This is a genomic window from Algibacter pectinivorans (assembly GCF_900112595.1).
Taxonomy (GTDB): Bacteria; Bacteroidota; Bacteroidia; order Flavobacteriales; family Flavobacteriaceae; genus Algibacter_B; species Algibacter_B pectinivorans.
Map to the genome: position 1 here is coordinate 115,344 of NZ_FOMI01000004.1, position 115,343 is coordinate 230,686.

Annotated in this window: 93 protein-coding genes and 1 tRNA gene (2 of these 94 cut by a window edge); 64 read left to right on the top strand and 30 right to left on the bottom strand. The window is 33.8% G+C overall.

Going from position 1 to position 115,343, the window contains the following annotated elements:
- From BMY96_RS07675 to BMY96_RS07705, 7 genes are all read left to right on the top strand, one after another.
- Positions 1 to 210 carry the 3' portion of an antibiotic biosynthesis monooxygenase family protein gene (locus BMY96_RS07675; protein WP_092851065.1) on the top strand. Its footprint begins 72 nt before the window's first position, so 210 of the gene's 282 nt are visible here — the last part of the coding sequence; the start codon falls outside the window, past its left edge; its stop codon occupies positions 208 to 210.
- A gap of 36 nt (positions 211 to 246) precedes the next feature.
- Positions 247 to 609, top strand: coding sequence for a four helix bundle protein (locus BMY96_RS07680; protein WP_092851066.1), 363 nt, complete (start codon positions 247 to 249; stop codon positions 607 to 609).
- Positions 606 to 3,308: a methionine synthase gene (gene metH / locus BMY96_RS07685; protein WP_092851068.1), complete on the top strand. Its 2,703-nt coding sequence runs from the start codon at positions 606 to 608 to the stop codon at positions 3,306 to 3,308. The genes BMY96_RS07680 and metH overlap by 4 nt, the downstream gene beginning before the upstream one ends.
- 2 nt (positions 3,309 to 3,310) lie before the next feature.
- On the top strand, positions 3,311 to 3,544 hold the full coding sequence (locus BMY96_RS07690) for a hypothetical protein (protein ID WP_092851069.1): 234 nt from the start codon (positions 3,311 to 3,313) through the stop codon (positions 3,542 to 3,544).
- A 233-nt stretch (positions 3,545 to 3,777) separates the two neighbouring features.
- Complete coding sequence (metF, locus tag BMY96_RS07695; protein ID WP_092851070.1) at positions 3,778 to 4,734, top strand: methylenetetrahydrofolate reductase [NAD(P)H]; 957 nt, start codon at positions 3,778 to 3,780, stop codon at positions 4,732 to 4,734.
- 24 nt (positions 4,735 to 4,758) lie between these two features.
- On the top strand, positions 4,759 to 5,859 hold the full coding sequence (locus BMY96_RS07700) for an acyloxyacyl hydrolase (protein WP_092851072.1): 1,101 nt from the start codon (positions 4,759 to 4,761) through the stop codon (positions 5,857 to 5,859).
- On the top strand, positions 5,856 to 6,602 hold the full coding sequence (locus tag BMY96_RS07705; RefSeq protein WP_175473534.1) for a head GIN domain-containing protein: 747 nt from the start codon (positions 5,856 to 5,858) through the stop codon (positions 6,600 to 6,602). Before BMY96_RS07700 ends, BMY96_RS07705 begins: the two co-directional genes overlap by 4 nt.
- Here BMY96_RS07705 and BMY96_RS07710 read toward each other — a convergent pair.
- From BMY96_RS07710 to gldA, 3 genes are all read right to left on the bottom strand, one after another.
- Complete coding sequence (locus BMY96_RS07710; RefSeq protein ID WP_092851073.1) at positions 6,588 to 7,775, bottom strand: acetate/propionate family kinase; 1,188 nt, start codon at positions 7,773 to 7,775, stop codon at positions 6,588 to 6,590. The genes BMY96_RS07705 and BMY96_RS07710 overlap by 15 nt on opposite strands.
- 3 nt (positions 7,776 to 7,778) lie before the next feature.
- On the bottom strand, positions 7,779 to 9,869 hold the full coding sequence (gene pta, locus BMY96_RS07715; protein ID WP_092851075.1) for a phosphate acetyltransferase: 2,091 nt from the start codon (positions 9,867 to 9,869) through the stop codon (positions 7,779 to 7,781).
- Positions 9,870 to 10,067: 198 nt separating this feature from the next.
- Positions 10,068 to 10,964, bottom strand: a complete 897-nt coding sequence (gene gldA, locus BMY96_RS07720; protein WP_092851076.1) for a gliding motility-associated ABC transporter ATP-binding subunit GldA — start codon at positions 10,962 to 10,964, stop codon at positions 10,068 to 10,070.
- Between the two features lie 342 nt (positions 10,965 to 11,306).
- On the opposite strand from gldA, the gene BMY96_RS07725 reads away from it, so the two are divergent.
- The 4 genes from BMY96_RS07725 (at position 11,307) to BMY96_RS07740 (ending at position 15,511) form a co-directional block, all read left to right on the top strand.
- Entirely contained in the window at positions 11,307 to 12,134 is an 828-nt protein-coding gene (locus tag BMY96_RS07725) for a prephenate dehydratase (protein ID WP_092851077.1), read from the top strand.
- A complete protein-coding gene (locus BMY96_RS07730; RefSeq protein ID WP_092851079.1) occupies positions 12,131 to 13,276 on the top strand; it encodes a pyridoxal phosphate-dependent aminotransferase in 1,146 nt (381 codons plus the stop codon). Before BMY96_RS07725 ends, BMY96_RS07730 begins: the two co-directional genes overlap by 4 nt.
- Positions 13,277 to 13,404: 128 nt before the next feature.
- On the top strand, positions 13,405 to 14,256 hold the full coding sequence (locus BMY96_RS07735; protein ID WP_092851080.1) for a prephenate dehydrogenase: 852 nt from the start codon (positions 13,405 to 13,407) through the stop codon (positions 14,254 to 14,256).
- 172 nt (positions 14,257 to 14,428) lie between these two features.
- Entirely contained in the window at positions 14,429 to 15,511 is a 1,083-nt protein-coding gene (locus BMY96_RS07740; protein WP_092851082.1) for a bifunctional 3-deoxy-7-phosphoheptulonate synthase/chorismate mutase type II, read from the top strand.
- A 69-nt stretch (positions 15,512 to 15,580) separates the two neighbouring features.
- Here BMY96_RS07740 and BMY96_RS07745 read toward each other — a convergent pair whose 3' ends face one another.
- Positions 15,581 to 16,030, bottom strand: coding sequence for a hypothetical protein (locus BMY96_RS07745; protein WP_092851084.1), 450 nt, complete (start codon positions 16,028 to 16,030; stop codon positions 15,581 to 15,583).
- Positions 16,031 to 16,196: 166 nt separating this feature from the next.
- Between BMY96_RS07745 and rsgA the strand changes: the two genes are divergently transcribed.
- The 7 genes from rsgA to rlmN all read left to right on the top strand — a co-directional run bounded on the left by rsgA (position 16,197) and on the right by rlmN (position 22,835).
- Entirely contained in the window at positions 16,197 to 17,147 is a 951-nt protein-coding gene (rsgA, locus tag BMY96_RS07750; protein ID WP_092851085.1) for a ribosome small subunit-dependent GTPase A, read from the top strand.
- Positions 17,144 to 17,596 (top strand): D-aminoacyl-tRNA deacylase, encoded by a 453-nt coding sequence (gene dtd / locus BMY96_RS07755; RefSeq protein ID WP_092851086.1) that lies wholly within the window; start codon positions 17,144 to 17,146, stop codon positions 17,594 to 17,596. The genes rsgA and dtd overlap by 4 nt, the downstream gene beginning before the upstream one ends.
- The gene (locus tag BMY96_RS07760) at positions 17,596 to 18,132 is read left to right on the top strand and encodes a metal-dependent hydrolase (RefSeq protein WP_092851087.1); all 537 of its coding nucleotides are present in this window, start codon (positions 17,596 to 17,598) and stop codon (positions 18,130 to 18,132) included. The genes dtd and BMY96_RS07760 overlap by 1 nt, the downstream gene beginning before the upstream one ends.
- Before the next feature lie 457 nt (positions 18,133 to 18,589).
- Positions 18,590 to 18,916 carry a nucleotide pyrophosphohydrolase gene (locus BMY96_RS07765; RefSeq protein WP_092851089.1) on the top strand — a complete coding sequence of 109 codons (327 nt, stop codon included), beginning with the start codon at positions 18,590 to 18,592 and terminating at the stop codon, positions 18,914 to 18,916.
- A gap of 123 nt (positions 18,917 to 19,039) precedes the next feature.
- Entirely contained in the window at positions 19,040 to 20,263 is a 1,224-nt protein-coding gene (locus tag BMY96_RS07770; protein ID WP_092851090.1) for a 3-phosphoshikimate 1-carboxyvinyltransferase, read from the top strand.
- Between the two features lie 207 nt (positions 20,264 to 20,470).
- Positions 20,471 to 21,520 carry a tRNA preQ1(34) S-adenosylmethionine ribosyltransferase-isomerase QueA gene (gene queA, locus BMY96_RS07775; RefSeq protein WP_092851091.1) on the top strand — a complete coding sequence of 350 codons (1,050 nt, stop codon included), beginning with the start codon at positions 20,471 to 20,473 and terminating at the stop codon, positions 21,518 to 21,520.
- A gap of 274 nt (positions 21,521 to 21,794) precedes the next feature.
- On the top strand, positions 21,795 to 22,835 hold the full coding sequence (gene rlmN / locus BMY96_RS07780) for a dual-specificity RNA methyltransferase RlmN (RefSeq protein WP_092851302.1): 1,041 nt from the start codon (positions 21,795 to 21,797) through the stop codon (positions 22,833 to 22,835).
- 51 nt (positions 22,836 to 22,886) lie between these two features.
- Here the strand turns inward: rlmN and BMY96_RS07785 are convergent, their stop codons facing one another.
- Positions 22,887 to 23,696 carry a T9SS type A sorting domain-containing protein gene (locus BMY96_RS07785; RefSeq protein ID WP_092851092.1) on the bottom strand — a complete coding sequence of 270 codons (810 nt, stop codon included), beginning with the start codon at positions 23,694 to 23,696 and terminating at the stop codon, positions 22,887 to 22,889.
- 168 nt (positions 23,697 to 23,864) lie between these two features.
- Between BMY96_RS07785 and BMY96_RS07790 the strand changes: the two genes are divergently transcribed.
- Complete coding sequence (locus BMY96_RS07790; RefSeq protein WP_092851094.1) at positions 23,865 to 24,842, top strand: polyprenyl synthetase family protein; 978 nt, start codon at positions 23,865 to 23,867, stop codon at positions 24,840 to 24,842.
- A 1-nt stretch (position 24,843) separates the two neighbouring features.
- On the opposite strand, the gene BMY96_RS07795 is transcribed toward BMY96_RS07790, so the two are convergent.
- From BMY96_RS07795 to BMY96_RS07805, 3 genes are read right to left on the bottom strand one after another with little or no spacing between them, the layout of a single operon-like run.
- Positions 24,844 to 25,788 (bottom strand): transglutaminase family protein, encoded by a 945-nt coding sequence (locus tag BMY96_RS07795; protein WP_092851095.1) that lies wholly within the window; start codon positions 25,786 to 25,788, stop codon positions 24,844 to 24,846.
- Positions 25,789 to 25,800: 12 nt separating this feature from the next.
- A complete protein-coding gene (locus tag BMY96_RS07800) occupies positions 25,801 to 26,724 on the bottom strand; it encodes an alpha-E domain-containing protein (protein WP_092851096.1) in 924 nt (307 codons plus the stop codon).
- A 20-nt stretch (positions 26,725 to 26,744) separates the two neighbouring features.
- On the bottom strand, positions 26,745 to 28,187 hold the full coding sequence (locus BMY96_RS07805; RefSeq protein ID WP_092851304.1) for a circularly permuted type 2 ATP-grasp protein: 1,443 nt from the start codon (positions 28,185 to 28,187) through the stop codon (positions 26,745 to 26,747).
- Between the two features lie 390 nt (positions 28,188 to 28,577).
- On the opposite strand from BMY96_RS07805, the gene dnaG reads away from it, so the two are divergent.
- Positions 28,578 to 30,542 (top strand): DNA primase, encoded by a 1,965-nt coding sequence (gene dnaG / locus BMY96_RS07810; RefSeq protein ID WP_092851097.1) that lies wholly within the window; start codon positions 28,578 to 28,580, stop codon positions 30,540 to 30,542.
- Between the two features lie 4 nt (positions 30,543 to 30,546).
- Here dnaG and BMY96_RS07815 read toward each other — a convergent pair whose 3' ends face one another.
- Positions 30,547 to 31,179, bottom strand: a complete 633-nt coding sequence (locus BMY96_RS07815) for a response regulator (protein WP_092851099.1) — start codon at positions 31,177 to 31,179, stop codon at positions 30,547 to 30,549.
- Positions 31,180 to 31,279: 100 nt separating this feature from the next.
- Positions 31,280 to 32,068 carry an NAD(+) synthase gene (gene nadE / locus BMY96_RS07820; protein WP_092851101.1) on the bottom strand — a complete coding sequence of 263 codons (789 nt, stop codon included), beginning with the start codon at positions 32,066 to 32,068 and terminating at the stop codon, positions 31,280 to 31,282.
- 254 nt (positions 32,069 to 32,322) lie between these two features.
- Here nadE and gldB point away from each other — a divergent pair, with 254 nt between their 5' ends.
- Both gldB and gldC read left to right on the top strand, forming a co-directional pair.
- Positions 32,323 to 33,285, top strand: coding sequence for a gliding motility lipoprotein GldB (gene gldB, locus BMY96_RS07825; RefSeq protein WP_092851102.1), 963 nt, complete (start codon positions 32,323 to 32,325; stop codon positions 33,283 to 33,285).
- Positions 33,285 to 33,620 carry a gliding motility protein GldC gene (gene gldC, locus BMY96_RS07830; RefSeq protein ID WP_092851103.1) on the top strand — a complete coding sequence of 112 codons (336 nt, stop codon included), beginning with the start codon at positions 33,285 to 33,287 and terminating at the stop codon, positions 33,618 to 33,620. The genes gldB and gldC overlap by 1 nt, the downstream gene beginning before the upstream one ends.
- Positions 33,621 to 33,627: 7 nt before the next feature.
- Here the strand turns inward: gldC and BMY96_RS07835 are convergent, their stop codons facing one another.
- From BMY96_RS07835 to BMY96_RS07875, 9 genes are all read right to left on the bottom strand, one after another.
- Positions 33,628 to 34,104 (bottom strand): hypothetical protein, encoded by a 477-nt coding sequence (locus BMY96_RS07835; RefSeq protein ID WP_092851105.1) that lies wholly within the window; start codon positions 34,102 to 34,104, stop codon positions 33,628 to 33,630.
- 114 nt (positions 34,105 to 34,218) lie between these two features.
- Positions 34,219 to 34,845 carry a peptide deformylase gene (def, locus tag BMY96_RS07840; RefSeq protein ID WP_092851106.1) on the bottom strand — a complete coding sequence of 209 codons (627 nt, stop codon included), beginning with the start codon at positions 34,843 to 34,845 and terminating at the stop codon, positions 34,219 to 34,221.
- A gap of 64 nt (positions 34,846 to 34,909) precedes the next feature.
- Complete coding sequence (gene rodA / locus BMY96_RS07845; RefSeq protein WP_092851107.1) at positions 34,910 to 36,187, bottom strand: rod shape-determining protein RodA; 1,278 nt, start codon at positions 36,185 to 36,187, stop codon at positions 34,910 to 34,912.
- Positions 36,187 to 38,124 (bottom strand): penicillin-binding protein 2, encoded by a 1,938-nt coding sequence (mrdA, locus tag BMY96_RS07850; protein ID WP_092851109.1) that lies wholly within the window; start codon positions 38,122 to 38,124, stop codon positions 36,187 to 36,189. The genes rodA and mrdA overlap by 1 nt, the downstream gene beginning before the upstream one ends.
- A complete protein-coding gene (gene mreD / locus BMY96_RS07855; protein WP_092851110.1) occupies positions 38,121 to 38,627 on the bottom strand; it encodes a rod shape-determining protein MreD in 507 nt (168 codons plus the stop codon). The genes mrdA and mreD overlap by 4 nt, the downstream gene beginning before the upstream one ends.
- Entirely contained in the window at positions 38,628 to 39,440 is an 813-nt protein-coding gene (gene mreC, locus BMY96_RS07860) for a rod shape-determining protein MreC (RefSeq protein WP_092851111.1), read from the bottom strand.
- 21 nt (positions 39,441 to 39,461) lie between these two features.
- Positions 39,462 to 40,490 (bottom strand): rod shape-determining protein, encoded by a 1,029-nt coding sequence (locus tag BMY96_RS07865; protein ID WP_019388210.1) that lies wholly within the window; start codon positions 40,488 to 40,490, stop codon positions 39,462 to 39,464.
- A 326-nt stretch (positions 40,491 to 40,816) separates the two neighbouring features.
- On the bottom strand, positions 40,817 to 42,349 hold the full coding sequence (purH, locus tag BMY96_RS07870) for a bifunctional phosphoribosylaminoimidazolecarboxamide formyltransferase/IMP cyclohydrolase (RefSeq protein WP_092851113.1): 1,533 nt from the start codon (positions 42,347 to 42,349) through the stop codon (positions 40,817 to 40,819).
- Between the two features lie 252 nt (positions 42,350 to 42,601).
- Positions 42,602 to 43,060, bottom strand: a complete 459-nt coding sequence (locus tag BMY96_RS07875) for a GAF domain-containing protein (RefSeq protein WP_092851114.1) — start codon at positions 43,058 to 43,060, stop codon at positions 42,602 to 42,604.
- 69 nt (positions 43,061 to 43,129) lie between these two features.
- Here BMY96_RS07875 and xrtF point away from each other — a divergent pair, with 69 nt between their 5' ends.
- The 8 genes from xrtF (at position 43,130) to BMY96_RS07915 (ending at position 49,007) form a co-directional block, all read left to right on the top strand.
- On the top strand, positions 43,130 to 43,681 hold the full coding sequence (gene xrtF / locus BMY96_RS07880; protein WP_092851115.1) for an exosortase family protein XrtF: 552 nt from the start codon (positions 43,130 to 43,132) through the stop codon (positions 43,679 to 43,681).
- On the top strand, positions 43,674 to 44,102 hold the full coding sequence (locus BMY96_RS07885) for an exosortase F system-associated membrane protein (protein WP_092851116.1): 429 nt from the start codon (positions 43,674 to 43,676) through the stop codon (positions 44,100 to 44,102). The genes xrtF and BMY96_RS07885 overlap by 8 nt, the downstream gene beginning before the upstream one ends.
- Before the next feature lie 84 nt (positions 44,103 to 44,186).
- Complete coding sequence (locus tag BMY96_RS07890) at positions 44,187 to 44,588, top strand: HYC_CC_PP family protein (protein WP_092851118.1); 402 nt, start codon at positions 44,187 to 44,189, stop codon at positions 44,586 to 44,588.
- A 93-nt stretch (positions 44,589 to 44,681) separates the two neighbouring features.
- Positions 44,682 to 45,407: a heavy metal translocating P-type ATPase gene (locus BMY96_RS07895; RefSeq protein ID WP_092851119.1), complete on the top strand. Its 726-nt coding sequence runs from the start codon at positions 44,682 to 44,684 to the stop codon at positions 45,405 to 45,407.
- Between the two features lie 123 nt (positions 45,408 to 45,530).
- The gene (locus BMY96_RS07900) at positions 45,531 to 47,783 is read left to right on the top strand and encodes a TonB-dependent receptor (protein WP_092851120.1); all 2,253 of its coding nucleotides are present in this window, start codon (positions 45,531 to 45,533) and stop codon (positions 47,781 to 47,783) included.
- Between the two features lie 83 nt (positions 47,784 to 47,866).
- A complete protein-coding gene (locus BMY96_RS07905; RefSeq protein ID WP_092851122.1) occupies positions 47,867 to 48,262 on the top strand; it encodes a heavy-metal-associated domain-containing protein in 396 nt (131 codons plus the stop codon).
- A gap of 9 nt (positions 48,263 to 48,271) precedes the next feature.
- A complete protein-coding gene (locus BMY96_RS07910; protein WP_092851124.1) occupies positions 48,272 to 48,637 on the top strand; it encodes a DUF2200 domain-containing protein in 366 nt (121 codons plus the stop codon).
- A 19-nt stretch (positions 48,638 to 48,656) separates the two neighbouring features.
- The gene (locus tag BMY96_RS07915; RefSeq protein ID WP_092851125.1) at positions 48,657 to 49,007 is read left to right on the top strand and encodes a ribose-5-phosphate isomerase; all 351 of its coding nucleotides are present in this window, start codon (positions 48,657 to 48,659) and stop codon (positions 49,005 to 49,007) included.
- 95 nt (positions 49,008 to 49,102) lie between these two features.
- Here BMY96_RS07915 and groL read toward each other — a convergent pair whose 3' ends face one another.
- The 8 genes from groL to miaB all read right to left on the bottom strand — a co-directional run bounded on the left by groL (position 49,103) and on the right by miaB (position 56,432).
- Entirely contained in the window at positions 49,103 to 50,734 is a 1,632-nt protein-coding gene (gene groL / locus BMY96_RS07920; protein WP_092851126.1) for a chaperonin GroEL, read from the bottom strand.
- A 122-nt stretch (positions 50,735 to 50,856) separates the two neighbouring features.
- Complete coding sequence (locus BMY96_RS07925; protein WP_092851127.1) at positions 50,857 to 51,132, bottom strand: co-chaperone GroES; 276 nt, start codon at positions 51,130 to 51,132, stop codon at positions 50,857 to 50,859.
- Positions 51,133 to 51,273: 141 nt separating this feature from the next.
- Positions 51,274 to 51,630, bottom strand: coding sequence for a preprotein translocase subunit SecG (gene secG / locus BMY96_RS07930; RefSeq protein WP_092851129.1), 357 nt, complete (start codon positions 51,628 to 51,630; stop codon positions 51,274 to 51,276).
- Entirely contained in the window at positions 51,630 to 52,589 is a 960-nt protein-coding gene (locus BMY96_RS07935; RefSeq protein WP_092851130.1) for a DUF8458 domain-containing protein, read from the bottom strand. Before BMY96_RS07935 ends, secG begins: the two co-directional genes overlap by 1 nt.
- Positions 52,590 to 52,614: 25 nt before the next feature.
- Positions 52,615 to 53,121 (bottom strand): LPS assembly lipoprotein LptE, encoded by a 507-nt coding sequence (gene lptE / locus BMY96_RS07940; RefSeq protein WP_092851131.1) that lies wholly within the window; start codon positions 53,119 to 53,121, stop codon positions 52,615 to 52,617.
- A 74-nt stretch (positions 53,122 to 53,195) separates the two neighbouring features.
- Positions 53,196 to 54,467 carry a sigma-54 interaction domain-containing protein gene (locus BMY96_RS07945; RefSeq protein WP_092851132.1) on the bottom strand — a complete coding sequence of 424 codons (1,272 nt, stop codon included), beginning with the start codon at positions 54,465 to 54,467 and terminating at the stop codon, positions 53,196 to 53,198.
- Positions 54,468 to 54,499: 32 nt separating this feature from the next.
- Positions 54,500 to 54,976 (bottom strand): hypothetical protein, encoded by a 477-nt coding sequence (locus BMY96_RS07950; protein ID WP_092851134.1) that lies wholly within the window; start codon positions 54,974 to 54,976, stop codon positions 54,500 to 54,502.
- A 7-nt stretch (positions 54,977 to 54,983) separates the two neighbouring features.
- Positions 54,984 to 56,432 carry a tRNA (N6-isopentenyl adenosine(37)-C2)-methylthiotransferase MiaB gene (gene miaB / locus BMY96_RS07955; RefSeq protein WP_092851135.1) on the bottom strand — a complete coding sequence of 483 codons (1,449 nt, stop codon included), beginning with the start codon at positions 56,430 to 56,432 and terminating at the stop codon, positions 54,984 to 54,986.
- A gap of 330 nt (positions 56,433 to 56,762) precedes the next feature.
- On the opposite strand from miaB, the gene BMY96_RS07960 reads away from it, so the two are divergent.
- The 9 genes from BMY96_RS07960 to BMY96_RS08000 all read left to right on the top strand — a co-directional run bounded on the left by BMY96_RS07960 (position 56,763) and on the right by BMY96_RS08000 (position 68,709).
- The gene (locus tag BMY96_RS07960; protein WP_092851136.1) at positions 56,763 to 57,995 is read left to right on the top strand and encodes an LVIVD repeat-containing protein; all 1,233 of its coding nucleotides are present in this window, start codon (positions 56,763 to 56,765) and stop codon (positions 57,993 to 57,995) included.
- 110 nt (positions 57,996 to 58,105) lie between these two features.
- Entirely contained in the window at positions 58,106 to 58,891 is a 786-nt protein-coding gene (locus BMY96_RS07965; protein ID WP_092851137.1) for a hypothetical protein, read from the top strand.
- Between the two features lie 143 nt (positions 58,892 to 59,034).
- Positions 59,035 to 61,536, top strand: coding sequence for a type I DNA topoisomerase (topA, locus tag BMY96_RS07970; RefSeq protein ID WP_092851139.1), 2,502 nt, complete (start codon positions 59,035 to 59,037; stop codon positions 61,534 to 61,536).
- A 6-nt stretch (positions 61,537 to 61,542) separates the two neighbouring features.
- Positions 61,543 to 62,709, top strand: coding sequence for a formimidoylglutamase (locus BMY96_RS07975; RefSeq protein WP_092851140.1), 1,167 nt, complete (start codon positions 61,543 to 61,545; stop codon positions 62,707 to 62,709).
- Between the two features lie 164 nt (positions 62,710 to 62,873).
- Positions 62,874 to 64,238, top strand: a complete 1,365-nt coding sequence (gene porK / locus BMY96_RS07980; RefSeq protein ID WP_489884284.1) for a T9SS ring complex lipoprotein PorK/GldK — start codon at positions 62,874 to 62,876, stop codon at positions 64,236 to 64,238.
- A gap of 85 nt (positions 64,239 to 64,323) precedes the next feature.
- On the top strand, positions 64,324 to 64,965 hold the full coding sequence (gene porL / locus BMY96_RS07985; protein ID WP_092851141.1) for a type IX secretion system motor protein PorL/GldL: 642 nt from the start codon (positions 64,324 to 64,326) through the stop codon (positions 64,963 to 64,965).
- A 60-nt stretch (positions 64,966 to 65,025) separates the two neighbouring features.
- On the top strand, positions 65,026 to 66,588 hold the full coding sequence (porM, locus tag BMY96_RS07990) for a type IX secretion system motor protein PorM/GldM (protein ID WP_092851142.1): 1,563 nt from the start codon (positions 65,026 to 65,028) through the stop codon (positions 66,586 to 66,588).
- Positions 66,589 to 66,660: 72 nt separating this feature from the next.
- Complete coding sequence (gene porN / locus BMY96_RS07995) at positions 66,661 to 67,551, top strand: type IX secretion system ring subunit PorN/GldN (RefSeq protein WP_092851143.1); 891 nt, start codon at positions 66,661 to 66,663, stop codon at positions 67,549 to 67,551.
- A 57-nt stretch (positions 67,552 to 67,608) separates the two neighbouring features.
- Positions 67,609 to 68,709: an NAD(P)/FAD-dependent oxidoreductase gene (locus BMY96_RS08000; protein ID WP_349267200.1), complete on the top strand. Its 1,101-nt coding sequence runs from the start codon at positions 67,609 to 67,611 to the stop codon at positions 68,707 to 68,709.
- A gap of 111 nt (positions 68,710 to 68,820) precedes the next feature.
- On the opposite strand, the gene BMY96_RS08005 is transcribed toward BMY96_RS08000, so the two are convergent.
- Positions 68,821 to 69,204 carry a DUF983 domain-containing protein gene (locus tag BMY96_RS08005; RefSeq protein ID WP_092851145.1) on the bottom strand — a complete coding sequence of 128 codons (384 nt, stop codon included), beginning with the start codon at positions 69,202 to 69,204 and terminating at the stop codon, positions 68,821 to 68,823.
- A gap of 85 nt (positions 69,205 to 69,289) precedes the next feature.
- Between BMY96_RS08005 and BMY96_RS08010 the strand changes: the two genes are divergently transcribed.
- The 25 genes from BMY96_RS08010 to BMY96_RS08130 all read left to right on the top strand — a co-directional run bounded on the left by BMY96_RS08010 (position 69,290) and on the right by BMY96_RS08130 (position 108,976).
- Complete coding sequence (locus BMY96_RS08010; protein ID WP_092851147.1) at positions 69,290 to 71,200, top strand: ABC transporter ATP-binding protein; 1,911 nt, start codon at positions 69,290 to 69,292, stop codon at positions 71,198 to 71,200.
- A gap of 79 nt (positions 71,201 to 71,279) precedes the next feature.
- Positions 71,280 to 72,413 (top strand): efflux RND transporter periplasmic adaptor subunit, encoded by a 1,134-nt coding sequence (locus BMY96_RS08015; protein WP_092851149.1) that lies wholly within the window; start codon positions 71,280 to 71,282, stop codon positions 72,411 to 72,413.
- Positions 72,414 to 72,415: 2 nt separating this feature from the next.
- A complete protein-coding gene (locus BMY96_RS08020) occupies positions 72,416 to 75,613 on the top strand; it encodes an efflux RND transporter permease subunit (RefSeq protein ID WP_092851151.1) in 3,198 nt (1,065 codons plus the stop codon).
- Complete coding sequence (locus BMY96_RS08025) at positions 75,603 to 76,922, top strand: TolC family protein (RefSeq protein ID WP_092851153.1); 1,320 nt, start codon at positions 75,603 to 75,605, stop codon at positions 76,920 to 76,922. Before BMY96_RS08020 ends, BMY96_RS08025 begins: the two co-directional genes overlap by 11 nt.
- Before the next feature lie 188 nt (positions 76,923 to 77,110).
- A complete protein-coding gene (locus BMY96_RS08030; RefSeq protein WP_092851155.1) occupies positions 77,111 to 77,935 on the top strand; it encodes a Two component regulator three Y domain protein in 825 nt (274 codons plus the stop codon).
- Positions 77,936 to 78,002: 67 nt separating this feature from the next.
- Entirely contained in the window at positions 78,003 to 78,185 is a 183-nt protein-coding gene (locus tag BMY96_RS08035; RefSeq protein WP_092851157.1) for a CPXCG motif-containing cysteine-rich protein, read from the top strand.
- Between the two features lie 119 nt (positions 78,186 to 78,304).
- Positions 78,305 to 78,377 (top strand) — tRNA-Met (locus tag BMY96_RS08040).
- 751 nt (positions 78,378 to 79,128) lie between these two features.
- Entirely contained in the window at positions 79,129 to 81,042 is a 1,914-nt protein-coding gene (gene nagB / locus BMY96_RS08045; RefSeq protein WP_092851159.1) for a glucosamine-6-phosphate deaminase, read from the top strand.
- A 151-nt stretch (positions 81,043 to 81,193) separates the two neighbouring features.
- Positions 81,194 to 83,449, top strand: a complete 2,256-nt coding sequence (locus BMY96_RS08050) for a GH92 family glycosyl hydrolase (protein ID WP_092851161.1) — start codon at positions 81,194 to 81,196, stop codon at positions 83,447 to 83,449.
- Entirely contained in the window at positions 83,449 to 85,326 is a 1,878-nt protein-coding gene (locus tag BMY96_RS08055; protein WP_092851163.1) for a sodium:solute symporter family protein, read from the top strand. The genes BMY96_RS08050 and BMY96_RS08055 overlap by 1 nt, the downstream gene beginning before the upstream one ends.
- A gap of 9 nt (positions 85,327 to 85,335) precedes the next feature.
- Entirely contained in the window at positions 85,336 to 86,301 is a 966-nt protein-coding gene (locus tag BMY96_RS08060) for a glycoside hydrolase family 130 protein (protein WP_092851165.1), read from the top strand.
- A gap of 4 nt (positions 86,302 to 86,305) precedes the next feature.
- Positions 86,306 to 87,385, top strand: a complete 1,080-nt coding sequence (locus tag BMY96_RS08065; protein ID WP_092851166.1) for a carbohydrate-binding family 9-like protein — start codon at positions 86,306 to 86,308, stop codon at positions 87,383 to 87,385.
- 6 nt (positions 87,386 to 87,391) lie between these two features.
- Entirely contained in the window at positions 87,392 to 88,477 is a 1,086-nt protein-coding gene (locus BMY96_RS08070) for a family 10 glycosylhydrolase (RefSeq protein ID WP_092851167.1), read from the top strand.
- A gap of 10 nt (positions 88,478 to 88,487) precedes the next feature.
- Positions 88,488 to 90,764, top strand: coding sequence for a GH92 family glycosyl hydrolase (locus BMY96_RS08075; RefSeq protein WP_092851169.1), 2,277 nt, complete (start codon positions 88,488 to 88,490; stop codon positions 90,762 to 90,764).
- 2 nt (positions 90,765 to 90,766) lie between these two features.
- Positions 90,767 to 91,741, top strand: coding sequence for a glycosylasparaginase (locus BMY96_RS08080; RefSeq protein ID WP_092851170.1), 975 nt, complete (start codon positions 90,767 to 90,769; stop codon positions 91,739 to 91,741).
- Positions 91,742 to 92,031: 290 nt separating this feature from the next.
- Positions 92,032 to 93,003 (top strand): type I phosphomannose isomerase catalytic subunit, encoded by a 972-nt coding sequence (locus BMY96_RS08085; RefSeq protein ID WP_092851172.1) that lies wholly within the window; start codon positions 92,032 to 92,034, stop codon positions 93,001 to 93,003.
- Positions 93,004 to 93,014: 11 nt separating this feature from the next.
- Complete coding sequence (locus BMY96_RS08090; protein WP_092851173.1) at positions 93,015 to 95,357, top strand: GH92 family glycosyl hydrolase; 2,343 nt, start codon at positions 93,015 to 93,017, stop codon at positions 95,355 to 95,357.
- Positions 95,358 to 95,365: 8 nt separating this feature from the next.
- Positions 95,366 to 97,660 carry a GH92 family glycosyl hydrolase gene (locus BMY96_RS08095; RefSeq protein ID WP_092851175.1) on the top strand — a complete coding sequence of 765 codons (2,295 nt, stop codon included), beginning with the start codon at positions 95,366 to 95,368 and terminating at the stop codon, positions 97,658 to 97,660.
- Positions 97,661 to 97,939: 279 nt separating this feature from the next.
- A complete protein-coding gene (locus BMY96_RS08100) occupies positions 97,940 to 100,972 on the top strand; it encodes a SusC/RagA family TonB-linked outer membrane protein (RefSeq protein WP_175473535.1) in 3,033 nt (1,010 codons plus the stop codon).
- A 14-nt stretch (positions 100,973 to 100,986) separates the two neighbouring features.
- On the top strand, positions 100,987 to 102,507 hold the full coding sequence (locus tag BMY96_RS08105; RefSeq protein ID WP_092851177.1) for a SusD/RagB family nutrient-binding outer membrane lipoprotein: 1,521 nt from the start codon (positions 100,987 to 100,989) through the stop codon (positions 102,505 to 102,507).
- Between the two features lie 9 nt (positions 102,508 to 102,516).
- Positions 102,517 to 104,382 (top strand): LamG domain-containing protein, encoded by a 1,866-nt coding sequence (locus tag BMY96_RS08110; RefSeq protein ID WP_092851179.1) that lies wholly within the window; start codon positions 102,517 to 102,519, stop codon positions 104,380 to 104,382.
- Positions 104,383 to 104,847: 465 nt separating this feature from the next.
- On the top strand, positions 104,848 to 105,570 hold the full coding sequence (locus BMY96_RS08115; protein ID WP_349267201.1) for a sensor histidine kinase: 723 nt from the start codon (positions 104,848 to 104,850) through the stop codon (positions 105,568 to 105,570).
- Positions 105,567 to 106,280 carry a LytR/AlgR family response regulator transcription factor gene (locus BMY96_RS08120; protein ID WP_092851181.1) on the top strand — a complete coding sequence of 238 codons (714 nt, stop codon included), beginning with the start codon at positions 105,567 to 105,569 and terminating at the stop codon, positions 106,278 to 106,280. The genes BMY96_RS08115 and BMY96_RS08120 overlap by 4 nt, the downstream gene beginning before the upstream one ends.
- 277 nt (positions 106,281 to 106,557) lie before the next feature.
- On the top strand, positions 106,558 to 107,856 hold the full coding sequence (fucP, locus tag BMY96_RS08125; RefSeq protein WP_092851183.1) for an L-fucose:H+ symporter permease: 1,299 nt from the start codon (positions 106,558 to 106,560) through the stop codon (positions 107,854 to 107,856).
- A 40-nt stretch (positions 107,857 to 107,896) separates the two neighbouring features.
- A complete protein-coding gene (locus BMY96_RS08130) occupies positions 107,897 to 108,976 on the top strand; it encodes a peptide-N-glycosidase F-related protein (RefSeq protein ID WP_092851185.1) in 1,080 nt (359 codons plus the stop codon).
- Between the two features lie 848 nt (positions 108,977 to 109,824).
- Here BMY96_RS08130 and BMY96_RS08135 read toward each other — a convergent pair.
- Positions 109,825 to 113,433: a glycoside hydrolase family 38 N-terminal domain-containing protein gene (locus BMY96_RS08135; RefSeq protein WP_092851187.1), complete on the bottom strand. Its 3,609-nt coding sequence runs from the start codon at positions 113,431 to 113,433 to the stop codon at positions 109,825 to 109,827.
- An 18-nt stretch (positions 113,434 to 113,451) separates the two neighbouring features.
- A protein-coding gene (locus BMY96_RS08140) for a glycoside hydrolase family 38 N-terminal domain-containing protein (protein ID WP_092851189.1) crosses the window boundary here: on the bottom strand, positions 113,452 to 115,343 show its 3' portion. Its footprint extends 1,705 nt past the window's final position; the window shows 1,892 of its 3,597 coding nt (coding positions 1,706–3,597); the start codon falls outside the window, past its right edge; it ends in the stop codon at positions 113,452 to 113,454.

The window sequence follows — 115,343 nt, forward strand, 5'->3', positions numbered from 1 at the left end:
GCTGAAAAAATAATTTCTTCAATGAAAGGCTATATCTCGCACCAATTAAAAAAATGTATCGAGCAGGACGATAGATATATATTATTAGTAAACTGGGAAACCCTTGAAGATCATGAAATCGGGTTTAGAACATCCGATGCCTACCAACAATGGAAAGCATTATTACATCATTTTTATGAACCGTTTCCAACAGTAGAACATTATGTTTAGTTATTAGTAGTTCGTTATTAGTTAATTGTAAAAAAAATGAAATCATATATAGAACTTGATGTTTGGATTGAAGCTAGGAAGCTAGTTAGTCAAGTCTATCTAATAACTAATGATTTTCCAAAAGAAGAGGTGTATGGTATTACAAACCAAATTAGAAGGTGTTCGGTTTCAGTTCCATCTAATATAGCAGAGGGTTGCGGAAGACAAACACCCAAGGATATTATTCGTTTTTTGTATATCTCTAGAGGTTCTTTATATGAATTAGAAACTCAGTTATATCTTTCAAACGATTTGAAGTTTGTTTCAGAGGAAAAGTTAAATAATATATTATCTCAAATAGAAACTTGTAAAAAGTTGCTTAACGGATTTATCAATTATTACAAGAAATTAAAAGTATGAGTGAGCCTAATAACCAAAAACGAGTAACAGCACACCAAAGTAAATACATGAAATTGTCTGGTTTAGAACCTTTGGTTTTAAACGAAAACAGCAATTTTATAAATGTAGGTGAACGTACTAATGTTGCAGGGTCTAGAAAATTTCTTCGCTTAATTAAAGAAGAAAAATTTGATGAAGCTTTGGATATTGCACGTCATCAAGTAGATGGTGGTGCGCAAATAATCGATATTAATTTTGACGACGGATTAATTGATGGAAAAGAAGCCATGATTCGTTTTTTAAATTTAATTGCTGCCGAACCAGATATTTGTCGAGTGCCTATTATGATTGATAGTTCTAAATGGGAAATTATCGAAGCAGGCCTTAAAGTAGTACAAGGTAAATGTGTAGTAAATTCAATTTCTTTAAAAGAAGGCGAAGAAAAATTTATTTGGGAGGCCAAACAAATTAAACGCTACGGAGCTGCAGTAATTGTTATGGCTTTTGATGAAGTTGGACAAGCCGATAATTATGATAGACGTATAGAAATTGCGCAACGCTCGTACGATATTTTAGTAAATAAAGTTGGTTTCCCTTCTGAAGATATCATATTCGATTTAAATATTTTTCCTGTAGCAACAGGAATGGATGAGCACCGCAGAAATGCTATCGATTTTATTGAAGCTACGCGTTGGGTGCGTCAAAATCTAGAAAATGTTTCGGTTAGTGGAGGTGTAAGTAACGTGTCGTTTTCATTTAGAGGGAATAACGGTGTACGAGAAGCGATGCATTCTGTGTTTTTATACTATGCTATTCAAGCAGGTATGAACATGGGTATTGTAAATCCGGCTTTGCTAGAGGTTTATGATGATATTCCAAAGGATTTATTAGAGCATATTGAAGATGTTATTTTAGATAGAAGAGACGATGCTACAGAGCGTTTACTTGATTTTGCTGAAACCGTAAAAGGATCTAAAAAAGAAGCTGGAGCAGATTTATCATGGCGTGAAAATCCTTTGCAAGACCGTATTACTCATGCCTTAGTTAAAGGTATTGATGCTTTTATTATTGAAGATATTGAGCAAGCCAGACAAGAAGCAGAATCTCCAATCGAGGTCATTGAAGGTCATTTAATGATTGGTATGAATGTCGTTGGCGATTTGTTTGGTGCTGGAAAAATGTTTTTACCCCAGGTTGTAAAATCTGCTCGTGTAATGAAAAAAGCTGTTGGCTATTTAAACCCATTTATTGAGGCAGCAAAAACCGAAAAACAAGAGCCGGTTGGTAAAATATTAATGGCAACCGTTAAGGGCGATGTTCACGATATTGGTAAAAATATTGTAAGTGTTGTTTTAGCTTGTAATAATTACGAAATAGTGGATTTAGGGGTTATGGTACCACCCGAAAAAATTATTGAAACAGCTATTAAAGAACGTGTAGATGCTATTGGTTTGTCGGGTTTAATTACGCCATCGTTAGATGAAATGGTGTATTTGGCTAAAGAAATGCAACGTCAAAATTTTGAATTACCGTTACTTATTGGTGGTGCAACAACTTCAAAAGCACATACGGCAGTTAAAATAGATACCCAATATAACAATGCGGTAGTGCATGTAAATGATGCCTCTAGAGCAGTAACCGTTGTAGGCGATTTGTTAAACAAGAAAACATCGCATGCGTATGTTGCTAAAATGAAAGCAGATTATGATGAATTTAGAACCAAGTTTTTAAAACGCGGTAAAGAAAAATCATATATATCAATAGCAGAGGCAAGAAAAAGAAAATATAAAATAGATTGGGAAACTTCTGAAATTGTAAAGCCTAAGGAATTAGGTGTGCAGATTTTAAAGCAATTAAGCTTAAAAGAATTAGAACCGTTTATTGATTGGAGTCCGTTTTTTAGAAGTTGGGATTTACACGGTAAATTTCCAGATATTTTAACCGATGAAGTCGTAGGCGAACAAGCCACCATAATGTATAATGAAGCTCAGGTTTTAATTAAAGATATTATAGCGAAACAAGCGTTAAAACCAAAAGCTGTTTTTGGACTGTTTGAAGCAAACTCTATAAATGAAGATGACATTTTGGTAACTAAAAAAGGCCAAGACCCATTTGTGTTTAGAACTTTGCGTCAGCAATTAAAAAAGCGTGAAGGGATTCCTAATCACGCTTTAGCAGATTTTATTGCACCGCAAGACACGGGTAAAACCGATTATATAGGCGCATTTTGTGTTGGTATTTTTGGAGCCCAAGAATTAGCAGAAAGTTATAAAGCTAAGGAAGATGATTATAACGCCATAATGGTGCAAGCCATTGCCGATAGATTTGCAGAGGCTTTTGCTGAGTATTTACATAAGCAAATAAGAACCAAACATTGGGGTTATGCTGCCGATGAAGATTTAACGAATACCGATTTAATTAAAGAAAGTTATAAAGGTATTCGTCCAGCACCAGGATATCCAGCGTGTCCAGACCATTTAGAGAAGGAAACCATTTGGGAATTGCTAGAAGTTGAAAAACTAATAGGTGTAAAATTAACCGAGAGTTTAGCCATGTGGCCTGCAGCAGCAGTTTCGGGGTATTATTTTGGTAATCCGGAGGCTAAGTATTTTGGTTTAGGTAAAATTACCGACGACCAAGTAACAGATTATGCTACGCGAAAAGGAATAACAAAGGAGAAAGCTAGAAAGTGGTTGCACCCAACCTTAGCCGAAGAATAATTATGAAATTTATAGAATTAACTTTAGGAAGTTATGTGATATCTCATGGGTATGACAATAAGAATAAAGAAGTCTTGCAGCATGTAAATTCGGATACATTTTCGAAGAAACTTGTGGCTGTGTCTAGAATAAAATCGGTTAGCGAAAAATATATTTTAACAGATTATACCGATGGTAGATGGATTTATTGGGAGTATAAGGAAAGCTTTGATGAGGTAACAAAAATGCTAGGTTAGCCCGCGTTAGGGATTGCAGTGTAAAGCCCACAGCCCGACGTAGGAGGTGCGAGGACTTGCAACGTAAAGCCCGACCAATAGCGTTTCCTGCAAGGTTTAATAACCTTGTAGGTATGAAGCGAAGGGTAACGCCATAAAATAAAAAAGTAGCTTTAAGAATTCGTTTGTAAATTCGTGGCTAAGAAAATAGAATATTAACAATAAATAGATTCCTGCTTTCGCAGGAAATAGTAATGAAAGTAACAGACCATATAAAAAACGCTAACGGTAAAACTTTGTTTTCTTTTGAAGTGATACCGCCAAAAAAAGGAAAAAACATTCAGGATTTATACAATAATATAGATCCTTTAATGGAGTTTAAACCGCCATTTATTGATGTAACAACCTCTAGAGAGGAATATGTGTATATTGATAAAGGTAACGGACTTTTAGATAAGCGTATTACGCGAATGCGACCAGGAACGGTTGGTATTTGTGCGTCTATTATGCATAAGTATAAGGTGGATGCTATTCCGCATTTATTGTGTGGTGGTTTTACTAAAGAGGAAACAGAATATGTATTGGTAGATTGCCATTATTTAGGTTTGGATAATGTTATGGCGCTTCGTGGAGATTCCATGAAAGATGAGCCTTATTTTAAACCGGTTAAAGGTGGGAATGCCTATGCTAGCGAGTTGGTAGAGCAAATTGCGACTTTAAATAGAGGGCAATATTTACATGATGATGTTGTTGTAGAGCATAATTCTGATTTTTGTATTGGTGTTGCTGGCTACCCAGAAAAGCACATGGAAGCGCCATCGTTAGTTACAGACTTAAGACGTTTAAAAGCTAAGGTTGATGCTGGTGCAGATTACGTGGTTACGCAAATGTTTTTTGATAATAACAAGTATTTCGAGTTTGTTGATAAGGCAAGAGAAATGGGCATTAATGTGCCTATTATTCCGGGCATAAAACCTATTGCTGTAAAACGCCATTTACAAATTTTGCCGCAGGTTTTTAAAATTGATTTGCCTCAAGATTTAATTGATGCGGTTGAGGGTTGTAAGGATAACCAAGCAGTAAGACAGGTAGGTGTGGAGTTTGCCATACAGCAATCTAAAGAGTTGCGTGAAGCTGGTGTTCCTGTTTTACATTACTACTCTATGGGTAAAAGTGATAACGTAAAAGCCATTGCTCAAGCATTATTTTAATTATTGCTTTACTAGATATCCAATATGAAATTATTTTTTAGTTGTGTTTTAAGTTTTATTAGTGTTATTGGTTTTGCTCAGGATAAAACACACACATCGTATGTGGATGTGAATTATTTTCGAGGAAATATTGCGCTGCACAACAACGAAATTCTTCATTTAATTACGGGACATCCCGATGGTGTTATTTTAAGTTGGAATAAAAAAACGTACGGTTTTAAAGATTGGGAACAGCGTTTTAATTATCCGGATTATGGGGTGTCTTTTGCTTACCAAGACATGAAAAACCCTGTTTTAGGGAATAATTATTCGCTTTACGCACATTATAATTTTTACTTTTTTAAACGGCATTTAATGTTTCGTATTGGGCAAGGAATGGCACATAACACGAATCCGTACGATAGAGAAACCAATTTTAAAAATGTGGCATTTGGGTCTAAATTTGGCAGTAGTACTTACGTGATGTTAAACTATAAAAAGGAGCGTATTTTTGATAGGTTTGGGTTGCAAAGTGGATTTTCCTTAATTCATTACTCTAATGCTAATGTAAAATCGCCTAATAATGGTACAAATTCCATAACCTTTAATGTAGGTTTAACGTATAGTTTAGCAGATAAAGATTTAGAATATCAACATACTTTAGATAAACAAGCAGATCAGGCTTATTCTGAACCTATTAAATATAATGTGGTATTTAGAACGGGTATTAATGAAAGCGATATTTTTGGAAGCGGGCAATACGCTATGTATGTAGCATCTGCTTACACTGATAAACGGATTAATAAATCGAGTGCGGTGCAATTAGGAACCGATGTGTTTTTCTCTAACTTTTTAAAAGAGTTTATTTACTACAGAAGCGTTGCTTTTCCTGAAGATGGCCTTACAGGTAACGAAGACCATAAACGTGTTGGTATTTTTGCTGGTCATGAATTATTTATAAACAAAACATCACTTATTACGCAGTTGGGGTATTATGTGTATTATCCTTTCGATTTTGAAGGGCGTGTGTATACTAGACTTGGTTTAAAACGTTATTTCGCTAACAAATGGTTTGGTGTTATGTCGTTAAAATCTCATGGTGCAAAAGCTGAAGGTGTAGAATTTGGAATTGGTGTACGATTATGAAAAAGTTGATTTACATACTATTTTTAATTGTTGGTATTGCTTGCGATAGTGAAGATGCTGGTGATTGTTTTCAAAAAACTGGCGACATTATACAACAAGAGGTTACCGTTGCAAGTTTTACTAAACTTCTGGTAAACCGAGATGTTGAGCTAGTTATTAAACAAGATGCTACCCAAAGTGTTATTATTGAAACCGGAAAGAATTTATTAAATGATGTTACTGCCGAGGTTGTAGATGGCAGATTAACCTTAACCGATAATAATACTTGTAATTATGTTAGAGAATATGGTGTTACTAAAGTGTATGTTACGGCACCTAATATTACCGAAATAAGAAGCTCGACACAATTTGATATTCGTTCTGATGGGGTTTTAACGTATCCGGAGTTAACTATTTTATCTGAAGATTTTGGAGCTCCAGGTTCTTTTAATGTAGGCGATTTTAGGCTGCAAATTGATAACACGAGTTTTAGAGTGGTATTTAATAACTTATCGGTCGCTTATATTACCGGACAAACCGAGAATTTGAGTGTCACCTTTGCATCTGGAACGTCCCGTTTTGAAGGGCGTAATTTAGTGGCCCAAACAGTGAGTGTGAATAACAGAGGTTCCAACGATATGATTGTAAATCCACAGCAAGAAATTACTGGAACAATATCGGGTATTGGAGATGTTATTTCTGTAAATACACCTCCAATTATTAATGTAGAAGAAGTTTATAGAGGCCGATTAATTCTGGAATAAATTTACCGCCTGTTTTGCTATTTCTAACTCTTCGTTTGTTGGAATAACTAAAACTTTTACTTTGGAAGTGTCAGAGCATACAGCCGTTAATTTACTTGGGCGTATTTTATTTTTTTCAACATCTAAGTGGATGCCTAAATACTCCAAATCTGTACAGACCAGTTCGCGCATTTCTGGCGAGTTTTCGCCAATTCCAGCGGTAAACACAATGGCATCCAATCCGTTTAATATGGCGGTATAGCTTCCTATATATTTTTTAATGCGATACGCATTCATTTGTAAAGCCAGCTTACAGACTCTATTTCCTTTTTCAGCTTCCGCTTGAATATCTCTTAAATCACTATATCCAGTTAATCCTAACATGCCACTTTTTTTCTGTAAAAGGGTGTTAATTTCATCCAAACTATAATCTAATTTTTTTGCTAAATGAAAAATTACAGAAGGATCGATAGCGCCACTTCGTGTGCCCATAATTAAGCCATCTAGAGGCGTTAACCCCATAGAATGGTCAATACTTTTACCATCTTTTATTGCCGTAATGCTACAACCGTTTCCTAAATGTATGCTTATTATTTTAGAATGTTGTTTGCCTAAATAATCAATTGCATTTTCTGATACGTATTTATGACTTGTGCCATGAAACCCATATAAACGGATTTTGTATTGTTCTGAAAACTCATTAGGAATGGCATATTTGTAAACATGCTCGGGTATAGTTTGATGAAATGCGGTATCGAAAACGGCAACTTGCTTAGCCTTAGGGAATACAATTTCGGCAACTTCAATACCTTCAAAATTAGCAGGATTATGCAATGGCGCTAAACTAAAAAGGTCTTTTATTTTAGCTTTTACAGATGGCGTGATTTCGGTTGTTTTATTAAACGATGCACCACCTTGAACTACGCGATGGCCAACAATATCAATACCATCAGCCGATTTTATAATGCCCGTTTCTTTATGTAGTAATTGTTTAGATAGTAATTCTAAACCTACTTTATGGTTGGGTATAGCTTCAATAACCTGAATAGTATTGCCATTTGTTTTGAATATAAATTTTGCATCTTCAAACCCAATGCGCTCAATTAAGCCAGAACATAAAATAGTGGCTTCGGGCATGGCGAATAATTGAAATTTTAAGGAAGAACTTCCCGAATTTAAAACTAATACTTGCATATATTAAAAATCTTGAGCTTGAATGGCGGTTATAATTACGGTGCTATAAATATCGTCGGCAGTACAACCTCTACTTAAATCGTTTACAGGTTTGTTTAAACCTTGTAGCATTGGGCCAATAGCTAAAGCTCCTGTTTCTCGTTGTACCGCTTTGTAAGTGTTGTTACCTGTATTTAAATCTGGAAAAATTAAAACGCTTGCTTGTCCTGCAACTTCCGAGTCTGGTAATTTACTTTTACCAATACGCATATCTACTGCGGCATCGTATTGAATAGGCCCTTCAATTTTTAAGTCTGGAGCCTTTGCTTTTGCAATTTCTGTAGCTTTTCTAACGCGTTCTACATCTTCACCTTTACCAGAAGCACCAGATGAATACGACAACATTGCAACCTTAGGTTCTACGCCAAAATCTTTAGCAGTTTTGGCAGATGAAATGGCTATTTCGGCTAGTTGCTCTGCATTTGGGTTTGGGTTAATAGCACAATCTCCAAAAATGGAAACGCGGTCTTCTAAACACATAAAGAATACTGAAGAGACAATATTTACGCCGGGTTTAGTTTTTATAAATTGCAACGCAGGACGCAAGGTATGTGCTGTAGTATGAATGGCTCCCGAAACCATACCATCGGCATGTCCTTTATAAATCATCATGGTTGCAAAATACGACACATCGGACATGGCATCTCGAGCCATATCTAAGTTAACGTTTTTATGTTTTCTTAGCTCATAAAACGTATTTACATAGTCCTTAAAGTGCGGTGAGTTTTGAGGGAAAACAATATTAACGTCTTCTATGTTTAACGGTATATCGTAACGTATAAGGCGTTCGCGTATTTTATCTTCCTCGCCAATTAAAGTTAAATCGACCACACGAGCATCAATTAAACGGGCTGCTGCACGTAAAATACGTTCGTCGTAGCCTTCGGGTAAAACTATATGTTTTTTATCTTTTAATGCACGCTGCAGTAAATTGTACTGAAACATTCTTGGGGTGAAAATACCAGATTCAAAAGTAACTAAGTCCTCAGCTAATTTTTCTGTGGCTACATGTTTTTCAAAAGTAGCAATAGAAGTTTCAATTTTTTCGGTGTTTTCGGCATAAATTCTAGAACGTATTTTACCTATTGTATTGGTTACATAAAAGGTTCCCGCTTTAACGCTAATAATAGGCACAACACTAGATAATCCCTCAATTAATTTCAGAATAGGTTCTTCTGGAATTAAACCACCTGTTAAAATAATACCTGATATTTTTGGGTAATTTTTAGAGATGTTGGCTTGTAGCGCCCCTAAAATAATATCTGCTCTATCACCAGGTGTAATTACTAAGGAGTTTTCCTTTAAATGCGTTAGGTAGTTACGTAGCTGCATTGCTCCCACGCTAAAATTTTCGGCTTGGTTATTTATCATATCCTCACCAAAAAGAATGGTGCCATCAAGTTTTTTAGAAATTTCCTTAATGGTTGGGCTTGCTAAACTTTTAATTTTTGGGATAACCGTAATATCGGTTCCACTATTAATTCTAGCTTTTAAAAGCGATTTTAAAGTGCTAACATCGTTAGGGTTAATTTTATTGGTCATTAAAGACAGCACTTCAACTTCTCCTTTAAAGGTATCGTGAGCTAATTGTACATTATCTACGATTTCCGATAAAGATTTCCCATCACCTTGCGAAACAATGATGGCTGGTAATCCTAAGTTTTTAGATATAAGAAGGTTAATGTCTAATTCTAAACTCGAGTTTTCATGCGAAAAATCGGTGCCCTCAACCAAAACAAAATCAAAGTGGTCTTCTAGGTATTTATATTTTTTTATGATTTCGTCAATAACATCGCCCGATTTTCCTTTGTTGTATAAATCTAAAACCTGGCTTCTGGTGTAAGCAAAGGTTTTTTTATAATTAATATCAAGTTCAAAATAGGAAATCACAGTATTTATATGATTATCCATTTCACCGGCTTTTGTGTCTTCAATAATTGGTCTAAAGTATCCTACTTTGGCCGTTTTACCGAGTAGCATACGCATTAAACCAAGTACAACAACCGATTTGCCGCTATTGGGTTCGATAGTTGCTACATAAATTCCTTTGCTCATTGTATTAGTTTATGGTTTAAAAAATACTAGAATGCGCCTTGTAGGGCTCTAATATTTAAAATCATTTTATTTTTTAATATGGTCTTGCAACAAAAATAAAACTTGGATACCTTTTTAAAGATGATAATTATCATGTATTGGTTAACCAATTTTAAAAATAAAGTAGGAATATATTATTTATTTATGAAATAACAGGTGTTATACACTGGTTAATTCTCTAAATAAGGTTTCTAAACTGGTGTTTTTTTGATTAAGCTGAAGGATTTTTAACTCGTTGTCATGGGCAAAATCAAATACGTACGAGCGCATATCTTCTGAGGTTTTAAAAGTGATTTCGTAAACAAAATCATAGGTGTTTACCACTTTACTAACCTTTGGTAATTTTAGTAAAAAAGCGTCTTCAACACGGTAATCAAACTCTACAATAACCACTTGTTCCTTTTCGTCGCGTAGGTCTTTTAATTTTTTATCTGCTACTATTTCGCCTTTATTAATAATAATAACACGGTCGCACATGGCTTCAACCTCTTGCATTATATGTGTAGAAAGAAATACAGTTTTGGTGGTGCCTATAGATTTTATAAGGTTTCTAATATCTACTAATTGGTTTGGGTCTAAACCGGTTGTTGGTTCGTCTAAAATTAAAACTTCTGGATCGTGCAGTAAGGCATTAGCTAAACCTACTCGTTGCCGATACCCTTTAGATAGCTCTCCAATTTTTTTGTGAGCTTCTGGTGTTAGGCCAGTTAATTCAATGACTTCATCTATACGGTTTTTGCTAACACCATAAATATTTGCATTGAAGCTTAGATACTCCTTTATATACTGCTCTAAATATAAAGGGTTATGTTCTGGAAGGTATCCAACACTCTGTTGTACGGCTTTGGTGTTTGTTAGTATATCAAAACCATTTACCTTAACCGTCCCTCCGTTGGCATTAAGGTAGGTAGTTAAAATTTTCATCATGGTAGATTTACCTGCGCCATTAGGCCCTAAAAAACCAACTATTTCTGGTTTACCTACTTTAAAGGAAATGTTATTTAAAGCTTTTTGTTTTCCGTAAATTTTAGATATGTTATTAACCTCAATAGACATAATTAAATTAATTTGTTCAAAAATAAATGATTATATAATGTAAAGTGATATTTACTATAAAATCTTTAAAACTTTTCAGAAAAATTAAAAAAAGGTTTTAATGTATTTTGATTTCTTAAATAATTAATTACTTTAGCCACTCAATTATGACAATGACAACAGGTTATACATATTTTAGCAACTATTTCTATTTCTTTTTTAGCAAAAGAAACGAGACGCTGTATGTATAATTTATAGGTATAAATTAAAGTATGAGTCTCGATGAAAATCGAGACTTTTTTTTGTTTAACCTTTAATGCATTTAATAGTAATTTAAAGTAAAATAGTATTAAAAATTAAGTTTTGATAAACAAAGTAGCCATACAAGGTGTAATAGGATCTTTTCATCACATTGTGTCGCAGGAGTTTTTTAGTAACCCTGTAGATGTTATAGAGTGTATGACTTTTGATAGAGTTGTAGACGCTCTAATTACTAAAGAATGTGATGCTGCTATTATGGCTTTAGAGAATTCTATTGCGGGTTCTATAATTCCTAATTATGCATTAATTGATAAGTATGGTTTACATATTGTTGGGGAGCATTATTTGGATATACAGCATAATTTAATGGGGTTGCCAAATCAAAATATCGAAGATATTAAAGAAGTGTATTCGCACCCAATGGCCTTATTGCAATGTAAAGCGTTTTTTAAGCAATATCCGCATATTAAACTGGTTGAAGATAAAGATACTGCCGAGGTTGCACGACGTATACAAGAAAAAAATATACCAGGTATTGGTGCCATTGCTAGTGTTAAAGCAGCCGAAATTTTCGAGTTAGATATTTTAGCACATAGCATACAAACTATTAAACATAACGAAACGCGTTTTGTTATTGTAAAGCGTAAAAATGCTGAGGTATTAGAAAGTGAAATAAATAAAGCTTCGGTTAAGTTTGAAGCTAACCATAAAAGAGGGAGTCTTGCCACTATTTTAAATGTAATGAGCGATTGTAAGCTTAATTTAACAAAAATTCAATCTTTACCAATCGTGGAGACCCCATGGAAGTATGCATTTTTTGTAGATGTAACTTTCGAGAATTATTTAGACTTTAAAAAAGCAAAATCTGTAATAGATATTATGGGCGACGATTTTAAAGTGTTAGGAGAATATAAAAATGCCAAGATATGATTGAACCAGCTATAAGGTTACAAACGGTTGAAGAATATTACTTTTCTAAAAAATTAAGAGAAGTAAACTTGCTTATTGCAAACGGAAAACCGGTTATAAACCTAGGTATTGGGAGTCCAGATTTACAACCACCAAAAAAGGTGTTATCTGCTATTTCTGCAAGTTTTGAAAACCCAATAGCTCATAAATACCAGAGTTACCAGGGATTACCAGAACTAAGAGATGCCATATCGCGTTTTTATAAAGATCAGTTTTCGGTAAATATTAGTCCGAGTACAGAGGTTTTACCGTTAATGGGAAGTAAGGAAGGTATTATGCATATTTCTATGGCCTACTTAAATGAAGGCGATGAAGTTTTAATTCCTAATCCTGGATACCCAACCTACCAATCGGTTACAAAATTAGTAGGTGCTAAAGGTGTGCTTTACGAGTTGGATGAAGCTAATAACTGGATGCCAGATTTTAAAGCTTTAGAAAGCCAAGATTTAAGTAAAGTGAAGCTAATGTGGGTTAATTATCCGCATATGCCAACAGGAGCAAAACCTACTAATTATGTTTTTGAAGAGTTAGTAGCATTTGGTAAGCGTCATAATATTTTAATAGTTAATGATAATCCGTATAGTTTTATTTTAAACGATGCCCCTAAAAGTATTTTAAGTGTTGAAGGCGCAAAAGAGGTGTGTTTAGAGTTAAACTCTTTAAGTAAAACCTTTAATATGGCCGGATGGCGTGTAGGAATGGTTTTAGGATCTAGCGAGCATATTAGTAATATTTTAAAAGTAAAAAGTAATATGGATTCTGGTATGTTTTACGGCATACAAAAAGGGGCTATTGAGGCTTTAAAATGTTCTAGCATGTGGTTTGCTACTTTAAATAATGTGTATAAAGAACGCAGAAATTTAGTTTGGCAATTGGCCGATGCATTAAATTGTACTTACGATAGGGAGGCTACAGGACTTTTTGTTTGGGCAAAATTACCAGCGTATTTAAAGTCTGAAGAGTTTATTGATGTAGTACTAAAAGAGAACCATATTTTTATTACACCAGGCACTATTTTTGGAACCAAAGGCGAAGGTTATATTAGGTTTTCTTTATGCGCATCGACCGAAGTTTTAGAAGAAGCTATAGCGCGAGTTAAGTAGTATGCAGTAGCAATAACAGTTTACAGTTGTTGTGGACAAAAGTTAATAAGTAAAAAGAATATTAAAATAAAAAAGTAATTTACCCGTAACAGTTCTCTCTCCTTTGGAGAGGGTTAGGGAGAGGCTTTATGAAAAATATATACGCCATAGGAGTAGGTTTAATAGGAGGCAGTCTTGCTATTGATATTAAGAAGCATAATCCGGATGTGATTATTCATGGTATTAGTAGAAAAGATGCTACACTAGAAAAAGCCTTGGAACTCGGTTTAATTGATAAAAAAGCAACTTTAGACGATCTTGGAAATGCCGATTTGGTTATTGTATCTATTCCGGTAGATGCTACGGTAAAATTGCTACCAACCATTTTAGATAAAATATCGGATACTGGTTTAGTGGTTGATGCAGGTTCTACTAAAGAAGCGATTTGTAAAGTGGTTGAAAATCACCCAAAACGTCGTAACTTTTTAGCGATGCATCCTATTGCAGGAACAGAACACTCGGGACCTACAGCAGCTATTGAAGGTTTGTTTATTGGGAAAACAAATATTGTTTGTGAGGTTGAAAAAACAACATTTAAGCTACAGGAAAAAGCATTAAAGTTGTTTACAGATATTGGTATGCGCATTCGTTATATGAACCCTAAAGATCATGATAAACACATTGCTTATGTGTCGCATTTATCGCACATTAGTTCGTTTATGCTAGGTAAAACGGTAATTGATAAGGAACGTAATGAGCGCGATATTTTTGATATGGCAGGAAGTGGATTTGCATCTACGGTGCGTTTGGCTAAAAGTTCGCCCGAAATGTGGACACCTATTTTTAAGCAAAATAAAGCCAATGTGGTGGAAACTTTAGAGGAGTATATAAATAATTTAACGCATTTTAAGGAGTTAATGAAAAGTGATAACTTTGACGAGATTTTTAATGAAATGCAAAACACCAATCATATTAAAGATATTTTGAATGGTATTGTTTAATAGGAAGCCCCTCCTAACCTCTCCAAAGGGGAGGAACGCTTACTCTTATTAAAAGTTTGAGTAAATGTGCCCCTCCTTTGAAGGGATTAGGGGAGGCCTCCAAGTAAGAGAATAAAAGAGTACAAAATAAATAGTAAATGAAATAGCTTAAGCGGCTAAATATTAAGTAAAAATGGAAAACACAAAAAAAATGAGAACCTGGTTAGATGATTTAAATTTAGATCATCCGTTAGTAATTGCAGGTCCATGTAGCGCAGAAACAGAAGAGCAAGTATTAAAAATTGCTCACGAATTGAAAGATACAGATGTAAGCTATTTTAGAGCTGGGATTTGGAAACCAAGAACTAGACCTGGAATGTTTGAAGGTGTTGGTGCTTTAGGTTTGAAATGGTTACAAAAAGTTAAGGCCGAAACAGGAATGAAAGTGTGTACGGAGGTTGCTAATGCGGCTCATGTAAAATTAGCTTTAGAGCATGATATTGATTTATTATGGATTGGTGCACGTTCTACAGTGTCTCCTTTTATTATGCAAGAGATTGCTGATGCTTTAAAAGGTACTGATAAACCAGTACTAATTAAAAACCCAGTAAATCCAGATTTAGCTTTATGGTTAGGTGGTATAGAAAGAATTTATACGGCTGGTGTTAAAAATATTGGTGCGATACATAGAGGTTTTTCTACTTACGAAAAAACGAAATATAGAAATACTCCAGAATGGCAATTGGCTATCGAGTTTCAAAATAAATTCCCTGATATTCCATTAATTAACGACCCATCGCATATTACAGGAAAGAGAGATATGATTTTTGATGTTTCGCAAACGGCTTTAGATTTAAACTTTGATGGTTTAATGATTGAAACGCACTACGATCCTGAAAATGCTTGGAGTGATGCTGCACAACAGGTTACACCGTCTACCTTAGTTCAAATTATGAAAGATTTGAAAATTAGAAAAGAGTCTAATGCAGAAGCAGAATACAATAGTTCTTTAGAGAATTTAAGAGCTCAAATTGATGTTGTTGATAATCAAATTCTTGAATTATTAGGTAAAAGAATGAAAACTTCAGACAACATTGGTGCCCTTAAAAAGCAAAAAAACGTTGCGGTTTTACAATCTAAACGTTGGAACGAAATTTTAGGTAAAATGGTACTTGAAGGTGAGCAACATGGTTTAAGTGAAGAGTTTATCTTGAAAATGTTTAAAGCGGTTCATCAAGAATCTATTAACCATCAAGAAAAAGTGATTAACGGATAATTAGTATAGACTAATTTCAATAAAAAAAAGCCTCGCATTGCGAGGCTTTTTTTATAAATAATTTTAATATTATTTATTTCTTTTAAATATATATCTTGTAATAAAAATACCTTGTCCGTCACCTTTTCCACCTTCGCTTTCTACACCACTAGTTACAAAGGCAAGTTCCCAACCTTCTTCAATCATGGTGTTTATTTTAGATTCAATAATAGCATCGTTAGCAGCAATGTTTTGGAAACGAATACCTCCAATATTGTAAAAGTTTAATAGTTTAGTTTCATCAAATCCTTTAACTCTTATTTCGCCACGTTTAGATTTGTTACGTGTATTATCTTCCTCGGTTTGTGTTGATGTAAACTCTTTGTAATCTTTCTTTTCGTTAGCACTAATAATTCTAGAACGTCCTAAACCGTTTGGAACAATAGATTCCACACTTGTTACTACTTTGTATTCTACTTGGGCATTGGTTTCAATAAAAGTAAATAATGCGATAGTTAATACAATTAATAATTTTTTCATGTTGTAAGGTTTTAAATTTTGTGATTAAAAAAAGCTAATATAAAAATTCTTACCCGTAAGAGGCTTCTTTTGTATTAAATTTGACCATAATTATCTGCCAAAAAAAGCAATTTTAGGTTAATGTAAATCAATTAAAAAATTGTTATTTTGTACCATAATCTAATGAATGACAGGACACGTTTATAAATCTACAGGAAGTTGGTACACCGTTAAGACCGAATTGGGCCATACTTACGAATGCCGTATTAAGGGTAAATTCCGTCTTAAAGGTATAAGAAGCACTAATCCTATTGCGGTTGGCGATGTAGTAGATTTCGAATTAGAAACGGATAACAATACAGAAACTGGTGTTATTCATAACATTCACGATCGGGTTAATTATATCGTTAGGAAATCTGTTAATTTATCTAAGCAAACCCATATTATTGCCGCCAATTTAGATCAGGTATTCTTAATGATTACTATTAATAATCCGCCAACCCTTACAAGTTTTATTGATAGGTTTTTAGTAACAGCCGAAGCGTATTCTATTAAAACGGTTTTGTTATTTAATAAGATTGATACGTATAATGAAGAAACTTTAAATGAAGTTCGTTACTTAGCCCATGAGTATCGGCAAATAGGTTACGAGTGTATTGGTGTATCTGCAACTACAGGTAAAAATGTAGATAAAGTAAAAGCTTTAATGCTTGGTAAAACGAGTATGTTTTCTGGCCATTCTGGAGTTGGAAAATCGACTTTGGTAAACACTATAGAACCTACTTTAAATATAAAAACTAAAGAGATATCTACGCAACATAGCCAAGGGCAGCATACTACAACATTTGCAGAAATGTTCGATTTAAGTTTCGATGCTAAAATTGTTGATACACCAGGTATTAAAGGTTTTGGTGTAGTGGATATGGAACGCGAAGAAGTTGGAGATTATTTTCCTGAAATATTTAAGCTTAAGCAAGATTGTAAATTCAACAATTGTTTGCATTTAAAAGAACCAAAATGTGCTGTAAAAGAAGCTTTAGAAAACGACGAAATTGCATATTCGCGCTATCGAAGCTACGTGCAAATTTTAGAAGGTGAAGATGAGCATTATAGAACGGATATTTGGGATAAAGAATGAAAGTAGTTATACAAAGAGTTACTAAAGCTAGCGTAACGATTGAAGGCGAAAAAGTAGCCTCGATAGAAAACGGACTATTAATATTACTAGGTATAGTAAATGAAGACACTCTAGAAGATATTACATGGCTATCCAACAAAATAGTAAACCTAAGAATTTTTGGAGACGAAAACGAGGTAATGAATAGGTCCTTAAAAGATACTAATGGAGATGTTATTGTTGTAAGTCAGTTTACTTTGCAAGCGTCAACTAAAAAAGGAAACAGACCAAGTTATATTAAAGCTGCCAAACCAGATGTGGCTATACCGCTTTATGAAGATTTTGTAAATCAAATAGAAAAAGATTTAGGTAAAAAAGTACAAACAGGGCAATTTGGAGCAGACATGAAAGTTGAGCTTTTAAATGATGGTCCGGTTACTATTATAATCGATTCGAAAAATAAAGAGTAATGGCATCCTTATTTGGGCACGGTATAGTTGGTTTTACAATAGCAAAAGTTATTGATGATAAAAACCTAAAATGGTTAGTGCTAGCCGCGGTGTGTTCTGCAATTTTACCCGATTTTGATGTTATTGCCTTTAAGCTAGGTTTTGCTTACGAGCATCCTTTAGGGCATCGTGGGTTTACACACTCCATACTATTTGCTGTACTTTGGGCTTTATTATTAATGCTTACTATAGGCAAGAAAAATAAGCTCATTTGGTTTTTAGTTATTTGTCTTTCTATGATTTCACACGGTGTTTTCGATGCTATGACTTCTGGCGGAAAAGGTGTTGGGTTTTTTATTCCTTTTAATAATAAGCGATTCTTTTTTCAGTTTAGAGACATATTAGTGTCTCCACTTGGTGTTGAAAACTTTATTTCTTCTAGAGGTGTAGCAGTGCTATTTAGTGAATTTAAATATATTTTTCTGCCTTGTTTTTTAGTATTGGGTATACGATTTTTAGTTTGTAAACTAAAAAACATGTATTACAACGAAATATGATTTTTCTTATAGAAAAATAATATATTCCGTTTTTAAATGTTTTTTCTACAATTCTATGAGCTTTAAAAATCTTGCTATTTTTTTTCTGTACTTTATTTCTTTTCAACTTTTTTCGCAAGAAAACCTATTCACAAGCTTTACTATTCATCCAAACCTGAACTAAAATGCTAATGCAGTAATACGTTACCACTCATTCCGACTTAATAAAACATACACACGATTTGCGAGCTAGTTTGATTAAATAGTGGGTTAAAGATGGACTCGACGATATTTCTAAAGCAAAAAAAATATATAAATACGTAAAACATAAAGTTGGAAATATGTAATATAAGTTAGAATTTATTACCGAATGATTCATTAAAAAACACTCAAGTAAAAATCTTCACTTTGCTTTAAAAGCTTATTTTAGTAAACTCGTAGAAAAAGAAGCCGAACAAATAGTTTTAACAAAAGGATAATGAACATACAAAACGCACAAAAAGAGGTTGATGATTGGATAAAGGAACATGGTGTTCGCTATTTCAATGAACTTACAAATATGGCACAACTTACCGAGGAAGTAGGTGAGGTGGCACGAATTATTGCCCGACGCTATGGTGAACAGAGCGAAAAAGAAAGCGATAAAGACAAAGATTTAGGCGAGGAGCTTGCCGATGTTATGTTTGTGGTGTTATGTTTAGCCAACCAAACAGGTGTCGATTTGCAGAGTGCTTTCGATAAACGCATGTATAAAAAAGGAAAACGCGACCACGACAGGCACCATAATAACGAAAAATTGAAATAACAATTTAAAAATAGTATAAGCGCAAACTTTAGGCTAAACCTATAAAAAAAGACTAATTTACTTAGTATTAATCTCTATTATGGAGTAAATTTGCGACTTCTTTTAAATTAGAATTTTAAGAATATGCACTTTACACTTCAAAAATCTAAAATAGCCCAAAAATCTGCTGTACAAATAACAGGTTCAAAAAGTGAATCTAACAGATTGTTATTGTTACAGGCCTTGTATCCTGAGTTTAAACTAGAAAACGTTTCAAACTCTGATGATAGTAATTTAATGACAAATGCATTAAGTTCACAATCCGAAGTTGTCGATATTCATCACGCAGGTACGGCTATGCGCTTTTTAACGGCATATTTTTCAATTCAAGAAGGTCGAGATACCATTCTTACAGGATCTAAAAGAATGACCGAGCGCCCCATAAAAATACTAGTGGAAGCCTTACAGGAATTAGGAGCCGAAATTAGCTATGAAGCTAACGAAGGCTATCCGCCAATAAAAATTAAAGGCACTAAGCTTACAAAACACAAAGTAGCCTTAAAAGCCAATGTTAGTAGCCAATACATATCCGCATTACTGCTAATAGCATCAAAGCTAGAAAACGGAATTGAGTTGACCTTGGAGGGCGAAATTACATCGGTGCCATACATAAACATGACCTTAAGTCTGTTGGACGAAATAGGCGTAGAGTCGTCATTTAAAGGTAATGTAATAACTGTAAAACCAAACACCAATACTTTAGAGCCTAAAACACTAACGGTAGAGTCAGATTGGTCATCGGCATCCTATTATTTTAGTATTGTAGCTTTAAGCGATGTGGGTACAGAAATTACATTAACATCGTACAAATCAAACTCTTTACAAGGCGATTCGGCTTTAGTAGAAATTTATAAACACTTTGGTGTATCTACCGTGTTTAACGGAAATTCGGTAACATTAAAAAAGGAAACCTCTAACTTAGAACCTCTAACGTTAGATTTAAAAAATGCACCAGATATAGCTCAAACCATTGCAGTAAGTTGTTTTGCTTTGGGTATGCCATGCGATTTAGTTGGTTTACATACGCTTAAAATTAAAGAAACCGATAGGCTTGTTGCTTTAAAAACCGAAATAGAAAAACTAGGTGGCAAAGTGCGTATTACAGATAAATCGTTACACTTAGCGGCATCAAATAGTATTAAAGAAAATGTTGCAATTGCAACATATAACGATCATAGAATGGCTATGGCGTTTGCACCTTTGGCGTTAAAAACTTCGTTGGTAATAGAGGATGCTATGGTGGTTTCTAAATCGTACCCAACGTTTTGGGACGATTTAGCGTCTATTGGGTTTACAGTTAAAAAATAAACTTTATTGTAATAGGCTGCCCGCGTTAGGGATAGCAGTGGATAGCCCACAGCCTGACGAAGGAAGTGCGAGGACTTGTAGCGTATAGCCCGACCCTTGTGGTAACGCCCAAAACACACTTTTTTAATAATAAACCGTCATTTACTTGACAACCCCTATGTTGAGATTGTATATTTGCGCTTTCTAAAAATTAATAAAAACTAAAACATGAAATTATCACACTTCGGTTTCGAATTACCAGAAGAACGACTAGCTGAGTATCCTGCAGAAAACAGAGACGAATCTCGTTTAATGGTACTTAATAGAAAAGAACAGACTATTGAGCATAAAATGTTTAAAGATGTTATTGACTATTTTGATGAGGACGATGTCTTAGTATTAAACAACACAAAAGTATTTCCTGCAAGACTTTTTGGTAACAAAGAAAAAACAGGAGCAAGAATCGAGGTGTTTTTATTAAGAGAATTAAACGAAGAGCAACGCCTTTGGGATGTTTTAGTAGATCCTGCACGTAAAATAAGAATTGGTAACAAACTTTATTTTGGTGATGATGATACTCTAGTGGCAGAGGTTATAGATAACACGACATCTAGAGGGCGTACATTACGTTTTCTTTACGATGGGTCTTACAGAGAATTCCGTATTAAATTAAACGAGTTAGGCGAAACACCACTACCTAAATACATAAAAAGAGATGTAGAGCCAGAAGATGAGGAGCGCTACCAAACCATTTTTGCTAAAAATGAAGGTGCCGTAGCAGCACCAACAGCAGGACTTCATTTCTCTAAACACTTATTAAAGCGTTTAGAAATTAAAGGTGTTAATTTTGCCGAAGTAACGTTACACGTAGGTTTAGGAACTTTTAACCCAGTTGAGGTAGAAGATTTATCTAAACATAAAATGGATAGCGAAGAGCTTAAAATAGGACCAGAAGCGGTAAAAATTGTAAATAAAGGTTTAAAAGAAAAACGCCGTATTTGTGCCGTTGGTACCACAGCGGTTCGTGCCGTAGAAAGTGCCGTATCTACAAATGGAGAGCTTAACGAGTTTGATGGTTGGACCAATAAATTTATTTTCCCACCATACGATTTTAGTATACCAAATGCTATGATTACTAACTTTCATACGCCAAAATCAACCTTGTTAATGATGGTTTCTGCCTTTGCAGGTCACGATTTTGTAAAACGTGCTTACGACGAGGCTATAAAAGAAGGATACAACTTCTACAGCTACGGCGATGCCATGTTAATCATATAATTATAAAGTATTTTAAATTATAATAAGCCTCTTTTTTAAGGGGCTTTTTTATGCATAATAATTAGGGCATTCCCCAAGGGTCGGGCTTTCGGCAGTCGCTTTTTTGTGTTGCATAAGCGCAACAACACAAAAAGAGCTTCAACAAATGCCTCAATCCCTAATGCGGCGTCCTAGGTGTAATTTATGTGCCATATAGTAACAGTAACAATTTGTTCCCTTTTTAAAGGGAAATGCCAATAGGCAGAGGGGTTTTTTTGCTTATTTTTGCATGCAAATGGAAATCAAGAAAAAAGACATACGCGCATTAACTAAAGAACAACTAAGAGAATTCTTTGAAAAAAATGGAGACAAGGCCTTTCGTGGTAATCAAGTTTACGAATGGTTGTGGCAAAAAGGAGCACATAAATTTGAGGATATGACGAATGTTTCAAAAGAAACCCGTCAAATGCTCGAAAATAACTTTGTAATAAACCACATTAAGGTAGACCAAATGCAACGCAGCTCGGACGGAACCATAAAAAATGCCGTTCGCCTTCACGACGATTTAATAGTAGAGTCTGTATTAATTCCAACAAAAACTAGAACCACAGCCTGTGTGTCAAGTCAGGTAGGGTGTAGTTTAGATTGTAAGTTTTGTGCAACGGCACGCTTAAAACGCATGCGTAATTTAAATCCAGACGAAATTTACGATCAAGTCGTAGCTATCGATAACGAAAGTCGTTTATATCATAATCGCCCCTTAAGTAATATTGTGTTTATGGGTATGGGCGAACCTCTCATGAATTATAATAACGTTATAAAAGCCATCGATAAAATAACCTCACCCGAAGGTTTAGGCATGTCACCAAAACGTATAGTAGTATCTACATCTGGTGTGCCAAAAATGATTAAAAAAATGGCCGATGACGATGTTAAATTTAAACTTGCCGTTTCCTTACATTCTGCTATAGACGAGGTAAGAACCTCTATTATGCCCTTTAATGCTACCTTTCCGCTTAACGATTTAAGAGAAGCATTGCAATATTGGTATGCCAAAACCAAAAACAGAATTACTTACGAGTATGTAGTTTGGGATGGTATAAATGACAAAAGAAAAGATGTAGATGCCTTAGTCGAGTTTTGCAAATTTGCACCAAGTAAAGTTAATATTATAGAGTATAACCCTATAGACGATGGCGAGTTTCAACAAGCACAATCCAAGGCAATAGATATGTATGTCGAGGTTTTAGAAAGTAACCATATAACCGTAACAGTAAGACGAAGTCGTGGTAAGGATATTGATGCCGCTTGCGGGCAATTAGCTAATAAAAGTTAAACAAAAAGAGCTGCAATTCACAGCTCTTTTTATTTTAATGGTTTATAAAAATTAGACTTTCATAATTTTTAATGTTGCATTCCTTTCTTCAGATTTTATAATTATAAAATACATTCCTTTACCAAGCGTAGATAAATTAATAGTATTTTTTACAATGCTATTTGGTTTAATATCCATAACGCGCTGTCCTAATTGATTAATTACTTCGGCAGAATCTATAGTTTCATTGGTGTCAATTTTTAAAATATCTTGTACAGGATTTGGATAAGCACGAGCTACCTCAAGTGTGTTGTCTTTGGTAGATAAAGACGTTGTATAAGACACTTCAAAATCATCAACAACAATATATTCATTATTTGTGCAGTCGTAATGTCTAATTAGTATTCCAATAGTTTTTCCTGCAAACGTAACCGGAATACTAGCTGTAACTATTTTAGCACTAGCAGTTCCTCCGGCTGTTAGAGTTTCTTCTAAAATATTATCGTCAAGCGATGGGCCTACAGCATTATCGTATACATATACAGCATAATGTTCTGCAAAATCAGGGGTGTAAGATGCACCTACGCGCATTTCAAAAGTTGCAGTAACAGCTTCTGCTGGTAATAAAAATGTAGGCGTGTATAATAAATTATCTGGTGTTAAAGGAACAGTAGCCCAAGATTGTGAGGCAAATACATTACCTGTAAAGCCAACAGTGTCAAAATTTCCGGGGCCGTAAGCATCCCAATTATTACCATCTCCATCTAAGTCGTTAATGCCCCAATCAGTCAAATCTTCTAAATCAGAAGACCAAACCACTGTTTGAGCGTTAAAGGATATGGTTAAAAATAAAAGTAAAAGAGTTAAAGTAATTTTTTGCATATTATGTGGTTTAAGGATTAATACATAATTTAATCTTTTTTAAAAATTTTTTTCCGATTAATAGCCTTTATTATTGTTATAAGGTTAAATTTTTTATGTTTGTTTTTATTTCAAGATTATAGTATAGATATAACATTATTAGTAGATTTGCTAAAACCATAATTATATTTGAAAGTAGTAGAACAAATTAAGCAGCCAATAGCCTATGAAATGGATCTTTTCGAGCAAAAGTTTCAGCTTTCAATGTCTAGCAAGGTGGCTTTATTAAATAGGATTACCCACTACATTGTAAACCGGAAAGGGAAACAAATGCGACCAATGTTTGTGTTTTTGGTTGCAAAAATGGTTTCTAATGGCGAGGTTAGTGAGCGTACTTATAGAGGGGCATCGGTAATCGAGTTAATACATACCGCTACTCTAGTGCATGACGATGTGGTTGATGATAGTAACCGTAGGCGTGGTTTTTTCTCGGTAAACGCGCTTTGGAAAAATAAAATAGCTGTGCTTATTGGCGATTTTTTGCTATCTAAAGGCTTGTTGCTTTCTATTGATAATAATGATTTCGATTTACTTAAAATCATCTCTATAGCCGTTCGAGAAATGAGCGAGGGCGAATTACTTCAAATAGAAAAGGCTAGAAAACTAGATATAACAGAAGACGTTTATTACGAAATTATAAGGCAAAAAACGGCAACCTTAATTGCGGCATGTTGTAGTTTGGGAGCGGCTTCGGTTAAACCAGACTCTGCGCACGTAGAATCTATGCGTAGGTTTGGGGAGTTAATTGGTATGGCATTTCAAATAAAAGACGATTTGTTTGATTATGGCGATACACAAATTGGTAAACCTACAGGAATTGATATTAAAGAGCAAAAAATGACATTGCCTTTAATTTATGTGTTAAATCAAGCCTCAAAAAAGGACAAAAAGTGGCTAATTAATTCGGTTAAAAATCATAACAAAGATGCAAAACGTGTTAAAGAAATTATTGCCTTTGTTAAGGATAATGGTGGTTTAGACTATGCCATTACAAAAATGAAAGCCTTTCAAAAAGAAGCCTTACATTTACTAGAAAACTTTCCGGATTCAGATTATAAAAGTTCACTTAAACTAATGGTAACTTATGTTATCGATAGAAAAAAATAAACTATTGTTGCTGTTGCCCTTGTTGCATAACTTCTAAATTACGTTTGTAGCTATTGCTTGTTGTCGATGTATTAAAAACAGGAGTGTCAACAATAGTGTCTTGGCTCGTTTTAACCTCTACACTTACTTCCATCTCTGCTTCAACGTTACCTTTGTAAACCCCTTTTACAGGAGAGCAATCACTATAAGAGCGTCCTACAGCAATCCTAACGTGGTTTTCGTTAGCTATGGCGTTATTCGTTGGATCTATACCTAACCATCCGTAAAACGGAATATACACTTCAACCCATGCGTGCGTAGCTCCGGCACCTCTAGTAATTGTATTATTAGGGCAAATATAACCGCTAACGTAACGGGCTGGCAAGCCTAACATTTTTATCATTTTTAATAACACATTTGTAAAGTCTTGGCAAACACCAGCCTGTAGTTTCCAAGCTTCTTCTATTGGCGTGTTTACATTGGTTATTCCAGATTTGTACTCAAAATTTTCATGTACATATTCGCATAACTCCAATACAGCTTTAAATGGCGATTTTGTTTTAAGCATTTTATCTAAAATAATATTCTTAATATCCTCGCAGCCAGAAAAGGGTTTAAATTTAGTGTAATCTAGAAACTCAATCGTGTTTTTTATACGGTTTAATTCTTTCCATTGCGAAGTAATATCTGCACTATCATCTGGAAAAATTCTTTCGGTGGTATGTACTTCAATTTCCGATATTATACTTAATTCACTGTGCGGTTCGGTAACCATAAACGTACCAACACGGTTATTAAAAAAGTCTATAAAGCTTTCAATGTAAGGGTTGTTAGTTACCGATATTAAATGAGATTCTACCTTTTGGTATTCATCATTTATAGGGTGAAGTCGTAATAAAGTCGCCCCATCAATAACCGGACTGCTATACGTGTATTTTGTAATATGTTTTATATAAAATGTAGCCATGAGGTTTAAAAATCAATTGTTATGCGAAAAGTAAACTGCGTTAATATTTAAAGATATGTTTCTAATATCCTCTTTAATATCATTTATAAAATTAGATAGTCCTTGGTTGTTAATGTTTTCAATGGTGGTATATTTTATTCTGCTTTCAAGTTTCCCTAATAAAAATTCTATTTTGTTTTTTTCTAGCTCTTCACATTCAATTAACTGGTTAATGTGTTTATTAAGTTTATTTATACAATAATAAACCGATCTAGGAAATAACTTATCTTGAAATACCATACTTATTACGTGCGCTTCGTTAAATGTGGATTTATGTGTTTTTAAATACAGTTGATATCCACCAATAGAAAGCAATAAGTTTTTCCAGTAAAAACTTTTTTCCAAAGCATCGGTTGTGTTACTAATATCTATAAGTTTAAGCGAAGTAAAATCTGATATAAGGGTAACGCGTTCTAAATATTTGCCTATATTCATAAAGTAATATGATGGACCACGCTCCTGTGTAATATCGGAAGTGCCGTAATATACCAGGTGGTAGTTTCTTAATTCTTCTAAGAATTGAACAGGGTCTTCTTCGAGTTTTTTGGGTAAATCGTTCTTTGTAAGATAGAGGTAGTAGTTATTAATGCATAACCAAAGCTCTCTAGAAATATGTTCTTGAACACTTCTTGCATTTTCTCTAGCTTTAGTTACAATATTTAGTATAGAATTAGAATTCTCGGTATTTAACACCATAAACTTAATGCACTCCAAAGCATCTTCGGTAAAGAATTCATTATCATAAGTTGTAAATGTTTTCATTATTGGTGTCCAAGAGAATAATTCTGGCGAGTCTTGGTTGGCATAGTAGTTTACTTTAAGTAAACTTAAAATACCGTTACCGCGTTCCATATATCTATCTAACCAAATAAGATTATTTGCTACTCTACTTAACATATATTAACTTTTTAAAAGAATTATTCAATTACCCATGTGTCTTTACTGCCACCGCCTTGAGAGCTATTTACTACCAAGGAGCCTTTTTTTAAGGCTACCCTTGTTAGTCCGCCAGGGCAAATATCTATACCGTCTTTACCTGTTAAGGCAAATGGGCGTAAATCGATACAACGTGGCGACAATTTACCATCTATATAACAAGGCGCTGTAGAAAGGCGTAAAATAGGTTGGGCTATAAAATTTTCAGGCTTTTTCTTTACATTATCTAAGTAGTCTTTTATTTCTTCGTCGGTCGCTTCATGTCCCATTAGCATGCCATAACCTCCGCTACCATCAGTCTTTTTAATAACCATGTCTTTTATGTTTTTAGTAACATAGTCAAGCTCATCTGGTCTGCCTAATTGGTAGGTTTCTATATTTTTTAAAATAGGGTCTTCGCCTAAGTAGTATTTTATCATGTCGGGCACATAAATGTAAATTGCTTTATCATCAGCAATACCTGTGCCTGGAGCATTTACAATATTTACATGACCTTTTCTGTAAGCCGCCATAATTCCGGCAACTCCTAAAACACTCTTTTCATTAAATTCTAGGGGGTCTAAAAAGTCATCATCAACACGTCTGTAAATAACATCAACTTGTTTTAAACCGTTGGTGGTTTTCATATAAACAAAATGGTTTTTTACAACTAAATCACTTCCTTCAACCAACTCAATACCCATTAATCTTGCCAACGTAGTATGTTCATAATAAGCCGAATTATAAATACCTGGTGTTAGTAAAACAATGTTAGGCTCCGGTTTATTTGAAAGTTCTTTTAGTTTTTTGTATAATAAGTTAGGGTAGTTTGATACCGATTTTACATTACTTTTAGGCAATATACCAGGAAACAAACGCTTAGAAATTTCTCTGTTTTCTAGCATATAACTTACGCCAGATGGCGTTCTTAAATTATCTTCAAGAACATAAAATTCACCATCGTTATTTCTAATTAAATCGACTCCAGAAATATGTACATAAATATCGTGAGGTACTTTTACACCCTTCATTTCACGTAAATAATTAGGACAGGAATAAATTAACTCGCCAGGTACAATGCCATCTTTAATTATAAACTGCTCGTTATAAATGTCTTTTATAAATAAGTTTAAAGCTTTAAGACGTTGCTTAATACCAGACTCAATTTTTTGCCACTCGTTAGCTGTTATAATTCTTGGAACAATATCAAAAGGGAATATTTTTTCTATACCTTCATTGTCGTTGTAGACCGTAAACGTAACCCCTTGACTCATAAAAAGTTGTTTTGCAAGATCTTCTTTTTTTGTGAGTTTTTCAGAAGAGGTGTTTTCTAAGTACGTTATAAATTCTTCGTACTGCGCTCTAAACACAGCACTATCGTTATACATTTCATCCCATGTTTTTGGGAGTAAGTCGTATGAAGAAAATAAATCGGTCTTGGCCATAGTTTTACGTTTTCTTAAATGTAATAATAATTTATACAATATTTAAAAAATTATGAAGATGATTGAAAATAAATTAGTGATTTATAATTAATGCTGAAAATAATTTTAAATATGCTTTTTTTATATAAAGAAATTATGATTTCTTTATTATATGAATGTTAAGCGTTTCATTTTTATGAAATCCTAAATCTTTAATGAGAATAGCTCTTTTTTTGCTGTGTTTATTTGTTGCGATTTAGCTTTACAACCTTTAATTATAAAGTGTTAAAAAGATTACTAATGTGTAGTTGAAACGTTTCACTACAACCATTTTTTTAAATTACTTAACAGGTTTAACTTCTAAAATGTATTATTTTGTATTACTTTTACATGCACTAAAATCCTAAACTTTTGATATCACCGTCTTCCATCGATCAAGTATTTGAAACCGCCCGAGTAGAGGAGGTTATTGGTGATTTTGTTCAGCTTAAAAAAGCGGGAAGTAATTTTAAAGGATTAAGCCCATTTAGTGATGAGCGTTCTCCAAGTTTTATGGTGTCGCCGGTAAAACAAATTTGGAAAGATTTTTCGACCGGTAAAGGTGGTACAGCGGTTTCTTTTTTAATGGAGCACGAGCATTTTACCTATCCAGAAGCTATTCGATATTTAGCCAAAAAGTATAATATTGAATTAGAAGAAACCGAGCAGTCCGATGAGCAAAAAGAAAAAGCAAACGAACGCGAAAGTCTGTATTTAGTAAGCGAGTTTGCAAACACCTATTTTCAAAAAGTATTGCATAAAACCGATCAAGGACGATCTATTGGCTTAAGTTATTTTAAAGAACGTGGTTTTACAGAAGAAACTATAAAAAAATTCGATTTAGGATATTCTCTTAACGAGTGGCAAGCCTTTACAGACGAGGCATTAAAGCAAGGTTATAATATAGATTATTTAGCTAAAACGGGACTTACAATTGTTAAGGAAGACAAGCGTTTCGACAGATTTAAGGGGCGTGTAATGTTTCCTATAAAAAGTATGAGTGGGCGTGTTTTGGGCTATGGCGGACGTATTTTAATTGCCGATAAAAAAGCGGCTAAATATGTAAACTCACCTGAAAGTGACATTTACCATAAAAGTAAAGTGCTTTACGGTATTTATCATGCTAAGCAAAGTATTGCTAAGGAGGATAATTGTTATTTGGTTGAGGGGTATACCGATGTTATTCAATTTCATCAAACAGGAATTCATAATGTGGTATCTTCATCGGGGACAGCTTTAACTTCGGAGCAAATTAGATTAATTAATAGATTAACAAAAAATATAACGGTACTTTTTGATGGCGATGCGGCAGGAATGCGAGCCTCTCTTCGTGGTATCGATTTAATTCTGGAACAGGGCATGAATGTTAAGGTTTGTACCTTTCCAGAAGGCGAAGATCCAGATAGTTTTGCTAAACAAAATACCTTAGAGGAGCTTGCGCTATATTTAAATGAAAACGCTAAAGATTTTATTCAATTTAAGGCGTCAATTTTGTTTGAAGATTCTAAAAACGACCCAATTAAAAAGGCCGAAACTGTTAGAGATATTGTTAATAGTATTGCTAAAATTCCAGACCGAATAAAGAAGGAAATTTATATTCAGGAATGTGCTAGAATTATGGATTTAAGCGAAGAGGTACTTTTTAGCACCCTAGCTCAAATGGATAAAAAGGAAGCGCAAGACGATCATAAAAAAGCACCTCCCGAGCAGCAACAGGCTTTTAATGTTATTAAAAACTACCAAGAACCTGTCCAAAAAGTTGATGTACAGTATTTATTAGAGCGAAAAATAATAGAAATATTATTGCTTTACGGAAATAAAACTGAAGATTTCGAAGATTTAGTTTTAAAAGAAAATGAAAAGGGAGAATTGATTCTAGAACCTATAATTCAGCAAGCCAAGGTATTCGAGAAAATATTTTTAGACCTTCAGGAAGATGAAATGCAGTTTACAAATGCGCATTTTAAAACGCTTTATTACACTATAATAGATCGTTTAAATCAAGATAAAAATTTTGAGTTAAAAACGTTTGTAAATTCTGTAGATCAAGATATGGCTAATGAAATTACTACTATTTTAATGGATGATGAACGTTATGCTTTAGATGATTGGAATAGGATGAATATTTTTCCTAAACAAAAAATGAATAGTGTTGGGCAGTTGGTAAGCGAAACGATATTGAGCTTACGCTGTTTTTTAATAGATTTAAAGGTAAAAGAGTTTCAACAGGAAACCCTACTAAACAAAATAGACTCGAATAGAAATATACTTGAAGAAGTAAAAGACTATTCGAGTCTAAAAATGTTACTGTCTAGAAAATTAAACAGAGTTTTGTAACTGCTTACAATATTTGTTCGCTAAGTTTAGCTTGATTTACTAAATCTACTAAATTAGTAACCTTAAGTTTTCTCATTAAACGAGCTTTGTAAGTGCTAACTGTTTTTTCGTTAATATCTAACTCTTTAGAAATTTCTTTGTTCTTTCTACCAATAGTAAGAAGTTTTAATACTTCTGCTTCTCTAGTAGAAAGTTTTTTGTAAAAGGTTCCACCTTTATTAACTCGTGTACCAAACGCAAGTTGTTGCGTTAAATCGTTACTTAAATGAATGCCTCCTTCATGAACTTTTAAAATGGCTTCATTAATAGTAATCACATTTTCAGATTTGTTTATGTAACCTGCAGCGCCTGCTTTTACGGCGTTTATGGCATAAACTTCTTCGGGTTGCGAACTAAGAATAATGGTTTTAATATCCGGAAAGTCATTTTTTAAATGGCGTAACACTGTTAGTCCGTTTAATTTCGGAAAATCAGTTTCGGTCAAAATAATGTCTACTGGATTTTTCTTTACAAAATCTAAGATGGCTTCTCCATCATTAACACTGCCAACAATTTTTATGTTGGTTGACGCTGAGAATAGGACTTCTAGTCCCTTCCGCGTAATTGGGTGGTTGTCTGCTATTAATAATTTTATCATAATTGTACAGCTTATTTTTTTAGTAACTTATTGAGAGAAAGTTATGTTGAGAGATATAAGCCGTGGTAAATGTAATACTTTTTTAAATAATTTGCAAAATTTACAACATGTTACGAGGAATTTCACATATTGGTATTGGAATCATTTTATGCCTGTTGTTGTTATTATATCGCTTATAAATTTTAAAGACTTCTTGTTTTCTACCACTAAAATCACGGGCAGTTTTACCCTCTTCATCCATATTCATTGCCCACTCTAATTCTGGGTAGGAGGCGCCTATTTGGTCTTCATCACTTCTTGCATCACCAAATAAACCATCGCTAGGCGAGGCTTTTATTATAGATTCAGGAACTTCCAACAACTCACCTAATTTGTATACTTCAGATTTCATTAAGTCGGCAATTGGGCTTAAATCTACTCCGCCATCGCCATACTTAGTATAAAAACCTACACCAAAATCCTCTACTTTGTTACCGGTTCCAGCAACTAATAAACCATAAAGTCCTGCGTAGTAATACAAAGTTGTCATTCGTAATCTGGCGCGAGTATTAGCTAGAGCCATATCTATGGTGGCTTGTTCGCCTTCCATGGTTATCTCCGTTTTAAATTCTTCAAAAACAGGTGTTAAGTCGGCACGTGTAGCTTCAACATTAGCAAATCTAGTTTTAAGTTGTGCAATATGTTCATTGGCACGACTTACATGACTTTCGGCTTGGTGTATTGGCATTTCAATACATAAAACACGAAGTCCAGTTTTTGCGCACAGTGTTGAGGTTACAGCAGAATCAATTCCGCCAGAAACTCCAACTACAAAGCCTTTTACACCAGCTTTGGAGGCATAATCCTTTAACCAATTTACAATGTGATTTTCAACTTTTTCTGTTTGCATGTTAAATGAATTTATATGTAATAATACCAATTAAATTTTAAAATGACATACTGTTATTTTAACTTATTTAGCGTTTTAAAATAATTCGTAAACATTTGCACTAGATAATTATGGCTCTGATTAATTTAAAATACCAGTAAAATAGAACATAATTATAGGCGTTATTTTGAAACTTAATAGGTATAACAGTACCTTTGCTAACAAAAATAACCCAAACGTTCAATTTATAAAAATTTATGAGGTTTAAGTTTTTTATGAAATCTACAATTTTATATTTATTAACACTAATAATGGTTGTTTCTTGTAAAAAAGAAAATGCTCTCGAAAAAGAGATTGCAAAAATAAATACTGATGTTAAAATTGAACGCTTCGATAGGTTGTTTGCCAAGGTAAACTCAAAAAAACTACCCGATTTAAAAAAGGCATATCCTTTTATGTTTTCTGAAAAATATACCGATTCTTTTTGGTTAGCAAAAAAAGCAGATACCTTACAAATTCAATTATTTAATGAGGTTGACAAAGTCTTTGAAGATTTTAGTAATACAGAGTTGGAAATAGAGTCTTTTTATAATCATTTAAAATATTACTATCCAGAATTTAACCCGCCACGTATTATTACTATTACTAGCGATGTGGATTATAGAAATAGTGTAATTGTAACCGATACTATTGCTGTATTGGCTTTAGATATTTACTTGGGTAGTGCGCATGAATTCTATGGCGGAATTTCTAAATATTTAAGAGCTAATTTTAATAAAACACAACTTGTAGTAGATCTTGCAAATGCTTATGCCGAAAAGTATACGTACCACCCAAAGCGTAAAACGTTATTAGACGAAATGGTATACTTTGGTAAACTATTATACTTTAAAGATGTTATGCTGCCGTTTAAAACCGAAGCAGAACGCATTGGCTATAGCGAAGAAGATATAAACTGGGCTAAGGCTAACGAAAGTTATATTTGGCGATATTTTGTAAGTCGCGAATTACTTTTTAGTACAGACACAAAATTACCTCAACGCTTTATAAATCCTGCACCGTTTTCTAAATTTTATTTGGAAGAAATAGATGCTGATTCGCCGGGGCGTTTGGGGCAATATATAGGTTGGCAAATTGTAAGAGCCTATATGCTACAAAATGATGTGTCGTTAAGAGACATGTTAATAAAAAGTACCGAAGATATTTTTAATAACTCAAAGTTTAAACCACGTAAGTAATGGCAAATACAACCACATCCAAAATAGAATTAAATGTTGAATTAGATGAAAATAGGGTGCCTGAAAAATTGCATTGGACAGCCCAAGATGGCGGTGTAACCAACCAAGAAGCAAAGGCTATGATGCTTGCTGTTTGGGATGCTAAAGCTAAAGAGTCTATGCGAATAGATTTATGGACTAAAGACATGCCTGTTGATGAGATGAAAATATTTTTTCATCAAACATTAGTAGCAATGAGCGATACGTTTTTAAGAGCAACTCAAGATGATAAAATGAGTGCTACAATGAAAGATTTTTGCGATTATTTTGCTGAAAAACTAGAGTTGAAAAAGTAAGTTGAATTTAAAAATTCATACTTAATCCAAAACCACTACCATTGGCTATAATTTTAAACTCAGGTTTAAAATTTGTGCTCGATGTCGGGTTTATTGATGCGTTATAAAGCTCTACCGCTTGGTTTATTTTTTTATTAGAACTCGACGAAATTGGTATTGCTACAGCTATTAGTCCTGCGCCAATACCTGCTAATGTCCAATTTACTTCGCCACCACCAAGCGAGGTGCCTATTGGCCATCCAATTAATCCGCCACCAACAAAACCTAATACTCCAGATAAGCTGCGGTTAGTTCGGCCTTTTTTTATCAATTTATAGGCATCAGTATTGGTTTCAATTATTGATGCTAAATCACCAATGGATATCAATTCGTTATTATACGTGTACTTGTAGCCACCAAATACTTTTTCGGTGTCAATTTTTTGAGCATGTGTAAAGGCAGTAAAGGATAAACTGATTACGAAGATTATAAGATAATTTTTCATGTAGATAAGTTTAGGAATAGGTTATACTTGGGGTCTGTTTAATTGTGTATTACAAATATATAGAATTATTTTATCGTTATTTACCAAATAAAATAATGGGTAATTTAGGACAGATTAAGGTCGAGTGTTTTTTATATCTTTTTTTAAATGATCGAGATACAAAATGCCATTTAAATGGTCTATTTCATGCTGAAATATTACCGATGTAAACCCGCTAACGGTTTCTGTTTTATGTTCTGCAGCCATAGTATCGTAATCTATAGTAATAAAAAGCGATCTAGAATCTAATGTTTCAGAGCGATTTGGAATAGAAAGACAGCCTTCTTTTACAGTCTGCTTTTTTTCAGAATATGAAACAATTTTAGGGTTCAAGTAGACTTCAAAAGGAAAATCTTCTTTATCAAAACGTTGTACCCAAATAATGTTTTTTAATATACCAACCTGCGGCGCAGCAATACCAACACCCAATGATGCACTATCCCTTACCGTGGTATAAAGCCTTTTTACAAAAGTTTTTAAATCCAAGTCTTTACTATTTGGTTTTATATAGGCACTTTTCTTTCTTAATAATAACGAATCTTTGGTGTTATTTATCTTGTAAACTCGCATCGGTTTTAAGCTATCGGCATTCATGATTAATGCGGTTTCCTTAGCGGAAAATGATTTTTTAAACGCATGCTTCGTGCTAGTACAGCTAGCTATAATTAAACCTATAATAAAAAGTGTAATTGTTTTATACATGCGCGGGCTTTTTTAATTTAACTAGTATAAACGTAAGCGTATTTTAATTAATACAAATTAAGGGCTACCACTCGTTTATTTTGTTAGAGTCTAGTTTTACGAATATAAAAATAAGAATTGTAAAGGCCCATAGACCAGAACCACCATAACTAAACATAGGTAAAGGAATACCAATTGTTGGGATTAAGCCCATAACCATACCAATATTTATAAAAAAGTGAATAAAGATAATAGAGGCAACGCCATAGCCATAAACGCGACTAAACTGCGATTTTTGTAATTCTGCTAAATGTAAAATACGGAGTAGGAGTAAAACGAATAGAATAACAACCAATGCACTGCCAACAAATCCCCATTCTTCGCCAACGGTACTAAATATATAGTCGGTATGTTGTTCGGGTACAAATTTCCCGGTTGTTCTTGTACCTTCCATAAACCCTCTTCCTGTTAACCCTCCAGAGCTTATTGCTTTTTCAGATTCGTTAAGGTTATAGGCAAAAGTACGTTTCATTTGCTCTAGTTTTTCTGGGTCTTTCTCTAAGCGTAACCATAAACTTATTCGGTCTTGCTGGTGCGGTTGTAAAATACTTTGGTAAAAGAATTTTACACCAAACGATACAGCTATAGCAGCTATTAAAATGAAGACAGATTGAAAAATGCGTAGCTTATTCTTGCTTAAAAAATGAAACGCTATAACAAAAATTAAGGCTGTTATTGTTGCTACAAGTGCACCAAATTTTAGGGATAATATAGAAAGTATAAGTATGGAAATACCTATAGTTAAATAGTATTTAGGTAAACCTTCGCGGTATAAAACAAAAAAGAAAGCACCATAAACAATTGTACTACCAGTATCGTTTTGTAGCAAGACTAAAATAGCCGGAATAATGATAATGATAAAGGTTTGTATTTGGTCTTTAAGGGTGTTTATATTCGTATTTAAATCACTTACATATTTTGCAACGGCTAGGGCTGTGGCTGTTTTTGCAAACTCACTAGGCTGAATGGTCATGCCACCAATACCATACCATGAGGTGGCTCCATTTACGTTTTTACCAAAAATAAAAAGCCCGACTAAGGAGAGCATCGAAATGATATATATAACACTAGAAAAGCGTTCGTAAAACTTGGCATCTACTGCAAGTAATAAAATGACTAAACCAAAGGTTAGAAAGATAAATACAAGTTGTTTTCCAAAGGGTTGCGAAAAATCAAAATAATCTACAGTTACACCAGTATGCGAAGCCGATAAAATATTTAACCAACCAAAACCTACTAAAAGAAAGAAAAGAATAATGGTAATCCAATCAAATTTAAAATGTCTGTTAGTATTCCTAACCATCAACTTTCAGCTTTATTAATCCGGTTTAACTCTTTCTTTAAACGGTAATACTCTTGCTCTTCTACAACTTGCAAAGTAGTATAACCGTTAATTCCAAAGGACTCTCCCGAGAAAGGTTTGGCATACTCGTTTTCTAGAGTATGTCTTAAAAGCCAATCTTCCATGTCTTTTCTAGTGGTGTGGCCTTTTATATGTTTTTCAATCATTAAACTGGCTATTCGGCCGGCAAACCTACTTCCCCAATACCCATTTTCCACAAAAACAGCAATGGCAATTTTTGGGTTGTTTTTAGGCGCAAATGCTAAAAAGATAGAGTGGTCTGTTAATTGAGTTTTTACGCTATCAATTTTTACGAAATTTTCAACCGTTCCTGTTTTTCCACAAATATCAATATCCTTAATTTGTAAGCTTGCAGCAGTTCCTTTTTTATAAACTTGAAGCATGCCTTCAATTACGGGTTCAAAATTTTCCCGGTCTATAGTGGTGTATTTTGGTTGGGTAAATTGTTCTGGTAATGTTTCGCCTTCAATATTTTTTATAATGTGCGGTGTAAAATAATACCCTCGATTAGCAATTGCTGCAGCCATGTTTGCTAATTGTATTGGTGTTGTAGCAACTTCGCCTTGCCCAATGGCATTGGATAAAGTGTAAGTAGAGTAAAACGTATTTGGATAAATATTTTTGTAATAGGCTCTATCAGGAATTCTACCTTTTTGGCCAACATATAAATCGTTATTTAAAAAATTACCTAGACCAAAGCTTTGAGCATGCTTACTCCAAGTGTCTATCCCTTTGGAAGCATTACCGGTTTTGTCTAAAATTTTTCTGTATGTGTTTGCAAAGTAGGCGTTGCAGGAGCGTTGTATGCCACCTACCATATCGTTTCTTGTGCCTCTATGGCAGTGGCATTTCATAAAACGATTACCGTATTTATAGCCAGCGTAACATGTAACAGTCTCTTCTGGAGTTATGACGTCCTCTTGCAGTGCAATTAATGCATTCATTAATTTAAAAGGGGATCCAGGTTCGTAAACCCCCTGTAAACTTCTATTAAAAAGTGGTTTTGCAATGGAGTCGTTGTAGAGTTTAGTAAAGTTTTTAGAACGATCTCTACCAACCAAAAGATTAGGATCGTAGGTTGGTGCCGCTACCATAGATAAAATTTCGCCCGTAGCAGGTTCTATAGCAATAATACCACCGCGTTTATTTTGCATTAACAATTCGCCATAAGCTTGTAATTGGGCGTCAATGGTAATGGTAATGTCTTTTCCTTGTTCGGGTATGGTATCAAATTTACCACCTTTATAAGGGCCTATGTTTTTGTTAAATCTATCCTTTTGTATGAACTTTATGCCCTTTACACCTCTTAATGTTTTTTCGTAAGAGGCCTCCACGCCTTGTTTTCCTTTTAAGTCACCCATTTTGTAATAGGGATCTCTTCTTATATCGCTATGATTAACCTCTCCAATGTCGCCTAATACATTAGCGCCAATGGTCGTTTCGTAATCTCTTAAGGATCGTTTTTGGATATAAAACCCATGGAATTTCCGCATTTTTTCTTGAAGAACAGCATAGTCTTCTTTGGAAAGATGCGAGACAAAAACCGAAGGTAATCGTGGAGAATAATGTCTGGCTTTCTCGTATTTTTTTATAAACTGAGATTTGTCAATTTTTAATAATTCGCAAAATTCAAGTGTGTCTAATGGCTCCACTTCGCGCGGTATAACCATTACATCGTACGAGGGTTGGTTGGCTACGAGTAGCTCGCCGTTTCTGTCGTAAACAAAGCCACGTTTTGGGTAGTCGTAAACCTTTCTTATAGCATTATCTTCATACAAATTATGTCCGCTAGAATTATAAATTTGAAGGTAAAATAACCTTGCAATAAATAATAAGCCAACAGCAATTATGGTAATAAAGAGTAAAAATTGTCTCATTTAGTTTTTCTACTAAAAATTATAGTTACAATAACACTTAATAAAATAGTGAATATACTTGAGAATAACGTTTTTTGAAGGATTAAAAGTATTCTAGAAACACTAAAAATTTCTAACGAAAATAAAACAAAATGGTGTATTACGGTTAACAGGGTAAAATAGGTGAGTTTAGAGCCAAATTCAACCGTGTTAAATTTAATACTTTGGTGCTCGTAAATCATCCCGAAAGACGATTTTAAAATTAGTGGTCTTACGTAAGCTATAAATACACAAGCTCCGGCATGTATACCGCCTGTGTCTAAAAACATGTCTACGGTTAAACCTAGTAAAAAACTTAACAAGATTAAAACAATACGGTTGTTTTTAACAGGAAATAGGGCAATAAATAGGATATAAATATAAGGGTTTATATACCCTGAAAAGTTTATATGATTTAGTATTAAAACCTGCACAAAAACTAATACTACAAAGCGGATGGTATGTATGGAGAAAATACTATTCATTTAGTTACCTAGTAGATTAGAAATTTCTTCTTTATTAGCGTTTTCTATAATATACACATGCTCAATACTAGTCATGTCATTAAACAATCTAACGTTAATTTCGTAATAATTCTCAGCTTGGTCTAGCTTAAAACTTTCAATGGTTCCTACAGGCACACCTTTGGGAAATATTGAGGACTGCCCAGAAGTAATAATAGTATCTCCAGCTTTTACTTTGGCTATTTTAGGTATATCGATAAGTTGTGTGAATTTAGAATCTTTACCATCCCAAATTAACGAGCCCAAGTGGTTTGTTTTCTTTAACTGTGCGCTAATGCTACTTGTACCATTTAAAATAGAGATAACGGTGGCGTAGTTGCCACTAGTTTTATCTATAATACCAACAATACCTTTAGATGAAATTACACCAAAATCTTGTTTAATACTATCATTGCGCCCCTTGTTTATAGTTAAAACATTGTTATTTAGCGAGTAGCTGTTTTTAATAATATTTGCGCTATAAAATCTATAATCTTCGCTAAATGTAAGGCTGTCAATAAATGTAGAGTCGGCGTTAGTATTAACATTTAAAAGTAGTTTTCTTAGCCTTTTGTTTTCGGCGGTAAGCAATTCGTTTTGAGCTTTAAGGCTAAAATACCCCGAAATATTATTAGCAGAATTGTAAACACCTCCGGTTAAAAAATTAGCCGAATTTATAAACTTACTTTTATGGTAGGAGTGCGATTGTATTGTAAATAAAAGCGAAATACCAAACAGCAACAAGAACAACAAAAAGTTTTTGTTTCTTATTATAAAATTAATAATTTGTTGCATTGGGCTGCCTCTTTTAAGCTATTACTTTATCAATACACTTTTGTATTTAGGTAAATTTTTAAGTGTAATACCGGTACCTCTTACCACGGCGCGTAAAGGATCTTCGGCAATGTAAACCGGTAAATCTGTTTTTTGCGATAAACGCTTATCCAAACCACGTAGCATAGAGCCACCACCAGCTAAGTAAATACCCGTGTTATAAATATCGGCAGCCAATTCTGGAGGCGTTTGCGATAAGGTTTCCATAACCGCATCTTCAATACGAAGTATCGATTTATCTAAAGCCTTAGCAATTTCTCTGTACGATATAGAAACCTGTTTTGGTTTTCCTGTTAATAAATCACGACCTTGAACACTCATGTCTTCCGGAGGTAATTCTAAATCTTCAGTAGCAGCACCAATTTGAATTTTTATTTTTTCGGCAGTACGCTCACCCACATAAAGATTGTGTTGTGTACGCATGTAATACACAATATCATTTGTAAAAACATCACCTGCAATTTTTACAGATTTATCACAAACAATACCACCTAAAGCAATAACAGCAATTTCGGTAGTACCACCACCTATATCAACAACCATATTACCTTTTGGTTGCATAATATCCACGCCAATACCAATAGCCGCAGCCATAGGCTCGTGAATTAAGTAAACTTCCTTACCATTAACACGTTCTGCACTTTCTTTTACCGCACGCATTTCAACCTCTGTAATTCCAGAAGGAATACAAATAACCATACGTAAAGCAGGAGTAAAAAACTTCTTTTTTAAAGCCGGTATGTTTTTAATAAACATACTAATCATCTGCTCCGAGGCGTCAAAATCTGCAATTACACCATCCTTAAGTGGTCTAATGGTTTTAATATTTTCATGGGTTTTGCCTTGCATTAAACTCGCTTCTTGGCCAACGGCAATAATTTTACCAGAAATCCTGTCGCGGGCTACTATAGAGGGTGCGTCAACCACAACCTTGTCGTTATGAATAATAAGTGTGTTTGCAGTACCTAAATCTATTGCAATTTCTTCAGTTAAGAAATCAAAAAATCCCATGTGCTATTAAATATTTTATATGGTTTAAAAACGAATCCCGTAAATGTAATAAAAGTTACTAAATATATGACTTTTAACCGGTTCAAATTCTTGTCAAAATAATGTCACTGTTTGTTATACGTTATTCATCGGTTTTTAGACTATTGTTTTAAAATTATGGCGTTACCTAAAAAGGTCGGGCTTTCACTACTCAATCTTTTTGTTTTTTTTAAGGAAAAACAAAAAGGATTTCAAACATACCGTTCAATCCCTAACGCGCTCCGGTGTACTAAAAACTTAAAACTTATTAAAAATTAAACACGTTAAGGAGCAACAATAATTTTGTTTTAGTGTTTAAAATGGCGTGTACCTGTCATTACCATAGCAACACCATTATCGTTACAATAATCAATACTTAGTTGATCTTTAATAGAACCACCTGGCTGAATTACTGCATTAACACCTGCATTTTTAGCAATTTCAACACAATCCGGAAACGGGAAAAAAGCATCACTTGCCATTACAGCTCCGTTTAAATCAAATTTAAAAGTGCCTGCTTTATGTATAGCCTGCTCTAAGGCATCAACCCGACTAGTTTGTCCTGTTCCGCTTGCACATAATTGTTTGTTTTTAGCTAAAACAATGGTGTTAGATTTTGTGTGCTTACAAATTTTAGAAGCAAAAATTAAATCGTCTATTTGCTCTTGTGTAGGTGCCGTATTGGTAACGTTCTTTAAACCTTCAGCAGTATCAGTAATATTATTTCTTTCTTGAAGTAAAACACCGTTTAAACAGCTTCTTACATTCATTTTAGGCATTTCAACATCATGAATTTCTAATAAAATTCTATTCTTTTTACCTTTTAGTATCTCTAAAGCATCAGCAGCAAAAGCAGGTGCAATTACAACCTCACAAAATAACTTATGAATTTCTTCGGCCGTAGCAGCATCAATTTCTTTGTTACTAATTAATACACCACCAAAAGCAGAAACAGGATCGCCTGCTAAGGCATCAACATAAGCTTGGTGTAAAGTGTCGCGTTGTGCTAAACCACATGCATTGTTATGTTTTAAAATGGCAAATGTAGGTGCGTCATTTTTAAACTCTAACATTAAGTTAACTGCCGCATCAACATCTAAAAGGTTGTTATAGCTTAATTCTTTACCATGAAGTTTTGTAAATAACTCATCAAAATTCCCAAAAAAGAATCCTTTTTGGTGTGGGTTTTCGCCATAACGTAACACTTTACCTTTAGTTTCGCTAATTTTTAACGCAGCCTCTTCATGATTTTGGTTAAAGTAGTTAAAAATAGCTGTATCGTAATGCGACGATACGTTAAACGCTTTACCAGCAAAACGCTTTCTGTTTTCTTCAGAAATAGAACCATTGTTTTCAGAAATTAATTCTAAAAACTCAGCATAATCATCAACAGAAGATACACATATCACATCGGCAAAATTCTTAGCTGCCGCACGTATTAAAGAAATACCTCCAATATCAATTTTTTCAATAATATCTTGTTGGCTAGCTCCAGATGCTACCGTTTTTTCAAACGGATACAAATCAACAATAACCACATCAATTTGTGGAATTTCGTATTCTGCTAATTCGGCAACATCACCATCGTGGTTTTGTCTGTTTAAAATTCCTCCAAAAACTTTTGGGTGTAAAGTTTTTACACGACCGCCCAAAATAGAAGGGTAAGATGTTACATCTTCCACCGGAACAACTTTTATACCTAAATCGTTAATAAATTTTTCTGTACCACCTGTAGAATAAATGGTTACACCTTGTTTATCTAGTTCTTTTACAATAGGCTCTAAACCATCTTTACTAAATACAGATATTAATGCCGACTTAATAGTTTTTTCGTTGCTCATTGGTACTTTTTTAAAGTTTTAGAATGAAATTCTTGTTAGTTAATAGCGTTTTTTGCTAAAGTTTGTAATTATTCGCAAAAGTAGGTATTTCATTCAATAAAATAAGCGCCTAATTCTTAAAAAAGACGCCCTTTTTTTAACGAAATCGCGAAGTTGTTAACAAGAAAAACAAATTCCAAAAAAAACATATTCTAAATCCTAAAAGGAATGACTTTCCCTATTGGCATTTAGTTTATGTAATTTTTGGAGTTTTTAAGATAGTATCTGTGCAACTTTTTTATTTACAAATTCTAAAAAACGTTCGTCTTTTTCAGTAAACGGATCTATGGTATTCGAGTCGATATCAATCTGTCCAATATTTTCGCCATTCACAAAAATAGGCACAACAATTTCAGATTTTACGGTTATACTACAAGCAATGTAATTATCTTGAGCGCTAACATCTGGTACCACAAAGTTTTGGTTACTAACAGCAACTTGTCCGCAAATGCCTTTACCAAAAGGAATAACGGTATGGTCTGTTGGTGCGCCAACATATGGGCCTAGGTGTAGTTCTTCTTTGGTACCGTTTCTAAAGTAAAAACCAACCCAATTGTAATATTCTACGTGGTTTTCAAGTAATTCGCAAATAGCTAAAAGGCGTTCGTCTACCGTTTTTTCAGAATTGGCTACTATGGTTTCTATTTGTGGTTTTAATTTTTCTAAAGACATAACTGTAAAAGTTTTTGGTAAAAGTATTTAAAAAGGTGTAATTTCGATATTCAGTTTTAAAATTTATTTTTGAAGGCACTTTTTGTAAAATACAGGTCGGTAATAAAATTTATCCTTACGTTTTTGTTGGTTTATACCGTATTATCAGTAGGTTATAAGTTGTATTTACAGTTTTCGGACGGGTCTAAATTTTATCCAGATTATTTTACGCATTTAGTGGCTGCGCAAACCGAAAACTTATTAAATGGTTTTGGTTACCCTACGCAAGTGCTACCACATCCAGATGAGCCATCCATGAAAGTATTATTAAATGGAAAGTACGTAGCAAGAATTATAGAAGGTTGTAATGGCTTTAGTGTAATTATCTTGTTTATAGCCTTTATTGTGGCTTTCTCAGGGAAACTAAAAACAACGCTATTTTACATCCTTTCTGGTAGTGTTCTGGTCTATATTGTAAACGTATTGCGCATTGTGGTGTTAACCATTGGCTTGTATTATTACCCCGAATATGAAGATGTTTTGCATACCGTGGTTTTTCCTGGAATAATTTACGGTATGGTATTTTTATTATGGGTTTTTTGGGTAAACCGCTTTTCTAAATTAAATAAAAAGGATGCATAAAATTGTAGCAACCATATTGGTTTTAGTGTTTGTTGTCCTGCTGGTTTTAATACGGTTTTATGAAGACGTTTTGTTTTACGATCCGTATTTAACTTTTTTTCAAAACGACTATTTATATATTGATAGTCCACGACGCGAAATAGCAAAATTAGTTGGATTTACAACGTTGCGCTATGCTTTAAACACGGTAGTTTCATTGGCTATTTTGTTGGTTGTATTTAAAGATAAAAGCATTATAAAATTTTCTGCTTTAATTTATGTGTTAGCCTTTTTAGCACTCATGGTGTTTTATCTGTATTTTGTAATTAACCCAAGGCAAGAGGACTATTATTTGTTTTTTAATATCCGTAGGTTTTTAATACAGCCAATACTTTTAATACTGCTATTGCCAGCGTTTTATTACCACAATATTAAAAACTGAATCTACCCAGTACTTTATAAAACCGAAGTGTTAATCATTTTATAAATGGGCCGTAGAGTCTCGAATTTTTCGTAATTTTGCAGCGTGATAAAAGCACTATTACATAAAAGTTTTTCGGCCTTAATGGCATTACTCGTATTGTTTTCGACGGTATCTTTTACCATTGAAAAGCATTTTTGTGGTGATGTTTTAGTAGCTGTATCTATGTTTGCTGATGCCCAAAAGTGCGAAATGGAAGCTTTAGAAGTGCTTTTAAAGAAAACATGTTGTAAAGACGAGATTGATGTTTTTAAAGGACAAGATGAACTAACAGTATCTACCTTTGAAGATTTAGATTTTGAAAAACAGCAATTTCTTGCAGCTTTTACATACAGCTATATATCTTGTTTTGCGAGTTTGCCAAAACAAACTATCCCACATAAAGATTATTCTCCACCTAATTTGGTCACTGATATTCAGGTTTTAGACCAAGTTTTTATTATTTGATTTATAGATTTTTTAAGCCTCATAAGTAAGGGGTTTTAGGTTTTCGCTTTCGCGGAAATATAAAAAGGTTTATTAATTCAAATAAATTTCAAAATGAAACATACATATACAGTTACAGGCATGACCTGTAATGGCTGCAGAACCTCTGTTGAAACCAAATTAAATGCGATTGATGGTGTTACAAAAGCATCAGTAGATTTAGAAACAACTGAAGCCGTTATTGAAATGAATAGGCATGTTGCTTTAAAGGAAATTCAAAACGCATTACCTGAAAAATATACGATACTAGAAAAGAAAGCATCTAATGTTTTCAATACGGCTTCAACTCAAGCAGAAGCAGAAAAATCAGAATTAAAACAACTCTTTCCTTTGTTTTTAATATTTGGTTATATCATTGCAGCTTCTGTTTTACTAAACTACAAGTCTTGGGATACAACTGGTTTTATGCTCGATTTTATGGGCTTATTCTATATTGTGTTTAGTTTTTTCAAACTCCTCGATTTAAAAGGGTTTCCAGAATCATTTAAAATGTACGATCCGCTAGCTAAAGCAATTCCTGCTTATGGTTGGGTTTATCCGTTTATAGAATTGGGGCTTGGTGTTATGTTTTTAATGCGCATTGAAATTTTATTTGCATTAATTATCACTTTAGTTGTTTTAGGAATTACCACTATTGGAGTAACAAAAACATTGCTAGATAAAAAGTCTATACAATGTGCCTGCTTAGGAACGGCATTAAAACTCCCTATGACTAAAGCTACTTTTATTGAAAACAGCATTATGATTGTAATGGCTGTGATTATGTTATTATCGAATTAATATAAAATGGTGTTAGCCCTTGCGTTAGGGATTGAACGGCATGTTTAAGCTCCCGACCTAAGGAGGAGCGAGTAGTGAAAGCCCGACCCCTTGTGGGTAACGCCCAAATTAAATTTATTAAGAATGAAAAGAATTATATATATAATTGTAATGCTTCCGGTTTTGCTGTTTTCGCAAGAAAAAATTACAGGCAAAATACTTGATGCTTACGATAAAACCCAAGAAATAGGGTTGGCAGGTGCTAACGTTTATTGGCAGGGTAAAGAGGTTGGAACAGTAACCGATATTGATGGTAATTTTTCGCTATCGTACAAGCCAGAATACCGCAAGCTTATTATAAGTTACGTTGGTTTTAAAACAGATACATTAACGGTTAATGCGCCTAAAAAAATTAAGCATTGGTTGCAACCTAGCGATAATTTAGATGCCGTTATGGTAAAATCTAGAAAGCAAACCACCGCGAAATCGTATTATAAATCGGCTAACGTTATTAATGTAAGTAGTGCAGAGTTATTAAAGGCGGCTTGTTGTAATCTTTCGGAGAGTTTTGAAACAAACCCTTCTATAGACGTTAATTTTGCCGATGCTATGACGGGAACACGACAAATTAAAATGCTAGGGTTAACGAGTCCTTATATTTTAATTGCCACCGAAAATATCCCGTCTATTCGTGGGGCATCGCAAGCCTATGGTTTAAGTTTTATTCCGGGAACTTGGGTGGAAAGTATTCAAATTACCAAAGGTGCCGGTAGCGTGGTTAATGGGTTTGAAAGTATTGCTGGCCAAATTAATGCCGAATTGGTTAAACCATCTACCGACGATAAATTGTTTGTTAACTTATACGGCGCATCTAGCGAGCGGTTGGAGCTTAATACACACATAAACACTAAGGTGAGCGATAAATGGCATACGGGTTTGTATGTTCATGGTAATACACATAATGGAGCGCATGATGTTAATGACGATGGCTTTTTGGATATGCCAAAATTTAATCAAATTAACTTGATGAATCGTTGGCAATATACCGATACAGAAAAGGGTTTTGTAAGCTTTGTTAATTTGAAGTTTTTAAATGATGAAAAGCAAATGGGCGAGTTGGATTTTAATCCAGAAACCGATAAGCTAACTACCAATAATTGGGGTGGCGAAATTGATACGAAACGTTACGAGATTTCTGCTAAATTTGGTTATGTTAACCCGGAAATTCCTTGGCAAAGTATTGGGGTGCAAACGGCGTTTAGTAGCCATAAACAAGATTCGTATTTTGGTTTAAATACTTATGATATTACACATAACAGTTTATATGCTAATGCTATTTATAACTCTATAATTAGCGATTCTAGACATAAAATAAAAACAGGAATTAGTTATACTTACGATCATTACGACGAGTTTGTAAATGCGGGGGCGTTAGATGCAGATTTTGAAAGAACAGAAAATTCGGTAGGTGCGTTTTTTGAGTATAGTTTTGATAATTTGGAGCTGTTTAATCTTACCGCAGGTGTGCGTGTGGATCATCATAATTTGTTAGGTGAATTTATAACACCACGAGTACATGCGCGTTATTCGCCTTGGAGTAAATCGGCCTTTAGAGCATCGTTTGGTAGAGGGAAACGAAGTGCTAATATTTTTACCGAAAACCAACAACTGTTCTCTACATCTAGACAAATTAATATTCTAGATACAGGAGGAAGTGTGTATGGTTTAGACCCAGAAATTGCATGGAATTATGGCGTATCTTATTTACAAGATTTTAATCTTTTTGGTAGGAAAGCCGATATAACATTAGATTATTATAAAACCGATTTTAAAAATCAAATTGTAGTAGATTGGGAAACCCCTACCGAGATAAATTTTTATAATCTAGACGGAAAAAGTTTTGCAAATAGTTTTCAGGCCGAATTGAATTATAATGTTTTTGAGCATGTAGATTTGCGAATGGCTTATAAATTTTATGATGTAAAAACCGATTATAATTCGGGCAGATTAGAGCGCCCGTTAACACCTAAACATCGCTTTTTTGCAAATATTGGATACGAGACCGAACATAACGAAACTAAACTCGATTTCTGGAAGTTTGATACCACCTTTAATTGGTTAAGCGACCAACGTTATGCCAATACAAGTGCAAACCCTACCCAGTATCAATTGCCCGAGCGAACACCAACGGTGGCAACTTTAAATGCGCAAATAACCCGAGTATTTTCTCCAAAATTTGAAGTATATTTAGGTGGTGAGAATATTACAAATTTAAGGCAGTCTAATCCTATTTTAGGTGCAGAAGACCCCTTTGGTGCGAATTTTGATTCTACCTTTGTATATGGCCCCATTTTTGGAAGCATGTATTATGCTGGCTTGCGATTTAAACTTCGTTAGAAAAATAGAAGTTTAAATTATTAACTAGAAAATTAATTAAGAGACCTCTAGCGAGGATATTAAAAATATTAAATAATTAAAACATGAAAAAACTATTAGTAATAGCTTTAATGCTAACCGGAACATTAACATTTGCACAGAATAAAAATGCCAAAGGATTGATAGAGGTAGATGGTATTTGTGGAATGTGTAAAGCACGTATTGAAAAGGCTTGTTTAAACACAAAAGGCGTAAAGTTTGCCGATTGGAGTATAGACACCCATGAGTTGAAATTAATTTTCGACGACCGCAAAACAAGCGTTGCTACCATAGAAAAGCAAGTGCTTGCTGCTGGACACGATACTAAAGCATTTAAGGCTACCGATGAAGCTTATGCTACTGTGCACCCATGTTGTAAATATCGTGATGAGGCGATAATTGATGACCATGCTCCAAAAAAAGAACATGAGCATAAGCATGAAGACGGCGAAAACCATTAACATTAAACTATGAAACCAACTCCAAAACATAATGCGCGAGTTGCAAAATTAACTTTTGCATCTGTATATCCACATTATATTGCAAAAGTGGAGAAAAAAGGTAGAACGAAAGATGAACTTTTACAAGTTATTACTTGGTTAACGGGATTCGATGAGGTTAAATTACAGCAGCTTATTGATGATAAAGTGACTTTTGAAACCTTTTTTAAAGAGGCTAAATTAAACCCAAATGCAAAGTTAATTAAAGGTGTTATTTGTGGGTATAGAATAGAAGATATTGATAACCCTTTAACAAGGCAAGCAAGGTATTTAGATAAATTGGTAGACGAATTGGCTAGAGGTAGAAAGATGGAAAAGATATTACGAACATCTTAAGTGAAATTAATTTTTAAATATGCCTAAAGCGCAATATCGTATTTATGTTATAGAATTGTCTAAACGAGTGTTTACTGAAAATGCTAAGTTTCGTGCAGCAAATCCGCAATTTAATGGCGTATTGGAATGTTTGTATGTGGGTATGACAAGTAAAACGCCCAAAGAAAGATTCATCCAACATAAAACAGGGTATAGAAATAGGAAAGGCTATAAGTTGTCGTCCAATATTGTACAGAAATACGGATCGTATTTAAGACCAAGTTTGTACAATCATATCGATCCTATAAGTTCTAGAGCCGAAGCTTTAAAAATGGAAGAAGCATTAGCTTTAGAGTTACGCAGAAAACGTTATGCGGTTTGGTTTAATTAAAAATTGAAACATATAAAATAGAAAAGCCTTTGATGAAAATCAAAGGCTTTTAAGTTTATAAATTGACAGGAGTCAATGTGCATCGGTATTTACCATTACATCATTCCTGGCATTCCGCCACCGCCCATTGGAGGCATAGCAGGAGCATCTTCTTTAATGTCTATTAAAGCACACTCTGTTGTTAGAATCATTCCAGCTACCGAAGCTGCATTTTCTAAAGCAATACGCGTTACTTTTTTAGGATCGATAATACCAGCTTTTAGCATATCAACATACTGTTCAGATTTGGCATCGTAACCAAAATCTTTTTTACCTTCTAATACTTTATTGATAACTACAGAACCTTCGCCTCCAGCATTTTCAACAATAGTTCTTAAAGGAGCTTCAACAGCTTTATTTACTATTTGTACACCTGTGGTTTCATCTAAATTATCAGTTGTAATTTTTGCTAAAACAGATTTTGCTCTAACTAAAGCAACACCACCACCAGCAACAATACCTTCTTCTACTGCAGCTCTCGTTGCGTGTAAGGCATCATCAACACGGTCTTTTTTCTCTTTCATTTCAACTTCACTTGCAGCACCTACGTAAAGTACAGCAACACCTCCAGCTAATTTAGCTAAACGCTCTTGCAGTTTTTCTTTATCGTAATCTGAAGTTGTAGTTTCAATTTGAGATTTAATTTGGTTTACTCTAGCTTTAATATCTCCAGCTTTTCCAGCACCATTAACAATAGTTGTATTGTCTTTATCTACGGTTACTGTTTCGGCTGTACCTAACATGCTTAAATCTGCGTTTTCAAGAGTAAATCCTCTTTCTTCAGAAATTACAGTTCCACCAGTTAAGATAGCAATATCTTCAAGCATGGCTTTACGTCTGTCTCCAAATCCTGGAGCTTTAACAGCTGCAATTTTTAATCCGCCTCTTAATTTGTTTACTACTAAAGTAGCTAAGGCTTGTCCGTCTACATCTTCTGCAATTATTAATAAAGGACGACCAGATTGTGCCACTGGCTCTAATATTGGAAGAATTTCTTGTAAGTTAGAAATCTTTTTGTCGAATAATAAAATGTATGGATTTTCTAAATCGGCAATCATTTTATCGGCATCTGTTACAAAGTAAGGAGATAAATATCCTCTGTCGAATTGCATACCTTCAACTACGTCAACATAAGTTTCCATACCTTTAGCTTCCTCAACAGTAATAACGCCTTCTTTTCCAACTTTACTAAAAGCTTGAGCGATTAACTCACCAATAGTATCGTCGTTATTTGCAGAAATAGCAGCAACTTGTTTTATTTTTTCAGAAGAATTACCAACTTTTTGAGCTTGTTTTTCAAGATCTGCAACAATGGCTTCAACAGCTTTGTCTATACCACGTTTTAAATCCATTGGGTTAGCACCAGAAGCTACGTTTTTTAAACCTTCTTTTACAATAGCTTGTGCTAATACCGTAGCAGTTGTAGTACCATCACCAGCTAAATCGTTAGTTTTAGAAGCTACTTCTTTTACCATTTGAGCACCCATGTTTTCGTGCTCGTCTGCCAATTCAATTTCTTTAGCTACAGATACACCATCTTTAGTTACAGAAGGAGCACCAAAGCTTTTAGAAATAATTACGTTACGTCCTTTAGGACCTAAAGTTACTTTTACTGCATTGGCTAATGCATCTACACCACGTTTTAAACCGTCGCGCGCTTCGATATCAAATTTTATGTTTTTTGCCATAATGAAAATTTTTTAAAATTTTTAAATCTCAATTTTCAAAATTTAAAATCCCAAAATTGGAATTAGAATGTTTTATTGAGAATTTTTGGAATTTTGTTTTTTTAATTTTTTGGAATTTGCAATTAGATAATTGCCAATATATCACTCTCACGCATGATTAAATAATCATTACCTTCAAGTTTAAGTTCTGTTCCTGCATATTTTCCATATAAAACGGTGTCTCCAACTTTAACTGTAATAGGCTCGTCTTTTGTTCCTGGGCCAGCAGCAACTACAGTACCTTTTTGTGGTTTTTCTTTGGCATTATCTGGAATAATAATTCCTGAAGCTGTTTTTGTTTCGGCAGCAGCAGGTTCAATTAGAACACGATCTGCTAAGGGTTTAATGTTTAATGACATTTTTATATAGTTTTTTATAATTAATATTAACGTTTAAGGACGGTGCTAAAAATGTGCCATTACTTGCTAACTGACAAACTTGCAGAAACAAAAAATGCCAACTTATAAAGTTGGCATTTTTTGTTTGTTTTTGTCCTAAAATTACTCTGCTACAGAATCCTCTGGCGTTGCAGTTGTTGTGTCAGTTGTTGTAGGTACAGCTGGTAAAGGTTGTGTACTTGGTGCATCGGCGTCATATGCTTTAGATTCTACTCCTGCACTTCCTCTGTCAATGGCAATGTTTGATACTAGTATTAATACTAATAGCAAAGTTGCTAATGTCCATGTACTTTTATCTAAAAAGTCGGTTGTCTTTTTTACACCACCTAATTGTTGTGTACCGCCTCCACCAAAAGATGAAGATAATCCGCCACCTTTAGGGTTTTGAACCATAATTACAACGATTAGCAAAAATGCTACAACTACTATAAGGACTAAAAATATTGTAAACGTACTCATTATTCTCTATTATTTTGTTCTTGTATGTGCTCTACAGCTTTAATTTGGTTTGCAAAGAAACTACTTTTTTCTGGATATTTCAAACTTAAAATTTTATATGATTGAATTGCTTTTTTGTAGTTTTTTTGTTCAACATAAATACGCGCTAAAGTCTCGGTCATTAAAGCTTCTGGCTGTATCATTTGTGCGTTTGCCAAGTTTCCTTTGGAAGGCGCTGTTTTATTAGGTGTTATTTTTGGGTTTTTAGCTATAAACTTATCGATAAGTTGAAACTTTTCGGACTTAGCTAATCCTTTTGAAGGTGAGTCTTTATCGGGTGTTTCCTGCTGTGTGCTTGGTTCTACTTCTTGCTCGCGTTGAATAGGTTTAAACTTCGAGAGTTTTAGCCACTCGTTAAAAGAATGCGTTTCTTTTTTATCAAATTGAAGTGGTTGTCCGAGGTTTAAAAGGTCTTCGGCGGTTGCTTCTTGGGTTTTGTTTTCGTTGTTAGTGTTTTCGATTTCTTCTGATTCGTCTAATTTAAAACCTGTAAATTTTTTAGGTCTATATTCTTTGGGTTCAAATAAAGCAGGGTCTAAAACGCCATCGGTATCTTTAATTTGTTGTTTTAAAATATCATCGATGGTTACACTGCGGTTAACCGAGATATCTTCAACATTTACAGAGATGCCTTTTAAGCTTTCTGTATTTCTTTTAATGGCCTTAGATATTTCATTTTGAATGAAAGCTTCAGAGGTTATATAATCGAATAAAATACTACGATCGGTTGTGTAAGCAGCTGTTGTTTTAAGCTCTTGGTTGTATAAAATGCTGCTTTGGTTTTTTAATCCTTTTAAGTGAATAGCACGCGCAGCTTGAAAATATGGAAACCTATCAATAATAGATTTTACAGCCTCGGTTTGCTCATGCGAAATGGCTTGCGGATGTTGTAAAATATATGTAAAATCTGTTTGATTCATTGGTTGTGCCTTATTTTTTAAACTACTACCATTTTGCTAATGTAGCATTAAACATGTCTTGAGTTATACGTTCAAATATTTCTTCGTGTGCTGTTGTTTTTACGCTTCCAATTAATTGTGTGCTTGCAGGGTAGTCATAGAAAAAAGAAAAACTTTGTTCTAAATCGTCTTCTTCTTTTTTAGTGTTTAAAAAACGTAATTTAACACTAATTGTTAGTCGATTTTGAGCTGCTGTATTTGCAGAGGTTGCCGTAGTAGGCGAAATTCTATAATCTGTAATTTCGCCTTCATAAATTAAATCACCGTTATTTGGGTTTAGCGTTAAATTGGTTTGGTTTAAAATATAGTCTTCAAGGGCTATTTTAAAATCGTTTTCTAGACCGGGTTCTACTAATAAAGCTGTGTTTTCAAATCGGTTTACCTGAAAAGTTTCTGTGCCAGGAGGAATTGATGCTCCTGTAAATGAGTATATGCCACAGCTAAATAAAGTTAAAGTTAATAGCAGGATAATGATGTGATTTAAATGTTTCATTTGTTAAGTTGGTGTGTAACTTATAGTTTTTGTGCTTGTTATAGTGTAATTGTAACGAATAACTTTACTTAATGTTATAAATCGAACTGCTTAATTTTTCGATAAAGTGTGCGCTCGCTAATCCCTAATTCTTCGGCAGCTAATTTACGTTTTCCGTTGTGACGTTCAAGCGATTTTTTAATTAATTCCAATTCCTTATCGTGTAAAGAGAGCGTTTCTTCCTCTTCAATTTCTTCGGCAAAGTAATACTTGTCTTGTACAGGTGCTGTTGAGTCTTTACTGGCGTTATGTTCTGCAATAGCAATGAGGTCGCTGTTTGTATCTGGTTCTTTAAAATCGATATCCTCATCATCGGTGTCGCCATAAATTTTTTGAATTAGGCTTTCATTATTTTTTTCAACATCTTTAACGTTGCCGTTTTTCATGAGTTCCATAGTCAACTTTTTTAAGTCGTTTAGGTCGGCTTTCATGTCGAAAAGGACTTTATATAAAATTTCGCGTTCGCTACTAAAATCGCTTTCCGATTTAGATGTTTTAATAACAGCAGGTAAATTAGTGCCGGATGTGGCTGGTAAATATCCTTGCAGTGTTTCTGCGCTTACCGTTCGGTTTTGTTCTAAAACCGAAAGTTGTTCGGCTATATTACGTAATTGACGAATGTTTCCGCCCCAGCGGTGTTTTAGTAAAACTTGAACGGCATTATCGGTTAATTTTATAGTAGGCATTTTATATTTTAATGCAAAATCGCTAGCAAATTTCCTGAATAAAATATGAATGTCCTCTTGACGCTCTCTTAGTGGTGGCAAGTTGATGTCTACCGTGCTTAGTCTGTAATATAGATCTTCTCGAAATTTTTCTTTTTCGATAGCTTCAAACATATTTACGTTGGTAGCAGCTACTATACGAACATTGGTTTTTTGCACCTTACTTGAACCTACTTTTAAAAATTCGCCATTTTCCAAAACACGTAATAATCGTACTTGAGTAGTTAATGGTAATTCGCCAACTTCATCTAAAAAAATGGTGCCACCATCGGCAACTTCAAAATAGCCCTCGCGGGTTTGTGTGGCACCCGTAAAGGCTCCTTTTTCGTGCCCAAACAACTCACTATCTATTGTGCCTTCTGGAATAGCACCACAGTTTACAGCAATATATTTGTTGTGTTTTCTATGCGATAATTGATGTATTATTTTTGGAATACTTTCTTTTCCAACACCACTTTCTCCGGTAACCAAAACCGAGATATCTGTAGGCGCTACTTGTATGGCCTTTTCGATAGCGCGGTTTAGCGCTTGGTTATTACCAATAATTCCAAAACGTTGTTTTATAGCTTGAATTGATTCCATAATAATTACCCATTAAATGGGAATCTTTTTAGTTAATTTTTACTTGCTTTATTAATAAGCTTTTTAAAATATTTTATCATTTTAGTTTCATTTTTACTTGAATCTAAAATGTTTTTATTGTGTTTGTCTAAAATGTAAATATTTATAATTGGTATTTTAATATACGTGATTTTTCCATTTAGATGTTCTTGTTTTTTATCGGAATGCGAATTGTAGATAATAATAGAACCATCTTCGGTATTTGTATTTTTTAAATCAATATGTTTCCACCGGTAGGTTACGCCTAACTTACCTTTTGATGCTTCGTTAAATAAACCAAATTTTTTGTTTAATAAATTTATAAGCTTATTAGAATTAAAAGAAAGGTTAGATGCAAGTGTTTTAACTTTTATTGTATTAGTAATTGCAAGATAATTGGTGTGTACCGCGTTTAACTCTGCACTAATTTGAGCGTAATTAGTGGATAATACAAATGCAAATCCTAAAAATAATGTTAGACTTTTGCTCATAATACATTTAATTGTTTTGCGAGTATCCTACAGCTTCTCCAATAAGTGTTGCACTTGTACAATTGGTAATTTTTACATTTACAAAATCGCCAACTTTATAGGCGTCTTTTGGGAATACGCATACAATACTTTCGGAGGTGCGACCAGACCATTGCTGATTTGATTTTTTAGATTCCTTTTCAATAAGTACTTCTACCGTTTTACCCAGCCATTCTTTAGTTTTAATTTCGCTGTGTAAACGCTGTAAATCCACTATATCTTGTAGTCTTCTTTTTTTGGTTTCTTCAGGAACATCATCTTCCATATTCCTACCAGCCATAGTTCCTGGACGCTCAGAATATTTATACATATAACCAAAATTGTATTTCACGTATTTTAATAAGGAAATGGTATCTTGGAAATCGGCTTCTGTTTCGGTAGGGAAACCAACAATAATATCTTGACTTATAGCACAGTTAGGAAGGATTTGCCTTATGTTATCAATTAATTCCATGTACTCTTCGCGGGTATGCAAGCGATTCATTTCTTTTAAAATACGATTGCTACCACTTTGTACTGGTAAGTGGATATGGTTACAGATATTTTGATGTTTAGCCATGGTTTTAACCACATCTAAAGTTAAATCTTGCGGGTTGGATGTAGAGAAACGAATACGCATTTTAGGTTGTGCTTTAGCACAGATTTCTAAAAGACTAGCAAAGTTTACAGCTGTTGCTTTTTGCATGTCGCTGGCTTTTTCGAAATCTTTTTTAAGGCCGCCACCATACCATAAATAACTATCTACATTTTGCCCAAGTAAAGTTATGTCTTTATAGCCTTTGCTCCATAGGTCGTTTATCTCTTCAATAATACTTTGTGGGTCTCTACTACGCTCTCTACCGCGAGTAAACGGTACCACGCAAAAAGTACACATATTATCGCAGCCACGAGTAATGGAAACAAATGCAGAAACGCCGTTTGTGTTTAAACGTACTGGTGCGATATCGCCGTAGGTTTCTTCTTTAGAGAGGATAACGTTTATGGCATCTCTACCTTCGTCTACCTCGGCAAGAAGGTTTGGTAAATCTTTGTAGGCATCTGGCCCAACTACCAGGTCTACTATTTTTTCTTCTTCAAGAAATTTAGTTTTTAAGCGTTCGGCCATACAGCCTAGAACACCAACCTTCATGTTTGGGTTATGGTCGCGTTTTACGGCGTTATATTTTTCAAGGCGTTTACGTACCGTTTGTTCTGCTTTATCGCGAATAGAGCAGGTGTTTACTAAAACCAAATCGGCTTCTTCTAGGTTTTGTGTGGTGTTAAAGCCTTGGTTTGCCATTATAGATGCTACAATTTCGCTATCGCTAAAATTCATGGCGCAGCCGTAACTCTCGATAAAAAGTTTGCGTTTGTTGCCTTCTTTTTTTTCTATAACTAAAGATTGGCCTTGTTTATTTTCGTCTATTATCTTTTCCATAGTGTGTCGATATTTCTACCGGGTCAATAAGTATGCAAAGATACAATAAATTTGCATTTAGTGACAAAGTGGCAGTTTGATTTTATATCTTATTTTGAGCTGTGATTTTTTAAGTTTTGTTGGGTTATGCTAAGCGGTTTTGAGTAAGCGCGCTAGGGATAGAAGTGGATAGCCCAGAGCCTGACGTAGGAGGCGCGAGTACTTGTAGTCTTTCGGCTAAGCTCAAGACAGGCTTTTGGCCCGACACTTTTGGGTTGCGCCTAAAAAAGAAACTTAAATTATTTACGCAACCTTTCTATGTTTTTGTATCTTTTATAAAACACCTAGCTTATGAAATTTAATTACCTTTTATTATTATCTCTGCTTGTTTCTGTTTGGTCTTGCGATAATAATGATGACGACGATTATGAGTTTGTACAAGTTGCCACACCGCAACTTATGAGTAAGTCTGCCTTTAGGAGCGCCGTAAAAATTGATGCGCCTAAAAGCATTGAGACCGTTGGTAAAATTTATGTGTATCGCGATTATATTTTTATTAGCGATGTAGATAACGGTATTCATGTTATTGATAACTCCAACCCTAAATCGCCTGAGGCTGTAAAATTTATAGAAATTCCTGGTAACGAAGATATCTCGGTTAAAGATGGGTTTTTATGTGCTGATAGTGCTACCGATTTGGTTGTTTTTGATATTAGGGATATTAATAATGTTGAGTTTGTTGAACGACTAGAAGATGTTTTTAATGTTTATGATTACGATATTCCTCTTGAGGCTCAGGCTGTAGATTTTGGTAAATTTGACTATAATGAAGATATTATTGTGGGATGGACTTTGGTTACCGAGCGTCGTAAAAAAAATACAGATGTTATGTTTTTTGATGGCGATGCGTTAGTTTCTAATGCGGAGTCTATAACGGGCGTAGGTGGTTCGTTGGCGCGTTTTCAAATTGTAAATAAGTATTTATATGCGGTGGGCAATTATGAAATGGCTATTTTTAATATTCAAAATTTAAAGGAACCTGTGTTAGAAAATACAACATATGCGGGATGGAATATAGAAACTATGTTTCAGGCCGATGGATATTTGTATTTAGGTAGTACGAATGGGATGTATATTTATACTTTAGATAACCCGAAGTTGCCCGAGTATGTTTCGGAGTTTACGCATTGGGAAGGTTGCGATCCGGTGGTGGTAGATGGCGACTATGCTTACTTAACCTTGCGTGGTGGTAATGCTTGTGGACAACTAGAAAGTGTACTAGAGGTTATCGATATTAGCGATAAAGCGACGCCTACATTAGCGAAACGCTATACCTTAGAGAATCCTTATGGTTTGGGTGTAAAGGAAAATATGCTATATGTGTGCGATGGTACGGCGGGTTTAAAACTATTTAAAAGAGAAACGCCTAAAGATTTGGTTTTGGTAAATACCTTAAAAGATGCTCAGGCTAAAGATGTTATTCCTTTGGAAGAAAGTTTGCTAATGATTGGCAATAACACCCTATATCAATATGAATATAAAGAAAACGACGTTAGTTTAATTAGCGCTTTCAAACTAAACTAAGTTAATTAAATGTTGTTTCAAATCTGCTTTCGGGCAGATTTTTTTACGTATAATTGTAACTTGTTTGTAAGTTAATACACTTACAGTTTTTCTAACCAAATTATTAAAGAATGAATGTTATTAATATGCTTTTAAGTAAAATCGAGCAGGCTAAAGACCTCGATTTTGGTGTTATTTTTAGTGAATCTATCGAGCTATTTAAAAAAACTTGGTTACAAGGGTTTTTAATGCTATTGTTTACCATGTTAATTATGTTGCCCTTAATTATTGTGCTTTATATTCCATTAATAGGTATGGTTGTAGCACAACAAGAAAGCGGTTATACCGATACTAGTGGGATGGAAGGTTTTTTTGCAGGTATGTCTGCTTTATATATATTGTTTATTATTGTTGCAGTACTTGTTTTAGGCTCTGTAACTTTTGCTATTAATGCTGGTTTTTACAGGATTATGAGGAAGTTAGATAATAACGAGCAAGTGGTAACTCCAGATTTTTTCTATTTTGTTAAGAAACAATATTTAGGAAAAACGTTTATGATTATGCTGGCTACAATAGGTATTGCTATACCATCGGCTTTACTTTGTTATATTCCTTTAATATATACATTGGTGCCTTTATCGTTTTTTGCAGTGTTTTTTGCTTTTAATCCAGATTTAACGGTAGGCGAAATTATAAAAGCTAGTTTTAAATTAGGGCATAAAAAATGGCTAATATCTTTTGGTTTAATAGTTGTTTCGGCATTGTTAGCTAATTTAGTGGGGTATTTGTTATGTGGTATTGGCTTGTTGTTTACTACGGCTTTTACATACCATCCTATATATTTAATTTACAAAAACGTAATAGGATTTGATGAGCATAGCGCTATTGATGAAATAGGAACAACAACAATAGAATAAAAAAAATAAATTTGTTTATACGAAAAAGCCTGATTCTACTATGTTTAAATCAGGTTTTTTTGTATCGATAATACACAGTTAATCCATAAAATGCTACAGGTAAACTTTTTTTGATATACATTTGTAGCTTCAAAAAATGAAGTATGGCGAAGAATTTAGTGATAGTGGAGTCACCTGCAAAGGCAAAAACCATTGAAAAATTTTTAGGAAAAGATTTTAAAGTAGAATCTAGTTTTGGGCATATTGCCGATTTACCTTCCAAGGAATTAGGGGTTGATGTTGATGGCGATTTTAAACCCAAATACGAAGTTTCTAAAGATAAAAAAGCAGTAGTTAAAAAACTGAAGGACTTAGCTAAAAAAGCCGACATGGTTTGGTTAGCAAGTGATGAGGATCGCGAGGGTGAGGCTATAGCATGGCATTTAGCCGAAACTTTAAAACTGGATAAAGACAAGACGAAACGTATTGTTTTTCACGAAATTACTAAAGGAGCCATTTTAAAGGCAATTGAAAATCCAAGAAGTATTGATTACGATTTAGTAGATGCACAACAAGCGCGTCGTGTTTTAGATAGAATTGTGGGTTACGAATTATCACCTGTACTTTGGAGAAAAGTTAAAGGTGGTTTATCTGCAGGTCGTGTACAATCTGTTTCTGTGCGATTAATTGTCGAAAAAGAAAGAGAAATACAGGGGTTTACTCCAGTAGGTTCGTATAGAATAGATGCCGAATTTTCAAACGAAGATGGGCAGACCTTTAAAGCAAAGCTTCCAAAGAATTTTTCTACGAAAGCCGAAGCTAAAAAATTCTTAGAGCAAAATGCTTCAGCCGATTTTAAAGTTGCCGATTTAACTAAAAAACCAGCAAAAAAATCCCCTGCTGCACCGTTTACAACATCAACATTGCAACAGGAAGCATCAAGAAAATTATATTTCTCAGTAAGTAAAACCATGACTATGGCGCAACGCCTATACGAAGCCGGTTTAATTACTTATATGAGAACAGATAGTGTAAATCTATCAGACGAGGCTAAAAAAGGTGCCGAAGCAGAAATTATTAATGCTTATGGCGATACTTATAGTAAGCCAAGAAATTATAAGGGTAAGGCTAAAGGTGCTCAAGAAGCGCATGAGGCCATACGTCCAACCAATTTTGCAACACACTCTGTTGATATAGATAGGGATCAAGCGCGTTTATACGAGTTAATCTGGAAACGTGCCATTGCTTCTCAAATGAGCGAAGCAGAATTAGAAAGAACTAACGTTAAAATAAGCGCAACTACCCATAACGAAACATTTACAGCAAACGGAGAGGTTATTACTTTTGATGGCTTTTTAAAAGTGTATTTAGAAGGTACTGATGATGAAGATGTAGAGCAAGATGGTATGTTGCCAGCAATGAAAACTAACGAAACATTGCTTAATAATTACATATCGGCAACAGAGCGCTACACGCGTCCGCCTGCAAGATATACCGAGGCCTCTTTAGTTAAAAAGCTAGAAGAGTTAGGTATTGGTCGTCCGTCTACTTACGCTCCAACTATTTCCACTATTCAAAATAGAAATTATGTAGAAAAAGGAACTGTTGAAGGCGTTGAGAGAAGTTACGCTCAACTTACTTTGCAAGAAGGAACTGTTAAAGATGTGACTTTAAGCGAAAAAGTAGGGTCAGATAAAGGGAAGTTGGTGCCAACAGATATTGGAATGATTGTTACAGACTTTTTGGTAAATCATTTCGATGCCATTTTAGATTATAATTTTACCGCTAAGGTAGAAGCCGATTTTGATGAAATTGCCGAAGGTAATGTAGATTGGACAGCAATGATGCAATCGTTTTACAAGGAGTTTCATCCTGTTGTTGAAGATGTTAAGGAAAATGCCGATAGAGAGTCAGGAGAACGAATTTTAGGCGAAGATCCTAAAACCGGAAAGCGTGTAAGTGTGCGTTTAGGTAAATTTGGACCCATGGTGCAAATAGGTACGGTTGATGACGAAGAGAAACCACAATTTGCAAGTTTAGGTCCAGACCAACAATTAAATACCATTACCTATGAAGAAGCTATGGATTTATTCCAGCTTCCTAAAACTCTAGGCCAGTTTGAGGGCGAAGAAGTGGTGGTTAATAATGGTCGTTTTGGACCCTATGTAAAATTTGGAGATGCTTATGTATCTCTTGGTAGGGGAACCGATCCTTTAGGTGTGGAGTTGGATGATGCCATTGTTTTAATTAAAGAAAAACAAAAAGCAGATGCGCCAATTTACATGTACAAAGATTTGCCAGTACAAAAAGGAAAAGGGCGTTTTGGGCCATTTATAAAATGGAACAATATGTTTATTAACGTAAACAAAAAATACGATTGGGATAATTTATCAGATGATGAAATTGTTGAATTAATTGAAACAAAAATTCAAAAAGAAATCGATAAGGTTATTCATAATTGGGAAGATGAAGGCATTCGTGTTGAAAAAGCAAGATGGGGCCGACATAATGTTATAAAAGGTAAAGTTAAGGTAGAGTTGGCAAAAACAGTAGATGTTGCCGATATGACCTTGGACGAGGCAAAAGCTATTATAGAAGCTAATGCACCTAAAAAGAAAACAAGAAAAACTGCCGCTAAAAAGAAGCCAGCAGCAAAAAAGAAGTAAATTTAAATGAATTTTAGTTTTTTAACACCAGTTTCAGATGCCGTTTTAGTTCATAACGAACTTTTATCTACCCATGCTATTGGTCGCAAAATTAAAATTCATTCGGTTCAAAACGGAATTCCGGACCTTAACGGCGTTAAACTAGCCATTTTTGGAGTTCTAGAAAACCGAAATGACGCTAATTACATAGGCGAAGAAATTAACTTCAATGAAATAAGACAATCATTTTATGGTTTATTCCCTGCTAGTTGGAATACTACAATTGTAGATTTAGGAGATATACACAAAGGTGAAACAGTAGAAGATACATACTTTGCTGTAAAAGAAACTATAACCAACTTAGTTAAAACAGGTATTATTCCAATTATACTTGGAGGGTCTCAAGATTTAACCTACCCTAATTATAGAGCTTACGATAATTTAATCCCAATGGTTAATATTGTAAATGTAGATTCGCAATTTAATTTGGGAGATTCAACAAAACCTATTAAAAACAATAGTTTTGTGGGTAAAATTATACTAGATCAACCTTATAATTTATTTAACTACGCTACAATTGGCTATCAAACCTATTTTAATTCCCAAGAAGAAATAGATTTGATGGAAAATTTATACTTCGAATCTTATAGACTTGGTGCAGTATCGAACGATATTACTTTAGTTGAACCCGCATTACGAGACGCAAATATTGTAAGTGTAGATTTGTCTTCTGTAAAAGGATCGGAAGTAAGTGTAAAGCAAAAATACTCTCCAAATGGGTTGGATGGTAAAGAAATATGCGCTATAGCACGTTATGCAGGTATTAGTAATAAGGTGTCTTCTTTTGGTGTTTATGAATATAGACCATCAAAAGATGATGAGCTAACCTCAATGTTGGTAGCTCAAATGTTATGGTACTTTGTTGAAGGTGTGAACTGTCGCGTTAATGATGATGATTTTTTAGAAGATGATAACTATCAAAAATACATTACTTTAGTCGAATCAGAAGAGTTGGTTTTTTACAAAAGTAATAAAACTGGGCGATGGTGGATAGAAATTCCTTTTTTATCAAATGTTAATAATAAATTAAAAAGACATACGTTATTACCATGCATGCATCAAGATTATTTAGATGCCTGTAATAATGAATTACCAGAGAGGTGGTATAAAGCGTTAAAAAAGAATAGTGTTTAAAAAATAAAGTTTGGTTGAAATACCAATTTCATCGTTTAAAAGTTATTTTTTTACGACGAAATGTTATTTTTTTAGGTAAAAAGTTGTTTTATTAAAAATATATAAATATGTTTACGCTCTCAAAAATGAAGCTTAAAATAATTAACCTCAAGTTTTCTATGAATATTAAGAAATTTATATTGTTAACCTCAGTTTTTGCAATGCTAGCAAGTTGTGGCTCTAAAAATAGAGGAGAGCTAGTTGGTGTTCAAGGAAAAAAATGGCATCCGGAAAAACCTTTTGGTATGGAGTTAATTCCTGGAGGCGCATTTATAATGGGTAAAGCGGACGATGATCTTGCCGGTGTGCAAGATGCGCCTTCTAAAACCGTTACGGTACGAGCTATTTACATGGATGCAACAGAAATTACAAACAGTGAGTACCGCCAGTTTGTTAATTGGGTGCGAGATTCTATCGTTAGAATGAAATTAGCCGTATTAGCCGATGAAGTTGGTTTAACTCAGGCCGATGAAGGTACCATTGGAGAATTTGCTTTTAGCGATGCAGATCCAGAAAATATGTCTGTTTACGAAAAATACATGTACGATAATTATACTGGTTTAGGGCCAACAGGCTACGAAGGCAGAAAAATTAATAAAGACATCGATTTAATTTTCGATACCTCAGAGTATTTAGATGAATACTATGCCGAGGTTATGGATACCATGTATTTACCTCTAGAGGAATCTTACAATGGACAACGTACTTGGGATGTTACTAAATTTAAATTTCAATACAGCCACATGGATATACAAGAGGCTGCAAGAAATAGAGGTGTTAAGCGTAGCGATGTTATTATAAAAGAAGAATTAGAAATTTATCCAGATACAACCGTTTGGATTAGAGATTTTGCATATTCTTATAACGAGCCAATGCATAACGATTACTTTTGGCATGACGCATATAGCGACTATCCTGTTGTAGGAGTTACTTGGAAACAGGCTAAAGCATTTTGTGAGTGGCGAACCATTAACAAAAATTCTTACCAAAAATCTAAAAAAGGAGCCCAAATGGTGAATACATTTAGATTACCATCTGAGGCCGAGTGGGAGTATTCTGCTCGTGGTGGTCTACAAGCAGCAACTTATCCTTGGGGAGGTCCTTATACAAAAAGTGATAGAGGTTGCTTTATGGCTAACTTTAAGCCTGTAAGAGGTGATTATGCGGCAGATCAAGCTTTATATACAGTAGAAGCAAAATCTTACGAGCCAAATGATTATAATTTATATAACATGGCTGGTAACGTATCAGAATGGGTTAATGCATCATATGATCCTTCATCATATCAATATACATCAAGTATAAACCCGAGTGTAAATGACAATGAAAATAAACGAAAAATTGTAAGAGGTGGATCGTGGAAAGATGTAGCTTACTTTTTACAAGTAAGTTCCAGAGACTACGAGTACGCTGACTCCGCAAGGAGTTACATAGGATTCAGAACCGTACAAGATTATATGGGGACACAAGTAACTAGTAACGGGAAATAAAAATTTAATCCAAATCAATTAATTAAAATAATACTATTAACCTACTTAAGTAAAACAACCTACTTAAAACTAAAAACCTAAAATTATGGCAAAGTCAAAAGCAAAAAAGAAAGCAATGAACATGATGTATGGACTAGGAGCAGCAATTGTAATCCTAGGTGCATTATTTAAAATTACACACATGGAGTTTGGACCCTTAAACGGTAACGTACTTCTAACAATTGGTTTAGTAACAGAAGCCCTTATATTCGCAGTTTCGGCATTTGAGCCTGTGGATGATGAATTAGATTGGTCCTTAGTTTACCCGGAATTAGCTGGAGGAAAAGCAAATGCTAAGGCTGCATCCGGTAAAGAAGATGCTCAAGGTATGTTATCTCAAAAACTGGATAATTTATTAAAAGAAGCAAAAATTGACGGCGAATTAATAGCTAGTTTAGGCGAAAGCATTAGAGGATTTGAAGGCGCTGCTAAAAATATGTCGTCTACGGTTGATTCTGTGGAAGCTACAAAGAAATATGGTGAAGAGCTATCATTAGCTGCTGCTCAAATGGAATCATTAAACAGCTTATACAAAGTACAATTAGATAGTGCTACAAAGCAACAAACTATCAACGAAGAGTCTGTTGAAAATGCAGCAAAATTAAAAGAACAAATGCAATCTTTAGCGTCTAACTTATCATCATTAAATGGTGTATATGGTGGTATGTTATCTGCAATGAACAAATAATTAGGAGCGTTAATAAATAATCCCAAATTAATTTAATTAACCAAAAAAAACCTAATTATCATGGCAGGAAATAATTTATCACCAAGACAGAAGATGATTAATCTGATGTATTTAATATTTATAGCAATGCTAGCCTTAAATATGTCTAAAGAAGTGCTTTCGGCCTTCGGATTAATGAACGAAAAGCTTACCATATCAAACGAAGCTACGGAGGCTAGAAATGCTAGTTTTGTTGCAAGTTTAGATGTAAAAGCAGAGGATTCACCAGAAAAGTATCAGCCTTTAAAAGCTAAAGCTGAAAAAATCGACAAATTAGCTCATGATTTTGATGCTTATTTAACAGATTTGAAAGGGAAAATGACGGCTAAACTTGAAGACCCTCAAGATTACGAAGTTATGGATAAGGGAGATTACCTTGACCAAAACTTTTTTAAAGGAGGAGCCGTTAGTGAAGGTGGAAAAGAGTTTTTAGCTCACATGAAAAATTTCAGAGAAGGAGTAGCTAACATTTTGGCCGATCAAAAAGGAATGGAATCTGTAGTTAAAGATGTTAACGAAAAGTTTAAAACAGATAAGGTTGAAAATAGAGATGGAGTAAAAGTAGATTGGTTAGATTACCATTATAAGGGATTCCCTTTAGTAGCTTCTTTAACAAAAATGACGCAGTTGCAGTCTGATATTAAAACTACAGAGTCTGAAATATTATCGAATATGTTAGCAGGAACACTTTCTAGTGAGGTATCTATGACTAACTACACCACTTTAATGGAAACATCTAAATCGGCTTACTTTAACGGCGAGAAGTTTGATGGACAAATTGTTTTAGGGCGTAAAGACGCATCTACAAAACCAAAAAGAGTTGAATTAACTTTAGATGGTAGAAAACTTACAGACAAACAATACGCTATTGAAGATGGTAAAGTTAAACTGCTTATTGGTACTGGTGGCGTTGGAGAACACAAGATTGAAGGTAAATTAATCTTTGGTGAAGGTGGTGAAGAAATTGAAGTACCTGTAAAGTCTTCTTTTGCTACCGTGTCAAAACCAAATTCAGCAACTATTTCAGCAGATAAAATGAATGTCGTTTATAGAGGTGTTAAAAACCCAATGACTATTTCGTTTGCAGGTATTCCAGATAATAAAGTAAATGCTAGCGCTCAAGGTTTATCTAGAGGTTCTGGTAGTAGCTATGTAATGGATGCTACTAAAATTAAGGGTAGAGAAGTTACAATTAACGTAACTGGTACATTACCAGATGGAGGGAAAGTAACCGATAATGCTAAATTTAGAATTAAAGATTTACCAAAACCAACAGGTACAATTAGAGGAGAAGACGGAGCTATTAAAATGCAACGTAACAGTCTTAAAATATCTACTATTGGTGCTAAATTTGAAGATTTCGATTTTGAATTACCGTTAAGAGTATCAGGATTTAAATTTAAAGTTCCTGGACAACCTACAATAAATGTAAGAGGAAATAAGTTAGATAGTAGAGCGCAGGCAGCTTTAGCTAAAGCTAAACGTGGATCTGGTGTTCAAATATTTGATATTGAAGCAAAAGCAAGTGGTGTAAGTGTTATACTTAAAAAAGTATCGCCAGTTTTTGTTGAACTTACAAATTAAAAATACTGTTAGAGATAATTTTTAATTGCTAAAAATTATCTCTAATAATTAGAATGTAAAATAAAAATTAAGATGAACGTAAAAAGTTTTTTATTAACCGTAGCAACTGTTTTTACAGTATCAAGTGTATTTGCACAAGCTAATATTCTTAATGCTAAAAGCCCTGAAGAAATAGGGGTAAGAACGGAGTCTCAAAAAGCAGTCGATAACGACAAACCTTTGGAATATGGGTATGTAGATGATAGAGATATACTTTTTTCTAAAATGGTTTGGGAAAAGATAGTGCTTGATGAGCGTGCAAACTTTCCATTGTATTACCCAATTGATACTAACAATATTGGTAGCGATAGAAGGTCGTTGTACGACGTGTTAATGAAAAATATTAAAAACGGAAAAATAAAAAACATCTACGATGATTCTTATTTTACAACAAAACGTACGTTAAAAGATATTCAAGGTGCATTAACTATGATTGATACTACCGAGTATGGTATTGAGCAGTTAAATGCTGGTGAAACTTTATCTGCAGAATATATTAACAAAAGAGAAATTACAGCGGCTGATATTAGAGAATATCACATTAAAGGCCTTTGGTATTTTGATAAGCGACAAGCCGAAATGAAATACAGACTTTTAGGAATTGCTCCTGTAGCTCCAGATGTTAACTTTATTGATGATGACCAGCCAGATTTGGTACCTTTGTTTTGGGTGTTTTTCCCAGATGCAAGAGAAGTGTTACACGAAGCAAAATCTTTTAACAATAAAAACAGTTCTATGCCATTTTCTTTTGATCATGTCTTGAATGCAAGGCGTTTTCAAGGATACATTTTTAAAGAAGAAAATGTACAAAATGACAGAGCAATATCAGAATACGTATCTCAAAATGCTTTAATGCAACTACTTGAATCTGAAAGAATCAAGGATAAAATTAGAGATTTTGAATTAGATATGTGGACCTATTAAGCCATAATAGTCTATAAAATAGTAAAAACGCCCACTTTTTTAAGTGGGCGTTTTTTTATGGCTAAACCTTATTTAGTTTATTTTTTAAACATTCTAACTATCTTAGCCGCCAATATGGAAGTAGATTATATTATTGTTGGTATTGGAATTGCTGGTATTAGTTTTTGCGAACAGTTAAGAGCAAACGGAAAATCCTTTGTAGTTTTTGATGATGGCTCTCAGCAATCCTCTACAGTTGCTGGTGGCTTATATAACCCTGTGGTTTTAAAACGCTTTACATCGGTCTGGAAAAGTACAGAGCAGTTGGATGTAGCCTTACCAATGTATGCTCGCATTGAGGAGCGACTCCATGTAAAGTTAGATTATAAAATACCTGTATATAGAAAATTTGCTTCGCTAGAAGAACAAAATGATTGGTTTTCGGCTTCGGATAAGCCTTTGTTAACTAGATACCTTTCTACAAATATTATTAAAAATACAAATAAGGCTATTGATGCGCCTTTTGGTTTTGGTAAGGTTTTAGAAACCGGTAGGATTGATGTTAATACCATGATTAAAGCTTATAAGGCTGAGCTTATAGCCACTAATAGCCTGATAGAATCTGCTTTTAACTACGATAATTTGTATATTAATGATGCCGCTTTAGGTTATAAAGATATAACCTCTAAGCATATTGTGTTTGCAGAAGGCTCTGGGATACGTTTAAATCCGTTTTTTAATACTTTACCACTAAACCCTGCTAAGGGTGAATTGTTAACCATACAGGCTCCTAATTTAAATATAGATTTTGTTTTAAAAGCTGGCGTATTTTTAATTCCGTTGAGCGATGATTTATATATTGTTGGAGCAACCTACGAGTGGAAAGATTTAACGTATAAAACTACTATAAAAGCTAAGGAGGCACTTTTGGAAAAGTTGGATAAGCTTATAAATTGTCCTTATAAAGTGGTACAGCAAGTAGCGGGTATTAGGCCAACGGTTAAAGACAGGCGACCATTAGTTGGTAGCCATACTATACACCATAATATGTACATACTAAATGGCCTGGGAACACGTGGTGTAATGATTGGGCCTTATGTGGCTAAACAATTGTATGGATTTATAGAGGAAAACAAACCTCTTGATAATGAAATTGATATTAAGCGTTTTAACTTATAATTTTGTTTAATGCTGCGTTAGGGATTGTAGTGTAAAGCCCACAGCCCGACGAAGGAGGTGCGAGGACTTGTAATGAAAAGCCCGACCCTTTTTGGGGTAACGCCCAAAATATTATTTTTTCTTAAGGGATTTATCGTAACTCATAAAAAAGTTTATCCATATATTTCTTGAAAGCCGCATTATTATTGGCATAAATACCACTAGAGTTGCTATAATAGAAATAAATATACCGTTTAGGCTGGCATTAAAAACGTAAAGGCTTATTATAAAAGCGGCAAAAGCAAAGGCGATACCCACGGCGTAACTAACATACATAGCGCCGTAAAAGAACGAAGGCTCTATTTTATATTTTGTGCCACAATTACTGCATTTTTCGTTCATGCTTAAAGCCTCGGTTAGAATGTATGGATTGGTATTGACGTACATAGATTCTTCATGGCACCTCGGACATGTTCCTGTTAAAATACTATATAATTTTGATCCTTTTTTAAACATATTATTTAGTGTACTTTTGCATGCGAAATTGCAATACAAAAATACTGTTTTATTAATAACGTATTGTTACAAAAGTTACATTTCTATGATGAATATCCATAATTTATCGATTTCCTTTCAAGGCGAATACCTTTTTGAGGACATAACATTTAAACTTGGTAATGGCGATAGAATTGGGCTTATTGGAAAAAATGGGGCCGGAAAGTCTACCATGCTTAAAATTTTATCTAAAGAAATGGAACCGGATACTGGTCAAATTGCAGCAGATAAGGAACTTAAGATAGGCTTTTTAAAACAAGATATTGATTTTGTTTTAGGCAGAACAGTTTTAGAAGAATCGTATGAAGCGTTTACCGAAATAAAAGCACTTGAGGCTAAAATGGAAGCAGTTAATACGCAATTGGCAGAACGTACCGATTATGAAAGTGAAGCGTATAACCAGCTTATGATTGATATAAACGAGCTGCAACATCAATACGAAATTCTGGGTGGTTATAATTACCAAGGCGACACCGAAAAAATATTACAAGGCTTAGGTTTTAAGCGCGAAGATTTTAATAAACTTACCGACACTTTTTCTGGCGGATGGCGCATGCGTATTGAACTAGCAAAACTACTATTACAGAGTAACGATATTTTACTTTTAGATGAGCCTACAAACCACTTGGATATTGAATCTATTATATGGTTGGAAGGGTTTTTACGTAATTATACAGGAGCTGTAGCTATTGTTTCGCATGATAAAATGTTTTTGGATAATGTTACTAATAGAACTATTGAGATTTCTTTAGGTAGAATTTACGATTACCCAAAGCCTTACTCAAAGTTTTTAGTGCTACGTGAAGAACTGCGTACCCAACAATTGGCATCACAGAAAAATCAGCAAAAGCAAATTGAGCAAACCGAAAAGTTAATTGAAAAGTTTCGTGCTAAAGCATCAAAAGCTACCATGGCTCAATCGCTTATTAAAAAGCTTGATAAAATTGATAGAATTGAGGTGGATGAGGATGATAATAGTGTAATGACCTTAAATTTTCCGGTATCTATAACTCCGGGTAAAGTTGTTGTAGAAACCAATAAAATTTCTAAAAACTATGGCAATAACCAAGTTTTAAAGGACGTTGATTTACTTATTGAGCGCGATAGTAAAACGGCTTTTGTTGGTCAAAACGGACAAGGAAAATCGACGTTAGCTAAAATTATAGTTGGCGATATTAAGTATGATGGCGAACTAAAACTGGGGCATAATGTACAAATTGGTTATTTTGCCCAAAATCAAGCAGAGTATTTAGATGGTAATAAAACTGTGCTAGATACCATGATTGATGCTGCAAATGAAACCAACCGTAGTAAAGTTCGAGATATTTTAGGGTCGTTTTTGTTTAGAGGCGACGAGGTTGAAAAATATGTGCGTGTACTTTCGGGAGGAGAACGTAACCGTTTAGCTTTGGCTAAGTTAATGTTACAACCGTTTAATGTGCTTATTATGGATGAGCCAACAAACCACTTAGATATAAAATCTAAAAACGTATTAAAAGAAGCTTTAAAGCGCTTTGAAGGTACTTTAATTTTGGTATCGCATGATCGTGATTTTCTGCAAGGTTTAACCAACTTAGTTTACGAGTTTAAAGACCATAAGTTAACGCAATATTTAGGTGATATTGATTATTATCTTGAAAAACGAAAAGTAGAAAATTTAAGAGAAGTTGAAAAACGTACGGTAGTTAAGGAAACGCCAAAGGTTAAAAAACAACAGTCTTACGAAGATCAAAAAAAGTTAAAGTCCTTAAATAACAAGTTGAGTAATGTTGAGTCTAAAATTAGCCAGTTAGAACGCGAAATAAAGGCAATTGATTTAGAACTCGAAATTAACTATGAAGAAGTGACCTCTAAACCAAACTTTTTTGATGATTATCAAAAAAAGAAAACTGCTTTACAAGGTTTTATGGAAAAATGGGAAGACATTCATCTAGAAATTGAAGAGTTCGAAAATTAGTAATTTTTTATGTTTTTTTTAACGTTTATCGCTTGAACTATAGGCTAATTTTGCCTGCATACTTATCAAAACTCTGTGTATGCGCAAAATTATACTATCCATTATTGGCCTATTGCTAATAGTAGCCTCTTTTTTTTATGCAAAAAAATTAATAGCAGATAAAAACAGACCAAAGCCTGTACAAGCAAAAGTTGTAAAAACTGTTTTTACAGATACTATTCAAAACAGCGTAATTCCTATCGTTATTGCTGCAAATGGAAGTTTGGAAGCCAAACGCAGACTAGAAATTTATGCCGAGGTACAAGGTATATTTAAACAAGGAAGTAAGTTATTTAAGCCAGGGCAGGAATACAGGGCAGGACAAACTTTAATTAAAGTGGATGCAGCAGAGTATTATGCAAGTGTACAATCTGCTAAAAGCAATCTCTACAACTCCATTGCTGCAATTATGCCAGATTTACGTTTAGATTTTCCTGATATTTTTAATAAATGGCAAAACTATCTTTCTGGTTTCGATTTAAATAAAACAACACCTAAGTTGCCTGAAATGACTTCTGATAAGGAGAACTATTTTATTACAGGAAGAAGTATAGTTTCTAATTACTACAATGTAAAAAATTTAGAACAGCGTTTAGCCAAATATAGTATTACGGCACCGTTTTCAGGTATTTTAACTGAAGCTTTAGTTACCGAAGGTACATTAATTAGAAGTGGACAAAAACTAGGGGAATTTATAGATCCATCCGTTTACGAAATGGAAGTTGCTGTTAGTAAAATCTATGCCAACTTACTTAAAGTAGGAGAAGATGTTGTTTTAAATAATTTAGATAAAACCGAAAATTATAAAGGAAAAGTATCTCGTGTAAACGGAAGCATAGATCCAACAACGCAAACCATTACAGCTTATATTGAAGTTAAAAATACAAACCTAAAGGAAGGTATGTACTTAGAGGCTAATTTAAATGCGAAGGAGGAAAGTGATGCTATAGAAATAGATAGAAACTTATTACTAGAAACGCAACAAATTTACGTTGTAAAAGATACTTTGCTAGATGTTATAGATGTAAAACCTATTTATTTTTCGGATACCAAAGTGGTTTTAAAAAATGTGCCAAACGGAACTGTAATACTTAAAAAGCCAGTTCCTGGAGCGTATGCAGGAATGTTGGTGAAATCTTTTGAAGAACAACCTGAAGCTAAAGACCAACAGTAGCCATGAGAAAACTAATAGCCTATTTTATTAAGTATCATGTAGCAGTAAATGTTTTTATTTTAGCTTTTATTGGTTTCGGGATTCTAGGAATACAATCGTTAAAATCATCATTTTTTCCTTTAGTAGATTCTAAAATAATTAATGTTAGTGTTAATTATCCGGGAGCTTCACCTCAAGAAATTGAGGAAGGTATTGTGCTTCAAATAGAAGATAATCTTAAAGGATTAAAAGGTGTAGATCGCGTTACATCTGTATCGAGAGAAAACAGTGGGTCTATTACTGTAGAAATAGAAAAAGGCGAGAATATAGACTTCATGTTACTTGAAGTTAAAAATGCGGTAGATCGTGTGCCTTCTTTTCCAACAGGAATGGAACCTTTAGTAGTTGCAAAGCAAGAAGCCGTTAGAGAAACCATTTCGTTTGCATTGAGTGGCGAAAATATTCCGCTAGCTACCTTAAAACAAATTGGTAGAGATGTTGAAAACGATTTGAGAGCTATTGATGGTATTTCTCAAATTTCTATTTCTGGTTACCCTGCTGAAGAAATTGAAATAGCAGTAAACGAAACCAATTTGTTAGCTTATAATTTAACATTTAGTGAGGTTTCGCAAGCAGTTAGCAGAACTAATATTTTAACTACAGGCGGAACTATAAAAACAGATGCCGAAGAGTATCTTATTAGAGCGAATAACCGTTCGTATTATGGAGACGAGCTTTCTAATATTGTTGTTCGTGCTTCAAGCGATGGAAAAGTAGTCCGTTTAAAAGATGTTGCTATTATTCGCGATCGCTTTTCAGAAACACCTAATGCCACGTATTTTAATCAAAAATTAGCCATAAATATTTCTATAACTAGTACCAATTCTGAGGATTTAATTTCATCTGCAGATAAAGTTAAAGAGTATATTGAAGTTTATAACCAGAAACATAATAATGTACAATTAAATGTTGTTCGTGATTTATCTACAACATTAAACCAACGTACAGATCTTTTAACAGAAAATGCTATAGTAGGAATGCTATTGGTATTAATATTTTTATCCTTATTCTTAAATACACGTTTAGCCTTTTGGGTTGCTTTTGGGTTGCCAATTTCATTTTTAGGAATGTTCATATTTGCAGGACAGTTTGATGTAACCATTAATGTATTATCACTTTTTGGAATGATTATCGTTATTGGGATTTTGGTAGATGATGGTATTGTTATTGCTGAAAATATTTATCAGCATTTCGAAAAAGGAAAATCCGCTATCGATGCAGCTATAGATGGAACAATGGAAGTTATTCCTCCTGTAGTTTCAGCAATTATTACAACGCTATTAGCATTTTCATTATTTCTGTTTTTAGACAGTAGGATTGGTGAGTTTTTTGGCGAAGTGTCGGTAATTGTAATACTTACTTTGGTGGTTTCTTTAGTGGAGGCACTAATTATTCTTCCGGCTCACTTAGCCCATTCTAAAGCGTTAAGAAAACCAGTGGTAGAAGAGAATCCTTCAAAAATGAAGCAATTCTTCACAAAAATGAGAGTCATAAATAAAGCTGGAGATAATTTTATGAACTTTTTACGCGATAAATTTTATACACCAATAATTACTTTCGTTTTAAATTTTAAAATACTCTCTTTAAGTATTTTTGTGGCTTTACTAATTTTTACCTTTGGAGCTATTGGAGGCGGAATAATTGGAGTTACCATGTTTCCTTCGGTAGCCAGTGATAGGGTATCCATAGAACTGGATATGCCCAACGGAACCAACGAGAAAATCACAGATTCTATTATTTCTATGATAGAAGAAAAATCGTTTATTGTAAACAAAGAATTTACCGAGAAATACTTAAAAGGAACCGGTAAGGTGCTTTTTGAAAATACTATTTTAACTATAAATAGTAGCTCTAGTGCACAATTACAAATTAATATGTTACCCGGAGAGGAGCGACCAGATGCTATTAAATCTTCATTAGTAACTAATAGATTAAGAGAGCTTGTAGGTCCTGTAATTGGGACAGAACGTTTAATCTATGGTTCTGGAGGAAATTTTGGAGGAAGTCCAGTTTCAGTAGCGCTTTTAGGAAATAATATAGACGAATTAAAGGCAGCAAAAGTAGAACTGAAAAAAGTTTTAGAATCTAATGTTTTATTAAAGGATGTCGAGGACAACGATCCTGCAGGAATTAAGGAAATACGCATAGAACTTAAGGAAAGTGCATATTTACTAGGTTTAAATTTAAGCACTGTAATGAGTCAAGTACGTTCTGGGTTTTTTGGAACACAAGCGCAGCGTTTTCAGAGAGGACAAGATGAAATTAGAGTTTGGGTGCGTTACGATAGAAGCAATAGAGCATCTATTAACGATCTAGACGAAATGCGAATTGTAACACCAACAGGTGAGCGTGTTACCTTAAAGGATATTGCGTTTTATAGTATTGAAAGAGGAGATGTTGCCATTAATCACTTAGAAGGGAAAAGAGAAATTAAAGTGTCGGCAGATTTAAAAGATCCAAATACAAGTACAGCAGATATTCTAGAAGATTTAAAAAACATTACGCTTGTAGATTTGAAGTCTAAATACCCAACCATTTCTGCATCTTTCGAAGGACAAAACAGAGAAAAAGATAAATTAATGAGTTCTTTAGGTAAAGCTGGAATTCCTATTTTATTTCTTATCTATATTGTTATTGCTTTCACGTTTAGAAGTTACAGCCAACCTATATTATTAATTTTATTGGTTCCGTTTAGTCTTACAGCTGTAGCTTGGGGACACTGGATGCTTGGTTTTTCTGTAAATATATTATCGCTTTTAGGAATCATAGCCTTAATAGGTATTATGGTTAACGACGGATTGGTGTTAATAGGTAAATTTAATTCTAATTTAAAGGAAGGTTTAAAGTTTGATGAAGCATTATTAAACGCAGGTAAATCGCGTTTTAGAGCAATATTTTTAACATCTTTAACAACTATTGCAGGTTTAGCACCGTTGCTTTTAGAAAAAAGTAGACAAGCACAATTTTTAAAACCTATGGCAATTTCAATATCATTTGGTATTGCATATGCAACCGTATTAACATTGTTGGTGTTACCATTGTTCCTATCCTTTTGTAATACCATAAAGCAAAAGTCGAAATGGTTGTTAACAGGCGAGAATGTTACTAAAGAAGAAGTAGAAAGAGCTATAAAAGAACAAAATGAAGAGAATGAACATTAAAATTCTTTGTTTTAGTTTAGCGGTAATATTGTTCCACGGTTCAATGGTTGCTCAAGAACTAATAACACCCGAAAAAGCTGTTAGTTTAGCTTTAGAAAATAATTACGGTATAAAATTGGCAAAAACCGATGTGGAAATTGCTAAAAATAATGCCGATATTTTAAATTCAGGCTATTTACCAACCGTAACGGGTAATGCTGGTGTTAACTATAATGTGGACGATACAGAAGTAGGTTTCTCAGACGGAACGAGTAGAGTTTTAAATGGAGCAGAGAGTTCTAGGTATAATGCTTCTATAGACTTAAACTATACTATATTTGATGGTTTAGGGCGCTCTTATAACTATAAGCAGTTTAAGGAAGCGAAACAGCTAACAGAGCTGGAAGCGCGTGAAACCATTGAAAATACGATAGTACAACTTTTTACAGTTTATTATAAAGTAGCCGAACTTATTGAAAATAAAGATGCGGTTTCTGAAACTTTAGAAATCTCTAAAGAGCGATTATTAAGATCGCAATACCAATTTGAATATGGACAATCTAATAAGTTAGCGAGTCTTAATGCCGAAGTCGATATTAATAATGACAGTATTAGTTTAATGAATACTATACAAGAGTTAAATAATGCGAAACGCGATTTAAATTTTGTACTAGGCAATACCATAGCTAAAGATTTTAATATAAGTACAGAGGTTGATTTTAATAATCTTTACGATAAAAACGACCTTTTAAATAAGGTTAAAAGTAATAATGTTAGTGTCTTGCAAATAAATAAAAATATAGATATTAATACCTTGGGGGTAAAATTGGAAACTTCGGCCTATTTACCTACTGTGGGCTTAACCGGAAGTTACGGTTGGAATAAAAATAACAATAATGCGGCGTCCTTTGCGGCTTACTCAATAAATACAGGACTTGCTGCCGGATTAAGTTTAAGGTGGAATTTATTTGATGGTGGTAAAACCATTACCAATGTTAAGAATGCTAAATTAAATTTAGAAACACAAAACATTGTAAAAGAAGAGTTATTAGTATCAATAGAAAGAGATTTTAATAATGCCTGGGATGACTATCAAAATAAGTTAAATGTTTATAAGCTTCAGGAACAAAATATTAAAACAGCTCAAAATAATTTCGACAGAACTCAAGAGCAATTTAAATTAGGGCAGGTAAACTCTATAGAGTTTAGGCAGGCGCAACTTAATTTACTAAGTGCAGAGTTAAGCAGAAATCAAGCAAAATATTTAACAAAATTATCAGAATTTAAACTTCTTCAATTAAGTGGAGAGATTTTAAACGTAGAATATTAGTTTAGTCTGTTTAAAATCAATGTTTTATGATGTTTTTGTTTTCGTGTTTGTTTAGTTTTAGGGGTGCGGTTCGTCTATTCATCGAAAACAAAATGTTAAAATTATATGCGTTTCAACGATAAAAATAGTTTTTTATCCGATTCGGGTCTATATTCGTACTAAGAATTAACCCCGAATTAACCGAAATCATGAAAACTCTTAAATTAATAGCAATTTGTTTTTTAGTGTCAGCTTATTCCTTTGCAAACGTATCTAGCTCAGATAAAGATGCTTTAATAGCATTATACAATTCAACCAATGGTGCAGAATGGAATTCTTCATGGGACTTAAGTTTAGATATAGACACTTGGTATGGTGTAAAAATAGAGAACGATAGAGTTGTAGAAATTAATCTTCAATTTAATAATCTTAACGGACCTTTACCTACGGAAATAGGAGATTTAACAGGTTTAAAAATTTTAAATTTAGGTTTTAACAAACTTAATGGCACAATTCCTTCTTCAATAAAAAAATTAACAGAATTAAGAGATTTACAGTTGTTTATGAATGGTTTTGAAGGCGAAATACCTTCGGAGCTTGGTGAATTAAAAAAATTAGAATCTTTAAAATTATACAGCAACAAATTTACAGGAGAGATTCCTAGTGTATTAATGGGCTTAACCAATTTAAAAGAGCTTTTATTAGGAAGTAACTTTTTAACAGGACAAATTCCAACAGAGATTTATGCATTAACAAAGTTGCAAAAACTAAGTTTAATGGATAATAAAATGGATGGTGAGATTCCTGCAGAAATAGCACAATTAAAAGATTTAGAAGAGTTATTATTATCTACTAATCAATTTTCTGGCGACTTGCCAAAAGAGTTCATGAATTTAACTAAGTTAAATACAATGATGGTAAGCGATAATAACTTAAACCAAGAATACATTAGTGTATCTGGTAAAAACCCTCCAACGTTAATGCATTTAGAATTACAAAATGCAACTGCAACAATGGATATAGAAAAAGAATAATATAGTTTTTATAGTTTAGTTAGTATTAAACCATCACAGTTGTGATGGTTTTTTTTATTTTTATAAAATGATTGAACATTATTTTACTTGTCCGCATTGCTGGGAAACCATCTCTATGTTATTGGACGCATCTATAAATAATCAAACTTATATTGAAGACTGCGAAGTTTGCTGCAACCCAATTCAAATTACTACGCAGTTTAATAACTCCGAATTATCGGTGTTTCAGGCAAATAGCATCGATCAATAATATTTTAGTAAAATTTGTTTGTAGAAACGTAAAAACAGTGTATATTTGCAGTCCGAAATAATTTGGTCGGCATTATGAACCGAAAGTTAAAAACTAAGTAAATTATTTCAAGATTATATCGCGGGATAGAGCAGTAGGTAGCTCGTCGGGCTCATAACCCGAAGGTCACTGGTTCGAGTCCAGTTCCCGCTACTAAGTAAAAAGCCTTTCAAGACATTGAAAGGCTTTTTTATTTTAATTAAAGTTTTTTGTTCAGTTTTAAAAATGATTAAAGTACTCTAGGTTTTAATGTGATTGCTTTAGTAATTATAATAGTCTATTTTTTACATTTAGATTTGTTAATTGAATTAATAGAGCAGTAGTTCTTTTTATGAAAACCACCAATAAGTTCATTGAAGCTTAATCCTATCCAGTGGTATTAGTACATTACTATTTATATGTTATTAACCATAAGCACAACCTTAGAGCCACTTGCTGTTGTAGTTGTTTCTAATACTTTACTTAGGGTCGCAATAAATATAGTGCTGAACTTTAAAAGGTTTGGTTAAATTTGTAGAAACTGTGTTAACTTTAGTAGTTGGGTCTTTTACTGGTAGTGTAATAATTTCTCGGTTATATGCGAAATTGGTTTATAGCAGTAATAAAAAATTAATACAAATACAAAATTACTATCTGCCGTTTCTAAGGAAACTTAAACGAAATTTACCCCATTTTACATTACTATTTTAAGATTTGCTATTTGGTGAAATAAATTAATTCCCAATAACTACATCAAAAACGTTTATTCTTAAGTAATTTAAAGTAAAACAAAACACGGCATCGTCATTTAAGTATGTTAATTTCAGTTTTCAGCTAATGCTAGTAGTTGTTTGTCGAATTTATAGGTTGTTAATCATTCATAGCTGTTAATTTAGTATTTCAATATAAATTAATGTTAGCATCCATGATTTTAGATACAATTAGATATAAGGAACCTGGAACCTTTGAGGAAACAAGATTTGAAAAAGTACATAGTGTTATTTTTAAAGAATCAAAAGAGCCATCGATACTAGTAGCAAGAGAGATTGCCCACCTAATAAAATTAAAGAAAGAACGTAATGAAACTTGTGTATTAGGTCTAGCTACGGGTTCTTCTCCAATTGGCGTTTATCAAGAACTTGTAAAACTGCATAGAGAAGAAGGTTTGAGTTTTTCAAACGTTATCACTTTTAATCTAGATGAATATTACCCAATGGAACGAAGTAATATGCAGAGTTACCATTATTTTATGCATGACCATCTTTTTAACCACGTAGACATACCACCAGAAAATATTAATATTCCAGATGGTAAGGTTAGTCCGGGAAATTTAAAAGCATATTGTATAGAATATGAGAATAAAATTAAGGACTTGGGAGGCTTAGATTTTCAGCTTTTAGGTATAGGAAGAACGGGACATATTGGGTTTAATGAACCAGGTTCGCATCTTAACTCAAGAACTAGAAGTATAACTTTAGACCATATTACAAGAGTTGATGCCGCACCAGACTTTTTAGGTATTGATAATGTGCCTAGAAAAGCAATTACTATGGGTATTGGAACAGTAATGGATGCTAAACGTATTATACTTTTAGGATGGGGTAACAATAAGGCGGAAATATTACGAAAAACCATTGAAAGTTCTATAAATTCTGAGGTGCCAGCCACATATTTGCAAGAACATAATAATACTACATTTATACTGGATGAAGGCGCATCATCAGAACTAACCAGAGTAAAAACACCTTGGTTAGTATCAACTTGTGTATGGGATAGTTCTTTAAAATTTAAGGCTGTAGTTTGGTTATCAGAACTATTAGGGAAATCTATACTAAAACTAACAGATTCAGATTACAATAATAATGGAATGGCAGAACTATTAATTCAAGAAGGATCTGCTTACGATTTGAATATAAAAATGTTTAACAAGCTTCAGCATACAATCACAGGTTGGCCAGGAGGTAAACCCAATTGTGATGCCTCTAATAGGCCAGAAAGAGCTATTCCAGAGAAAAAACGAATTATTATTTTTAGTCCTCATCCAGATGATGATGTGATTTCTATGGGAGGAACATTTGATAGATTAATTACTCAAGGACATGAGGTACATGTGGCATACCAAACTTCAGGAAATATAGCGGTTTCTGATGATGAAGCCTTAAAATTTGCTGAAATTACTAAGTCTCTATGCAAAGAATGTAAACCTGTAGATCAAATTATCGATTTTATTAAGTCTAAAAAGGACAACGAGATAGATATAAATATATTAAGAAAACTAAAAGGCGAAATTCGCAGAAGTGAGTCTAAGGGAGCTACCAGATATTTGGGGTTAAGCGACGAGAATGTCCATTTTTTAGATTTACCATTTTATGAAACAGGAACGGTGAAGAAAAATAATCTAGAGAAAAAAGATATAGATATTATGATTGGGTTAATTGAAGAAATAAAACCACACCAAATATATGCAGCTGGAGATCTTTCAGATCCACACGGTACCCACAAAACATGCTTGGATGCGCTTTTTATTGCAATTGAAGAAATAAAAAAAGAAGATTATATGAAAGATTGTTGGGTTTGGTTATATCGTGGTGCTTGGCACGAATGGGAAACTTATCAAATAGAAATGGCAGTTCCAATGAGTCCAGATCAAGTACTAAGAAAAAGACAAGCTATATTTTATCACCAATCTCAAAAAGATGGCGTAATGTTTCAAGGTAGCGATTCTAGAGAGTTTTGGGTTAGAGCGGAAGATAGAAATAGGTTAACAGCAAAAAGATATAACGATTTAGGCTTAGCAGATTATGCAGCAATAGAGGCTTTTAAAAGATATGTGTTTTAGAAAGTAAGCTAGGATTTTAATAAGTTTTGAGTTTATGTGGGTTTTTCCTTAATTATTAATGATGTTTAGCTTAGATAATACGTTGTCCGTCTAAATTTGTTTGCCATTCAATTTAATTTATGAAATTTTGATTATTAGAAGAAATAAATTTATGTTGAAATATACGTTTCTATTTTTATTCGTATTAGTTTACAGTTGTTTAGATAAAGAGGAGAACTTAGATACTAGTTCTAACTTAAAAATCAAACATTATGTAGACCCTTTTATAGGTACAGGCGGTCATGGTCATACTTATCCTGGAGCAACGGTTCCATTTGGAATGTTACAGGTTAGTCCTGTAAACGGTATAAGTGCCTGGGATTGGTGTTCTGGTTATCATTACTCAGATTCTTTAGTTGTTGGTTTTAGTCATTTAAGTTTAAGTGGAACGGGTATTGGCGATTTAGCAGATGTTATGTTTATGCCTGTAAACAAAGAGGTAGATGTGTCTGTTACACCAAAAAACCGAGATAGTTTAAACTATAAGTCAAAATATACGCATTTAAACGAGACTGCTACTCCAGGATATTACCAATTATATTTAGAAGATCATAATGTGAATGTAGAATTAACTACATCTCAAAGAACAGCATATCACAAATATACTTTTGAAAAGGATGATGCCCAGTCTGTGGTAATCGATTTAGGATTTGAAATTAATTGGGACGCTGCCATTGAGAGTTCTTTAAATTTAGAAGATAAATACACAGTAAGCGGTTATCGTTTTAGCAAAGGTTGGGCAAAAAATCAAAAAGTTTTTTTTGTTGCTATATTTTCAAAACCAATAACTAAAGTAAACCTTTATGCAGATGGTAATTTAAATAAAACTAATGCAGCTAAAGGTGTTAAAGTTGCATCTCAACTATTTTTTAATACCGAAGATAATAATGAATTGGAAGTAAAAGTTGCCTTGTCATCAGTGAGTATTGAAAATGCAAAGGAGAATTTAAGTAAAGTAGAGTTTGATTTTGAAAAAGTTAAGACTGAAGCAGGTAAAACCTGGGGAAATGCTTTAGATATAATAGAAGTAGAAACAGATGTAGATTCACTTAAAACCATGTTTTATACAGCTATGTATCATGCGCAATTAGCACCTGTAACTTACAGCGATAAAAACGGACAATTTAGAAAGGAAAACGACAGTATTGCTTTTGCAAAAGATTACACTGCATATTCAACATTGTCGCTTTGGGATACTTTTAGAGCAGAAAATCCGCTATTAACCTTTATAGCGCCAGATAAAGTTTCGGATATCATTAACTCCATGTTAGCGTATTATGAAACCAAAAAAATATTACCAGTTTGGACGCTTTATGCCAATGAAACAAATACCATGACAGGGTATCATTCCATACCTGTTATTGTTGACGCTTATAAAAAAGGAATTACAGGTTTTGATGTAGAAAAGGCTTATCAAGCTATGAGACAAACTATGATGCAAGACGAGCGTGGATTAAGCATATATAAAAAATATGGTTACATTCCTTATAATTTACTAGACGAATCTGTAACGATTACCCTAGAATATGCCTTTAATGATTGGTGTGTCGCACAAATGGCAAAAGCGTTAGGTAAAGATAATGATTATAAGTATTTCTTAAATCGCTCTAAAGCTTATACCTATTTATTTGATAATGAAAGTGGATTTATGAGAGGGAAATTAGATGATGGGAAAACGTGGAACTCCCCTTTTGATCCAAAACATTCAAACCATAGAGAACATACAGATTATACAGAAGGTAATGCTTGGCAACACAGTTGGTTTGTTCCTCATGATGTTAAAAATTTCATAGCACTTCATGGTGGAGGAGAAATTTTTTCTAAACGCCTAAACCAATTATTTACGGAGAGTTCAGAGATTACAGGAAATAATGTCTCCGCTGATATTTCAGGGTTAATTGGACAATATGCACATGGTAATGAGCCAAGTCATCATATAGCCTATATGTTTAATCATGCAAACCAACCTTGGCGAACACAATATTGGGTACGTCATATTTTAAATACACAGTATAACACAACTCCAAACGGATTGAGCGGAAATGAAGACTGCGGACAAATGTCTGCTTGGTACATATTTAGTTCTATGGGTTTATACCCTACGAACCCAGCTTCGGGAGACTACGATATTGGGAGTCCTATATTCAAAAAAACAACGATTAAACTCCCAGATGGTAAAATATTTGAAATCGAAGTAGAAAACCCTTCTAGCGATAATATTTATATTAAATCTGCATCACTTAATGGTAAAGAATTTAATCAAACATCTATCTCTCACAAACAAATTTTAAAAGGAGGTAAACTCTATTTTGTTATGGACTCTAAACCTAACAAATCATGGGGAATCTATAAAAACACTAAAAAATAATGGATATAGTAGATGTTTTAATTATTGCCCTGTATATTATTTTAACATTAGGTGTTGGAATTTGGATTTCCAAAAAGGCATCAAATGGATTAAGTTCTTATTTCCTTGGCGGAAAAAGTATCAAGTGGTATTTTTTAGGGCTAAGTAATGGTTCCGGAATGTTTGATGTTTCTGGCACTGCTTGGATGGTCGGTATTCTTTTCCTATACGGAGTAAAGAGTTTTATGTTTATGTGGATGTGGCCAATTTTTAATCAAATATTTGTAATGATATTTTTGGCTGCGTGGATTAGGCGCTCTAATATAATGACGGGATCTGAATGGATCTTAACACGTTTTGGAGACGGTAAGTCTGGTAGGGCTTCGCATTTAATTGTAGCTATTTTTGCTATAATAGCCTCTGTAGGTTTTATAGCCTATTTTTTTGAAGGTGTTGGTAAGTTTATGACTATTATTTTACCATGGGATTTAACGCTCATGTTTGGCGATTCCGTATTATTAACCTCAGATCAAAACTATGCCTTAATTATTATATTTTTAACAACTATTTACACCATTAAAGGTGGTATGTTCTCGGTTGTTGCAACAGAAGTTTTACAATATTTTATTATGGTGCTTGCAGGTGTACTAGTTGCAATATATGCCTCTATATCTGTTACAGATTCTCAAATTACAAGTGTGCTTTCGGCAGATTGGAATAATGTGTTTTTTGGAGCAGAACTAGAAGGCTCTTGGTCTGGGAAGTTCGAAGTGTTTAATGCACTAATTGATACGCACGGTTACAAAATGTTTGGTGCGTTTATTGGTATGTCTCTTTTTAAAGGGTTTTTTGCAAGTATTGCAGGCCCAACTCCAAGTTATGATATGCAACGTATTTTGTCAACAAGGTCTGTAAAAGAAGCTGCATACATGAGTGGATTTACCAACCTTGTACTTTTTATACCAAGATATTTACTTATTGGTGGTATTGTTGTTTTAGGGCTTGTTTATTTGGCCCCAGAAATGGCAAGTTCTAGCTCATTAAGTCTTAGTGATTTGGAAATTATCTTACCTAAGGTTATTAATAATCATGTACCAGTAGGTATAAAAGGATTGTTGTTAGCAGGTCTTCTGGCAGCTTTTATGTCTACCTTTTCAGCTTATGTAAATTCAGGTCCAGCATATATTGTAAACGATATTTATAAAAAATATTTTAAACCTTTTGCTACACCAAATCATTATATTAAGGCAAGTCATTTAGCGTCTTTTGCTATTGTAGCTTTAGGTGTGTTTATGGGCTTTTTTGCAGAGTCTATCAATTCATTAACACTATGGATAACAAGTGCGCTTTTTGGTGGTTACGTAGCATCAAATTTCTTAAAATGGATTTGGTGGCGTTTTAATGGTTGGGGGTACTTTTGGGGTATGACGTCGGGTTTGTTTATTGCAACTATTCAATTTTTAATAGACCAAAATAAAGCTAATTTTGAAGTAGGAAGTTGGTTATTCAATGCAGCTCATTTACCAGCTATTTATGTGTTTCCAATTATTTTTGCAGTATCTCTATTAGGTTCTTTTTTAGGAACTTTGTTCACCCCACCAACTAACATAGAAACTTTAAAAAGTTTTTATTCAACCGTACGTCCTTGGGGGTGGTGGAAACCTGTTTATAAAGTACTTAAAAATGAAGATGCAAATTTTGAAAAGAACAATGACTTTGTAAGTGATATGTTAAACTGTATTGTTGGAATTGTTTGGCAATCCAGTATGATTCTTATACCAATTTATTTTATGATACGAGATTACCCAAAAATGATTTGGGCTATAATGGTATTTGTAATTACTTCCGTTATTTTAAAATTTACGTGGTTAGATAAGGTAAGAAAATATAAAAATTAAATAAAATAGATGAGTTCAATTCCATGGCAAGATAAACCAGAAGGAAGTCAAGATATTGTTTGGCGCTATTCTGAAAATCCAATTATAAAAAGAGATGCTATTCTATCGTCTAATAGTGTATTTAATAGTGCTGTAGTACCTTATAAAGATGGTTATGCAGGTGTGTTTAGATGTGATAATAAAGCTGTACAAATGAATATTTTTGCAGGTTTTAGCAATGACGGAATAAATTGGAAGATTAATGAAAACCCAATAGATTTTAAAGCAGGCGATGTAGAACAGGTTTTAGGTGACTATAAATACGATCCTAGAGTTGTATTTATAGAAGATCGCTATTGGATTACATGGTGCGAAGGGCATAATGGACCAACTATTGGAATTGGTTATACCTTTAACTTTGAGGAATTTTTTCAATGTGAAAGCGCTTTTTTACCCTTTAACAGAAATGGTGTGTTGTTTCCTAAAAAAATAAATGGAAAATATGCCATGATGAGTCGTCCTAGTGATAATGGTCATACCCCTTTTGGAGATATTTACATGAGCTATAGTCCTGATATGAAATATTGGGGAGAGCACAGGCACATGATGTCTCCAACAGCATTTAAGGATAGTGCGTGGCAATGTACAAAAGTAGGTGCAGGATCCGTGCCATTTTTAACCAATGAAGGTTGGCTTATGTTTTATCACGGCGTTATTAATACCTGTAATGGGTTTAGATATGCCATGGGTTCTGCAATATTAGATGAAGAAAATCCACACATTGTGAAGTTCAGAACGCAACCTTATTTATTAACACCATCAGTACCTTACGAGCAAATAGGAGACGTTCCAAACGTAATTTTTCCATGTGCTTCTTTACAAGATATTAAAGCGGATAAAGTAACCGTATTTTACGGTGCAGCGGATACAGTTGTAGCTCTAGCCTTTGGTTATATAAGTGAAATATTAGAATTTACAAAAAATAATAGTATATAGGAGAATGAGATTAATAGCAGTATCAAATACTCTTTTTATAAGGGGCTTATATTTTATAAGCCTTTTTTTTCTTTGTCTGCCTTTCTCTAGTTATGCTCAAAATACCGTAAATTATAGTACTCCAAAATCCTATATTGCAAATCACACCAACGAAATTATTAAAATTGATGGTTTGGGATTAGAAGAATCTTGGAAAAACGCAGAATATTCTGATGTGTTTATCGATATAGAAGGTGTTAAAAAACCAAAGTACAATACCCAAGTAAAAATACTTTGGGATAAAAATTATATTTATTTTTTAGCCACTATGGAAGAACCTCATGTATGGGGAACGTTGAGAAAAAGGGATACCATAATTTTTCATAATAACGATTTTGAAATTTTTGTAGACCCTGATGGTGATGCGCATAATTACTACGAATTTGAATTTAATGCGCTAAATACAGTTTGGGATCTATTTATTACAAAACCTTATAGAGACGGGGCTTTAACTATAAATGATTGGGATGCTAACGGATTAAAATCTGCTGTATATGTTGATGGTACACTAAATAATCCAAACGATATCGATAAAAGTTGGAGTATAGAAATTGCAATTCCATTAAAGGTATTTAAAACATCATATTTTCAAACTATAGATTTAAATGATAAATTTTGGAGGATTAATTTTTCTAGAGTAAACTGGGATTTTCAACTAGATAATAAACAGTATTCTCGTAAAAAAGATAAAAATGGTGCTTTTTCGCATGAGTATAACTGGGTTTGGTCTCCACAAGGTGTCATCGCTATGCATCAACCAGAAACTTGGGGCTATGTATATTTTGCTAATGAAGATGTGAAAGAAATTAATGAGTTTTTAATCCCTAAAGATGAGCATATTAAGTGGTTTTTATTCGATTTACATAACCAGTTGAAAAAGAAAAAAATAACAGCTAAAGATGTTAGTACAGCAAAATTTGTTTTAGAAAAAAAACTTGTACCCAAGTATCAATCTCACGAAACGGGATATAATATTTGGATTGATAGTCCATTTACAGGAAGTAAAATTATCTTAAATCAAAACGGTCAAATCATCATAAAATAACTCACAATGAAACATAATCTATATTTTATAATTATCACTTTACTTTTAGTGGTTTCATGTACACATCAAAAAAAAGAAACAGTTGCTAAAACAGATGAGTCTATAGAACAACCTTTTAAATATTGGGCGTGGTATGGTGCAGGTGCTGGAGTAGCCGATAGTATACATAAAAAACAATTCAAAAAGTATGCAGATAGTGGTATTGATGCTGTGTTAATTGATACTAGAGCAGATGCCCAGTATTTATCTAAAATAACACCACTCGCTATAGAAGTAGGTTTAGAAGTGCACGCGTGGATGTTCACTATGAACAGACCAGGCGACACAACAGCTCTAAAACACCCAGATTGGTATATGGTAAGCCGCAGTGGTAAATCCTGTTTTAACAACCGCCCTTATGTAGATTACTACCAATGGTTATCACCAAGTCATCCAGAAGCGCGCCAACATGTATGGAATTTAGTTGAAGGTTTAGCTAAGGTTGATGGGGTTACAAGTGTACATCTAGATTATATAAGATATCCTGATGTTTACTTGCCAGTAGGTTTATTACCGAAGTACAATTTGGTGCAAAATGAGGAATTGCCAGATTTCGATTTTGATTATTCTGATGCAGCAGTTGAAAAGTTCGAAAAATTATATGGTAGAAACATAAAAGAGGTTGAAGTACCCGCCATAGATATCGAGTGGAAACAATTTAGATTAAATGAAATAAAAGCTGTTGTTGATGGTGCTTATGACATTGCACATAAACATGGTAAAAAACTAACAGCAGCCGTATTTCCATATCCGGAAATGGCAGACCATATGGTACGTCAACGTTGGGATAAATGGAGTATTGATGCCGTATTACCTATGATTTACAATAATTTTTATAATGAAGGTTTAAATTGGGTAAAATTTGCCTCAGAACAAGGGATAAAAGATTTACAAGGTCGAAATACACAATTACACACGGGTTTATACCTTCCCGAAATGGATGATGAAACCGTAGCTAATGCTATTAAAGCAGCTAAGGAAAGTGGAGCGAGTGGTGTCGCATTTTTCGATATTCAAGAATCGCATTATAATGTTATAAAATCTTCAAAATAATAGTAGTATTATGAAAAAAGGCTTCATTTATATCATTGTTGTAGTAGTATTTGGAGCATGTAATCAATCTAAAACTACAACGGCAAACACTAATAAAATGTTGGTGGATTATGTTAATCCTTTTATAGGAACAGACGGTCCAGGAAACACCTACCCAGGTGCAACAGTACCTTTTGGAATGGTACAGTTAAGTCCAGATATTGGTATTCCTGGTTGGGATAGAATTGCAGGGTACTATTATAAAGATTCTATAATTACGGGTTTTTCGCATACCCATTTATCCGGAACGGGAGCAGGAGATTTGTATGATATTTTAATCATGCCAGTAAACAGTAGGTCAAAAAAAAGGATTGAAGCTAATAATTTTAAACCCTTTTCGTCTTTTAGTCATGAGCAAGAAAAAGCATTTCCCGGCTACTATTCTGTAGATTTATTAGACTATGGTATTAAAGCAGAATTAACCGCTACAAAACGCGTAGGTATTCATCGCTATACATTTCCAAAAGATGGCAGTAGCGAAATACATATAGATTTAGGCTATGCTTTAAATTGGGATAAGCCTACAGAGACTTATCTAGAAAAAGTAAACGATACCACTATTCAAGGTTATCGTATGTCTACAGGTTGGGCAAGAAACCAAAAAGTGTATTTTCAAATGCAGTTTTCAAAACCTTTTGATGCGCATAGCTACTTTAAAGGTGATACACTGAAGATTTACCCCATGAAAGGGAACACTAAAATGGTGCTCAAATATCAAACGATGGAAGATGAGCAGATTATTATCAAAACAGGACTATCTTCAACAAGTTGTGAGGCTGCTTCCTATGCCATAAAAATGGAAACTACAGGTTTCGATTTTGATTATCAACAGGAAAAAACAACGCTTATTTGGGAAAATCAACTTAAAAAAGTAAAAATAAAATCAAAAGACGACAATAAGAAAAGTGTGTTTTATACAATGATGTATCAATCCATGTTAGCACCAACATTATTTAGCGATTATGGAGGCACTTACAAAGCGGCTAATGATGAAAATGGAAATTATAAAACAGGCGTAAAACCTATTGCTAGAGCGCGAGGGTTTCATCGATACGATACTTTTTCGCTGTGGGATACATACAGGGCGGCGCATCCGCTTTACACCATTTTGCAGCCAAAATTAGTGCCAGATATGATAAAATCGCTTTTGGCACATTATGATGAAACAGGTGAGCTTCCCGTTTGGTCTATGCAAGGGAGTGAAACTAATATGATGATTGGTTATCATGCGGTGCCAGTTATTGTAGATGCTTATTTTAAAGGCTTCAAATTTAATGCAGAAGTAGCCTATAAAGCGTGTAAAGAAAGCGCTATGGTTAATGATAGACAAATAGATGTTTATAGAGCCAAAGGATATATTCCTGTTAATAAACATCATGAAAATTGGTCGGTTTCAAAAACCATGGAATATGCTTATGATGATTGGTGTATCGCTATGTTTGCAAAAAGCTTAGGAAAGCTTGACGATTATAGAATTTTTATAGAACGCTCTCAAAATTGGAAAAATCTTTACAACAAAAATAACTCGTGGCTTCAGCCTAAAGATGAAAAAGGGAATTTTATAACGCCTTTTACTCCAAAAGAATATAGTCCGTATTTTTGCGAAAGCAATGCTTGGCAATATTACTGGTCCGTACCGCATGACGTTGGTGCGTTAATAGAAAAAACAGGAGGTACAAAGCGTTTTGAACAAAAACTAGATTCTATGTTTTCGTACTACCCAGAGCCAACGGACAAACTACCTGTTTTTAGCACAGGGATGATTGGGCAATATGCGCACGGTAACGAACCAAGTCATCATGTAGCGTATCTATATAATTACTTAAAAACACCATCTAAAACTCAGGAATTAGTTCGAAATATTTTAGAAAATCAATATAAAAATGAACCAAATGGGCATTGTGGAAATGAAGATTGCGGACAAATGTCGTCTTGGTTTATTTTTAATGCATTAGGGTTTTATCCTGTAAATCCTGCACAAGGGGTTTATCATTTAGGAGCGCCATTGTTTGAAGAAGCAAAAATCCAACTGCAAAATGATAAAACCTTTAAGGTTATTGCAACCAATCATGCTTCAGAAAATATTTATGTTGAAAGCATGACCCTAAATGGAAAAGTATTAGACAGACTTTATATCACGCATAAAGAAATTATTAATGGTGGTGTTTTAGAATTTAAAATGACAAATATTCCAAATGATACTTTGTTTGATAAAACACGCTTACCACAACAAAATAACATCTATTGAATATGAGATTTTTAAAAGCCATATTATTTTTTATTGTAATCTTTAGTTTTAATGCTTGCGAAAACTCAACTTCAAAAAAAGAAAAAAAGCAAATTATAAAACCAGTAGTCATTTCAACATGGAATCACGGGTTAGTAGCGAACGAATTGGCTTGGGAACTTTTAATAAATGGAAGAAGTGCTCTCGATGCCGTTGAGGTTGGTGTAAAAACTGCAGAAGCAAACCCAGATGTGCAAACTGTGGGTTTAGGTGGCTTTCCAGATAGAGAAGGGAAAGTAACTTTAGATGCTTGTATTATGGACCAAAATAATAATTGTGGTTCGGTAGCATTTTTGCAACATATAAAGCACCCTATTTCTGTTGCGCGAAAAGTTATGGAAGAAACACCACACGTAATGTTGGTTGGAGAAGGGGCATTACAATTTGCCTTAGCGCAAGGGTTTAAAAAAGAAAAGTTATTAACCGAAAAATCTAAAAAGGCGTATGAGGAATGGTTGGTTAATTCCAACTACAAACCCATAATTAATATAGAGAATCATGATACCATTAGTATGCTAGCCTTAGACGAAAACGGTAACCTTTCTGGGGCGTGTACCACAAGTGGGGCATCATGGAAAATGCATGGACGCGTAGGCGATTCGCCAATAATTGGAGCAGGCTTATTTTTAGATAACGAAGTAGGTGCAGCCGCCGCTACAGGCATGGGAGAAGCCATAATAAAAACAGCAGGAAGCGCAATGGTAGTAGAATTAATGCGCCATGGGAAATCGCCGGAAGCGGCTTGTAAAGAAGTGGTAGAACGTATTTATAAAATCTATAAAAACGCACCAGATTTAGAGTGGTTGCAAGTAGGCTTCATTGCTTTAAATAAAAATGGCGAATATGGATCTTATTGTTTAAGACCAGGTTTTAATTATGCAGTACAAACTAAGTCTTTAGATAATCAATTAATGGATGCTAAATATAAAATAAAATGATGAATGCTTTCCATTACTTTTTGATGGTAATATTGAGGTAGGTACACTAAAAGAAGGCGTTTTTAGAATTAACCACATTTAAAATTAAATCTGTTATCTGAAAAAATATAATATCAAGATACCTCCATGATTTTGATATTATACTAATCATAAAATTATAGCTGTTAGTATAATTTTATAGAACAAAAGTTTATATTTATAATACTACTTTTAGTTATATTATAGGCTAATGCATAACAACAATCTGTTTTTTGGAAAACAGATTGTATAACTATAATTAAACTTAAAAAATGAATTTATACCCTTTAAAATTTACGCCCCTTTATAAATATAGAATTTGGGGAGGCGAAAAATTAAAAACAGTTTTAAATAAAGATTATACAGAAGAAAGCATAGGAGAATCTTGGGAGATTTCAGTCGTTGAAAACGATGAAACATTAGTTACAGAAGGTTCTTTAAAAGGTAAAAGTTTAAAAGCATTAATAAATGAGTTTAAAGGCGATTTTGTAGGTAATAATGTCTACGAAACCTTTGGCGATAAATTTCCGTTACTCATTAAATTTATTGATGCTAAAACACCATTATCCATACAAGTGCATCCAAGTAATGAGATAGCAAAAGAGCGTCATAATTCGTTTGGTAAAAATGAAATGTGGTATGTTATGGGAGCCGATAAAGAGGCAGAATTAATTGTTGGTTTTGATGAGAAAATAAATCAAGAAGACTATAAAACACATTTAGAAAATAATACGATTTTAAATGTAATGCATCATGAAATTGTAGAAAAAGGGGATACATTTTATATTCCAACGGGTAGAGTCCATGCTATTGGTGCTGGTGTTTTATTGGCAGAAATTCAGCAAACATCAGACATTACCTATAGAATTTATGATTACGATAGAGTAGATGCTAAAACGGGGGAAAAGCGCGAGTTGCATAACGATTTAGCGATTGATGTTATAGACTATGAAGTGCACGATGCTTATAAAACAGATTACAAACTAGAGACAAATAAATCAAATACACTAGTGCATTCGCCATATTTTAAAACCAATATTATTGCCTTAGGTGGTACGATGAAAAAAGACTATTCAAATCTAGATTCTTTTGTTATTTATGTGTGTGTTGAAGGTGCAGCTAATTTAAGTTGTAATGGTGAACGCTACAATATTAAAAAAGGGGAAACACTTTTAATCCCCGCAAGTTTAAGCGAAATACAATTAGAATCAACAGGAGTGAAAATTTTAGAAGCGTATTATTAATGAAAATATGTATGAAGACAGTTAAATATTTATTTTGTGTATTATTTTTAAGTATGCTTTCTTGTAATCAAGAAGCAGAAAAAGAAAACACTTCGAATATAATTTCGGAAGGAAGAAGTTTAGTAGATTTTGTAAACCCTTTAATGGGAACAGATTCTTCTTTCGATTTATCAAACGGAAATACATATCCTGCAATTGCAACACCTTGGGGAATGAATTTCTGGACACCAATGACTTCCAAAATGGGAGATGGTTGGACATACAAGTACGACGAAAATAAAATACGAGGTATTAAACAAACCCACCAACCAAGTCCGTGGATAAACGATTATGCCGCTTTTTCATTAATGGCGGTAACAGGCCATTTAAAATATCAAGAAGACGAACGTCAATCTTGGTTTTCTCATAAAGCAGAAACCGTTAAACCACACCATTATAGGGTGTATTTAGCAGATTATGATGTTACTGCTGAGGTTACACCAACAGAGCGAGCAGCTCACTTTAAATTCACCTTTCCAGATAATCAATCTTACATTCTAGTAGATGCCTTTTTTAAAGGATCTATGGTTAAAATTATACCCGAAGAACGAAAAATTATAGGCTATTGTAGAAATAATAAAGGAGGCGTTCCAGAAAATTTTCATAACTATTTTGTGGCAGAATTTGATAAAGATTTTGAAGTGAACCACACTTGGGGAGATAATTGGAAACTATTAAAAAACTCTAAAGAAAACGAGGGAGAGCATGTTGGAGCTATTGTAGGTTTTAAAACAAAACGAGGCGAAGTAGTTCATGTAAAAGTAGCATCATCATTTATAAGTTTAGAGCAAGCAGAACTTAATTTAAATCGAGAAATAGGAACCGATACTTTTGATAAAACGTTAGCAAAAGCAAAGGCATCATGGGAAACCGAGTTAAACAAAATTAGAGTTGAAGATGATAATATAGATAACATTAGAACCTTTTACTCCTGTTTATATCGTGTTTTATTATTCCCAAGGAAATTACACGAATTAGATAAAGACAATAACATAGTGCATTACAGCCCATACAATGGCCAAGTTTTACCAGGTTATATGTTTACCGATAACGGATTTTGGGATACCTTTAGAGCTGTTTTTCCTTTTTTCAATATGGTCTACCCAGAGCTAAATAGCCAAATTATGGAAGGATTGGCAAATACCTACAAAGAATCTGGTTGGTTGCCAGAATGGGCTAGTCCTGGGCATCGCGATTGTATGATAGGTTCTAATTCGTCACCAATTATTTCAGATGCATTTTTAAAAGGTGTTACTGTAGATAATGTTGATTTGCTTTTAGAAGCCATGATTAAAAATGCAACTACAGCAGAAAACAGACCACTTTCTAGAGGTGGAAATGTGATTAAATCAGTAGGACGAGAAGGGATTGATTATTATAATAACTTAGGTTATGTGCCTTACAATGTTGGGATAAAAGAAAACGCTGCCCGAACCCTTGAATATGCTTATGCCGATTTTACAATTGCGCAAATGGCAAAAAAACTTGGTAAAGAAGATATGGCAAATACATTTTACAAACGTTCTTTAAACTACAAGAATTTATTTGATTCTGAAACTGGTTGGATGCGTGGTAAAAATGAAGACGGTTCGTTTCAATCCCCTTTTAATCCATTAAAATGGGGCGATGCGTTTACCGAGGGGAATAGTCTACACTACACATGGTCTGTTTTTCATGATGTAAATGGTTTAATTGATTTAATGGGAGGAAAAGAGGCTTTTGTAAACCAATTGGATACTGTGTTTAACATGCCGCCAGATTTTGATAATTCGTATTACGGCTTTACCATTCACGAAATAAGAGAAATGCAAATTATGAATATGGGGAACTATGCACACGGAAATCAACCTATTCAACACATGATTTATTTGTATAATTATGCAAATGCAAGTTATAAAACGCAAGAAAAAATTAGAGAGGTAGTAACAAAATTATACACACCAACACCAGATGGATATTGTGGTGATGAAGACAACGGACAAACATCGGCGTGGTACGTATTTAGTGCCTTAGGTTTTTATCCTGTTACGCCAGCCGTAAATCAATATGTTATTGGTAGTCCATTATTTAAAAAAGCAAACATCCAACTAGAAAATGGAAAAACGTTTCAAATTTCTGCCCCTAATAATTCAAAAGAGAATTTTTATATTCAATCAGCAACTTTAAATTCCGAAGCTCATAACAAATCATTTATTACGTTTGAGGCTATTCAAAATGGAGGTGAATTATATTTTAAAATGGATAGTACACCTAACAAAAAATGGGCAAGCGATGAAGATTCTTTACCATATTCATTAAGTTCAAATTTAAAATAATTCCAATTATGAAATCGTTTTCAACAGTATTGTCTCGATTATTAGTAATTCTTTTTATTTCTTTTTTAGGATGTAAAAATGAAACTTCAAAAGATACTACAACTAAAGAAGCAGCCCAGGTATTAAAAGATTTCACGCAATATGTAAATCCGTTTATAGGGACTTCCAATTTTGGAACCACCAATCCTGGGCCTATTGCAGTTCGTGGTATGGCAAATGTTTCACCATTTAATGTTGCAGGGCCTAAAAACTTACCTTTAGAGAAAGATAGTAGATGGTTATCAACACCTTATATAAACGAAAATCCATTTTTAACAGGGTTTAGCCATGTTAATTTAAGTGGTGTGGGGTGTCCAGAACTTGGCGTAATTTTAGCAATGCCAACAACAGGAAGTTTAGAAACAAATCATTTAAAATATGGTTCAACCTACTCAGAAGAAAACGCTACAGTGGGTTATTACACCAATAAAATTGATAAATACAATGTAAAAGTTGAAGCTAGCGCAACAACACGAGTTGGTGTAAGTAAATATCATTTTCCTGCTGGAGACGCTAATATACTTTTAAATCTTGGTTTAGGATTAACTAATGAAGAAGGTGCTATGGTAAAAGTGGTATCGTCTACCGAAATTGAAGGAATGCGCAGTGTAGGGTCATTTTGTTATTATAAACCAGAAGAAGCTTATCCTGTTTATTTTGTAGCGCGCTTTTCAAAACCTGCTGATAAATTTGGTATTTGGAAAAAACCAAGAACATACACAGGTGTGGAAGCAGATTGGATGACGTACAATGCTGAAACACGAATTAAAGAAAACTATACAAAAGAAGTTATTGGTGATAGTATTGGTGCGTTTATGCGTTATAAATTTGATAAACCATCAACGGTTGAAATGAAAATAGGCGTCTCCTACGTGAGCATAGAAAATGCACGTGAAAATTTAGAAAAAGAAACAGCAGATAAAAGTTTTGACGAAATTCTTACAGACACTAAAAAGGAATGGAACACCCATTTGTCGCGAATAGAAGTTGAAGGCGGTACGGCCAATGATAAAACTATTTTTTACACAGCCTTATACCATACATTAATTCACCCTAGTACGTTAAACGATTTTAACGGTGAGTATCCTAAAATGAAAACGAGGGAAACTTTAAAAACAGATGGTACGCGTTACACTGTGTTTTCGCTATGGGATACCTACAGGAATTTACACCAATTGATGAGTTTGGTATATCCAGAACAACAATCGAATATGGTAAAAAGTATGTTGCAAATTTATGACGAATCAGGTTGGTTGCCAAAATGGGAACTAAATGCTACCGAAACGACAACTATGGTTGGAGACCCTGCAGGTATTATTATAACAGATACTTATTTAAAAGGTATCCGCGATTTTGATGTAGAAAAAGCTTATGAAGCCATGAAAAAGAGTGCAACACAATTAGAAAATAACCCCTTGCGCCCGGGTATTAAAGATTATATTGAAAAAGGATATTTAACCACAACAACGGTTCATAGTGGCTCAGTATCAACCACCCAAGAGTATAATGTTTCAGATTTTGCCATTGCCCAACTAGCAAAAGTATTAGATAAAAAAGACGATTATAAAACCTTTTCTGAAAGGGCTATTTCATACAGAAAACTATTTAATAAAGAATTCAATTTGTTACGCCCTAAAAATGATGATGGCAGTTGGGTAACACCATACAATCCTGAAGCAGGGGCAAATTTTGAGAAAAACTTAGGCTTTATAGAAGGCAATGCGTGGCAATATACTTTTATGGTAGCTCATGATACTAAGGGGCTTAAAGAGCTAATGGGAGGCGATACACCTTTTGTAAATAGATTGGAAGATGTTTTTGATAAAAACCAGTTTGATATGGCTAACGAGCCAGATATTAATTATCCATTTTTGTTTAATCATATAAAAGGACAAGAATATAAAACGGGACAAAAAGTAAGCGAATTACTCAAGAAGTATTTTAAAAATACACCCGACGGGCTTCCCGGTAATGATGATACAGGTACTATGAGTGCTTGGGCTGTTTTTTCTATGATGGGAATTTATCCTGTAACTCCTGCAGAACCAAAATATGCTATTACTACTCCTGTTTTTGATAAGATTACAATAAGGTTGAATAATAAATATTATAAAAATAGCCAATTAGTTATTAAAGGAGGGGGAAATAAAAAAGGTAAGATTAAGGGCGTTAAATTAGGCAATACTAATATAAAAGGGTTTTTTATTAATCACTCGGATTTAGTAAAAATAGGTACTTTAACTGTTAGTAATAAGCAAGATTAGCCTTTTTTAAAGGCTAGTTTTTTAGTATAATATAAAGGATTTGATGATTGGTTTAATTAAAGTTTTACTTTTAAAAAGTATTAATTCCTTACAATATAGAAGGTTGTAATCGCAAACTCCTTTTCAAAACTGTTGTTTGTCGAAAAACTAAACTTTTAATTATAACTTTTTTGTTCTTTTATATTTAACAATTAATTAACTGAAAATTAAACTAATTAGATTATGACAAAAAATGTACTTAAACTTCTGTTTACTCTAAGTATACTGTGCTGTTACAGTATGAAAGCACAAACTGTGGTAAACGGAACGGTGGTTGATTCTAGTGGAATTCCTTTACCTGGAGTAAATGTTACTGAAAAAGGAACTGCAAATGGTGCCTCAACAGACTTTGATGGAAACTATTCTCTAAGTGTAAGTTCTTCTTCAATATTAGTATTTTCTTATGTAGGATTTGTGCCCCAGGAAATTACAGTAGGAAATAAAAAAACGATTAATGTTACTTTAGTTGAAAATCTTGAAGCTTTGGATGAGGTAGTAGTTACAGCTTTAGGGATTAAAAAGGAAAAGAAAGCGCTGGCTTATGCAGTACAAGAAGTAAATTCCGAAACAATTACGGCTGCTGCAAATCCAAATGTTGCTTCGTCTATACAGGGTAAAGCTGCTGGAGTTAATATTACCAATTCAGGCGGTATTGCAGGTAAGCCAAGAATTGATATTCGTGGTGCTAGTTCCTTGAGTGGAAACGATCAATTACTTTGGGTAATAGATGGTGTGCCTTTTTCTACTCAAGAATTTTCCTCAGATGCACAAGATTTATTTGGTGGTAACTCTAATGGAGGTGGGTTTTTGGATATTAATCCAGATGATATTGAAACTATTTCTGTACTTAAAGGTGGGCCAGCAGCTGCATTATACGGTGCTCGTGGTGGTAATGGTGTTGTTCTTGTTACTACAAAAAGCGGGAAGCGATCACAAGGTTTAGGAATATCCTATACTGGCTCTACTACATTTTCCGAAGCAGGTTTTTTTCTAGATACGCAAAGGGACTACGGTCAAGGTATAAATGGGGTTTACGATCCTAGTTCTAGAGTAGCATGGGGTCCTCGATTTGATGGTCTTGAACGAGTAGCTTGGACGGGTGAGTCGCTACCATACCAATCTGAATCTAATTTATTAGAAGATTTTACAAGAACAGGGGTAAGTACAAGACATGCTCTAACTTTTACTAAAGGTAGTGAGCAAGGAAACTTTAAGGTTTTGGTAAGTAAAGACGATACCGAAGGTATATACGAAGGACAAGCTTTAGAACGCTTAAATTTCGATTTTAAGGCAGCATACGATATAAATCCGTGGCTAAATGTTGATGCAAAGGTGTCTTATATAAACACAAAGGGGTTTCAGAGACCTACTATAGGTAGATACAGTTTTGTTTCCTTTTTTAACACTATGCCGGCAAACATTAGAACTCGCGATTTGTCTCCAGGCTTTGTTTTTGAAGATAATAAAACTAAAGAGATTTTGTTTGGACCCAGCGCAAACTTAACAGAAAATGCCAATGCAGATAACAGAAACCCTTATTTTTTACAAACTCAAACTTTTAATAGAGATCAACGTAATAGATCGTTTGGATATTTAGCTACCAATGTTAAGTTTTCAGAAGCACTTAGATTAAAAGTAAAATATGGCTTAGATATTTATAGATATGAGCAAATAAGTGGTGCTCGCTTTGAAGACCAAATATTCTTTAACAATACCCCATCTATTAATACCTCGGAGTCTTTCTTTAAAGAAGAAAACGCAGAATTTTTATTAAGTTATAATAAAGATTTAAATGAAGATTTTACATTTGGAATTAGTGCAGGGGGTAACCAAATGCGAAGAGGTATAGAGTCTCTAAACGCATCATCAGGTAAATTAGATTCAGAAACTACACTTTTCTTAAATGCGGGTACTAATATACAGGCTAATGAGCAATTTACAGATGAGGAAATCCATTCTTTATATGGTTTTGGTGATGTTTCTTATAAAAATTACTTATTTCTAAATGCTACAATTAGAAATGACTGGTCTTCAACACTACCAACCTCAAACAATTCATTCTTATATTCTTCCGTTGGACTAAGTGCGTTAATCTCTGAAATGGTTGAAATGCCAAGTTGGATAGATTATTTAAAGGTTAGAGGTACTTGGGCAGAAGTTGGTAAAGCATCTACACCACAAACCACAAACCCTACATTTAATGTCTTTTTAAGTAATTTTAATTTATCACAGTCAACTACACCAAATGAAGGTGTCGATCCTAATTTGGATCCGGAAATTTCTACCACTACGGAGTTTGGTTTAGAATTTAGATTATTAGAAAATCGTTTAAATTTTGATGTGGCTTTTTACGATGAACGTACTAGAAATCAAATTGCGTCGGTACCTGTTAATAGCACAAGTCTTTTTTCAAGTTTGCTTACTAACGTAGGTGAGATCTCTAATAAGGGTATTGAAGTATCTGCGAATATAGTGCCTATAAAAACAGAGGATTTTAATTTAGGACTAACATTGAATTTTGGAACTAATAAAGGGGTAATAGAAGAACTTCCTGATGGAACAGAGTTTTTTCCATATTTTGCAAGTAATACAATTATAGAAGAGGTTCGTGGATACGTTGGTGAAAGATATGGCGATATTTATGGATTTAAGTACCAAAGAGACGATCAAGGAAATGTTATAGTAGGAGCAGATGGTTTACCTGTAACAACAACCGAAAAGGAAAAAATTGGTAATATTCAAGCTGATTTTACGGGGTCTATTGGTCTAAATGCTGCATATAAAGGATTCTCTTTAAATGCGTTATTTGTAATGCAACAAGGTGGAGATATTTACTCATTAACAGAAGCGGAAGCAACATCTTCTGGTAATACTCCAAAAACATTAACTTTAGGAAGGGATCCATTTTTTACACCTAACGGTATTTTAGCAGATGGTAGCTCAAATACTACAATAGTATCTGCGCAATCTTATTGGCAAACTGTTTCAAATATATCTGAAGAATTTCTATATGATGCCTCATTTATGAAATTAGGAGAGGTTTCTTTAGGATATTCTTTACCTAAATCAATATTGAATTCTTTTGGTAATGGACTTTTAAGTGATGTTAGATTTTCTGTAATAGGTAGAAATTTATTTTACCTATATAGAAATACACCAGGTACAGTGCCTGATGCAGGCGTGTTTAACTCTTCTGTAGGAGGACAAGCTTTTGATTTTTCACCTGTACCAGTGGAAAGAACCTATGGTTTTTCACTTAATGTTAAATTTTAAAAAAAAAGAAAATTATGAGAAAATTACTAATAGCCATCTTTTTTGTTACGGTTAGCTGTACAGAAAATTTTGAGGAAATTAATACTAATAAAAATGCCGTTACTGCTCCGCAACCAGGGCAGTTGTTTAATAGAATTGTTACAACACCAGTTTTTGATTATCAACGTAACGTAAACCTATTTGCTGATTTTTACTCTCAGTACTGGGCTAATACGGTATCTAGCTTTGAATCTGGTAGATACGAGTATGTTGATGGATGGGCTTTTACTGGATGGAATGCATTTTTTGTTGATGAATTAGCTAATATTAAATCTCTGCAAGACTTATATGGAGACGACCCCTTTTATAGTAACTTAATGCAGGTTTTAGAAATTTGGGAAGTATCAGAATGGGCACGTATGATGGCATACTATGGTGATTTGCCATATTTTGAAATTGACTTTGCATCTAAAGTTCCATACAATTCAGAACGTGATATCTATTACGATTTATTTGATAGATTAAATAACGCAGTAAATGCTATAGACTCTAGTGATACTAGCCAGTATATAATGCCCAGTGCAGAAGATTTAATATATGGTTGGGATTTAGAGAAGTGGAAACGTTTTGGTAATTCTATGCGATTACGATTAGCGATAAGAATATCTAACATAGATCCGGGAAAAGCGCAAACAGAAGCAGTAGCAGCTATAAATGCTGGTGTTATGCAAAGTAATACTGATGTAGCACATATCCCCGCTTGGGTAAATGGCTTTTACGATTATTTACGTAACATGGCTATTTTTTGGGATAATATTAGAGCATCAAAAACTTTTATAGATATGATGTATTCTCAGACTTCCATGGAAGACCCAAGAGCAAGAATATGGTTTGATTATAAAGAAAGCTCGCCATTGTTTGGTAGCGAACGTTTAGAGGGTGTTGCTAATGGTTACAATATTTTACCAGCTGATGCCAACGATTTTACAACTATGAATGAAAACACAACTTATATTGGTTTTACAGGAGATGATGCAGAAATAGACCATTATCAACCTGTTATGCTTTATGCAGAGGTATTATTCTTACAAGCTGAGGCGGCGTTACGCGGTTGGACAGGTGGAGATGCAACAAGCCTTATGCAAGAAGGTGTTAGAGCTTCTATGGAATTTGTTGGAGTAGAACCTGCGGCAGCTAGTACTTATATAGAAGAGCTCCCAGCGTTAGCAGGATCTAATGAAGCACAGTTAAAACAATTAATTACCCAAAAATACATATCTAATTTCCCTAATGGTAGAGAAGCTTGGGTAGATTTTAGACGTACAGATTATCCAGATTTAACCTTACCTATCGATGGTGTAAGTAGTGCATCTACAGTAGCATCGGGTACATATGTAAAACGTATTAGGTATCCAGATAATGCATTCAATGTGGAGGCAGATATGCTGCCTTCAAATCAAAATACAATAGATACAAACCGTATGGATAATAAATTATGGTGGGATACTGCAGATACTAAAACAAAGTCTAACGGTTTAATGAATAGTAATTTTTAAAAAAATACCATGAAAAAAATGTTTAAGAATTTAAAAAAAGTAGCACTAGCGTTGCCTATTATACTGGTGCTGTTTGCCGTGTCTTGTGCAAACGATGACGATGCCACGGGACAGAATTTTGATATAGCTCTATTGGAAGCAAGAATTGATGAAGCTGAAAACTTAATTGCTACTTCAGTAGAAGGTATAAACGCCGGGGATTTTCAGCCAGGATCTAAACAGAGTTTACAAGATGTTGTAAATTGGATTTATAAACGAATAGAAAGTTCTAAAGCTCAAGCTGATATAGATGATGCTGTTGTAAAAATTAATGCAGCCATCGATAAATTTTTAGTGAGTTTGGTTTCTGAAGCTTTTCCTTGGGTTAAATCGGAGAATGGAGCAGGTATTCAATTTTCAGATAATATTAAAGCATTATATTTTAATGATGTTACAGTTGAATTTCAAGTATACATAGTTGATATTAACCCTTCAGGATGCTGTGCTAATTTAATTTCATCAGTCGATCCTGCTGCGAACGGTCTAGGTGTACGTTATTTTGGAGACGGACAAGTTGAGATTTATGCAGGTATTGGTGGTACATGGCCAGAAGCAGAAGCTCCAGTTGGAACTCTAGTGGCAGGTCAATGGATTAATATTGCTTTAACAAATAATCAATCTACAAGTAATTTATATGTTAATGGTCAGTTAGTGGCTACTTTAGAAGCAGTTCCTGCTTTATCGAATTTACCATTAATATTAGGAAATAGTCCGGCTTTTATTGAAAGAGTAAGTAATGCACTTTACAAAGAATTTAGAGTTTGGAATAGCGTGTTAGACGCAAGTACAATACAAAGTAATATTGGTGCATCTTTTGATGGTTCAGAGTCAGGACTTGAAGTATATTTCCCCCTTGGATCAAATTTAGGTTCGTCCTTTTCTGATATTAGTGGTGATTATACTGCCACAATAAATGGGACAGTTGAGTGGGTTTCAGAGCCACCAATAATTCTCCTAGACTACACGAATTTGAATGCCTCTATCCAACAAATAACTGATTTTAGAACTACGGTTACTGAAGGTGATATGGATGGTGATTATCCTATAGGAGTATTAGAATATATTGATAGTTTAATTGCATCTGCTAATGATACACTAGAAAATGAAACTAGACAAACAGCTCTCGATGATGAGGCAGCTAGGTTGACTGATGCTATAAACTTAATTAATGCAAACCTCGTTGCACCTGCAGATGGAGTTTACATTGATAGTGAAGATCCAAATGCCGTAGGTTTAAGAATTACTCCTAATTATACTCCACAAGGCGATTATACTTATGAGTTTGAAGTCAGGTTAAAAACTTTAAACTTTACAACCACCCCTCCAATTGGCGATATTATGGGTAATGGTAATATTGGCTTTCGTGTAAATGGTTATGCTGAATTAACTGAAGAAAATGTGCTTAATTCTGGTGGAGGTTGGAACTGGACCAACGTAGAAGGATTTGGTTATATTGGTCCTGAGTATCCAGCTGGAACATTAAAATCTGGAACTTGGCAACACGTAGCTATTGTGCATGATAATACAATAATGACAACTTCAATATATGTAGATGGCGAGATGGTAGGACAATCTACAGATATAGGAGTTCCAGCAGTATCTGGATGGGAAGAAATTTGGTTAGGTAATTCTTTTGGTTTTAAAATGAACGGGGATATCAAGGATTTTAGAGTTTGGGATGAAGTTCGTACTGTTGGACAGTTTGATGCAGATATAGACGGCACAGAATCAAATTTACAAATATATTTCCCTCTAGATAGAGTTAAAGGTATACAGTTTAAGGATGAAACTGGAGATTATGCTGGAGAATTGAGAGGTGTTATATGGAATAAATAGTTAATTTCTATCATTGTTTTTAATACTAAAAAACGTTAGACATCTGTGTCTAACGTTTTTTTTTAATAACTTGTAAAAAAAAATACTTTTTAAGGGAAATAAATCCTTATGTCGTACTATACTAAATTAAAACCAGCAAGGATATACAAAATTACCTTAAAACATCATGTGATGTTTTGGTTGATTTATTTTTTGTTCAATACGTTTCGTTGGGGTAGTTATTTTAATGATTACCTGTATTCATTACAAACAAATTTGATTGGTTTTCCAATACACATGTCACTTTGTTATCTCAATTTATACGTTTTAATGCCAGTGTTTCTTTTTAAACGACGTATATTATTCTACATATTGTCTTTACTGTCGGCTATATTTCTAATGGTGTTATTGAAATTTAATTTAACATATTTTTTAGTAAGTACTGATGTTTGGCCAGAGGGACCGGAGATTATTAATCATCTTACTATGAACTATATTGTTGATATGATGATAGGAGAATTATATGTTATAGCGTTCGTAGCGGCCATAAAAATAACATTCGATTGGTTAGAAGAGAATAAACGTTTAACAGATTTAGAAAAAATTCAGTTAGAAACCGAACTTCAGTTTTTAAGAGCGCAAGTATCTCCTCATTTTTTTCTAAATACGCTCAATAATATTTATGCGCTTTCCATTACTAATTCTAATAAAACATCGAAGGTAATCATTAAGCTTGCAGGATTACTTAAATATTTGCTATACGAAACTAGAAAAAAGAGGCAAACATTAGAAAACGAATTACATTTTATAGAAAACTATTTAGAAATTGAGAGAATAAGACATGGTAATAAATTAGTAATTGATATGAATATCTCTGGAGATATACATAATAAAACTATTGCTCCAATGCTGCTAATATCATTTATTGAAAATGCATTTAAGCATGGGGTCAATAAAAATATAGATAAGGTTAAAATAAGTATTAACTTTAAAGTTAAAAAAAATTATCTTTACTTTTATATTTCTAACCCAAAGCCCCAAGAACTGCAAGAAGAAGGATATACAAATACAATGAAGTACGAAGGAGGTATTGGCTTGGAGAACGTTAAAAAAAGATTAACTTTAGGATATAATCAAGACGATTATATTCTTAAGATTGATGATTCTGGCAAAAATTTCAATGTTAAATTAAAACTTAAAGTAGTATGATAATTAGAAGTATCATAATTGAAGACGAACCGTTAGCAATTGAAGTTATTAAAAGTTATTTAAAAGAATTTCCAGTTTTTGAGCTGCTTGCTACTTTTAATAATGCAATAGATGGATTGGCATATTTAAAAGAAAACTCTGTAGATGTAATTTTTTTGGATATTAATATGCCTTTACTAGATGGTTTAAGCTTTATAAGGAGCTTAACAAAAAAACCAACTATTATAATTACTAGTGCTTATAAAGAACACGCTGTTGAGTCCTACGATTTAGAAGTTTTTGATTATTTGATGAAGCCAATAGAATTTTCTAGATTTGTAAAAACAGTTAATAAAATAACTAGTGCATTTGAGTCAAAATCTAGTTCAGATTCTCAGTTAACTAATCGTCCTTATATTTTTATAAAAATAGACAAGAAGAAACTTCAGAAAGTTTACATCGATGAAATATTAGTGATTGAAAGCCTAAAGGATTATTTAAAAATAAAAACAGAATCAGGGCGTTTTATAATACATCAAACCTTAAGTGCATTTACCGATTTATTACCAGATAACTTTATTAGAATTCACCGTTCCTATACAATAGCCATAAATAAAATAGATGCTATAGAAGCTAATAGCCTTGAAATTGACGGGATAAGATATACAATAGGAAGAACTTATGCAGAAAAAGTTAAAGATAAGATTCTAAAATCGGGTTTAGTAATTTAAATTTAGTTCCGGGAGATAGACTTATTTTCTAGTGCACCGCTTAATATATTTATTTTTAAGCCACCTATTCTAATGGTTTGAAATTTTAGATTCTTACTATTTAATTTTAAAAAAAATATTTAGCATACCATAGTTGTTGTTGGTCGAAATTTTTCTATAAGGTATATAGGTTTGTTTATCATTGAAATTCTTTTAGTAGCAATTCTATAGAAGTTTTAAAAGTAAGCCTGTTAAACGATACTTCTTTTTTTTTAACAAAGTACTTAAATAAAAAAATATGCATAAACCAAAAGTTGTTTCGCAAAATGTTTTGTTTCCTTTTGTTTTAGTTACATCATTATTTGCATTATGGGGTTTTGCAAATGCCGTTACCGATCCCATGGTACAAGCCTTTAAAAAAGTTCTAGAGCTATCAAACTCGCAAGCCGCTTGGGTACAAATGGCATTTTATGGTGGCTATTTCTGTATGGCAATGCCTGCCGCTATGTTTATGAGAAAGTATTCTTATAAAGTTGGTATATTAATAGGTTTGGGCTTATATGCTATTGGTGCTTTGATGTTTTATCCGGCAGCACTGATGGAACAATTTTGGTTTTTTTGTTTTGGACTTTATATTATAACATTTGGGTTGGCATTTCTAGAAACGGCCGCTAATCCTTATGCTTTAGCTTTGGGCCCCAAGGAAACGGCTACTCAAAGATTAAATTTAGCTCAGGCTTTTAATCCATTAGGGCTTATTGCAGGTTTATTTGTAGCGCAACAGTTTGTGTTAAAAAAATTAAAATCCGACGATATCACTGATTTTAGCGCTTTGGATGAAGCTTCAAAAATCTTAATAAAAACATCCGACTTATTAGTAATTCGCAATCCTTATGTAATTCTAGGCTTGGTTGTTTTAGGAGTTTTTGTATTGTTTTTTATAAGTAAAATGCCGCAACCTAAAACAGAAGGCAGCATGCCTAATATTACAGAAACCTTTTCAATGCTTTTAAATAATAAAAAGTACACATTAGGTGTTTTAGCACAAGTGCTATACGTAGGAGCACAAATTATGTGTTGGACTTATATTTATCAATACGCCGAAGCCATAAATATAAATAATGTAACAGCGGGTTATTACCAAATGGTAGCTTTTATACTATTTACTTTTGGGCGAGCTGTTGGTACTTATTTGTTAAAATTCATAAGCTCTGGAAAATTACTTATGTGTTTTGCTGTTTTAGCTATTATATTTGTTAGTTCTACAGTTTTTATAAAGGGTGTTATAGGTTTGTACTGTTTGGTAGGGGCGTCTTTTTGCATGTCTTTAATGTTTCCAACTATTTATGGAATTGCTCTAAAAGACCTTACGGAAGAACAATCTAAAGTTGGTTCAGCAGGTTTAGTTATGGCCATTGTTGGAGGAGCATTATTACCAAAATTACAAGGCGTAATCATTGATATTGGAGGGAATGGAGTTGCAGATGTAACTATTTTATCGGTGCCAGAAGTAAACATCTCCTTTGTGCTACCTTTATTATGTTTTGTATACATTGCTTGGTATGGTAGAAAAGTGTTTTCTAGTTATGATAGGTAGTTATATAGCTATTTAATAAAAATGCAACTAAATAAAAATTATGAAAAAAGAATATTTTAAAAAAGCATCAAGGGTAATACTATGTGTTGTATTAGTAGCTACGTTAAATTCTTGTAGTGGTAGTAGTGAAACTGAAAATGAGAATTCTAAAGAGAATAACCTTTTAGAAAATTTTGAAACTCTAAATTTTAAAACATTTAGCCAAACTAGAGTTGCATTTGGAGCGGGACTTAGTCAAACAAAAATTAACACTTTTACTTTAAACGACGATAATACCAATATAAAATCAATCAAGATGTTTATAAATTTAGACTGTCCTTCTGTGGGTTGTAATATATGGGATGTGTATGCTAATATTAGTGTGAAGGATAAAAAAACGGAAAAGTGGTTTGAATTGGGGCGTTTTATTACGCCATACGGCGTTGATACGTCTCAGCTTACAAGAGGAATAGAAATAGATGTTACCGATTTTAAATCCTTACTTGAAGGACAAGTTGAATTAAAGGGGTTTATAGAGACATGGGGAGCCGATGGTTGGAATTTATCAGTAGAGTTTGATTTTGAGCAAGGTATACCAGATTATCCTTATTATGCCGTATCAGAGGTTATGGCATATAACACATTGTCTTTAGCAGGTGTACCTTATGGAAGTAGTACTGAAGGATTTGATTTAACAAAATCTATAGGTATACCAAGTAATACATTTAGTACACATTTACGAACGGTTATTTCTGGTTGGGGGCATGCCACTCCTGCAGATAGCGATGGCAGAGGTTGTGCAGAATGGTGCTTTAGAACTCACAAAATTCTTATTAATAATGAACCTACATTTACACACGAATTAAATCCTATTGGGTGTGGAAGCAATAAAATAAACCCGCAACGCGGTAATTGGGCACCAGATAGGGCGGGATGGTGTCCAGGAATGGCTGTACCTGTTAGGGTAGATAAATTTGATAAGGCGAACTCCAATAATACATTTAATTTTGAATATGATTTTGAAGATTGGGTCGCAGATGGTGGCACACAGTCAAGTCAAACCGGAGCGTATTATGCTATTTCAACTTATGTAGTAGTAAAAAGTAAAACACCAATACAGCCTCCAGTTGTAAGTAACTAAAAAAGCTTATTTCATAAACGCGTTAATACCTTTAGTTTTTTCATGATAATCCCTGGTGTTTTTATAGGATTTTGTTTCAGCTGGAATAACAAAGGATGCAGTATAATTTAATTGGTATTTAGCATTTAATAAGTTTGCTTTTTATTTTTAACCAAAGGCGGTACACGAACAATTATTAATTTTTGCTTTAGCTTAAGTGTTTATATAAAAACGGCTTAAATTATAAGAATATGTTTTATGCATTGGCACACTATTTGGTTTCCGGTCTTTCCTTTTTCTAGTATATAAGGGTGTGAAATAAATTTGTGTTATTTATTTCTTCTCTCTTTAAGTTTAAAATTTATGTATAGCTTTATTTATACTTATTGGTCTAAACTTACCATTTAAATCTAGCCTTAACCAGTTATTTATTTTAAAGTAATTATAAGATGGTTCATTTATTTTTAATATTTAATTAGCTGTACTAGACCCCGTAATACTACTCTGTAGAGTTATAAATATATCGTATTTATTGAAAAATAACATGAATTTTTATGCTTTTAGTAATGACTATTCCTTAAAAATTAGTTTTAGCCCCTTTAAGGTTTATGCTCTCTTAAAAAGTAGGAAGATAATACTTAGGATATTTGTTTGCTTTAAAAATAAAATTGGTTTTTTATTGGGTTATAGTTTCTTCAACATACTTTTTGAAGTAGTCTAAATCGTAATTTTGTTTACTGCGATAAAAAAGTTATTAATAAAGTGTTTTCATGAAAATTTGTCGATTAATAGTGGAAAAGCGTAAAAAAAAATGACTATCTAGATTAAGTTTAGATAGCCATTTTTACTAAAAAAAAAAGGATGGTTGGTTATTTAGTTTCTATGCTAAAGGTCTCTATTGAGTATTTTCCAACGTTTAATGCTGGTGCAACAGGAACTGGGTTTTCTTCAATAATATTTGTGTGGTTTTGAGACTTAATATCAAAGTAAGAAGATATGTTTACCGTTTCATTTGTGTCTTTTACATTATACATTCTTGTAATAAAATCTTCTGAGTCTTCTGCTTTTTTTACGGTAGTAACAATTACATTTTCAGAATCAAAAGAAAAGAAACTTAATTGTTCTGGTAAATATGGTTTAGCTGCTGTTATTGTATTTAGGACTACCTGTATAGGCTCGTTTTCTTGCTTCGCAACTTTTTGCCCAATAATACTTCCAGCTTTGTTCGATGTGAATACGTTATGAAAGTTATGATTTCCTCCTTGAGAATATTCATTACCTTCCCAATGGCAAGAGGTTCTACTTGCTAACAAAAGGTTTTGTAGTATTGGTGTGCCAGCTTTAGTTTTACCAGTTGGATCTATCCAATCTGCGGCAGCTACAGATGAGCTTAAAGTTACCGATATGTCATTATCAGTAGCCGAAATCCAATCTATAATAGCTCTTGGGTGTACATCTTTACAAAGTGGTGTGTATCGTTCTCCTGCTGTTTCAATTTCGTCTTTTCCAACGCGAACACTTCCAAAAGGCACTTCATGAGCTATTTCAGGATTGTCCATATTTATAGGAAATGCAGTTCTAAATTCTCTGTATAATTCTCCAGACCAATTGCGTAAGCTTGTATTAAAGTAAATGCGTTTTAAATCGTGATATAGTGTTACATCTTGTCTTACAATGGCGTGATTAATTTGTTGTTCAAGCCTGTATTTGGTGTAAACAGTACCATTTTCTAGTATTTCCCATTGGGTATTGTGAGCACTTACTTGATCGTAATCTTTCATGGTAGGTTGTTGTACATCTCCAAATTCTCCGGCTCCGTTTCCTACAGATTCCATAGTAAATACATCGCCAGCTTTAAATACACTACTATCAAATAGTTCTTTCTTTAATTCTTTATCAAATACGCTAGTAATGCCGCCTTTTTCAAAAGTAATATCGTAAAAAGGGTTATTATACTTATTAATTGTAGCGGAACTCTTTTTGTTTTTTGAAGACGAATTTTTATTTTGTAAGTAATATGTAGCATAACCTATGGAAGGGATATCTTTTGCTATAAAAGTTACATCAATACTTTTAATACTTCCATCATCATAATATTTAGCATTAGATGTTTGAGATGGTACTTCTTTTTTATCAGCAGATACAATAGTGATATGCTTTGTTACTGCTTTATTAAATTTTAATGTGGTAGTTACAGGGTCTGTTCTTTGCCATGATAAACTATTAAAAAGCACGATAGGCTTACCTAATTTTTCATTCTTTTTAATTTTAGACGAAATAAGCTCTATACCATCATTTAAAAGGTTTTGCCCCATGGTTCTAGATTTTACAAAACTCTCTTTAAAAAGGTTATCTGTAACGTCACCGTCATGACCACCCCAACCATGGTCTGGGTAAATTTTGGCTTGCCACGCTTCATCTAAGGCTTCAAATGGATATGGTGATAATTCTGGTTCAATTTTATTTGCTATGGATAAAAACTTTTCAGCGGCCGGCAATAATTTAGATGCTTCTCTGCTTGCTGTAAGTGCATCATGATGTCCAGGACCATGAATGTAAACCCAAACATTAGGGCGTTCTCCCATAATTGTATCTACCTTAGTTGCATTTTTTTCAGCTAAAGGAAAAAATTCATCAACAGTCATTAATTCCATTTTTGGTAAATGTACATCTATGTCCTTACCTTCGGTATCTTTTACTTTATCAAAGGCATTCCATGTATCAATATAGTCGGAGTAATCAATGGCTGGCAACATGTCTTGACTAGATAGTAAAGGGGTTTGTATTTTACCTTCGTCGAAACTATTTTCCCAATACAATACTTGTTCTGCACCATATTTCATTTTATTATTCATATCTCTAGAAAGGTAAAGTAAATCGTTACCGTAATGTCCTGGAGAGTAGGTAAATACGGAGCTTCCGTCTGGGCTAGCCCAATGGAACATGCCTTTTGCATGCCTACTAATTACCATATAATCAACACCAGCTTTTTTTAATATTTGCGGGAGTTGCATTGTTTTTCCTGGTACATCAACATTCCAGTATACTTTAGAGTCGTATCCTCCAAAGGTTTTTTTAACCCACTTTTTGCCTAAGTACAATTGTCTTACTTGGTCTTCGGCATCATACATATCCTCATAAGGGCAATTGTAAGTAGCACCAACAGACATTAATTTTCGTTGCAGTAATGTTGTAATTTGCTCTTCAGAACCTGGGTGTCTTTCAATATATTCGCGAAGCATTAATCCATCTTCAATATCAAAACCATAATCATCTCTTATAAAAGCATCTTTAAGTACTGGTGCAAGGAGTAAGGTGTCTCTTAAAATAATGCATACTTCTGGTCTGTCTACCCAAGCAATATCTTGGTGGCTAGAATTCATTATAGATACCAGACCTGTTTCGTATTTTTTATCAAAAAAATCATCATAGGTATCAAAAAACTCTGGCTTGTATAATTTTGCTAAAGAAGCTGTCCAATTTGGATTAAAATTGGCAACATGATGATATAGAAAACTACCTTCAATTTCTGACTTCATTATTTTCCCATCGCCTTCGTCAAAGGCTACAACAATCTCCTGGATATTGTGAACAATTTTGAAAGTGTGTTTTGGAGCATTTATACTAAATGATGCTTTAGCAAGTTCGCCTTGACCAGTAAATGTTTTTGTTTTACTTTTTTTGCCATCCGATATAACGTAAATTGATTTGCCAGCAAAATGTGCAGGTGCATCAACATAAAGTTTCCCGTCTTTTTGTTTAATACTAAAAGCAGCTTCATCGGTAACAGATTTATTTATGCGTTCTACCACGTCTGTACCTTTAAATATCATGAACCAACAGTTGGAGCTTTTTTTACGCCCAACAACTTTAATTTTTGCACTTTCTCCTTTTTTTAGAGATGATGTAGGTACGGTTAAACGAAAAGCACCAAGGCCGTCGCCGTTTAAGTCTCTTCTTACTAAAATGTATTCGGCATTACCATTTCCAGGATTTTCTGTAATGGAAAGTGAGCCATCTTTGTTAGAATTAAAAGTTAGTAACGGCTTGTCATTAATAAAAATGTCAAAGGATTCTCTTAAGTTAAAATCAATATCACTCAAAAAAAAGAAATTTACTTTATCCTTAGCGTAGTTTTTAGGAACCTCGCCTGTTAAAAACTCAAATCCTTTTTCTCCTGTGGTAGCTCTCGAAATCATTGCCACATTCATATCTTCTCTTAATGATGGATACAAGAAATATTCAGACCCAGAAAGCATTTCTTTATACCCTTCTATGTCATTTTTACAAATTTGATGTAAACGATAATTGACGTTAAGACTTTCTATATGTCCAACACTTCCGGTACCACCATGAAAAGCGGAACTTTTAGGGGTTTTTAAAACACCATCGTTTGCATAAGCTGCGCTAATAGTAATTAAGGCTAAACCGAAACTACAAATTAGATTAAGGATTGATTTTTGATTTTTGATTTTCATTTTTTAATGTATTAATTTTTATTTAGTACCCAGGCTAAAAGTTTCAATAGCATATTTACCAAGTTCTAATCTTGGTGCTATTATTTTAGGATTTTCTTCTATAATATTAGTATGCTTATAAGAGTTTATATTGAAATAGGAAGACATCGTTACGCTTTCATTTCCATCTTTAAGATTGTACATTCTTGCAATAAAATCTTCAGAATCTTCCGCTTTTTTAATGGTTGTGATGATGACATTTTCCGCATCAATTTTAAAGAAACTCAAATTTTCTGGCAAGTATGGTTTTGAAGTGGTTACAGGGTTAAAAACAACTTGTATAGGTTCGTTTTCTTGTTTTGCTATTTTTTGTCCCTTTACACTTCCTGATTTGTTGGATGTAAATACATTGTGATAATTGTGGTCGCCACCTTGTAAATATTCATTACCCTCCCAATGGCATGATCGTCTACTGGCTAGTAACAAATTTTGTAACATAGTTGTATTTGTTTTTCCTGTTGGGTCAATCCAATCGGCAGCAGCTACAGATGAGCTTAAAGTTATAGATACATCATCCTCTGTTGCAGAAATCCAATCTATAATGCCTCTTGGACGTACATTTTTACAAAGTGCTGTATACCATTCGCCACCAGTTTCAATTTCATCTTTACCAACGCGTACGTTTCCAAAAGGTACTTCGTGAGCCACTTCTGGGTTATCCATGTTTATAGGAAATGCTGTTCTAAATTCGCGATATAATTCACCAGACCAATTGCGTAAACTGGTATTAAAATAAACACGTTTTAAGTTATGATACAACGTTACATCTTGTCTTACTATACTATGTAAAATTTGTTGCTCTAGTCTATATTTGGTATAAACTGGGCCATTTTCTATAATCTTCCATTTAGGATTATGAATGCTTACTTGGTCAAAATCTTTCATAGAAGGTTGCTGTATATCTCCAAACTCGCCAGCACCTGTTCCAACAGATTCCATAGTAAAAACTTCTCCTATTTTAAACGCATCTGTTTTAAATAAGTTTTTATTAAATGCTTTATCATATACTTGTGAAATGCCGCCATCTTCAAATGTGATATTGTAAAATTGATTCTCATAAGTATCTAGCATCGCATTTTCGTTTTTACTTTGTATAGAGCTAATTTTGTTTTGAATGTAATACGTACTGTAACCAATAGAAGGAACCTCAGCAATAAACGTAATAGCTATACTTTTAATACTGCCATCATCATGTAATTGTTTATTGTTAGTTTGTGATGCGATTTCTTTTTTATTTGCAGCTACAATAGCTATATTTTGAATTTTTCCTTTAGGAAAATGAACCGTAATGGTTACAGGGTCATTCCGTTTCCAGGATAAACTATTATATAATACAATGGGTACACCTAATTTTTTATTAGATTTTATATAGCTTGATAAAAAGTTAATTCCTTTATTTAAAAGATTTTGGCCTAAAGTTCTTGACTTTACAAGATTTGCTTGAAATAGATTATCGGTAACATCGCCATCATGACCACCCCAACCGTGGTCTGGATAAATTTTAGCTTGCCAAGCTTCATCAAATTCCTCAAATGGATAAGGCATTTTAGCAGGTTCTATTTTATTGGCTATTGATAAGAATTTTTCGGCAGCTGGTAGTAACTTAGAGCCTTCTCTACTTGCTGTAAGCGCATCATGATGCCCTGGCCCATGAATGTAAAGCCATACGTTTGGGCGTTCTCCTAAAATAGTATCTACCTTTGTAGCATGTTTTTCGGCAAGTGGCATATACTCATCTACAGTCATTAATTCCATAGGTGGTAAATACACGTCTTTAGCTTGCCCTGTTTCATCTTTTAAAGTATCAAATGTATTCCATGATGCTATATAATCAGAATAGTCAATAGCGGGCAACATATCTTGGCTAGATA

What these genes read in the sequence shown, in the direction of transcription:
- BMY96_RS08005 (WP_092851145.1), bottom strand. Translation starts at nt 69,204, where the DNA reads ATGTTTAAAAAAGGATCAAAATTATATAGTATTTTAACAGGAACATGT.
- porM (WP_092851142.1), top strand. Translation starts at nt 65,026, where the DNA reads ATGGCAGGAAATAATTTATCACCAAGACAGAAGATGATTAATCTGATG.
- lptE (WP_092851131.1), bottom strand. Translation starts at nt 53,121, where the DNA reads ATGAAACATTTAAATCACATCATTATCCTGCTATTAACTTTAACTTTA.
- secG (WP_092851129.1), bottom strand. Translation starts at nt 51,630, where the DNA reads ATGAGTACGTTTACAATATTTTTAGTCCTTATAGTAGTTGTAGCATTT.
- BMY96_RS07965 (WP_092851137.1), top strand. Translation starts at nt 58,106, where the DNA reads ATGAATGTTATTAATATGCTTTTAAGTAAAATCGAGCAGGCTAAAGAC.
- BMY96_RS07915 (WP_092851125.1), top strand. Translation starts at nt 48,657, where the DNA reads ATGCCTAAAGCGCAATATCGTATTTATGTTATAGAATTGTCTAAACGA.
- BMY96_RS07745 (WP_092851084.1), bottom strand. Translation starts at nt 16,030, where the DNA reads ATGAAAAAATTATTAATTGTATTAACTATCGCATTATTTACTTTTATT.
- BMY96_RS07760 (WP_092851087.1), top strand. Translation starts at nt 17,596, where the DNA reads ATGGCATCCTTATTTGGGCACGGTATAGTTGGTTTTACAATAGCAAAA.
- BMY96_RS08015 (WP_092851149.1), top strand. Translation starts at nt 71,280, where the DNA reads ATGCGCAAAATTATACTATCCATTATTGGCCTATTGCTAATAGTAGCC.
- gldB (WP_092851102.1), top strand. Translation starts at nt 32,323, where the DNA reads ATGAAATCTACAATTTTATATTTATTAACACTAATAATGGTTGTTTCT.
- miaB (WP_092851135.1), bottom strand. Translation starts at nt 56,432, where the DNA reads ATGGAAAAGATAATAGACGAAAATAAACAAGGCCAATCTTTAGTTATA.
- BMY96_RS08090 (WP_092851173.1), top strand. Translation starts at nt 93,015, where the DNA reads ATGAAGACAGTTAAATATTTATTTTGTGTATTATTTTTAAGTATGCTT.
- BMY96_RS07910 (WP_092851124.1), top strand. Translation starts at nt 48,272, where the DNA reads ATGAAACCAACTCCAAAACATAATGCGCGAGTTGCAAAATTAACTTTT.
- dtd (WP_092851086.1), top strand. Translation starts at nt 17,144, where the DNA reads ATGAAAGTAGTTATACAAAGAGTTACTAAAGCTAGCGTAACGATTGAA.
- metH (WP_092851068.1), top strand. Translation starts at nt 606, where the DNA reads ATGAGTGAGCCTAATAACCAAAAACGAGTAACAGCACACCAAAGTAAA.
- metF (WP_092851070.1), top strand. Translation starts at nt 3,778, where the DNA reads ATGAAAGTAACAGACCATATAAAAAACGCTAACGGTAAAACTTTGTTT.
- nagB (WP_092851159.1), top strand. Translation starts at nt 79,129, where the DNA reads ATGATTTTAGATACAATTAGATATAAGGAACCTGGAACCTTTGAGGAA.
- BMY96_RS07700 (WP_092851072.1), top strand. Translation starts at nt 4,759, where the DNA reads ATGAAATTATTTTTTAGTTGTGTTTTAAGTTTTATTAGTGTTATTGGT.
- BMY96_RS07770 (WP_092851090.1), top strand. Translation starts at nt 19,040, where the DNA reads ATGCACTTTACACTTCAAAAATCTAAAATAGCCCAAAAATCTGCTGTA.
- queA (WP_092851091.1), top strand. Translation starts at nt 20,471, where the DNA reads ATGAAATTATCACACTTCGGTTTCGAATTACCAGAAGAACGACTAGCT.
- BMY96_RS07895 (WP_092851119.1), top strand. Translation starts at nt 44,682, where the DNA reads ATGAAACATACATATACAGTTACAGGCATGACCTGTAATGGCTGCAGA.
- BMY96_RS07690 (WP_092851069.1), top strand. Translation starts at nt 3,311, where the DNA reads ATGAAATTTATAGAATTAACTTTAGGAAGTTATGTGATATCTCATGGG.
- BMY96_RS07900 (WP_092851120.1), top strand. Translation starts at nt 45,531, where the DNA reads ATGAAAAGAATTATATATATAATTGTAATGCTTCCGGTTTTGCTGTTT.
- BMY96_RS08060 (WP_092851165.1), top strand. Translation starts at nt 85,336, where the DNA reads ATGAGTTCAATTCCATGGCAAGATAAACCAGAAGGAAGTCAAGATATT.
- BMY96_RS08035 (WP_092851157.1), top strand. Translation starts at nt 78,003, where the DNA reads ATGATTGAACATTATTTTACTTGTCCGCATTGCTGGGAAACCATCTCT.
- BMY96_RS07805 (WP_092851304.1), bottom strand. Translation starts at nt 28,187, where the DNA reads ATGGCCAAGACCGATTTATTTTCTTCATACGACTTACTCCCAAAAACA.
- rlmN (WP_092851302.1), top strand. Translation starts at nt 21,795, where the DNA reads ATGGAAATCAAGAAAAAAGACATACGCGCATTAACTAAAGAACAACTA.
- BMY96_RS07945 (WP_092851132.1), bottom strand. Translation starts at nt 54,467, where the DNA reads ATGGAATCAATTCAAGCTATAAAACAACGTTTTGGAATTATTGGTAAT.
- porN (WP_092851143.1), top strand. Translation starts at nt 66,661, where the DNA reads ATGAACGTAAAAAGTTTTTTATTAACCGTAGCAACTGTTTTTACAGTA.
- BMY96_RS07975 (WP_092851140.1), top strand. Translation starts at nt 61,543, where the DNA reads ATGAATTTTAGTTTTTTAACACCAGTTTCAGATGCCGTTTTAGTTCAT.
- mreD (WP_092851110.1), bottom strand. Translation starts at nt 38,627, where the DNA reads ATGAATAGTATTTTCTCCATACATACCATCCGCTTTGTAGTATTAGTT.
- groL (WP_092851126.1), bottom strand. Translation starts at nt 50,734, where the DNA reads ATGGCAAAAAACATAAAATTTGATATCGAAGCGCGCGACGGTTTAAAA.
- BMY96_RS08075 (WP_092851169.1), top strand. Translation starts at nt 88,488, where the DNA reads ATGAAAAAAGGCTTCATTTATATCATTGTTGTAGTAGTATTTGGAGCA.
- BMY96_RS08130 (WP_092851185.1), top strand. Translation starts at nt 107,897, where the DNA reads ATGAAAAAAGAATATTTTAAAAAAGCATCAAGGGTAATACTATGTGTT.
- BMY96_RS07835 (WP_092851105.1), bottom strand. Translation starts at nt 34,104, where the DNA reads ATGAAAAATTATCTTATAATCTTCGTAATCAGTTTATCCTTTACTGCC.
- BMY96_RS07925 (WP_092851127.1), bottom strand. Translation starts at nt 51,132, where the DNA reads ATGTCATTAAACATTAAACCCTTAGCAGATCGTGTTCTAATTGAACCT.
- mrdA (WP_092851109.1), bottom strand. Translation starts at nt 38,124, where the DNA reads ATGAGACAATTTTTACTCTTTATTACCATAATTGCTGTTGGCTTATTA.
- porL (WP_092851141.1), top strand. Translation starts at nt 64,324, where the DNA reads ATGGCAAAGTCAAAAGCAAAAAAGAAAGCAATGAACATGATGTATGGA.
- BMY96_RS08135 (WP_092851187.1), bottom strand. Translation starts at nt 113,433, where the DNA reads ATGAAAATCAAAAATCAAAAATCAATCCTTAATCTAATTTGTAGTTTC.
- BMY96_RS08050 (WP_092851161.1), top strand. Translation starts at nt 81,194, where the DNA reads ATGTTGAAATATACGTTTCTATTTTTATTCGTATTAGTTTACAGTTGT.
- BMY96_RS08025 (WP_092851153.1), top strand. Translation starts at nt 75,603, where the DNA reads ATGAACATTAAAATTCTTTGTTTTAGTTTAGCGGTAATATTGTTCCAC.
- BMY96_RS08105 (WP_092851177.1), top strand. Translation starts at nt 100,987, where the DNA reads ATGAGAAAATTACTAATAGCCATCTTTTTTGTTACGGTTAGCTGTACA.
- purH (WP_092851113.1), bottom strand. Translation starts at nt 42,349, where the DNA reads ATGAGCAACGAAAAAACTATTAAGTCGGCATTAATATCTGTATTTAGT.
- BMY96_RS08115 (WP_349267201.1), top strand. Translation starts at nt 104,848, where the DNA reads ATGAACTATATTGTTGATATGATGATAGGAGAATTATATGTTATAGCG.
- BMY96_RS07735 (WP_092851080.1), top strand. Translation starts at nt 13,405, where the DNA reads ATGAAAAATATATACGCCATAGGAGTAGGTTTAATAGGAGGCAGTCTT.
- BMY96_RS08110 (WP_092851179.1), top strand. Translation starts at nt 102,517, where the DNA reads ATGAAAAAAATGTTTAAGAATTTAAAAAAAGTAGCACTAGCGTTGCCT.
- BMY96_RS07740 (WP_092851082.1), top strand. Translation starts at nt 14,429, where the DNA reads ATGGAAAACACAAAAAAAATGAGAACCTGGTTAGATGATTTAAATTTA.
- BMY96_RS07785 (WP_092851092.1), bottom strand. Translation starts at nt 23,696, where the DNA reads ATGCAAAAAATTACTTTAACTCTTTTACTTTTATTTTTAACCATATCC.
- BMY96_RS07795 (WP_092851095.1), bottom strand. Translation starts at nt 25,788, where the DNA reads ATGGCTACATTTTATATAAAACATATTACAAAATACACGTATAGCAGT.
- def (WP_092851106.1), bottom strand. Translation starts at nt 34,845, where the DNA reads ATGTATAAAACAATTACACTTTTTATTATAGGTTTAATTATAGCTAGC.
- pta (WP_092851075.1), bottom strand. Translation starts at nt 9,869, where the DNA reads ATGAGCAAAGGAATTTATGTAGCAACTATCGAACCCAATAGCGGCAAA.
- BMY96_RS08055 (WP_092851163.1), top strand. Translation starts at nt 83,449, where the DNA reads ATGGATATAGTAGATGTTTTAATTATTGCCCTGTATATTATTTTAACA.
- BMY96_RS07680 (WP_092851066.1), top strand. Translation starts at nt 247, where the DNA reads ATGAAATCATATATAGAACTTGATGTTTGGATTGAAGCTAGGAAGCTA.
- BMY96_RS07885 (WP_092851116.1), top strand. Translation starts at nt 43,674, where the DNA reads ATGCATAAAATTGTAGCAACCATATTGGTTTTAGTGTTTGTTGTCCTG.
- BMY96_RS07865 (WP_019388210.1), bottom strand. Translation starts at nt 40,490, where the DNA reads ATGGGATTTTTTGATTTCTTAACTGAAGAAATTGCAATAGATTTAGGT.
- BMY96_RS08085 (WP_092851172.1), top strand. Translation starts at nt 92,032, where the DNA reads ATGAATTTATACCCTTTAAAATTTACGCCCCTTTATAAATATAGAATT.
- mreC (WP_092851111.1), bottom strand. Translation starts at nt 39,440, where the DNA reads ATGCAACAAATTATTAATTTTATAATAAGAAACAAAAACTTTTTGTTG.
- rsgA (WP_092851085.1), top strand. Translation starts at nt 16,197, where the DNA reads ATGACAGGACACGTTTATAAATCTACAGGAAGTTGGTACACCGTTAAG.
- BMY96_RS07710 (WP_092851073.1), bottom strand. Translation starts at nt 7,775, where the DNA reads ATGCAAGTATTAGTTTTAAATTCGGGAAGTTCTTCCTTAAAATTTCAA.
- BMY96_RS08100 (WP_175473535.1), top strand. Translation starts at nt 97,940, where the DNA reads ATGAAAGCACAAACTGTGGTAAACGGAACGGTGGTTGATTCTAGTGGA.
- BMY96_RS08080 (WP_092851170.1), top strand. Translation starts at nt 90,767, where the DNA reads ATGAGATTTTTAAAAGCCATATTATTTTTTATTGTAATCTTTAGTTTT.
- BMY96_RS07705 (WP_175473534.1), top strand. Translation starts at nt 5,856, where the DNA reads ATGAAAAAGTTGATTTACATACTATTTTTAATTGTTGGTATTGCTTGC.
- fucP (WP_092851183.1), top strand. Translation starts at nt 106,558, where the DNA reads ATGCATAAACCAAAAGTTGTTTCGCAAAATGTTTTGTTTCCTTTTGTT.
- BMY96_RS08070 (WP_092851167.1), top strand. Translation starts at nt 87,392, where the DNA reads ATGAAACATAATCTATATTTTATAATTATCACTTTACTTTTAGTGGTT.
- BMY96_RS08010 (WP_092851147.1), top strand. Translation starts at nt 69,290, where the DNA reads ATGATGAATATCCATAATTTATCGATTTCCTTTCAAGGCGAATACCTT.
- rodA (WP_092851107.1), bottom strand. Translation starts at nt 36,187, where the DNA reads ATGGTTAGGAATACTAACAGACATTTTAAATTTGATTGGATTACCATT.
- BMY96_RS07950 (WP_092851134.1), bottom strand. Translation starts at nt 54,976, where the DNA reads ATGAGCAAAAGTCTAACATTATTTTTAGGATTTGCATTTGTATTATCC.
- BMY96_RS07905 (WP_092851122.1), top strand. Translation starts at nt 47,867, where the DNA reads ATGAAAAAACTATTAGTAATAGCTTTAATGCTAACCGGAACATTAACA.
- BMY96_RS08095 (WP_092851175.1), top strand. Translation starts at nt 95,366, where the DNA reads ATGAAATCGTTTTCAACAGTATTGTCTCGATTATTAGTAATTCTTTTT.
- BMY96_RS07935 (WP_092851130.1), bottom strand. Translation starts at nt 52,589, where the DNA reads ATGAATCAAACAGATTTTACATATATTTTACAACATCCGCAAGCCATT.
- BMY96_RS07730 (WP_092851079.1), top strand. Translation starts at nt 12,131, where the DNA reads ATGATTGAACCAGCTATAAGGTTACAAACGGTTGAAGAATATTACTTT.
- gldA (WP_092851076.1), bottom strand. Translation starts at nt 10,964, where the DNA reads ATGTCTATTGAGGTTAATAACATATCTAAAATTTACGGAAAACAAAAA.
- BMY96_RS07765 (WP_092851089.1), top strand. Translation starts at nt 18,590, where the DNA reads ATGAACATACAAAACGCACAAAAAGAGGTTGATGATTGGATAAAGGAA.
- BMY96_RS08065 (WP_092851166.1), top strand. Translation starts at nt 86,306, where the DNA reads ATGAGATTAATAGCAGTATCAAATACTCTTTTTATAAGGGGCTTATAT.
- gldC (WP_092851103.1), top strand. Translation starts at nt 33,285, where the DNA reads ATGGCAAATACAACCACATCCAAAATAGAATTAAATGTTGAATTAGAT.
- BMY96_RS08020 (WP_092851151.1), top strand. Translation starts at nt 72,416, where the DNA reads ATGAGAAAACTAATAGCCTATTTTATTAAGTATCATGTAGCAGTAAAT.
- BMY96_RS08120 (WP_092851181.1), top strand. Translation starts at nt 105,567, where the DNA reads ATGATAATTAGAAGTATCATAATTGAAGACGAACCGTTAGCAATTGAA.
- BMY96_RS07800 (WP_092851096.1), bottom strand. Translation starts at nt 26,724, where the DNA reads ATGTTAAGTAGAGTAGCAAATAATCTTATTTGGTTAGATAGATATATG.
- BMY96_RS07875 (WP_092851114.1), bottom strand. Translation starts at nt 43,060, where the DNA reads ATGTCTTTAGAAAAATTAAAACCACAAATAGAAACCATAGTAGCCAAT.
- BMY96_RS08030 (WP_092851155.1), top strand. Translation starts at nt 77,111, where the DNA reads ATGAAAACTCTTAAATTAATAGCAATTTGTTTTTTAGTGTCAGCTTAT.
- BMY96_RS08000 (WP_349267200.1), top strand. Translation starts at nt 67,609, where the DNA reads ATGGCTAAACCTTATTTAGTTTATTTTTTAAACATTCTAACTATCTTA.
- BMY96_RS07960 (WP_092851136.1), top strand. Translation starts at nt 56,763, where the DNA reads ATGAAATTTAATTACCTTTTATTATTATCTCTGCTTGTTTCTGTTTGG.
- nadE (WP_092851101.1), bottom strand. Translation starts at nt 32,068, where the DNA reads ATGCAAACAGAAAAAGTTGAAAATCACATTGTAAATTGGTTAAAGGAT.
- BMY96_RS07815 (WP_092851099.1), bottom strand. Translation starts at nt 31,179, where the DNA reads ATGATAAAATTATTAATAGCAGACAACCACCCAATTACGCGGAAGGGA.
- topA (WP_092851139.1), top strand. Translation starts at nt 59,035, where the DNA reads ATGGCGAAGAATTTAGTGATAGTGGAGTCACCTGCAAAGGCAAAAACC.